Origin of the sequence: Abyssogena phaseoliformis symbiont OG214, from assembly GCF_016592595.1 — a bacterium.
GTDB lineage: Bacteria > Pseudomonadota > Gammaproteobacteria > PS1 > Pseudothioglobaceae > Ruthia.
In genome coordinates this window covers 1-115,343 of the sequence record NZ_AP012977.1, presented here as the reverse complement: position 1 = coordinate 115,343, position 115,343 = coordinate 1, and the positions used below count along the sequence as shown (strand labels likewise).

At 38.4% G+C, this 115,343-nt stretch carries 138 protein-coding genes, 1 tRNA gene and 1 pseudogene (1 of these 140 running past the window's edge); 69 read left to right on the top strand and 71 right to left on the bottom strand.

The features are described from left to right. Positions 1–187, bottom strand: partial view of a hypothetical protein gene (locus CVPH_RS00675; protein ID WP_201340797.1) — the 5' portion only. The gene continues 35 nt to the left of window position 1, outside the view; 187 of the gene's 222 nt are visible here — the first part of the coding sequence; it begins with the start codon at positions 185–187; the stop codon falls past the left edge of the window. Positions 188–1,189: 1,002 nt separating this feature from the next. Between CVPH_RS00675 and CVPH_RS00670 the strand changes: the two genes are divergently transcribed. Beyond that, the gene (locus CVPH_RS00670; protein WP_225879734.1) at positions 1,190–1,495 is read left to right on the top strand and encodes a DsrE family protein; all 306 of its coding nucleotides are present in this window, start codon (positions 1,190–1,192) and stop codon (positions 1,493–1,495) included. 116 nt (positions 1,496–1,611) lie between these two features. On the opposite strand, the gene lon is transcribed toward CVPH_RS00670, so the two are convergent. The 8 genes from lon to CVPH_RS00630 all read right to left on the bottom strand — a co-directional run bounded on the left by lon (position 1,612) and on the right by CVPH_RS00630 (position 9,907). After that, positions 1,612–3,948, bottom strand: coding sequence for an endopeptidase La (lon, locus tag CVPH_RS00665; RefSeq protein ID WP_201341638.1), 2,337 nt, complete (start codon positions 3,946–3,948; stop codon positions 1,612–1,614). Continuing rightward, entirely contained in the window at positions 3,912–5,240 is a 1,329-nt protein-coding gene (gene hflX, locus CVPH_RS00660; protein ID WP_201341637.1) for a ribosome rescue GTPase HflX, read from the bottom strand. The genes lon and hflX overlap by 37 nt, the downstream gene beginning before the upstream one ends. Positions 5,241–5,254: 14 nt before the next feature. After that, the gene (gene clpX / locus CVPH_RS00655; protein WP_201341636.1) at positions 5,255–6,520 is read right to left on the bottom strand and encodes an ATP-dependent Clp protease ATP-binding subunit ClpX; all 1,266 of its coding nucleotides are present in this window, start codon (positions 6,518–6,520) and stop codon (positions 5,255–5,257) included. Positions 6,521–6,524: 4 nt separating this feature from the next. Further along, on the bottom strand, positions 6,525–7,121 hold the full coding sequence (gene clpP, locus CVPH_RS00650; RefSeq protein WP_201341635.1) for an ATP-dependent Clp endopeptidase proteolytic subunit ClpP: 597 nt from the start codon (positions 7,119–7,121) through the stop codon (positions 6,525–6,527). A 4-nt stretch (positions 7,122–7,125) separates the two neighbouring features. Then, a complete protein-coding gene (tig, locus tag CVPH_RS00645; protein WP_201341634.1) occupies positions 7,126–8,415 on the bottom strand; it encodes a trigger factor in 1,290 nt (429 codons plus the stop codon). Positions 8,416–8,534: 119 nt separating this feature from the next. Continuing rightward, entirely contained in the window at positions 8,535–9,176 is a 642-nt protein-coding gene (locus tag CVPH_RS00640) for a c-type cytochrome (protein WP_201341633.1), read from the bottom strand. An 86-nt stretch (positions 9,177–9,262) separates the two neighbouring features. Further along, complete coding sequence (locus CVPH_RS00635) at positions 9,263–9,556, bottom strand: c-type cytochrome (protein WP_201341632.1); 294 nt, start codon at positions 9,554–9,556, stop codon at positions 9,263–9,265. A gap of 60 nt (positions 9,557–9,616) precedes the next feature. Further along, complete coding sequence (locus CVPH_RS00630) at positions 9,617–9,907, bottom strand: c-type cytochrome (RefSeq protein ID WP_201341631.1); 291 nt, start codon at positions 9,905–9,907, stop codon at positions 9,617–9,619. Between the two features lie 75 nt (positions 9,908–9,982). Between CVPH_RS00630 and yihA the strand changes: the two genes are divergently transcribed. The 6 genes from yihA to CVPH_RS00605 all read left to right on the top strand — a co-directional run bounded on the left by yihA (position 9,983) and on the right by CVPH_RS00605 (position 14,917). Next, positions 9,983–10,582: a ribosome biogenesis GTP-binding protein YihA/YsxC gene (gene yihA, locus CVPH_RS00625; RefSeq protein ID WP_201341630.1), complete on the top strand. Its 600-nt coding sequence runs from the start codon at positions 9,983–9,985 to the stop codon at positions 10,580–10,582. Beyond that, on the top strand, positions 10,572–13,046 hold the full coding sequence (locus CVPH_RS00620) for a PD-(D/E)XK nuclease family protein (protein WP_201341629.1): 2,475 nt from the start codon (positions 10,572–10,574) through the stop codon (positions 13,044–13,046). Before yihA ends, CVPH_RS00620 begins: the two co-directional genes overlap by 11 nt. A gap of 501 nt (positions 13,047–13,547) precedes the next feature. Further along, complete coding sequence (locus CVPH_RS10925) at positions 13,548–13,721, top strand: hypothetical protein (RefSeq protein ID WP_342590442.1); 174 nt, start codon at positions 13,548–13,550, stop codon at positions 13,719–13,721. Between the two features lie 12 nt (positions 13,722–13,733). Beyond that, positions 13,734–13,979 carry a thioesterase family protein gene (locus CVPH_RS10920; protein ID WP_342590441.1) on the top strand — a complete coding sequence of 82 codons (246 nt, stop codon included), beginning with the start codon at positions 13,734–13,736 and terminating at the stop codon, positions 13,977–13,979. A 444-nt stretch (positions 13,980–14,423) separates the two neighbouring features. Continuing rightward, on the top strand, positions 14,424–14,642 hold the full coding sequence (locus tag CVPH_RS00610; RefSeq protein WP_225879733.1) for a hypothetical protein: 219 nt from the start codon (positions 14,424–14,426) through the stop codon (positions 14,640–14,642). A 2-nt stretch (positions 14,643–14,644) separates the two neighbouring features. Then, a complete protein-coding gene (locus CVPH_RS00605) occupies positions 14,645–14,917 on the top strand; it encodes a hypothetical protein (protein WP_201341627.1) in 273 nt (90 codons plus the stop codon). 796 nt (positions 14,918–15,713) lie between these two features. Here CVPH_RS00605 and CVPH_RS00600 read toward each other — a convergent pair. Further along, positions 15,714–16,802, bottom strand: a complete 1,089-nt coding sequence (locus CVPH_RS00600; protein WP_201341626.1) for a tRNA nucleotidyltransferase/poly(A) polymerase-related protein — start codon at positions 16,800–16,802, stop codon at positions 15,714–15,716. A 42-nt stretch (positions 16,803–16,844) separates the two neighbouring features. On the opposite strand from CVPH_RS00600, the gene msrB reads away from it, so the two are divergent. The 3 genes from msrB (at position 16,845) to CVPH_RS00590 (ending at position 18,270) form a co-directional block, all read left to right on the top strand. Beyond that, a complete protein-coding gene (gene msrB / locus CVPH_RS00595) occupies positions 16,845–17,210 on the top strand; it encodes a peptide-methionine (R)-S-oxide reductase MsrB (protein ID WP_201341625.1) in 366 nt (121 codons plus the stop codon). Beyond that, positions 17,210–17,383, top strand: coding sequence for a Mur ligase domain-containing protein (locus CVPH_RS09860; protein WP_225879732.1), 174 nt, complete (start codon positions 17,210–17,212; stop codon positions 17,381–17,383). The genes msrB and CVPH_RS09860 overlap by 1 nt, the downstream gene beginning before the upstream one ends. 125 nt (positions 17,384–17,508) lie before the next feature. Continuing rightward, complete coding sequence (locus CVPH_RS00590; RefSeq protein WP_225879731.1) at positions 17,509–18,270, top strand: Mur ligase family protein; 762 nt, start codon at positions 17,509–17,511, stop codon at positions 18,268–18,270. Positions 18,271–18,541: 271 nt separating this feature from the next. Here the strand turns inward: CVPH_RS00590 and CVPH_RS00585 are convergent, their stop codons facing one another. The 23 genes from CVPH_RS00585 to CVPH_RS00485 all read right to left on the bottom strand — a co-directional run bounded on the left by CVPH_RS00585 (position 18,542) and on the right by CVPH_RS00485 (position 28,499). After that, a complete protein-coding gene (locus tag CVPH_RS00585) occupies positions 18,542–18,715 on the bottom strand; it encodes a hypothetical protein (RefSeq protein ID WP_201341301.1) in 174 nt (57 codons plus the stop codon). Positions 18,716–18,843: 128 nt separating this feature from the next. Beyond that, positions 18,844–19,122: a phage late control D family tail protein gene (locus CVPH_RS00580; protein WP_201341300.1), complete on the bottom strand. Its 279-nt coding sequence runs from the start codon at positions 19,120–19,122 to the stop codon at positions 18,844–18,846. A gap of 43 nt (positions 19,123–19,165) precedes the next feature. Next, entirely contained in the window at positions 19,166–19,489 is a 324-nt protein-coding gene (locus CVPH_RS00575) for a phage late control D family tail protein (protein ID WP_201341299.1), read from the bottom strand. Next, positions 19,486–19,641, bottom strand: a complete 156-nt coding sequence (locus CVPH_RS00570; RefSeq protein ID WP_201341298.1) for a hypothetical protein — start codon at positions 19,639–19,641, stop codon at positions 19,486–19,488. Before CVPH_RS00570 ends, CVPH_RS00575 begins: the two co-directional genes overlap by 4 nt. Before the next feature lie 114 nt (positions 19,642–19,755). Next, positions 19,756–20,025: a hypothetical protein gene (locus CVPH_RS00565; protein ID WP_201341297.1), complete on the bottom strand. Its 270-nt coding sequence runs from the start codon at positions 20,023–20,025 to the stop codon at positions 19,756–19,758. 82 nt (positions 20,026–20,107) lie between these two features. Further along, positions 20,108–20,278 (bottom strand): hypothetical protein, encoded by a 171-nt coding sequence (locus tag CVPH_RS00560; protein WP_201341296.1) that lies wholly within the window; start codon positions 20,276–20,278, stop codon positions 20,108–20,110. A gap of 374 nt (positions 20,279–20,652) precedes the next feature. Continuing rightward, the gene (locus tag CVPH_RS00555) at positions 20,653–20,886 is read right to left on the bottom strand and encodes a phage tail sheath protein (RefSeq protein WP_201341295.1); all 234 of its coding nucleotides are present in this window, start codon (positions 20,884–20,886) and stop codon (positions 20,653–20,655) included. Positions 20,887–20,891: 5 nt separating this feature from the next. Beyond that, positions 20,892–21,470, bottom strand: coding sequence for a phage tail sheath protein (locus tag CVPH_RS00550; protein ID WP_201341294.1), 579 nt, complete (start codon positions 21,468–21,470; stop codon positions 20,892–20,894). Positions 21,471–21,746: 276 nt separating this feature from the next. After that, on the bottom strand, positions 21,747–22,037 hold the full coding sequence (locus CVPH_RS00545) for a hypothetical protein (protein ID WP_201341293.1): 291 nt from the start codon (positions 22,035–22,037) through the stop codon (positions 21,747–21,749). 123 nt (positions 22,038–22,160) lie between these two features. After that, positions 22,161–23,030, bottom strand: coding sequence for a hypothetical protein (locus tag CVPH_RS00540; RefSeq protein WP_201341292.1), 870 nt, complete (start codon positions 23,028–23,030; stop codon positions 22,161–22,163). Positions 23,031–23,062: 32 nt separating this feature from the next. After that, a complete protein-coding gene (locus CVPH_RS00535; protein ID WP_201341291.1) occupies positions 23,063–23,293 on the bottom strand; it encodes a hypothetical protein in 231 nt (76 codons plus the stop codon). Next, positions 23,290–23,526, bottom strand: a complete 237-nt coding sequence (locus tag CVPH_RS00530) for a hypothetical protein (protein ID WP_201341290.1) — start codon at positions 23,524–23,526, stop codon at positions 23,290–23,292. Before CVPH_RS00530 ends, CVPH_RS00535 begins: the two co-directional genes overlap by 4 nt. Next, positions 23,516–23,974, bottom strand: a complete 459-nt coding sequence (locus CVPH_RS00525) for a hypothetical protein (RefSeq protein WP_201341289.1) — start codon at positions 23,972–23,974, stop codon at positions 23,516–23,518. Before CVPH_RS00525 ends, CVPH_RS00530 begins: the two co-directional genes overlap by 11 nt. A 224-nt stretch (positions 23,975–24,198) precedes the next feature. Beyond that, the gene (locus CVPH_RS10590; protein ID WP_281064639.1) at positions 24,199–24,330 is read right to left on the bottom strand and encodes a hypothetical protein; all 132 of its coding nucleotides are present in this window, start codon (positions 24,328–24,330) and stop codon (positions 24,199–24,201) included. Beyond that, a complete protein-coding gene (locus CVPH_RS00520) occupies positions 24,330–25,871 on the bottom strand; it encodes a phage tail protein I (protein WP_201341288.1) in 1,542 nt (513 codons plus the stop codon). Before CVPH_RS00520 ends, CVPH_RS10590 begins: the two co-directional genes overlap by 1 nt. Before the next feature lie 45 nt (positions 25,872–25,916). Further along, complete coding sequence (locus CVPH_RS00515) at positions 25,917–26,597, bottom strand: baseplate assembly protein (protein WP_201341287.1); 681 nt, start codon at positions 26,595–26,597, stop codon at positions 25,917–25,919. Continuing rightward, positions 26,581–26,769, bottom strand: coding sequence for a hypothetical protein (locus tag CVPH_RS00510; RefSeq protein ID WP_201341286.1), 189 nt, complete (start codon positions 26,767–26,769; stop codon positions 26,581–26,583). The genes CVPH_RS00515 and CVPH_RS00510 overlap by 17 nt, the downstream gene beginning before the upstream one ends. A 17-nt stretch (positions 26,770–26,786) precedes the next feature. Continuing rightward, a complete protein-coding gene (locus CVPH_RS00505) occupies positions 26,787–27,122 on the bottom strand; it encodes a GPW/gp25 family protein (RefSeq protein WP_201341285.1) in 336 nt (111 codons plus the stop codon). Continuing rightward, positions 27,123–27,404 (bottom strand): PAAR domain-containing protein, encoded by a 282-nt coding sequence (locus CVPH_RS00500; RefSeq protein ID WP_201341284.1) that lies wholly within the window; start codon positions 27,402–27,404, stop codon positions 27,123–27,125. It abuts the gene before it with no gap. 46 nt (positions 27,405–27,450) lie between these two features. After that, positions 27,451–27,717 (bottom strand): phage baseplate assembly protein V, encoded by a 267-nt coding sequence (locus CVPH_RS00495; RefSeq protein WP_201341283.1) that lies wholly within the window; start codon positions 27,715–27,717, stop codon positions 27,451–27,453. Between the two features lie 55 nt (positions 27,718–27,772). After that, the gene (locus CVPH_RS09855) at positions 27,773–27,970 is read right to left on the bottom strand and encodes a hypothetical protein (RefSeq protein WP_225879693.1); all 198 of its coding nucleotides are present in this window, start codon (positions 27,968–27,970) and stop codon (positions 27,773–27,775) included. Further along, a complete protein-coding gene (locus CVPH_RS00490; protein WP_225879829.1) occupies positions 27,942–28,121 on the bottom strand; it encodes a phage virion morphogenesis family protein in 180 nt (59 codons plus the stop codon). The genes CVPH_RS09855 and CVPH_RS00490 overlap by 29 nt, the downstream gene beginning before the upstream one ends. A gap of 132 nt (positions 28,122–28,253) precedes the next feature. Next, the gene (locus CVPH_RS00485) at positions 28,254–28,499 is read right to left on the bottom strand and encodes a DUF1320 family protein (RefSeq protein ID WP_201341282.1); all 246 of its coding nucleotides are present in this window, start codon (positions 28,497–28,499) and stop codon (positions 28,254–28,256) included. 63 nt (positions 28,500–28,562) lie between these two features. Here CVPH_RS00485 and CVPH_RS00480 point away from each other — a divergent pair, with 63 nt between their 5' ends. From CVPH_RS00480 to CVPH_RS00440, 9 genes are all read left to right on the top strand, one after another. Further along, positions 28,563–28,742 carry a putative phage head morphogenesis protein gene (locus CVPH_RS00480; RefSeq protein WP_201341281.1) on the top strand — a complete coding sequence of 60 codons (180 nt, stop codon included), beginning with the start codon at positions 28,563–28,565 and terminating at the stop codon, positions 28,740–28,742. 6 nt (positions 28,743–28,748) lie between these two features. Further along, positions 28,749–29,012 carry a phage head morphogenesis protein gene (locus CVPH_RS00475; protein WP_201342384.1) on the top strand — a complete coding sequence of 88 codons (264 nt, stop codon included), beginning with the start codon at positions 28,749–28,751 and terminating at the stop codon, positions 29,010–29,012. Further along, complete coding sequence (locus tag CVPH_RS00470; protein WP_201341280.1) at positions 29,012–29,359, top strand: hypothetical protein; 348 nt, start codon at positions 29,012–29,014, stop codon at positions 29,357–29,359. Before CVPH_RS00475 ends, CVPH_RS00470 begins: the two co-directional genes overlap by 1 nt. Before the next feature lie 167 nt (positions 29,360–29,526). After that, positions 29,527–30,240 carry an HAD-IC family P-type ATPase gene (locus tag CVPH_RS00465; RefSeq protein WP_201341624.1) on the top strand — a complete coding sequence of 238 codons (714 nt, stop codon included), beginning with the start codon at positions 29,527–29,529 and terminating at the stop codon, positions 30,238–30,240. After that, positions 30,212–30,355 carry a hypothetical protein gene (locus CVPH_RS00460; RefSeq protein ID WP_201341623.1) on the top strand — a complete coding sequence of 48 codons (144 nt, stop codon included), beginning with the start codon at positions 30,212–30,214 and terminating at the stop codon, positions 30,353–30,355. Before CVPH_RS00465 ends, CVPH_RS00460 begins: the two co-directional genes overlap by 29 nt. Before the next feature lie 18 nt (positions 30,356–30,373). Further along, a complete protein-coding gene (locus CVPH_RS00455) occupies positions 30,374–30,514 on the top strand; it encodes a hypothetical protein (RefSeq protein ID WP_201341622.1) in 141 nt (46 codons plus the stop codon). A gap of 124 nt (positions 30,515–30,638) precedes the next feature. Continuing rightward, entirely contained in the window at positions 30,639–31,526 is an 888-nt protein-coding gene (gene argB, locus CVPH_RS00450) for an acetylglutamate kinase (protein WP_201341621.1), read from the top strand. Then, on the top strand, positions 31,519–32,367 hold the full coding sequence (locus tag CVPH_RS00445) for a dihydroorotate dehydrogenase electron transfer subunit (protein WP_201341620.1): 849 nt from the start codon (positions 31,519–31,521) through the stop codon (positions 32,365–32,367). The genes argB and CVPH_RS00445 overlap by 8 nt, the downstream gene beginning before the upstream one ends. Further along, positions 32,364–33,002 (top strand): YggS family pyridoxal phosphate-dependent enzyme, encoded by a 639-nt coding sequence (locus tag CVPH_RS00440; RefSeq protein WP_201341619.1) that lies wholly within the window; start codon positions 32,364–32,366, stop codon positions 33,000–33,002. The genes CVPH_RS00445 and CVPH_RS00440 overlap by 4 nt, the downstream gene beginning before the upstream one ends. Positions 33,003–33,065: 63 nt before the next feature. Here the strand turns inward: CVPH_RS00440 and CVPH_RS00435 are convergent, their stop codons facing one another. Both CVPH_RS00435 and CVPH_RS00430 read right to left on the bottom strand, forming a co-directional pair. After that, entirely contained in the window at positions 33,066–33,332 is a 267-nt protein-coding gene (locus tag CVPH_RS00435; RefSeq protein ID WP_201341618.1) for a type II toxin-antitoxin system RelE/ParE family toxin, read from the bottom strand. After that, a complete protein-coding gene (locus CVPH_RS00430; RefSeq protein ID WP_201341617.1) occupies positions 33,332–33,541 on the bottom strand; it encodes a TA system antitoxin ParD family protein in 210 nt (69 codons plus the stop codon). The genes CVPH_RS00435 and CVPH_RS00430 overlap by 1 nt, the downstream gene beginning before the upstream one ends. A gap of 113 nt (positions 33,542–33,654) precedes the next feature. Here CVPH_RS00430 and CVPH_RS00425 point away from each other — a divergent pair, with 113 nt between their 5' ends. Beyond that, on the top strand, positions 33,655–34,140 hold the full coding sequence (locus CVPH_RS00425; protein WP_201341616.1) for an asparaginase domain-containing protein: 486 nt from the start codon (positions 33,655–33,657) through the stop codon (positions 34,138–34,140). A gap of 24 nt (positions 34,141–34,164) precedes the next feature. On the opposite strand, the gene CVPH_RS00420 is transcribed toward CVPH_RS00425, so the two are convergent. Next, a complete protein-coding gene (locus CVPH_RS00420; protein WP_201341615.1) occupies positions 34,165–34,602 on the bottom strand; it encodes a c-type cytochrome in 438 nt (145 codons plus the stop codon). A gap of 122 nt (positions 34,603–34,724) precedes the next feature. Here CVPH_RS00420 and CVPH_RS00415 point away from each other — a divergent pair, with 122 nt between their 5' ends. From CVPH_RS00415 to CVPH_RS00320, 20 genes are all read left to right on the top strand, one after another. Then, positions 34,725–37,193, top strand: a complete 2,469-nt coding sequence (locus tag CVPH_RS00415; protein WP_201341614.1) for a YhdP family protein — start codon at positions 34,725–34,727, stop codon at positions 37,191–37,193. Next, positions 37,190–38,614 (top strand): metalloprotease TldD, encoded by a 1,425-nt coding sequence (tldD, locus tag CVPH_RS00410; protein ID WP_201341613.1) that lies wholly within the window; start codon positions 37,190–37,192, stop codon positions 38,612–38,614. Before CVPH_RS00415 ends, tldD begins: the two co-directional genes overlap by 4 nt. A gap of 109 nt (positions 38,615–38,723) precedes the next feature. Continuing rightward, positions 38,724–39,080, top strand: coding sequence for an NADH-quinone oxidoreductase subunit A (locus CVPH_RS00405; protein WP_201341612.1), 357 nt, complete (start codon positions 38,724–38,726; stop codon positions 39,078–39,080). A 3-nt stretch (positions 39,081–39,083) separates the two neighbouring features. After that, complete coding sequence (locus CVPH_RS00400) at positions 39,084–39,563, top strand: NuoB/complex I 20 kDa subunit family protein (RefSeq protein WP_201341611.1); 480 nt, start codon at positions 39,084–39,086, stop codon at positions 39,561–39,563. Continuing rightward, complete coding sequence (locus CVPH_RS00395) at positions 39,563–40,177, top strand: NADH-quinone oxidoreductase subunit C (RefSeq protein ID WP_201341610.1); 615 nt, start codon at positions 39,563–39,565, stop codon at positions 40,175–40,177. Before CVPH_RS00400 ends, CVPH_RS00395 begins: the two co-directional genes overlap by 1 nt. A gap of 1 nt (position 40,178) precedes the next feature. Further along, a complete protein-coding gene (locus CVPH_RS00390) occupies positions 40,179–41,432 on the top strand; it encodes an NADH-quinone oxidoreductase subunit D (protein ID WP_201341609.1) in 1,254 nt (417 codons plus the stop codon). Positions 41,433–41,622: 190 nt separating this feature from the next. After that, positions 41,623–42,096 (top strand): NADH-quinone oxidoreductase subunit NuoE, encoded by a 474-nt coding sequence (gene nuoE, locus CVPH_RS00385; protein ID WP_201341608.1) that lies wholly within the window; start codon positions 41,623–41,625, stop codon positions 42,094–42,096. Next, positions 42,093–43,361 carry an NADH-quinone oxidoreductase subunit NuoF gene (gene nuoF, locus CVPH_RS00380; RefSeq protein ID WP_201341607.1) on the top strand — a complete coding sequence of 423 codons (1,269 nt, stop codon included), beginning with the start codon at positions 42,093–42,095 and terminating at the stop codon, positions 43,359–43,361. Before nuoE ends, nuoF begins: the two co-directional genes overlap by 4 nt. 4 nt (positions 43,362–43,365) lie before the next feature. Next, positions 43,366–45,621: an NADH-quinone oxidoreductase subunit NuoG gene (gene nuoG / locus CVPH_RS00375; protein WP_201341606.1), complete on the top strand. Its 2,256-nt coding sequence runs from the start codon at positions 43,366–43,368 to the stop codon at positions 45,619–45,621. Next, the gene (gene nuoH, locus CVPH_RS00370; protein ID WP_201341605.1) at positions 45,621–46,694 is read left to right on the top strand and encodes an NADH-quinone oxidoreductase subunit NuoH; all 1,074 of its coding nucleotides are present in this window, start codon (positions 45,621–45,623) and stop codon (positions 46,692–46,694) included. The genes nuoG and nuoH overlap by 1 nt, the downstream gene beginning before the upstream one ends. A gap of 13 nt (positions 46,695–46,707) precedes the next feature. Then, the gene (gene nuoI / locus CVPH_RS00365; protein ID WP_201341604.1) at positions 46,708–47,199 is read left to right on the top strand and encodes an NADH-quinone oxidoreductase subunit NuoI; all 492 of its coding nucleotides are present in this window, start codon (positions 46,708–46,710) and stop codon (positions 47,197–47,199) included. A gap of 9 nt (positions 47,200–47,208) precedes the next feature. After that, the gene (locus CVPH_RS00360) at positions 47,209–47,820 is read left to right on the top strand and encodes an NADH-quinone oxidoreductase subunit J (RefSeq protein WP_201341603.1); all 612 of its coding nucleotides are present in this window, start codon (positions 47,209–47,211) and stop codon (positions 47,818–47,820) included. Continuing rightward, positions 47,821–48,126: an NADH-quinone oxidoreductase subunit NuoK gene (gene nuoK / locus CVPH_RS00355; protein ID WP_201341602.1), complete on the top strand. Its 306-nt coding sequence runs from the start codon at positions 47,821–47,823 to the stop codon at positions 48,124–48,126. A 2-nt stretch (positions 48,127–48,128) separates the two neighbouring features. Further along, a complete protein-coding gene (locus tag CVPH_RS00350) occupies positions 48,129–48,347 on the top strand; it encodes a DUF4160 domain-containing protein (RefSeq protein WP_201341601.1) in 219 nt (72 codons plus the stop codon). Between the two features lie 276 nt (positions 48,348–48,623). Further along, positions 48,624–50,585: an NADH-quinone oxidoreductase subunit L gene (nuoL, locus tag CVPH_RS00345; RefSeq protein ID WP_201341600.1), complete on the top strand. Its 1,962-nt coding sequence runs from the start codon at positions 48,624–48,626 to the stop codon at positions 50,583–50,585. Positions 50,586–50,587: 2 nt separating this feature from the next. Next, the gene (locus CVPH_RS00340; protein ID WP_201341599.1) at positions 50,588–52,093 is read left to right on the top strand and encodes an NADH-quinone oxidoreductase subunit M; all 1,506 of its coding nucleotides are present in this window, start codon (positions 50,588–50,590) and stop codon (positions 52,091–52,093) included. A gap of 3 nt (positions 52,094–52,096) precedes the next feature. Next, positions 52,097–53,551 (top strand): NADH-quinone oxidoreductase subunit NuoN, encoded by a 1,455-nt coding sequence (gene nuoN / locus CVPH_RS00335; protein WP_201341598.1) that lies wholly within the window; start codon positions 52,097–52,099, stop codon positions 53,549–53,551. Positions 53,552–53,698: 147 nt separating this feature from the next. After that, a complete protein-coding gene (locus CVPH_RS00330; protein WP_201341597.1) occupies positions 53,699–54,226 on the top strand; it encodes a hypothetical protein in 528 nt (175 codons plus the stop codon). Then, positions 54,201–54,359, top strand: a complete 159-nt coding sequence (locus CVPH_RS00325; RefSeq protein ID WP_201341596.1) for a hypothetical protein — start codon at positions 54,201–54,203, stop codon at positions 54,357–54,359. The genes CVPH_RS00330 and CVPH_RS00325 overlap by 26 nt, the downstream gene beginning before the upstream one ends. Before the next feature lie 63 nt (positions 54,360–54,422). Next, positions 54,423–60,929: a cadherin domain-containing protein gene (locus tag CVPH_RS00320; RefSeq protein WP_201341595.1), complete on the top strand. Its 6,507-nt coding sequence runs from the start codon at positions 54,423–54,425 to the stop codon at positions 60,927–60,929. Positions 60,930–61,102: 173 nt separating this feature from the next. Here CVPH_RS00320 and CVPH_RS00315 read toward each other — a convergent pair whose 3' ends face one another. The 8 genes from CVPH_RS00315 to CVPH_RS00280 form a co-directional block, all read right to left on the bottom strand. Then, positions 61,103–61,345, bottom strand: a complete 243-nt coding sequence (locus tag CVPH_RS00315; RefSeq protein ID WP_201341594.1) for a hypothetical protein — start codon at positions 61,343–61,345, stop codon at positions 61,103–61,105. Then, the gene (locus CVPH_RS00310; RefSeq protein ID WP_201341593.1) at positions 61,338–61,523 is read right to left on the bottom strand and encodes a hypothetical protein; all 186 of its coding nucleotides are present in this window, start codon (positions 61,521–61,523) and stop codon (positions 61,338–61,340) included. Before CVPH_RS00310 ends, CVPH_RS00315 begins: the two co-directional genes overlap by 8 nt. A 202-nt stretch (positions 61,524–61,725) precedes the next feature. Continuing rightward, positions 61,726–61,851, bottom strand: coding sequence for a hypothetical protein (locus CVPH_RS10585; RefSeq protein WP_281064648.1), 126 nt, complete (start codon positions 61,849–61,851; stop codon positions 61,726–61,728). A 7-nt stretch (positions 61,852–61,858) separates the two neighbouring features. Continuing rightward, complete coding sequence (locus CVPH_RS00300) at positions 61,859–62,029, bottom strand: hypothetical protein (RefSeq protein ID WP_201341592.1); 171 nt, start codon at positions 62,027–62,029, stop codon at positions 61,859–61,861. 282 nt (positions 62,030–62,311) lie between these two features. Next, positions 62,312–62,749: a hypothetical protein gene (locus CVPH_RS00295; RefSeq protein ID WP_225879730.1), complete on the bottom strand. Its 438-nt coding sequence runs from the start codon at positions 62,747–62,749 to the stop codon at positions 62,312–62,314. After that, a complete protein-coding gene (locus tag CVPH_RS00290) occupies positions 62,739–63,134 on the bottom strand; it encodes a hypothetical protein (protein WP_201341590.1) in 396 nt (131 codons plus the stop codon). The genes CVPH_RS00295 and CVPH_RS00290 overlap by 11 nt, the downstream gene beginning before the upstream one ends. A gap of 201 nt (positions 63,135–63,335) precedes the next feature. After that, entirely contained in the window at positions 63,336–63,602 is a 267-nt protein-coding gene (locus CVPH_RS00285; protein ID WP_225879729.1) for a hypothetical protein, read from the bottom strand. 8 nt (positions 63,603–63,610) lie between these two features. Then, complete coding sequence (locus tag CVPH_RS00280; protein WP_225879728.1) at positions 63,611–63,838, bottom strand: hypothetical protein; 228 nt, start codon at positions 63,836–63,838, stop codon at positions 63,611–63,613. 1,163 nt (positions 63,839–65,001) lie between these two features. Here CVPH_RS00280 and CVPH_RS00275 point away from each other — a divergent pair. The 4 genes from CVPH_RS00275 to CVPH_RS00260 all read left to right on the top strand — a co-directional run bounded on the left by CVPH_RS00275 (position 65,002) and on the right by CVPH_RS00260 (position 66,364). Then, entirely contained in the window at positions 65,002–65,286 is a 285-nt protein-coding gene (locus CVPH_RS00275; protein WP_201341587.1) for an O-antigen ligase family protein, read from the top strand. After that, complete coding sequence (locus CVPH_RS00270) at positions 65,276–65,671, top strand: O-antigen ligase family protein (RefSeq protein ID WP_201341586.1); 396 nt, start codon at positions 65,276–65,278, stop codon at positions 65,669–65,671. The genes CVPH_RS00275 and CVPH_RS00270 overlap by 11 nt, the downstream gene beginning before the upstream one ends. A gap of 163 nt (positions 65,672–65,834) precedes the next feature. Further along, positions 65,835–66,131 carry a hypothetical protein gene (locus tag CVPH_RS00265; protein ID WP_225879727.1) on the top strand — a complete coding sequence of 99 codons (297 nt, stop codon included), beginning with the start codon at positions 65,835–65,837 and terminating at the stop codon, positions 66,129–66,131. Positions 66,132–66,187: 56 nt separating this feature from the next. Further along, positions 66,188–66,364 (top strand): hypothetical protein, encoded by a 177-nt coding sequence (locus CVPH_RS00260; RefSeq protein WP_201341584.1) that lies wholly within the window; start codon positions 66,188–66,190, stop codon positions 66,362–66,364. A gap of 81 nt (positions 66,365–66,445) precedes the next feature. On the opposite strand, the gene CVPH_RS00255 is transcribed toward CVPH_RS00260, so the two are convergent. The 11 genes from CVPH_RS00255 to coxB all read right to left on the bottom strand — a co-directional run bounded on the left by CVPH_RS00255 (position 66,446) and on the right by coxB (position 75,231). Next, positions 66,446–66,521: transfer RNA gene (locus CVPH_RS00255), tRNA-Thr, on the bottom strand. A 109-nt stretch (positions 66,522–66,630) separates the two neighbouring features. After that, positions 66,631–67,533 carry a cytochrome-c oxidase, cbb3-type subunit III gene (ccoP, locus tag CVPH_RS00250; RefSeq protein ID WP_201341583.1) on the bottom strand — a complete coding sequence of 301 codons (903 nt, stop codon included), beginning with the start codon at positions 67,531–67,533 and terminating at the stop codon, positions 66,631–66,633. 23 nt (positions 67,534–67,556) lie between these two features. Continuing rightward, a complete protein-coding gene (locus CVPH_RS00245) occupies positions 67,557–67,697 on the bottom strand; it encodes a cbb3-type cytochrome c oxidase subunit 3 (protein WP_201341582.1) in 141 nt (46 codons plus the stop codon). Then, the gene (gene ccoO / locus CVPH_RS00240; RefSeq protein WP_201341580.1) at positions 67,697–68,428 is read right to left on the bottom strand and encodes a cytochrome-c oxidase, cbb3-type subunit II; all 732 of its coding nucleotides are present in this window, start codon (positions 68,426–68,428) and stop codon (positions 67,697–67,699) included. The genes CVPH_RS00245 and ccoO overlap by 1 nt, the downstream gene beginning before the upstream one ends. 15 nt (positions 68,429–68,443) lie before the next feature. After that, entirely contained in the window at positions 68,444–69,862 is a 1,419-nt protein-coding gene (ccoN, locus tag CVPH_RS00235) for a cytochrome-c oxidase, cbb3-type subunit I (RefSeq protein WP_201341578.1), read from the bottom strand. Positions 69,863–69,987: 125 nt separating this feature from the next. Next, positions 69,988–70,680: an SURF1 family protein gene (locus CVPH_RS00230; protein WP_201341576.1), complete on the bottom strand. Its 693-nt coding sequence runs from the start codon at positions 70,678–70,680 to the stop codon at positions 69,988–69,990. Then, positions 70,677–70,904 carry a twin transmembrane helix small protein gene (locus CVPH_RS00225; protein WP_201341574.1) on the bottom strand — a complete coding sequence of 76 codons (228 nt, stop codon included), beginning with the start codon at positions 70,902–70,904 and terminating at the stop codon, positions 70,677–70,679. Before CVPH_RS00225 ends, CVPH_RS00230 begins: the two co-directional genes overlap by 4 nt. A 64-nt stretch (positions 70,905–70,968) precedes the next feature. After that, positions 70,969–71,853, bottom strand: coding sequence for a cytochrome c oxidase subunit 3 (locus CVPH_RS00220; RefSeq protein WP_201341573.1), 885 nt, complete (start codon positions 71,851–71,853; stop codon positions 70,969–70,971). A gap of 17 nt (positions 71,854–71,870) precedes the next feature. Then, complete coding sequence (locus tag CVPH_RS00215) at positions 71,871–72,404, bottom strand: cytochrome c oxidase assembly protein (RefSeq protein WP_201341571.1); 534 nt, start codon at positions 72,402–72,404, stop codon at positions 71,871–71,873. A 90-nt stretch (positions 72,405–72,494) separates the two neighbouring features. Then, positions 72,495–74,099, bottom strand: a complete 1,605-nt coding sequence (ctaD, locus tag CVPH_RS00210) for a cytochrome c oxidase subunit I (protein ID WP_201341569.1) — start codon at positions 74,097–74,099, stop codon at positions 72,495–72,497. 22 nt (positions 74,100–74,121) lie between these two features. Continuing rightward, complete coding sequence (coxB, locus tag CVPH_RS00205; protein ID WP_201341567.1) at positions 74,122–75,231, bottom strand: cytochrome c oxidase subunit II; 1,110 nt, start codon at positions 75,229–75,231, stop codon at positions 74,122–74,124. Between the two features lie 211 nt (positions 75,232–75,442). On the opposite strand from coxB, the gene CVPH_RS00200 reads away from it, so the two are divergent. The 3 genes from CVPH_RS00200 to CVPH_RS00190 all read left to right on the top strand — a co-directional run bounded on the left by CVPH_RS00200 (position 75,443) and on the right by CVPH_RS00190 (position 78,089). Next, positions 75,443–76,267, top strand: a complete 825-nt coding sequence (locus tag CVPH_RS00200; RefSeq protein ID WP_201341565.1) for a DUF2189 domain-containing protein — start codon at positions 75,443–75,445, stop codon at positions 76,265–76,267. A gap of 93 nt (positions 76,268–76,360) precedes the next feature. Beyond that, positions 76,361–77,332: a COX15/CtaA family protein gene (locus CVPH_RS00195; RefSeq protein ID WP_201341563.1), complete on the top strand. Its 972-nt coding sequence runs from the start codon at positions 76,361–76,363 to the stop codon at positions 77,330–77,332. Positions 77,333–77,348: 16 nt separating this feature from the next. Beyond that, positions 77,349–78,089: an SCO family protein gene (locus tag CVPH_RS00190; RefSeq protein ID WP_225879726.1), complete on the top strand. Its 741-nt coding sequence runs from the start codon at positions 77,349–77,351 to the stop codon at positions 78,087–78,089. Here CVPH_RS00190 and CVPH_RS00185 read toward each other — a convergent pair. The 4 genes from CVPH_RS00185 to hisF form a co-directional block, all read right to left on the bottom strand. Further along, on the bottom strand, positions 78,086–78,277 hold the full coding sequence (locus tag CVPH_RS00185) for a DUF2970 domain-containing protein (protein WP_201341560.1): 192 nt from the start codon (positions 78,275–78,277) through the stop codon (positions 78,086–78,088). The genes CVPH_RS00190 and CVPH_RS00185 overlap by 4 nt on opposite strands. A 12-nt stretch (positions 78,278–78,289) precedes the next feature. Further along, positions 78,290–79,177, bottom strand: a complete 888-nt coding sequence (cyoE, locus tag CVPH_RS00180; RefSeq protein WP_201341559.1) for a heme o synthase — start codon at positions 79,175–79,177, stop codon at positions 78,290–78,292. A gap of 6 nt (positions 79,178–79,183) precedes the next feature. After that, positions 79,184–79,714, bottom strand: coding sequence for a redox-active disulfide-containing membrane protein (locus CVPH_RS00175; protein ID WP_201341558.1), 531 nt, complete (start codon positions 79,712–79,714; stop codon positions 79,184–79,186). Positions 79,715–79,782: 68 nt separating this feature from the next. After that, the gene (hisF, locus tag CVPH_RS00170) at positions 79,783–80,556 is read right to left on the bottom strand and encodes an imidazole glycerol phosphate synthase subunit HisF (protein ID WP_201341557.1); all 774 of its coding nucleotides are present in this window, start codon (positions 80,554–80,556) and stop codon (positions 79,783–79,785) included. 87 nt (positions 80,557–80,643) lie between these two features. Here hisF and uppS point away from each other — a divergent pair, with 87 nt between their 5' ends. From uppS to CVPH_RS09850, 4 genes are all read left to right on the top strand, one after another. Beyond that, entirely contained in the window at positions 80,644–81,345 is a 702-nt protein-coding gene (gene uppS, locus CVPH_RS00165) for a polyprenyl diphosphate synthase (RefSeq protein ID WP_201341556.1), read from the top strand. 9 nt (positions 81,346–81,354) lie between these two features. Next, the gene (locus tag CVPH_RS00160) at positions 81,355–82,155 is read left to right on the top strand and encodes a phosphatidate cytidylyltransferase (RefSeq protein WP_201341555.1); all 801 of its coding nucleotides are present in this window, start codon (positions 81,355–81,357) and stop codon (positions 82,153–82,155) included. Beyond that, positions 82,152–83,303: a 1-deoxy-D-xylulose-5-phosphate reductoisomerase gene (gene ispC / locus CVPH_RS00155; protein WP_201341554.1), complete on the top strand. Its 1,152-nt coding sequence runs from the start codon at positions 82,152–82,154 to the stop codon at positions 83,301–83,303. The genes CVPH_RS00160 and ispC overlap by 4 nt, the downstream gene beginning before the upstream one ends. A 620-nt stretch (positions 83,304–83,923) precedes the next feature. Next, the gene (locus CVPH_RS09850) at positions 83,924–84,349 is read left to right on the top strand and encodes a M23 family metallopeptidase (RefSeq protein ID WP_225879837.1); all 426 of its coding nucleotides are present in this window, start codon (positions 83,924–83,926) and stop codon (positions 84,347–84,349) included. Here the strand turns inward: CVPH_RS09850 and CVPH_RS00145 are convergent. Continuing rightward, positions 84,339–84,959, bottom strand: a complete 621-nt coding sequence (locus CVPH_RS00145; RefSeq protein WP_201341552.1) for a hypothetical protein — start codon at positions 84,957–84,959, stop codon at positions 84,339–84,341. The genes CVPH_RS09850 and CVPH_RS00145 overlap by 11 nt on opposite strands. A gap of 108 nt (positions 84,960–85,067) precedes the next feature. Between CVPH_RS00145 and CVPH_RS00140 the strand changes: the two genes are divergently transcribed. Genes CVPH_RS00140 through ribF form a run of 8 tightly spaced genes read left to right on the top strand, consistent with a single transcriptional unit; the run spans position 85,068 to position 92,164 of the window. Next, positions 85,068–85,946 (top strand): phosphoribosylaminoimidazolesuccinocarboxamide synthase, encoded by an 879-nt coding sequence (locus CVPH_RS00140; RefSeq protein ID WP_201342382.1) that lies wholly within the window; start codon positions 85,068–85,070, stop codon positions 85,944–85,946. A gap of 32 nt (positions 85,947–85,978) precedes the next feature. Beyond that, a complete protein-coding gene (locus CVPH_RS00135) occupies positions 85,979–86,752 on the top strand; it encodes a DUF2797 domain-containing protein (protein WP_225879725.1) in 774 nt (257 codons plus the stop codon). A 10-nt stretch (positions 86,753–86,762) separates the two neighbouring features. Further along, positions 86,763–87,089: an FKBP-type peptidyl-prolyl cis-trans isomerase gene (locus tag CVPH_RS00130; protein WP_201341549.1), complete on the top strand. Its 327-nt coding sequence runs from the start codon at positions 86,763–86,765 to the stop codon at positions 87,087–87,089. Between the two features lie 30 nt (positions 87,090–87,119). Continuing rightward, positions 87,120–88,307, top strand: coding sequence for an alanine transaminase (gene alaC / locus CVPH_RS00125; RefSeq protein WP_201341548.1), 1,188 nt, complete (start codon positions 87,120–87,122; stop codon positions 88,305–88,307). A gap of 26 nt (positions 88,308–88,333) precedes the next feature. Then, a complete protein-coding gene (locus CVPH_RS00120) occupies positions 88,334–89,170 on the top strand; it encodes a DEAD/DEAH box helicase family protein (protein WP_201341546.1) in 837 nt (278 codons plus the stop codon). Next, positions 89,170–90,225 (top strand): homoserine O-succinyltransferase MetA, encoded by a 1,056-nt coding sequence (gene metA, locus CVPH_RS00115; RefSeq protein WP_201341545.1) that lies wholly within the window; start codon positions 89,170–89,172, stop codon positions 90,223–90,225. Before CVPH_RS00120 ends, metA begins: the two co-directional genes overlap by 1 nt. Then, complete coding sequence (mutY, locus tag CVPH_RS00110) at positions 90,225–91,250, top strand: A/G-specific adenine glycosylase (RefSeq protein ID WP_201341543.1); 1,026 nt, start codon at positions 90,225–90,227, stop codon at positions 91,248–91,250. The genes metA and mutY overlap by 1 nt, the downstream gene beginning before the upstream one ends. Before the next feature lie 11 nt (positions 91,251–91,261). Further along, entirely contained in the window at positions 91,262–92,164 is a 903-nt protein-coding gene (gene ribF / locus CVPH_RS00105; RefSeq protein WP_201341542.1) for a bifunctional riboflavin kinase/FAD synthetase, read from the top strand. A 10-nt stretch (positions 92,165–92,174) separates the two neighbouring features. On the opposite strand, the gene CVPH_RS00100 is transcribed toward ribF, so the two are convergent. The 4 genes from CVPH_RS00100 to secA form a co-directional block, all read right to left on the bottom strand. After that, the gene (locus tag CVPH_RS00100) at positions 92,175–92,390 is read right to left on the bottom strand and encodes a helix-turn-helix domain-containing protein (RefSeq protein ID WP_225879724.1); all 216 of its coding nucleotides are present in this window, start codon (positions 92,388–92,390) and stop codon (positions 92,175–92,177) included. A 268-nt stretch (positions 92,391–92,658) separates the two neighbouring features. Further along, complete coding sequence (gene pyrC / locus CVPH_RS00095) at positions 92,659–93,687, bottom strand: dihydroorotase (RefSeq protein WP_201341541.1); 1,029 nt, start codon at positions 93,685–93,687, stop codon at positions 92,659–92,661. Continuing rightward, positions 93,677–94,735: an anhydro-N-acetylmuramic acid kinase gene (locus CVPH_RS00090; RefSeq protein ID WP_201341540.1), complete on the bottom strand. Its 1,059-nt coding sequence runs from the start codon at positions 94,733–94,735 to the stop codon at positions 93,677–93,679. Before CVPH_RS00090 ends, pyrC begins: the two co-directional genes overlap by 11 nt. Continuing rightward, complete coding sequence (gene secA, locus CVPH_RS00085; protein WP_201341539.1) at positions 94,728–97,406, bottom strand: preprotein translocase subunit SecA; 2,679 nt, start codon at positions 97,404–97,406, stop codon at positions 94,728–94,730. The genes CVPH_RS00090 and secA overlap by 8 nt, the downstream gene beginning before the upstream one ends. A gap of 53 nt (positions 97,407–97,459) precedes the next feature. Here secA and CVPH_RS00080 point away from each other — a divergent pair, with 53 nt between their 5' ends. From CVPH_RS00080 to CVPH_RS00055, 6 genes are all read left to right on the top strand, one after another. Then, positions 97,460–97,768: a hypothetical protein gene (locus tag CVPH_RS00080; RefSeq protein ID WP_201341537.1), complete on the top strand. Its 309-nt coding sequence runs from the start codon at positions 97,460–97,462 to the stop codon at positions 97,766–97,768. Positions 97,769–97,872: 104 nt separating this feature from the next. Further along, positions 97,873–98,469, top strand: coding sequence for a ubiquinol-cytochrome c reductase iron-sulfur subunit (petA, locus tag CVPH_RS00075; protein WP_201341536.1), 597 nt, complete (start codon positions 97,873–97,875; stop codon positions 98,467–98,469). Between the two features lie 13 nt (positions 98,470–98,482). Next, entirely contained in the window at positions 98,483–99,706 is a 1,224-nt protein-coding gene (locus CVPH_RS00070; RefSeq protein ID WP_201341535.1) for a cytochrome b, read from the top strand. After that, positions 99,707–100,576, top strand: coding sequence for a cytochrome c1 (locus tag CVPH_RS00065; protein WP_425353120.1), 870 nt, complete (start codon positions 99,707–99,709; stop codon positions 100,574–100,576). Positions 100,577–100,655: 79 nt separating this feature from the next. After that, complete coding sequence (locus tag CVPH_RS00060) at positions 100,656–101,285, top strand: glutathione S-transferase N-terminal domain-containing protein (protein ID WP_201341534.1); 630 nt, start codon at positions 100,656–100,658, stop codon at positions 101,283–101,285. A gap of 4 nt (positions 101,286–101,289) precedes the next feature. Then, on the top strand, positions 101,290–101,649 hold the full coding sequence (locus tag CVPH_RS00055) for a ClpXP protease specificity-enhancing factor (protein ID WP_225879723.1): 360 nt from the start codon (positions 101,290–101,292) through the stop codon (positions 101,647–101,649). On the opposite strand, the gene bioD is transcribed toward CVPH_RS00055, so the two are convergent. After that, positions 101,646–102,287 carry a dethiobiotin synthase gene (gene bioD / locus CVPH_RS00050; RefSeq protein WP_201341533.1) on the bottom strand — a complete coding sequence of 214 codons (642 nt, stop codon included), beginning with the start codon at positions 102,285–102,287 and terminating at the stop codon, positions 101,646–101,648. The genes CVPH_RS00055 and bioD overlap by 4 nt on opposite strands. A gap of 39 nt (positions 102,288–102,326) precedes the next feature. On the opposite strand from bioD, the gene CVPH_RS00045 reads away from it, so the two are divergent. The 4 genes from CVPH_RS00045 to CVPH_RS10910 all read left to right on the top strand — a co-directional run bounded on the left by CVPH_RS00045 (position 102,327) and on the right by CVPH_RS10910 (position 106,715). Beyond that, positions 102,327–103,304, top strand: a complete 978-nt coding sequence (locus CVPH_RS00045; protein WP_201341532.1) for a dihydroorotate dehydrogenase — start codon at positions 102,327–102,329, stop codon at positions 103,302–103,304. Continuing rightward, a complete protein-coding gene (gene leuS / locus CVPH_RS00040; RefSeq protein ID WP_201341531.1) occupies positions 103,301–105,733 on the top strand; it encodes a leucine--tRNA ligase in 2,433 nt (810 codons plus the stop codon). Before CVPH_RS00045 ends, leuS begins: the two co-directional genes overlap by 4 nt. A gap of 541 nt (positions 105,734–106,274) precedes the next feature. Next, positions 106,275–106,409: a hypothetical protein gene (locus CVPH_RS10915; RefSeq protein ID WP_342590440.1), complete on the top strand. Its 135-nt coding sequence runs from the start codon at positions 106,275–106,277 to the stop codon at positions 106,407–106,409. An 81-nt stretch (positions 106,410–106,490) separates the two neighbouring features. Then, the gene (locus tag CVPH_RS10910) at positions 106,491–106,715 is read left to right on the top strand and encodes a hypothetical protein (protein WP_342590439.1); all 225 of its coding nucleotides are present in this window, start codon (positions 106,491–106,493) and stop codon (positions 106,713–106,715) included. 112 nt (positions 106,716–106,827) lie between these two features. On the opposite strand, the pseudogene chrA reads toward CVPH_RS10910, so the two are convergent. From chrA to dnaA, 6 genes and pseudogenes are all read right to left on the bottom strand, one after another. Next, a pseudogene (chrA, locus tag CVPH_RS00030) lies at positions 106,828–108,096 on the bottom strand (chromate efflux transporter). Between the two features lie 55 nt (positions 108,097–108,151). Then, positions 108,152–109,039 (bottom strand): phosphoribulokinase, encoded by an 888-nt coding sequence (locus CVPH_RS00025; RefSeq protein ID WP_201341530.1) that lies wholly within the window; start codon positions 109,037–109,039, stop codon positions 108,152–108,154. Positions 109,040–109,068: 29 nt separating this feature from the next. Beyond that, positions 109,069–111,477 carry a DNA topoisomerase (ATP-hydrolyzing) subunit B gene (gyrB, locus tag CVPH_RS00020; RefSeq protein WP_201341529.1) on the bottom strand — a complete coding sequence of 803 codons (2,409 nt, stop codon included), beginning with the start codon at positions 111,475–111,477 and terminating at the stop codon, positions 109,069–109,071. 108 nt (positions 111,478–111,585) lie between these two features. Beyond that, positions 111,586–112,728: a DNA replication/repair protein RecF gene (gene recF, locus CVPH_RS00015; protein ID WP_225879722.1), complete on the bottom strand. Its 1,143-nt coding sequence runs from the start codon at positions 112,726–112,728 to the stop codon at positions 111,586–111,588. Continuing rightward, a complete protein-coding gene (gene dnaN, locus CVPH_RS00010; protein ID WP_201341528.1) occupies positions 112,685–113,788 on the bottom strand; it encodes a DNA polymerase III subunit beta in 1,104 nt (367 codons plus the stop codon). Before dnaN ends, recF begins: the two co-directional genes overlap by 44 nt. Positions 113,789–114,001: 213 nt before the next feature. Next, complete coding sequence (gene dnaA, locus CVPH_RS00005; RefSeq protein WP_201341527.1) at positions 114,002–115,303, bottom strand: chromosomal replication initiator protein DnaA; 1,302 nt, start codon at positions 115,301–115,303, stop codon at positions 114,002–114,004. Positions 115,304–115,343 lie beyond the last annotated feature (40 nt).

Genomic DNA, 115,343 nt, shown 5'->3' with positions numbered 1-115,343 from the left:
ACTGTAGGTAATACCACCTTGCGACCATGCCTTCAACAACATTGCCACTACTATCTACCTTTTCAGTACGAATTTTGTTGCTATGTTCTACCCAAGTAAATTCGCCTAAGTTCATCTTACTACTGGCTTTAAAAGGTGTGTCAGCAATGGTAAAATTGGAGAGTTGCTGTTTGTCATCAAATGACAACTTAAAACTTAATTTGCCATAGCTTTTACTGCTTGTGGTGGTGGTGTCTTCTTGTCCAAATTCAAAACTGATTAAAGGCGTGAGTTCAACCTCTATACCGAGAATGTTGCCTTTGATGTTGTTACCGATTTTAGCATCCCAAAAATAGTGCGTTCCTTGGTTGTCACCAGAGAGGTGATTTGATCTTGGAAGAAAGTGAGTTCTTTGCTGTTGCGTTTAACTCAGATGGTGGTTGAATCGTTTTGATGCTGTAATCTAACTCTTTTGAGTTAACTCCATGAATACTGATTTCAGTACGGCCAGAGCCAAACTGATTAAAAAACTGGTTGGCTTTGTCATTAATTAAACCTTCGGTTTTACTAATGGCTTTATTTTTTTAATTGATTGCTTAATCCTGTGGTAATTTTGTCGCCTAATTGGTTAACATTGTCTGAGTCTGTAGAACCTATGGCGTTACACGGACAGCGCCTGTCACTTCTTTGAGCAAGGTGGTGGCTTGGTTGTCTTTTTTAACAATGGCTGGATTGTTAAGATTGTGGGTGTATTCGGTGTTTAAGTCTAAGTAAGCAGATTTATCAAAGGTATTAACGGCTTACGCTTCAACAGCAAGTAAGAAGGTGAATATAGTCAGTGTAAGTGCACTGGGTTTGAAGGTTTTAGAACTTAGAGAGAACTCGGGGGAGGGGTACTTAAAAGCGGTTTAGAAACTAAAGAACTGGGGGTGGAGTATTTTTGAATGTGCTTGTTGCTAGATTTTGTGACATTGGGTACTTCTTTGTTTGAAAGTATTTTTTTAAAACTAGTGGTGGGCTATACTAATTTATGTCGGGTTCAGCAAGGAGTGTCCTTAATAAAAATATAACATCCTTTCTGACACAACTAAAGCGTATTTTACTTATAATGTAAATTCAAGTAAGAATAATACTTACTCTTTACCAAAAGATATTTTTTAACCATAGTGAGGGAAAAATAAAAAAAATATTACTCAGCATTGTAACACTTATGCTATTAACGCTAAACGCTCAAGCAGCAAATCAGAAATATGTGATTCACATTAGCACAGATGATGCTAGAACACAAAAAATTGTTTTAAATAACGCCGCCAATTTACAAAAACACTACGGTATTGACAATGTTGAGATTGTGGCTTATGGCCCTGGTTTAAGCCTATTAACCCAAAGCAATAAAAACACTGATCGTGTTGAATCCATGGCAATGAATAACATTACCTTTAGTGCTTGTCACAACACTATGAAAGCCATTAAGCGCAAAAAAGGCAAATTTCCAACCCTAACCAGATGGGGTTAACATTGTGCCCTCTGGCGTGGTTCGTATTGGGGAATTGCAACAACAAGGCTATTCCTACATTCGCACTTAATCTATAAAAAAAGCACTCAATGAGTGCTTTTTTTATAGATTAAGTATTATTTTTCTAAAGCAATATCCAACACTTCATCAATCCACTTCACTTGAATAACCTTAAGGTTACCTTTGATTTTCTCAGGTACTTCGGACAATTCACGCTCATTATTATCAGGGATAATCACCGTTTTAATGCCACCACGTAGTGCGGCTAACATTTTCTCCTTCAGTCCCCCAATTGGGGTGACTTCACCTCGAAGGGTAATCTCGCCTGTCATAGCAACATCGGCTTTAACTTTTCTACCTGTGAGCACTGATACCAGTGCCGTAGTCATCGCTGCACCTGCACTAGGTCCATCTTTTGGTGTTGCGCCATCAGGCACATGGATATGGATATCCAGTTTCTCGTCAAAATTCTCATCAATACCAAATTTCTTGGCCCTGCTTCTAACCACAGATTTTGCTGCTTGGATTGATTCTTGCATGACATCGCCTAATTGGCCTGTGTAGTTGAGTTTGCCTTTGCCTTTATAAGCCGTCGCCTCAATGGTTAATAAGTCCCCACCCACCGAAGTCCAAGCAAGCCCTGTTACTTCGCCTACTTGATTATTTTGTTCAGCCAGTCCAAAACGAAACCTCCTCACGCCTAAATATTTTTCCAAGCTTTTAACGTCAATATTGGCTTTGGTTTTGCGTTTTTTTAACACCACTTCTTTAACCACCTTTCGACAAATGGTGCTAATCGTCCTACTCAAACCACGCACACCTGCTTCACGCGTGTAATAACGAATAATATCTAAAATAGCACCATCTTGAAACTTAATTTCACTATCCTTAATGCCATTGCCATCCATTGCTTTTTTAATTAAATGGCGCTTGGCAATCTCAACTTTTTCATCTTCGGTATAGCCAGACAGTTCAATAATTTCCATTCTGTCTAAAAGCGGCTGTGGCAAATCAAGTGAGTTGGCAGTTGCCACAAACATCACTTGTGATAAGTCATAATCGACTTCTAAATAATGGTCATTAAAGGTGTGATTTTGCTCTGGGTCTAATACCTCTAACATCGCCGAAGAAGGGTCGCCACGATAGTCACTTGCCATTTTTTCAATTTCATCTAACAAAAAAAGCGGATTCTTAACCTTTACTTTTTGCATTTTTTGTATGATTGAACCTGGCATAGCGCCAATATAAGTACGCCTATGGCCACGAATTTCTGCCTCATCTCGAACACCGCCAAGCGCCATGCGAACATATTTACGATTAACTGCTCTAGCAATAGATTCACCTAGAGAGGTTTTACCCACGCCTGGAGGGCCTACCAAGCACAAAATATTAGCCTTATTATGAGTCACACGTGTTTGTACTGCTAAATGTTCTAAGATGCGTTCTTTAACTTTATCCAAGCCATAGTGATCATCATCAAGAATTTTTTGCGCCTTATTAAGATCCTTGTTAATAACGGTTTTCTTTTTCCATGGCGTATCGCACAAGTTTTCAATATAAGTACGAATAATAGAGGCATCAGATGAGTGTGACGACATGCGTGAAAGTTTCTTTAACTCACTTTGTGCTTTTTCCTTGGCCTCTTTTGACATCTTAGCCTTATTAATACTGGCTTGTAATTCCTCAATTTCATTTTCATCTTCAGCTTGGCCCAGCTCTTTTTGAATGGACTTCATTTGTTCATTCAAATAATAATCACGCTGATTAGACTCCATTTGCTTACGCACGCGTGATTGAATTTTCTTCTCAGTGCCCAGTACATCAATCTCACCTTGAATGACTGATAAGATTTTATTAAGCCTATCTTGAGCATTGTCATCCCCTAACAAGGCTTGTTTCTCAGACACCTTAAGGTTTAGATTGGCAATAATTACATCACTAAAACGCTCAACATCGCTCACTTCTTGCAACACTTTGAGTACCTCTTCTGGCACTCTTTTATTTAACTTAATATAGTTCTCAAAGCCGTCTAGCGCCAAGCGCATCATGGCTTTTATTTCAGTATCGTTATTTGACTTTAAGCTAAATTCACTTAAACTCACCTCAGAAAAACCATCAACTTGTACAATTTGTTCAACTTTAGCGCGCCTGACTCCTTCCACCAAAACCTTGATGGTACCATCGGGTAATTTTAACATTTGCAAAATAGTCGCTAACGTGCCCACTTGATGCAAATCATCACCCAAAGGCTCTTCTACCCTATCATCTTTTTGAGTCACCAAAAAAATGTATTTATTGGTACCCATTGCTTGCGTTATTGCATTAACAGAAGTCTTTCTGCCAACAAATAATGGCATAACGGTATGTGGAAAAACCACCACATCTCTTAAAGGCAATAGTGGAATATTACCTTTACTTAAATCAATTTGTTCGTTGGTGAGCTCTGTTCCCATAGCAATGTAACGCCTTTGAAGTTTAGTAATTTAGATAGATAGTGCTTAGTAACAAAGATTTCAAGTACCCAAGCCCCAAAATCATCCACTTTTTCATGATGGATATGCCCAATATCATGAATGTTACTACGAATATAGGCACTATTAACATCCAAGCGAATTTTTGCGTGAGTCATCATACCACTAAGCTGCTCGGCTAAAGCTTGATGAAGAAAATCGATGCCTTGTCCTGTTTGCGCTGAAAGCCAAACTCGATAAATATGTCCATGTTCATCACGATCCATACGTGGCACAAAATTATCCAAACAATCAATTTTGTTCATCATCAATATACTTGGGATGTTGCTTGCACCAATCTCAAAAATAATATCTTCAACTTGAGCAATTTTCTCAATATTATATTCATCAGCCGCGTCAACAATGTGCAATAAAACATTAGCGCGCTTAGTTTCCTCTAATGTGGACTTAAACGCATCAACAAGGCCATGAGGCAAATCTTGAATAAAACCTACGGTATCAGCAATCACCGCCTCTCCAGACGCAGGCAATATCACACGTCTAATGGTTGAATCAAGGGTTGCAAAAAGTTGATTATTGGCAAAGACTTGTGCATTGGTTAGAGCATTAAACAAAGTTGATTTGCCTGCATTGGTATAGCCCGCTAAAGCAATCATAGGCAATTCATTTTTAGTACGTGATTTTCTGCCTAAATCACGCTGTTTGTGTACTTTGTCCAATCGCTTGGTAATATTTTTAATGCGCACAGCGATTAGTCGTTTATCGGTTTCTAACTGAGTTTCACCAGGACCACGTAGCCCAATGCCGCCTTTTTGACGCTCAAGATGTGTCCAGCCACGAACTAAGCGTGTTGATAAGTGCCTAAGTTGCGCCAACTCTACTTGCAACTTACCTTCAAAAGAACTGGCACGTAAAGCAAAGATATCTAAGATTAATCCCGTTCTATCCATCACTTGACACTTTAGAGATTTTTCTAAATTGCGCTCTTGCGAGGGTGATAATTCAGGAGAAAAAATCACCAAATCCAATGACAAATCCTCTACCATTATTGTAATTTCTTTAACCTTGCCTGTGCCAATAAAAAACCGAGCTAAGGCTGAGTTGCGACTTACTTTAATGGTTTTAACGATATCCAAACCTGATGACTCAGCCAGTTCTTTAAATTCAGCTTGGGCATTGTGCAATTGTCTATTACTTGGTAATTCAACATACACTAAAAGTGTTCTTTCGCCTTTGCCAACGGCGACGTCTTTTTGTTGTTCAAATAATGCCAATTAAAGCCTTCGTGTTAGCCAACTTTTTTAGACTTGTTGGGGCGTTTTTGAGATTGATAAACAATCAGTGGTGCTTTTTTCTTCTCCACCACTGCTTTGTCAATAATCACTTCTGTGACATCTTTAAGAGATGGCAATTCAAACATTGTATCTAATAACAAATCTTCTAAAATAGAACGCAAGCCTCTAGCGCCTGTTTTACGTTTAACGGCCAATTTTGCAATGGCAAGTAAGGATGGCTTTCTAAAAATAAGTTTAACACCTTCCATGGAAAATATTTCTTGAAACTGCTTAGTCACTGAATTTTTAGGCTGCGTTAAAATTTGCACCAAGGCAGTTTCGTCTAATTCACTTAGTGCTGTTTGTACTGGCAAACGACCAACAAGCTCTGGGATTAAGCCAAATTTAATTAAATCTTCTGGTTGAATCAGTGCAAATAAATCGCTCAATGTTTTTTCTTCTTTTTGGTCTTTTACGTTCGCAGCAAAACCAATGCCTGTTACTTTTTCAACACGTCTGTTAATAATTTTATCCAAACCATCAAAAGCACCACCACAAATAAATAAAATCTTTGAAGTGTCCACATCAATGGTTTCTTGATTAGGATGCTTGCGCCCACCTTGAGGTGGCACACTTGCCACAGTGCCTTCAATCAACTTAAGCATGGCTTGCTGTACACCCTCGCCTGAGACGTCACGAGTAATAGAAGGTGAGTCAGAACGACGAGAAATTTTATCAATTTCATCAATAAAAATAATACCGCGTTGAGCACGTTTTGGGTCAAAATCACATTTTGATAATAAATTTTTAATCACATTTTCAACGTCATCACCCACATAACCCGCTTCAGTTAATGTCGTTGCATCAGCCACTGTGAAAGGAACATCTAAGATACGTGCTAATGTTTGTGCTAATAATGTTTTGCCTGAGCCTGTAGGACCAATCATTAAAATATTGGATTTATCTAGTTCTACTTTATTAGATACATAGTCACTTTGAAGGCGTTTGTAATGATTGTAAACTGCAACAGACAGTACTTTCTTGGTATGGTCTTGCCCAATCACATAATCATTTAAAAAGTTGTTTAATTGTTTGGGTGTGTAATCCCAATCCTTAAACTCATTAACCCCCTCTTGTGACGCCTGCTCTTCAATTAAACCATGGCACGATTCAATGCATTCATTACAAATATAAACACCAGGGCCTTTAATTAAACGTTCAACCTCAGATTTACCCTTGCCACAAAATGAACAAACCAATTCTTGATTATCATCTTTCATAAATTTAACGTTTTGCCAATACTTTGTCAATTAAGCCGTATTTAGCGGCCTCATCTGCTGACATAAAATTATCTCTATCGGTGTCCTTTTGGATGGTTTTAATCGTTTGACCCGTATGAAGCTTTAAAATTTGATTGAGTTTTTCCCTCACTTTTAAAATTTCTTGTGCGTGGATATCAATATCACTCGCCTGACCAGAAAACCCGCCCAAAGGCTGATGAATCATACACCGAACATTAGGCAGTGCAAAACGTTTGCCTTTAGCCCCTGCTGTTAATAACAAAGCACCCATACTTGCTGCCTGACCAATACACAAGGTAGACACATCAGGCTTGATAAATTGCATGGTGTCATAAATCGCCAAACCAGCAGAAACCGACCCACCAGGAGAGTTAATATATAAGTGAATGTCTTTATTAGGATTTTCAGATTCTGAAAAAAGTAATTGCGCCACAACCACATTTGCCATGTAATCTTCAACGGGGCCCACCAAAAAAATAATACGTTCTTTTAAAAGACGCGAATAAATATCATAAGCTCTTTCACCTCGGGCAGATTGTTCCACCACCATTGGGATTTGGTTTAAATTTTTAATGTCCATTTAGCTACTGTGTAATTTCTTGAAATTTTTTCTGCTTGAAAGCCACTTTGGCTTTATCCAAGATTAAATCTTGAACCATTTTTTCGACCACTAATAACTCAATACTTGATTTTCTTGCAGGATCTTGGTTGTAAAAATCAATCATTTTCTGAGCATCTTCACCATACGCCTGAGACATTTCTTGTAGTTTTGCATCAATTTGTTCCATGCTGGCACTTAATTTGTTATCACTAGAAATTTGATTAACCAATAAACCTAATTTAACACGACGTTGTGCTTCATCATTAAAGGCAGAAGCAGGCATCTCGTCTTGTGCTGGCAAGCCTTGCTGTTGCATACGCTCTTTCATCTCTTTAAGTAAGTTTTGCGCCTCATTATCGATGCTAGACTGTGGTACATCAAATTGATTGGCTTCAGAAAGTACGTCAAAAATAGCATTTTTATTTAAATGGCCAATACGGCCATCAATTTCAATCTTCATTTGCGCTTTCATACTAACTTTTAAAGCATCTATATCCTTTTCGCCGAATTTTTCGGCAAATGCTGCGTCTAATTTTAGCTTTTTGGGTGAGGCCACTTCATTAATATTGATCTCAAAAGTAACGGCTTTACCTGCTAATTTGTCCATATGATAATCTTTAGGAAATGTCAAATCCAATGCCAGTGCGCTGTTAGGAGTTGCGTCCATTAAACCTTCTTCAAAGCCTTTAATCATTGAGCCTTTGCCAAGTACTATTTTGAAGTCTTTAGCTTCGCCACCTTCAAAGGTTTCTCCATCAATCAAGCCTTTAAAGTCAATCGATAATCTATCGCCCGTTTTAGAATTGCGTTTAACGGCTTTATATTCAGTCAATTGCTCTTTTAATCCATCCAGTGTTTTTTGCTCGTCAGCTTTAGTAATCTCTACTTTAGTTTGCCCAATAGTAAGCTTTGAAAAATCAGCCACTTCAATCTCAGGAAATACTTCAAACTCCACCGTATAAGAAAGATTCCTCTCATCTTCTGAGTCAACTTTGCTAATAACTGGTTGTGCAACAGGAGTTGCTTTGACTTGTGTCAATGCATCAGTTAAGGTTTCATTCACAATCTCATTAATAGCATCTGAACTGGCATTACCGCCAAAGCGCTTACGCACAACAGAAACGGGAACTTTGCCTTTTCTAAAGCCGTCAATATTCACTTGCGATGCCATTTTTTGTAAAATTTTATCCGTTTTTTGGTTAAAAGTTTTAATAGGCAGGTCTACTGTTAATGATCTGGCTAGACCTTTTAATGTTTCTAGTGAAGTCTTCATTGTGTTCAAATCCGTTTTTATACTTGAAAAAACCAATTATACCTAAAACACGGGTAATAAAAAAGGCAGTATAGCTGCCTCTTATATTAAGGCTGTTCAGCCTTGACCCATCTTTTAATTTAATGCAACCCGGCAATATATTGAGAAACCGCCTCAATCTCTTTATTGCTTAAATGTTTGGTGATGTTTCTCATCATGCCTTCATAGTCATTATTACGCTCAGCCGCACTAGCGCCCACTTGTGTATTATGCGCATCTTGGCGAAAATCGATGAGTTGTTTGGTTATATAAGTCGCATGCTGAGAGGCTAAAGCTGGAAACTTAGCAGAAGGAATACCAGCCCCTGTAGGGCCGTGACAGGCAATACAAGCCGTTACGCCTTTGTCCTTATTGCCACCTCTATAAAGCTGCTCGCCCAAAGCAATATTGGCACTTTTACTGGCAACACCTTGAGTGATGGTTTGCTTGGAAAAATAAGCGGCTAAATTCGCCATATTGCTCTCAGTTAATGATGCAACAGTGCCTTTCATAATAGCATCTTGACGAGCGTTTGATTTAAAATCTTGCAACTGTTTTAGTAAATAACCTTCGCCCTGCCCGGCTAATTTAGGGAATGTAACCACTACTGAATTACCCTGAATACCATGACAAGCAACACAAGTTGCCGCAGTAACCTTGCCTTTGGCAACATTGCCAGATGCAAAAACATTAATTGAAGTAAAAGCGATTGCAATAATAAAAATTGAGGCTAATTTATTCATAATATATACGTTTTTTTGAAAAAAAATAAGCCAACATTATACATTAACCCTGGTCTATTAAAATAGTGGAATGAAGGGTAGTTTTTTTATTGCTTGGATAAATAATCAGCAATTGCTTGTTCATAACCAACAACCATGGGCGCCATTGCATTCATAGTTGGGTCTTTGCGCACGCTAGATTGGAAATCTTTTAACTGCTTAACAAACCACGTCACGTCTTTACCAGCTAAAGCGGGATAGGCAGGTGTGGCGGGTTTGCCATCAATACCATGACAAGACGAGCAACCCAATGAATCATACACAGATTTACCAGAGGCTTGTACGCCTAAAGTAGTACTTAGCGCCATCATGGCTAATGTGTAGTGTAGTATTTTTCTCATTATTATGTTGTTAAAAAAAATCCCTAATTTATTAGGGATTTTTCAGCTCAAAAACAAGGATTATTTTTGAGCTGCCAAGAAATCAGCAATTGATTGTTCTTTGCCAGCAATTATTGCCGCCATTGCATTCATGGTTGGATCTTTACGTGCACCTGTTTGAAAATCTTTTAATTGCTTAACCGTATAAGCCGCATTTTGTCCAGCAAGGTTAGGATAAGTTGGAATGGCTGATACACCTATGGCACCATGACAACTAGCACAACCACCGCCAGCATAATCTGCTGCGCCATCTGCTTGAGCAAAACCCATTGTAAATGTAGCGACAGTTGCCACTAATAAAATTCTCTTCATTACTCTCTCTCCTTATCATTAAAATTAATGGTCAATAAATGACCACGAGTTTTCGATTATACACCGTTTTTAACAATGCGCAAACACTACCACCAAGCCAAATTTCTGCTTTCTTGCCCCTCTTTAAAAGGCTGTCCACCAGACGAGGGATATGAGGTTATTTTTGCTGGTCGGTCAAATGCGGGCAAGTCAAGTGCCATTAATACACTCACACTACAAAACAAACTTGCCAAAGTATCGCGCACGCCTGGTAGAACTCAACATTTGGTTTTCTTTGAACTTGACAAAGACCGTCGTCTGGTTGATTTTCCTGGCTATGGCTATGCCAAAGTGCCAGAACGTGTCAAAGCTAAATGGCACGAAGATATGAATGAATACTTTAACAAGCGCGATTGCCTTCGCGGCACAGTACTGGTTATGGATGTTCGCCATCCACTCAAACCTTTTGACCAAATGATGCTTGACTGGTGCCATAGTATTAATTTACCCACACAAATCATACTCACCAAATCTGACAAACTCAAAAAAGGTGCCTCCAACAATACCTACCTTAAAGTCCGTAATCAAATTAAAAAATATCCTTATGTTGACGTGCAGTTATTCTCCAGCCTAAAAAAACAGGGCTTAGAAATATTGTGGACTCGATTAGACACCTTTTTTGGCTATGTTGATTAATGCCGAGTTAACCAAGTTTAACGCTAAAGACACCATCGTTTTAGCTAATAATCGGCAAGTACTGGCTTTTAAAAAAACCTTCTCCATTCAACACAGCAATATCCAACTGCCAAAGGCCTTATCTTGGGAGCAATATTTGCGCCACATTTGGTACCAGATTAGCCCTAATTCAAACTTACGCTTTATTGACCAAATTGAATCAAGACACCTTATCAAGCAATCCATGCAAAAACTAAGGCAAAGCACAGACCAACGCCTATTGGATGAAGTGGTTAAAAATAATGATTATTGTGCCAATCATTTAATTGATTTGAACGAGTTAACTTGCTCAAAAATACGCTCATCTGAATTGTTCAGTACTTGGATTAATGCCTATAAAAACACCAAATCAACCTTAGGTTTGATTGATTTACACGATCTGCCAAGTTTAATTATTAAAGCCAATATATCAATCACCAAACCTCATATATATGGCTTTAAAACTCTAACCCCGCAACAACAACTTTTGTTCGATACAATTGGATATCAACAAATTAACGCTAACAACACTCACCATATATCAGCCCTCACTTTTGATACCGCCACAAGCGAAATCCTCAAAGCCGCTCAATGGGCAAAAGCACACTTTGATAATAATCCTGATAAATCAGTCGTCATCGTTAGCCCACAACTTAATGATATACAACATCAGTTGAGTTCTATTTTTGATCAAGTGTTTGATGATTTGCTTACTGAAATTGGGCAAAAATCCTACAATATATCCTTAGGGCTGCGCTTAAATCAATACCCTCTTATTCAAGATTTATTATCAATTTTGACACTATCCACGCAACTACAACGCAACAAAATACAAAGCGCATTATTCAACCAAATTGCCACTTGCGTTTATGTCTCTGGCTACCAACAAGAAAGATCAGCCAGAAGTTTGTTAATGAACCGGGTTTTGTTTTTATCTGTTGATGAATTTAGCTTGGATAAAATTGACAAGGCTTTGTCAAAATGCCCGATATTAGAAGCCATTATCAATAATATTAAGCGTGAAAAACCAACCAATAACACACTTGAATCCCATCTTTTAAACTTTAATAGCACACTTGAAACTTGGGGTTTTGCTACTGATAGGAACCTAAGCAGTACCGAATATCAACTATTTAAAAAATACTTACAAACCAGTTTAGGGCTTAATCGGCTCTCACTTTATTTTGACAAAGTTAGCACTCAATCTGCCATCAAACAGTTAAACAGTTTAACCACGCAAGTTATTTTCCAAGCACAAGCAAGCAAAACCAACATCCAAATTCTGGGCGCTTTAGAAGCACAAGGCTTATATTTTAACGAGGCTTGGGTATTGGGTATGACTAACCAATTCCTACCCGCGCGACTCAACTCAACTCGTTTTATTGCACATGACATCAGCATAACACACCAAATCCCACGTACAGATTACGAACTGATTGCAACTGACGCTAAAAACACATTGGAAAGTTTAAGCTCACTTGCCGACAAAGTCGTTTTTTCCTATGCACTAACACACCTTGAAAGCGAGCAATTACCCTCACCACTGGTAGAGTTTGACCCAGCCATTAACACAAGCCATATTCAAAAAATATCGCCCATTGCACTAGAGTCTATTGTTGACACTCACACAACCCATTTAGAAAAACCCCAAATCAAATCAGGTGTTCGCATTTTAAAAGACCAAATGGCTTGCGCTTTTAAAGGCTTTGCACACCGGCTCAATACCCCAAGTTTTGATGTGCCACACATCGGTATAAACCGATTAGAACAAGGTAGTATTATCCACAACGCCTTGCAATATATTTATCAAGAAATTACCTCAAAAGAACAACTTCTAGCCCTTAATACTAAAGAACTTGATGGCCTTATTCTTAACAAAATAAACGCCGCCCTTAAACGCTATCCAAACTCAGGTTTTAAAAAAATAGAGAAACTCAGGCTCTCTCGCCTTATTCACGCCTTCATTGAAGCCGACAAACAAAGAGAAGATTTTTGCATACTGGCAACCGAACAAAACATCACCGCCAATATTGCCAATTTAGAATTTAAAACTCGACTAGATAGACTCGACCAAATGAGTAATGGCGACAAAATAATCTTTGATTACAAAACAGGCACCACCTCAATCACCAGCTGGTGTGGCAGTACCATCAGTGAGCCACAACTCCCCATTTACGCCCTCACCAACAACGTTCAAGGTGCTGCTTTTATTGAACTAGCCTCAAACAAAATCAACTTCAAAGGACTCTCAAAAGACCCAGACTCTTTACCCAAACAATCCAAATATAAAGGCAAATACCAAGACTGGGACGAGCAACTTAAAATCTGGCAACACACTCTAAACACCGCCAGTCTTGATTTTCAAAACGGTATTGCTGCTGTCTTACCTAACAAAAATGCCTGTGATTATTGTGAGTTTGATTTGATTTGTCGTGTTGAAAAATAATCACTCAATCTCTTAAATCATGCGCTCACCAAATAACAAGATCCATCTGTTACAATACGTGAAGTCTAAATTGAGTTGTGCAAATATGTTTTATATTCTTAATATCACATATTAAGTAAAAAGTTATCTAAGCCCTTTATTTTTAAAAACAGCTGGAAACATCATTTTTTACATAGCTTTATTTTGATATCGCAATATAAGGAAACATATCTTCTAATAATGGTTAGATGAGAGGAAGAAAATGGATGTAACAGCAGCATTAAGTACGATCACAGCACTGTGAGTTAACCAATCTTATTGTCTCAGGTAAAGTAGACTCTGAGGTAAAAGCAAAGGCTGCTGAATTAAATAATTCCATCTTATCACTCCAAGGAACGCTGTTTACGCTCCAGTCTAAAAATCAAGAGTTGCTGCAGGCAAAAAATAATCTTGAAACTAAATTGATAGAAATATCTAATTGGAACAAGGAGGCAGGTCCGTTATGTGCAATAGGAGAAATAATTGAAAGACACATTGAAACCAGGCATTAGATACGAACATAAGTTTGTTGTACCAAATTCAAAGACAGTTCCAGCCCTCTACCCAGAGTCAGAAGAATTTGTTGTGATGCCTGAGGTGTTTGCGACTGGATTCTTGGTTGAATTTGTTAGAGTGGGTATGTATAAAAGCAATTAATCCTCGCCTTGATTGGCCAAAGGGCAGACTGTTGGCATTCATATTAATGTCAGCCACGATGCTGCAACCCCGACAGGTCTTGAAGTTACAGCTACAGTTGAATTAATCAAAGTTGATGGAAGAAAATTATTATTTTCTGTAGAAGCGCATGATGAAATAGATTTAATCTCCAAAGGGCAGCATGAGCGGTTCGTAATAAATAAAGCAAAATTTGATGCTTCAATTGCAAACAAGGCAACGCATAACAAGGCCAATTAACTTTACCCAAACAAAAACCTTTGTTAAGGCGTATATAAATATAAAAAGATCAGTGTGAATTAAATAAAGCCCAGTAAAAAATGGCACAAAATGAAGGACGCAAATATTAATTAAAAACACTCAGCAAAGCCTTATGCCTCAGTACTCAAATAAAGAATAAAAAATCCAAAGTTTATCCTCTTGCCTTGTGCTTATCGTTGTGTCTGTATAATCCATACCAACACCTATCAACGAGCATTTTCAAGCAAACCAAATGAAAGACTCTTTAAGCCATTTACCCAGCAACAAGCAACCCAAGTAAGGTAAATTGTCCAAGTGATTCGTGAGGAGTTTGATGGGGTTGTGAAGCACACTTCAGGCAAGAGAAAAATAGGTAAGTTAGTTAAGGTTATTCTTTACGGCTCACACGGCAACGGGTAAATAAGCCACATACTGGTTATATTAGTGATTATGATATTTTTAGTGATTGTTAATCAATTTGACTTAGGCACAAAGTATGATTTGTGGGATACGATTGAGGATAAGGTTAGAATTTTTTTTGCCACCGCTTTTAAGCTAGAGTGCAATTTAATTGTGCATACTTCAGATGAGGTAAATAGCGCACTTAAAGAAGAGCAATACTTCTTTACTGATATTATAAAACCAAGGAGTTGTGTTTTATAAAAATGATAAACAGTATTACAAAAAAGCAGTCTTTATACTTTACCAAGCAACTGAACACTATTATTCTTGTCTTTCCTTTAGTACTGACCCAATACAAACCTTATACCCATAACTTACAACAACTTGGCTCAATGGCCGTTCATCAAGATGAGTCATTAATTGATATTTTTCCACAAGACAGTATAGGCTTAAACGCCGCTGCTTTCAACTACTCAAACAAGCCTATGTTAAAGCACGCTATTCTAGGCATTATAAAATCACAGAAGAAGAATTAAACTATTTAGGTGAAAGAGTAACTTGCTTACTTGCAAACCCTAACCGAATAGCCTTTGTAAAGAAAAGATTAAATCGTTTGGCTAAATGTAGGGAATGCGGAGATACAAGTATTAATTACTTAATAAAATTGAATAAAGGAGGTATTGCCTTTTATGCAACACAACTGAGCAATTAATCTAATTTTGTAAATATCAACGATTAAACCAGATCGCTTATATCAAGATTAAGTGCGCCTGCAATTGCTCCACACTTGGCTCTTTTAAATTATTTTCAATGCGTAGTAGCGTTGGTGTTAATATGAGTTTTGTCGCTAAGTTGAGTCAAATTAATCTTACGATATCCTCACCACACTTTAATGAGTTTGTCCGTATTGGCTAGTTGCATAGCCACGTCATTTAGTATAAGTTCCTCTTCACCCATTTTTAATGGCTTGTTTGATTTGTACCACATCAGCTAAATCTTGTATTGCTCAAGTTGGCGTGTCATTAATTTATATTCATCCATAGGGATGATGGCGTATTCAGTGCTGTTATTATCTAGTGTCAATGTTTGCATAATGTCCCCTTATTTATAAGCATCGCCTCTGGGTTTAATGGTGTGAATAATGATGTGCATACTGTACTATACTAAATAACACTCGATATCTGCCAACCCTTAATCTATAACCATTATTTTGATTTTGTATTTTTTTAACATCGCCCTTTGGTAAATCAATAATTGCTTGTTCTATTTTTTGCCTATAGCGTTGATCAATTTTTCTTAAATTTCTGATTACTAATTTAGTTTTTTTTGATGCTACTTCTTTGCTGTTTTAAGGAACAAGTCAATGATTAATTTTCTCTCTATTTGAATGGCTTTACCAATATCTGACTTATCTAGTTTAGATATATCAATATCTTTAAGTGAATCTCTTAGATGTTTGATGGGTGCAATATCAATCGCTAATAGTTGAAATGTAGTGAGTAAATCTTCAAATCTATCTTTGCGCCTAAGGGCATCAGTTTTGGTAAAAAAATCAAATATTTCATTGCTTGATTGATTGGTGAAATCCTGTGAAAATTGGTAAAACTGACTGGTAAGTTCGGATAGTTGCTGATATTGTTTAGGGCATTTAATGGTGTTGCATAAGACTTTAATATTATGTCTGTTCTCATCTTTAAGCCAAATGGAGAATTTAATATGCGCCTTATTAGTATTAAGATTATCTAAAAACTCAAATGAATTACTATGATTTTGGTGTGCTTGATTATCAAGACTGGGGAAAACTTTTTGATAGCCGCCACAAACGGTTAATACTTTAAAAAATGCTGATGGCGTTTCGTACGATAAAGCTTTGTTGAGTTCTTTAAACACACGTTCAGGGGTGAGGGTATCAACCTCACCTGAGATAACCATTTGGCTCATTAATTGGTGGGTTTGGTGTGCTACTTTAAAGCCAAACTTTTTAAAGCGTGCTGCAAATCGAGCCACGCGCAATACCCGCACTGGGTCTTCGCTAAAGGCATCAGATACATGGCGTAAAATGCCATTGTTTAAATCTTCTTGGCCGTTAAATGGGTCAAATAGCTCGCCTGCTTTTTGTGCCATTGCATTAATGGTTAAGTCACGGCGAGATAAGTCCTGTTCAAGTGTTACTATTTTTGAGGTATCAAATTCAAAGCCCTTGTAACCTTTGCCAATTTTTCGCTCTAATCGAGCAAGTGCATATTCTTCTTGCGTGCCAGGATGTAGAAAAACAGGAAAATCTTTACCAACTTGCCGATAACCTAAATCCAACATTTCAGCACTGGATGAACCAACCACAACCCAATCTTTTTCAGTGTTGTCATCTGCAATACCCAACAAGCAGTCACGTACTGCACCACCAGCTAAATAAACTTTCATACTCAATGGGAAAATTTTTATTAATTCTCATATAATACACGAATGGATTTAAATAAACTAACCCCAGAACAGTTTAGAATCACGCAACAAGCAGGTACTGAAACACCGTTTATTGGCAAATATTGCAACCATCATGACCAAGGGGATTATCTTTGTGTGTGTTGCAATCAGGTTTTATTTTCATCTAATGCTAAGTTTGATTCAGGCACGGGCTGGCCTAGTTTTTCTGATGTTTCAAACGCTGATAATATTAAATTAATCACTGATAATTCACACGGCATGAGCCGAGTTGAAACAAGATGTGCTAATTGTAATGCTCACCTTGGGCATGTTTTCCCTGATGGTCTTACCTCAAGTGGCAGCCGCTATTGCATTAACTCTGCTTCACTTGATTTTAAACCCTCATAATGTACATTCATATTCTTGGTATTGCTGGTACGTTTATGGGCTCACTTACTTTGATTGCCAAACAAATGGGACATCAAGTTACTGGAATGGATCAAGGTGTATATCCGCCAATGAGCACCCAGCTTGACGAGCAAAATATTAATTATACGCAAAACTACAAAATTAAAGATTAACCCAGGGCTGCTTTATTTATTATTGGCAATGCCCTGTCTCGTGGCAATGCGTGCGTGGAGGAAATCCTCACCCAGAAATATTCGTATACCTCAGGCGCCGCAGTGGCTAAGTAAAAACGTATTGCATGATAAATGGATGCTGGGGCGTGTCAGACACTCATGGAAAAACTACCACGGCTAGTATGTTGGCTTGGATACTTGAATTTGCTGGTTACAACCCTAGTTTTTTAATTGGCGGTGTTGCACAAAATTTTGGCGTGTCATCTCGTTTAACTGATGCTAACTTTTTTGTGATTGAGGCTGATGAGTACGATACAGCTTTTTTTGACAAACACTCTAAGTTTGTTCATTATCACCCAAAAATATTAGTGATTAATAATTTAGAATTTGACCACGCAGATATTTTTGACTCACTCAAAGACATTCAAAAACAATTCCACTATTTGATTCGCACCATACCTAGTAATGGCTTGGTTATTTATCCACAAAATAATGCAAATATTAAGGCGGTGCTAAAACAAGGTATCTGGTCTGAGGAACAAGCCTTGGCAACTCAAATGCTAACAAGTACAAAAACAGGCGCAAAATTTAACGTTGAAGGCAGTCCCCAGGAATCATGGCATTTATTGGGCGAGCATAATATGGAAAATGGATTGTACGCTATTTATAGTGCACACCACGTTGGCATGCCAGTTGATGTAGCTTACGAGGCATTAAGTAATTTTAAAGGGGTGAAGCGTTGCTTGGAGGTCAAGCACCAAACCGAATCCATTACTTTGTATGATGACTTTGCCCATCATCCTAGTGCCATTAAAACAACGATTGAGGGTTTACGTGTAAAAGTGACTGATGAGCCTATTATTGCTTATTTTGGAGCTAAGGTCTAATACCATGCAGTCTGGTGTGCATCAGCAAACTTTAGTGGATGGGCTTAAAAATGCCAATCAAATCTTAATACTGCGGCCAAGCATTGTGATTAGTGTAAGCCGCGTTTGATTTTACAAAAGTTTTAAGTTTGTTTTGCAAAATTATTTTTAACTATCTTCCTTGTCTATCAAAAATTATCAACAAAACTACTTGTCTATCAAAAAAATAAAAAAATAAAAAAAATGATACATAAAATAAAGTAATTTTAATTTGTACTTAATCAATGATTAATCATTTCTTATTAAGCAATTTAATCGATGTTTTATAACCTTGTTCGTCAAGCACATGTGCGCAGCTTTCGCACTTAAAATCATTAAATCTAAAGCCAATCAATTGAATCTCAAACTCACTGGCTATTTTTGGATTGCCAACGGTTGTCAAACTACCGCTAATGCGTCCATGCATTAAGTCGTTATATTTAGTTGTCGCCTTGTCATTTGCCTCCTCTCGCGATGCAAAGATTGTTTTAAGCGAGTAGATGTTCTCACCTGAGCTAATTGTACTTATTTAGTCTCTCCAGTCTCGTTATCCCGTCACTTAGTAATAACTGCATCATATTTGGGTCTGTCAGTTTGACTAAAGTTCCAACGAGAGCAATCACCTTTACTTATGAAAATAGGCTTCAGTGCTTCACCGCTTACTTTTTTAAAATCATCTTTTGAATAGCCTAGCAAAGTAGAGCTGATAGACTTAAATTTTGCATCGTAATTGCCACTCAATCTAGTGAGCAAGTTTAAGTCAGTTTCGTTGTTTTGATTTAATTGATTAATGGGCATGTCTGTTAAGAATTCGCTAACTTTAGAATCTAGCACATTACGCTTGACGATAGTGTTGATTAAATCACTTAGTGTTGTGTTATTGTATGTTCGCGTGCGTGCGTGATTGATTTGAGTGACTTGTTAATCCTAGAGCCTTTTGCAATAATACTGATATGCCCGATGTAATCACCTCATCAACTTCAAAGCTACCTTTGTTGTACAGATCATCACCATAACCTAACCAGCACTCAATCTCAACGTCTGTGCGTGGGAGCACCACCTCGTTACCTCTATCGTCAATGACAATACTTAGTGTGTCATTTTTAATACCATCGTTAGACAGCGTCAATGATACAAATCTTGACCTAATAGCATCAGTAATGTCTTGATTGTCAGCTAGTAGTTTGAAATTCGGCTTCATAACGGTACACCTGCGTCTTTGTTTTGAGCTCGAAATTCATTAATAACCGCTGTCAATTGATAAGGTTTTAGTTGCTTGACTTCATCAACACACCACAGTCTTTGTGCTAAGTTATCGGCATGTGCCCAGCCTTTTTTTACATATAGCAACAAGTGGGAGCCACATAACCCATTCTTTGCACGCCCTCAGCTTGCAAGCGTGTTGAAATACCCGTTAATACACCCGTCATCATTATATGATTCATACTTTCTGTCGTCTACCACAATTTAGTCGCTATTGTAATCGCCAGTGGTCTTAACTTGTTTTTTAAAATTCTCAGCGACTGCCTTTGGTTTAATTTTTGGTATAACTGTTTTGGTTTTTTCAATGGTTTTAATCATATCCATGTTGCCATTTGCATCACGCTCAATTTCAAAATCGAGCGCTTCAGTAGACCTGCCCATTTGTCTTAAAATAGCGTTGAATGAAGTACCCGCCAAAGAGCCTTGAATGCCAGATGTATTGAGCTGACCTAATACAGTTGCTGTTCTGATCAAGTGCAACTTTATACTTAACAGTGCGCCCTTAGCACCCTAGCAAATGACTCACCCAACTGTCCAAAATCGCGTATTTGAAACTTCAGCTGCGTCTTATAATTAATAAGTCTCCAATTCGTGTTAATTTTTGTTTAGTATTACCCTCAATTGTGCTTGCCATATTATTAAACACAACACCCACCACTTTACCCACGCCTTCAGCTGAGCCGTTAGTCACTTTAGCTACTTTTTCAACAATCTCAGTGCCTATCATAGACGCTTGTGCACCTAACCCCCAGCCGAGTTAAGCGCATACTGAATATTCACCATTCTGGTTTCATTAGTCACAAGTGTGTCTGTGAATATTCACGAGCAAAATCTTTAGCTTTTGCAAAATTTGCCTCATCAACAACAGTTGACAATCTAATTGTTGCCTACTCATGACAACTTGATTCCTTTTTAGTTAAAAATACCTTTACTAAGGCCGTAATTGACCTTACACGTAACAACAGTATCCACCGCAGGTGTCGGGATGGCATAGTCATTATTAAAATAAACTTGACCTTGTGCAATTTTGTTGTCTATGAAACCTTGAATTGTCGCTGTTACATCTTCAAGGAATGGCTTAGTAATATTGCGGTCTAGTGCTCATTGAATACCAGCCTCTACCGCATCATCAATTGCATCACCATCACGCACCGCACTGATGAAGCGATTATTACTGTCAGTCACATCGCAAGTATCAGTACCAAGATAACGATACCCGCCGCTGTTCACAATTGTTCTGATTTGATTTTTATTGAGTAAATTATGCTCAGAATTAACACCACTAGTAGCATACTGAATCGGACGACTAGTACCACTAATACCTTTAATATTCATGTTGCTTAGGCTGTGAAATGTACTACGCTCAGCATCATTTTTAGTAAACAGACCCCCGCAATGCGAGCTAAGGCATAATCATTAGTTACTGTATCCCAAACTTTAACGCCAGGGTCAACAATTACTAAGCGTTTAGAACCGTAATGCGAGCGCGCTTGAATAGCATCAGTATTGTTAATATTCGTGCCATCAGCAATGACCATCGCACGCAGTCCATCTGCAACGCTTAGCACCTCAGCCATCACAGGATTAGCTTTTATTTTTTGGATAGTAGTAAAGCCTGGCGTAATTAACACTTTTGACTTCTCACCCACCACCGACTCAACACCTCGCAGCAACTGTACTTTTTCTGTCATTCGTGATGTCAGTTCATCGGCTGTACCACTGTGCTCAATACGAATAATTACCACATTCGCACCAATTTGGTCACGCACGTCATCTAATGCTTTTTGCAAAGTGCCTGCAGTGCCTAAAGCAGCATACGCCGCATTAGATGCAACACTAATTAACACAGGCGTGTCTAATGGGTATTTATCTGTTGCATCTGCTGCTGTTCCAATAATGCAGATTAAACTAATTGGCACATCTTTAATGGCTCTTGTATCATTTTAGTCTTGTTTAGACCTTATTCCATGATTGTATGGCATATTGCTCCTTTTATTATTAATTTTTTACAACTTAAAACTAGTAAACGCTTTATCAAATGATAAATCATCTATGTCTAATTCACCATCTGTAACTTGATTTTCCTTGCTAATGAAATTCTTTATTTGCTCGTCTTCCCATTTTGATAACTTAACTGCTACATTGTTTAAAATAAAGTTACTATTAAGCGCATAAAGCCTTATAGAGTTAATATCCTAAAATTTGTGCTTTTTAACTTCTTTTTCTGTTTCAGTTTTTAGTTGATTCGAGAAATCATTAAGTTTGTCGGTAATATTTTTATCTATTTCTGCTTGCGGTTGTGTCTTGGTTGCTTTAGTGACAATTAGTTTGTTATCATCAATTTTGTATTTGCTCGGATAAGCATCACCGACGGTATCGCCAACACTTACACCACCTGCCAATTTTGCCCAGAAAAAATCATCGGCAACTTCAAACTCGTCTGATATTTGAATTACTTTATTGTTGTTAATTAGAGCTTTTTTCATGATTAGTCTGCTAGTTTTGATATGTATGTATAGCCACCACCACCTGATGAATACGTTCCATTTGGAAAATCGTTGTGACCACCTTTTGTTCCACTAGGATCCACTATTAAAGTGACAGGGATTTCAACTAATAGTTGGGCAATATGTTTCCCCATTACTAGTAATTCCTGATGAACTACACCTATATCCATAACCAAACATAATTAATAGTGCAACATCCGTTGTTGATGTTGCTGACCTACCACCAGCACCTCCAGCTGATGCGCCAGAAATAGGATAATTAGAGCTCCGCCTTGAAGTGTAGCCACCTCCTCCTCCTGTTGCTGTTGCTGTTATATAAGAGCCTATTGATGAAGTGCCACCTGATGAACCTGAATATGATGGCGACCTTCCACCACTGCCTCCTCCACAGGGCATGAAATATTTTCCTGCCGATAAGGTTACTGTGTAAGTACCAGCTGTGTTCCAATAACAAGTTGGATTATTATTAGCATTAGCCTCCATACCGTCCAATTTGTTTTTTAACGAACCTGTAAAGTTACGCTCAGTTAGACCACCATCAGCCACTGAATATGTTGTATCAGTAAACTTAGCATTGACTGGTACATTTGTTAGCACTTGATTATCATCAACTTTGTTATTTAGTGCTGTTTGCAATCCAGAGATGCTTGGGATACCTAAAGCATTAAGCGTTGTTCTATTTGCTTTGATAAAATCAACCAGCTCTTGTATAGAATCAAGTGACACATCGCTAGAAGTGAGCAATGTGTTGATATTATCAATTAAACCTTTGAGTGCCTTGCCTTGCTTACTGCTCAACACTCTGTCTGTCGCCGTGCTTGTTAAGTTGTTATCAACCCCAGTTGTGTGTTGAACAGCAATATTTCTAATTGCACTTGACAATTGGTTGTTAGTGTTTGGTGTAGTACCTGCTTGCTCAATCACATCAGTTATTTCATTCGTTAATCTATTGATGTGTTCAGCAGTAAGCATATTGTCGTTTTTTTAAAATGTTTTAATCATAATTATCTGTAAATAAATATAACGCTATAGCGCTCTTTGTCCACTTTTTTCACGCCATGAATCGTGTTTAATTTTTCAAATTTATTACATTGTCCAGCCACATCTTGAATAAATACTTCTCGCTCGTTTTCATCAATAAAATCAAGACCTTGTCCGTTGTGTTCTGTTAAGCACAGCACCTCGCAACCAAGACCTGCGCCTGCATCAATGTACATTGGAATAAAACCATTCACACGATAATGATTAACAACCTTAGTGGAGATTGGTTCGGTGCAATGCTGATTAACGCATTGCACAACTCTTTACTCATGCAGTTATCAAACAGTGCGTGATAATCACCCATCTCACTATTTAAGGCAAAGTTCATTTCATGCTCAACCCAGCGTGCTTTATCTTGCGCTTTAACCAATGCAAGCAATGCGCTTGCTTCGTCTTTGCTAATCAATTGGTAAGCTTTAATGCTCATCTACAAACTCCTTAGCAATGGTTTTGTTCAGTATTACTACCAAATAAGTCTCGTCTTTTCTTACAGGCTTAATCTCATGCGGGTGTTCGGGATCAAACACTACGCAATCACCAATATTGAGTGTGTATTTTTTATCATTAATAATAAAGAGTTGATTAGTACGCAGTGCAATAGTAAGAAAGCTAGTAATTGATGACGTCAAATCATGCAGATGATTGTTATTGTCGGCTTGTTGCCAAGTGGTTTGTTTGTCCAGCAATCTACTTTTTAGTAGATGTAATATGTGTATTTGTAAGTAGTTATCAAACAGCACTCTAGGCAGTAATTCAGCGCAGGCTTTATTAAGGTTAGCATTAATATCTATCTTTGCGCAAATACTGATAATTAGACAAATTATCAACGCCCCATGCGCACCAGTTTTGCATTTATGGCCGTAAGATACTTTCATCTGCGTGAAGCCAACTGTAGTTAAGATAGTCTTTGCCCGCTTGTTAGTTAGCAATTCTTTAATAACCTTAATCGCGGCGCTTTTACCTGTCTTGGACCAATAATTTCATGAACGCCGCCTTCCGTCTGTTTGACAGTGATTTCATCTTGCTCTTATTTTGACATGTATTGATGATTAGGACTGTCTTTATAGGCTTGTTTGTATCTATCGTTAATTGATCATGTTTATGCAATAAACGTTTTGAATTGCTTATAATAATCGCTAACAGGCAATGTGTCATGCTCGTATGCATCAAGCATTCCACAAAATACTTTTGAGATTTTATTAAAGACAATGAATCTACGATTCTTTTCCATTAGCAAGTCTCCGTTCTAGTTTCGGTTCTATACTTAATTGCTGAACCATTGCCTGTTCCAATATGATAAGCAGACTGCCAAGAGAATGTAATTGTGTCGCCTGTGCACCAATTTGTAACCATCACTTTAGCAGCTCCTAAATTTGATGCACCACTGACTATCCAGTTGCGATTAACAGAGCCGGTAAAGTTAACAAAATTGGAATAATAAATTTTTGGTAATTTACTACCCTTGCTATTCTTATGCTCAACAAATGCTTTGGCTTTATAAGCCTTACTTGCACTGAGTTGCGTCCTGGTATTAGTAATAACATAATCCTTATCTGCAACTTCGGGGTGTAAAATAATGGTATTCGTTGTGTGTTTGTCAAAATTATCAGAATGGTCTGCAAGTACAAGTACAAGTACAACGCCGACATTATCTGTGCTATTTGCAGCAATGTTTGATACAACGCCAAAATCAACGCCTGCTACCGTGTTAGCGGTGATGCTTAATACTAATTGATTTAGATTATTGAGCGCTTGATCAACTTGAAGCTTGTAAGTATCAAGTTCTGGGTGTGTAACTGCACCCAGTTGTTTAGCGGTGACTTTGTGTGGATTATTTTTATCGTTCTTGTGGTCATCCACGCCATGACCGTTGGTATCATTAATATACGTGTGAAGTTCAGCATGAGCAAAGTCATTAATTGTAAAACTCACATTACTAGCATCAACACCGCTAAGCTCTAAAACAATGGTAATTTTAAAAATAGTGTTAGCGACTTTTTCGCCTGCTACTTGTGTTACAGATGACCAAAGGCATAACAGCGTGTCATCATCTAAGCAGATGGCAATTTCACGAATACTAAATTCTTGGCTACCTGATAATTGGTTAATTAATGTAATTTTATTGTCTTTAGCGATTGCAGAACTAGGTGCTAGTTTAATTTGTTCAGATTGCAAAGAAATAGTGTTTACGCTCGGCGTGTATCCTGTATTGCCAAAGCCAACTTTGGCAATTCCTTCAAGCATTAAATGCGTCTCAAAATAACCTGCTGCAATAAGTGCTAATTCCGCATCTACAGATTGTGAGATTGAAACCGCTGCATGTACATGCAGCGGTTTAGCGTTGTCAATTACTGCTAAGACTTCTTTAGTTGCCGATGCAGAAGTGTTAACTGATAAAACAACTTCTACAGTGTTTGGAGCGCCTGAGCCTGTCGCAAGCACAGCAGGCAAGGCCTGCGGTAGAGCAGAGTCTACAAACCATTCGATAATTTGATAGTCTTGGGTGATTTGCTCAATTGCAGTTCTTACAGCGTATAGTGTGCCTTTGTGGCGGTGAATTTCAACGCTTGCTTTAATAGTTGCACGCTTCTTTGCTTCACCCCAATTACTACTCCAATAATCAACACTAAGTTCTTGCGCCAATAAATCCAGCAAAAACACATCAATTAAACCAGGGTTTTTATTATGTTTTATATTAATGGACAACGCACTTAATCGAGCATCAATATTGAGCTCAAGTGCAGTTGCATTTGGTGGTAATAAACTATCCATATGCGACATTATCGCTACAGATATGGTTAGTTAAAAGGGGTGGTTTTAAGAAATACTTATTGCTGTATTATTTGCAAATTGAGTATTATTTACAGATACATTAGAAGCAGGCAATATTAATTCAATACCTTCAACACCTGGTTGTTGCAATGCTGTATAAATACCCGACAAATGGGTATTTTTGCCGATTTTAAACCTTAAAGCAACGTACTCATCAACAGCTTTGATAGCAGCACCAAGTGATAGTGCAGACTCAGGCGTGTTATTAAGCGCTAATGTTGCTTGTATTTGATAATCAACTGCAGTAGCACTTTCAACAATGAGCTGTGTTGCCATAGGTCTAATTTTTTCATCATTTAATGCGCCTCTTACTTTATCTAACAAAGTCTCGCTTGCCTGACTTGTGGCACTCATCACTTTAATGTCAACTACGCCGTTGCTTGTGCTTGTGCCTGATACAACGATGTCATGCACACCGACAACACCCAACCCATGATATTCATAACCAAGTTTTGGGCCTGCGGTTGAGAATGGCTCAAGCACTAATAAACCTCGCCTACGATAATTATCATCAGCCTCCATCACTGCTTCTACTGGCGGTGTGTCACTAACTGGTGTAATAGTTAAACGCTTAACGCCAAATAGTAGCAGTAAATTATCCAAATCAGAACCTGTTGCTGTTGAAACCATAGTGGCTTTAATGCTGTCATTAATTCTTTGACGCAAATAAAGCTCGCGATACGCAAAAATTTTCAAGCATTTTGGCGATTGTCTCAGACTCAATATTAAGCACATCGGCAAGATTAGCATCACGACTAATCAGCCAGTCTTTTTGAGCTTGCAAAATAACTTCAAATGATAATGTCTCTACTGATTGTGCTTTTGTTAGCTTTGTCATTCTTACTCCTTCTTATATTAAGCAACAAATACTGAATTAAGCTTAATCTCTTCGCCAGTTTCCAAATATTTACCTATAATTTCTAATTGAATTTTCTCACCTGTTTGCAACATATTAACGCTTGTAAGTCTAAATACATCAGATAATACTGACAACGCAGAATTCACCTCAGTCACAATCTCAACACCAAAATCCTCATCAATATTACGGTCTAAAAAATCAATCAAATTAGAACTATATTCTGCGCGCATGGTGCGGGTAGTTTTTGATGTCGTCAAAATATCAGCAATCTGCTGCTCAAGCCAATCAACACCCGCTATTGTTTGCCCTGTTTGTCGATTAAGCCTCTGCATTTAACCTCCTACTGTAACAGTGTTTGAACCTTGCGCGAGCGTTCCGCCACAGCTCACACCACCACCACGAGCCAATGGCTTTCCGTTAACCGTAACACTGGATGAACCTACTGCCTGAGAACCACCGTGTGTCTCAGGTATTGCTGAACAAGTATGAGATGCATACCCATCATCGACCCTGAGCACCTTGATGCTATTGACAGTAACATTATTTGAACCAGCAACACTTGGGCAACTGTGTCCAGTACAATTATCATCCAGTCTGCCTACTGCAGCAGTCATCAGTCGTTCACTCCCACATGCGGTGCGTTGATTGTAATATCAGTATCTAAACTAATAACCATATTGCCCGTTGCGTGTATGTTGAGTGCGCCAACACAATCGCTTGATCACCAACCTGTGGGGGTGTCCAAGTATGTGTATTGCCCGCAAGTGTCTCAGTCCATGGCAACCAGTCGCTGACAAAATCAGTGTCAAATTCAACCCTGGCTTTTACATTTGCAAAATCAATTTCAGTAATAATGCTAACTTGTGCTAAATTACGTACTTGATTTGCTAAGGCTTGTATGTCTTTTCTTTGTTTTAAATCATCCATTACAACACCTTGTAATCATCAATATACATATGTCCAGTATTTGGCTCACGACTAACTAGCACTTGCTCAGGTGCAATGCTATCATCAACAGGTGTGAGTACTTTAAATCATGCTGCCAACGAATCACCCAAGCACTCAAGTTGCCTTTTTCCAATTGTCTGGTTAAAATTTGCTCAAAAGACAGCTGACGAATTGGCAAAGCTTTTAGACTTAACGACGAGCCATTAAGCACTGCTAATGTGTTGCTTAGCAATTACTTTTCCGCTTTGCCAGTTTTCGCCCTTAGGTGAGATTGAGTCTCTAAATCTTTGTGTGGTCTCAGATACTAAATAATCACCGACTTCACTCAGCACTGGTCTGAGATTATCAGGCAAATGTGCAAGCGTATTTAGTTTTGTCTGTATTGACTTTAAATCGCCTTGGTTAAGCCCAATATGTATGCCAGCCGATTAGTTAACCCTCAATGTCAACTTTTTGTACCTGCGGCAAAACCAATGCCTACTATTGCGTTGATTTACACCATTAGCTTGCCAGTATCACTTTGCCGCTACTGACACTTTTGAGCCAAACACGGGCAACTGATAACGAGCGTTTAAATAACTGTTAATCTCACTATAAGCATCTTTTAAATGCACATTAATCAACGCTACTACATCAACAGCCGCCGCTTGGTCTGAATTATCAAACTCAAAAACATCAGCAAACTTAGCCACTGCCAACAGACATGCACTGTTCAGATTATTATCATCAGACCTATCTAACGCATCAACGTATTTAGTCATCCTTGTCTTGGGCTGAAGCAATGCATTTAACCACCCTTAATCAACTTATTAAGGGTCGTAAAGATGTTTGAAGTAATTTATGGTGGGTTGGTATATAAAGAAGCAATTGAGTTTCTGCGCAAAAAAGCTAGCGTATCAACGAAACACTGGGACGAGTTGCTTGGTGCGTCACATATTAAAGCATTCACTGTTTCGGGCGCTCTCAAGCAAGACTTGCTGAATGATTTACGCACTGCAGTGTAAGCGGCAATTGATAACGGCACAACAATTACCGAGTTTCGAAAAGATTTTGACAAATTGGTTAAAAAGCACGGCTGGAACTACAAAGGTAAACGCGGTTGGCGCACTTGTGTTATTTACGACACTAATTTACGCACCGCCCACGCCGCAGGTAAGTGGCACAAAATTCAAGAAACAAAAAAAGACAGGCCATATCTGCAGTATGTAACTGTTGACGATGAACGCGCACGCGAGCAACATCAAGAATGGGATGGTACACAGCCTCAAGGCTGATGATAAATTTTAGGATACACACTATCCACCGAACGGCTGGGGGTCGTTGCACCGTACGCACACTCAACAAATCACAAGCCAAAAAATCAGGCATCAGTAAACATCCAAAAATTGAAAAAACCGAACGCATCAACACGCAAACTGGTGAAGTCTACGGCAAAGTGCCAGTGGGCATTGACACTGGCTGGGATTACAATGTTGGCAAAGATTTTTTTGTTTTAAATAATTTTTCAGCAAGAGACGTTAAAAATCAACCATCGGAACATCTTAAAAACATGACTGATAAAGAATATAAGAAATATTTAAAAGATGTAGAGTTTGAAGATTCTATGCTTACTGAATGGTAGTATTTGAATAAATTCTATTAAGACGGGTGAATGACTGTTGCTGAAACAACAATCAAACGCCAAAACCGTATAATCACTCTTATGCAATTATGACCAAGACCCGCCCCTGCGATCACAGAGGTGTGTCATTATATAGGAGTAAAGATAATGCATAAACCAATCATCCTATGGATAGGAGGAAAGCGTCGACTGATATTCATCGTTCTGTTCGGTTTTTTTATTTGCAAAAGCACTTATTTGGTGACAGAATAGAAGGTCATAAGTTTGCACGGACAATTAAAGGTAAGATGATTATCATGTTGAATGATTGCAAAGAAATGAGGGACATATTTTCTGAATTCAATATTAGTACTACTGAACTGAAATATACACCTAGTAGAAAAAAAGAAGGTAAGAAATTTGACTTAATGACAGGGCAAGGGGTTAAAGCAGAAGTAGACAATCAAATAGTTTTATTTGGTAATAATCGCTTAATGCATAAATATAATATTAATATTGATGAACTGCGAGCGGAATCAGCCCTGCGTTCTCAAGAGGCTAAAACGCCTATTTATTTAGCCATTAATGGCAAGGCTGCGGTATTTGCAGACCCAACCAAAGCAAATTCTTCAGTAGCTGTCAAACAAATGCAAAAGGCTGGATTAAAAGTGATACTACTAACGGGTGATAATAAAGCCACAGCACAAGCTGTCGCCAATTCAGTTAATATCACCGATGTTATTGCTGAGGTAATGTCCAATGAAAAAGCCGAAAAAATAAAACAATTAAAAATCAATGGTGGTGTTGTGGGTATGGTTGGAGATGGCATTAATGATGCACCAGTATTGGCTATAGCTGATGTTGGTTTTGCAATTGGCACAGGCCACAGATGTTGCTATTGAAAGTGCTGATGCGGTCTTAATGCGCAGATCTTTGTCTGCTATGGTAGATGTGATTTATATTTCTAAAATGACCACAAGGAATATTAAACAAAATTTATTTAGCGCCTTTATTTAAAATACTTCAGGTATTCCAGTGGCTGCTGGTATTTTGTATCCATTATTTGGTATATTACTTAATCCAATGATTGCAGGCACGGCAATGGCAATGTTATTACTTACTGTAGTGAGTAATGTTAACAGGTTAAGGCGTATCAAAATTGGTGCTGATTCATGATAATATTTGTGAATATAGCAGGATTGATGTTAATTTTTGGCATTATTTGGTGGTTTTGGTTGTCAAAGAAATAATCAAATTAATTGTATAAACATTAAGTAAAATAGTGTTTTAAAAAAAATTTATGTTAAACATGTCTGATAACACACACAATATTGCAAGCGTCTTAACAGAAAGCTTGCCTTATATTCAAAAGTTCCAAGACAAAACCATCGTCATTAAATATGGCGGTAATGCTATGGTTGATAAGGCCTTAAAATCCAGTTTTGCACGTGATATTGTGCTGATGAAATCAGTGGGCATGAATCCAATTGTAGTGCATGGTGGTGGCCCACAAATTGGTAAGATATTAGAGAAAATTGGCAAACAAAGTCAATTCATTGATGGTATGCGCGTTACCGATGCAGAAACCATGGACGTGGTTGAAATGGTGCTAGGTGGCTTGGTTAATAAAGAAATTGTCAATCTCATTCATCAACATGGCGGTCATTCAATTGGCTTGACCGGTAAAGATGGTAGCCTAATTTCTGCTAAAAAATTAAAGCATGATATTAAACCAACCTCTGAAATTATTGATCTTGGCCATGTGGGCGAGGTGGATAAAATTGACACTTCAGTGATTAATTTATTATTAAAAGGGGATTTTATTCCAGTTATCGCACCTATTGGTGTGGGCAAAGATGGTTTTTCTTATAATATAAACGCAGATTTGGTTGCAGGTGCAATTGCACAAGCATTGAATGCTGAAAAGTTAATATTATTAACCAATACGTCTGGTTTATTAGATGCCAATGATGAATTATTAACTGGGCTTGATGCCAATATTATTGATGGATTGATTGAGGACGGTACGATTCATAGTGGCATGTTGCCAAAAATTAATTGCGCTCTATCAGCCGTTAAAAATGGCGTTAAATCTACGCATATTATTGATGGACGGGTTGCGCACGCGGTATTGTTAGAAGTTTTTACCGATAGTGGTGTAGGCACGTTAATTACTTGCAATGAATAAAGCCAGTATTAGGGTGTGTGATTGTCAAATTCTGGCACATTATCAGTTTGAAGGCGAACAATATATTTTAACCCTGGCATCAGACATCATTGCCAAACAAACCAAGCCAGGACAGTTTGTACACCTTACTGTCTCTAGTGCTTTAGCCATGAGGCGACCTATTTCAATTATGTCAGTTGATATTGAAAATGGCACTTTTGATTTGCTTTATAAGGTCGTGGGTGAAGGTACTCGCCAATTATCACAACGTAAAGTGGGCGATGTGTTGTCAGTCATTGGTCCTATCGGTAATGGCTTTAAACTCACTGATAAAAAAAGACCTCTATTGATTGGTGGCGGTGTGGGTATGCCACCGATGATTGCCATTGCACAGCAAATAAAAGACCTTGACTATGAATCTTTTGCAATCCTAGGCTCCGAAGCACCCTTTCCCTTTGCTGACAAGTTAGCTAATAATAACAAGGATTATCAAGGTGCAACACACACCATGCCTGGGTTAGAAGATTGGGGTATTGAATGTCGCTTAGCCAGTTTGCAAAGTTTTGATGGTGTATTTAAGGGTTTTGTAACCGATTTAGCCAAAGTATATTTAGATGGTCTAACGGCTGATGAAAGAATGCAAGTTACAGTATATGCTTGTGGTCCACACCCAATGTTAGTAGCAGTGGCTAGTTTGGCTAAAGAATACGACTTACCTTGTCAAGTTTCATTAGAGGAAAATATGGCTTGTGCTGTGGGCGGTTGCACAGGCTGTGTGGTTGAAGTACAAACTGATCAGAGCATTGCCATGAAACGTGTTTGTGTTGACGGTCCAGTATTTGATGCCTATCAAGTATTTTGATTAAAGATAACTTAGTAAAAGTTCAAGCAAGGATTAACAGCGTCAATCACACTCAATCCGTTACTTTGATTGCAGTGAGCAAAACTAGATCGGTAGATGAGTTACAACAAGCCATTGATGCAGATCAGCAACATTTTGCTGAAAACTATTTACAAGACGCGTTGATAAAAATTAATCACTTAAAGGGTCAAAACTTAATTTGGCATTTTATTGGCCCTATTCAGTCAAATAAAACCTTAAAAATTGCCCAAAATTTTGACTGGGTACACAGTATAGACCGATTAAAAATTGCCCGAAGACTCAACGATCAACGCCCAAAAAACTTACCTAAATTAAAGGTACTTTTGCAGATTAATATTGATAATGAACCCACTAAATCAGGTGTATTGATTGAGCAAATTAATGAACTAATGACTCATTTTGAAAGTCTAAAAAATCTCACTTTAAGAGGTTTTATGTGTATACCAAACTCTTTTAATTCAGCACAAAGTTTTACAAGAATGGCAGGCATTATTAAGCAACATCCCAACTTAGATGTTTTATCAATGGGCATGAGTCATGATTTAGAATCAGCCATTGCCAATGGTGCTACTTTTGTGCGTGTTGGCACAGATATTTTTGGCAAGAGAGTTTAAATATAATCGTTTTCATTTTCAAAGCAATGTTTTATGGACAATTTTCAAAAAAGAATCAGAAATTTAATGCCTTAGCTTTTTATAAAAATTTTCATGCACACCAATAAGTAACAATAAACGATAATCTTTGCTCCATTGGTAGGCTAGTAAATATTGTTGATTGATACAATCAAATTTATAAACAAATACGCCTAACAAATCACCTTGTTTTTCTTGACCTAAAAGCGGGTTTTTAATAATGGCGTGAATTGCCTCATTAATCTTTTCGCGCTGGTTTTCATGTAATTTTTTGTAAATCTTTTTAAAAGAAGATTTTTGTTCAATATTCATCAGTCAATAAATTCAAAAGATTGATTGGCTTCACGTTTTGCAATTAGTAATTTTTCAACCATGTCAATTGGCAGGTCGGGATTGTCTATTGCAGTATGTCCAACTCTTGCCCAATATTCAATTTGGTTAGGCACTGTTCTTAATTCTGCTTTGGCCTGAATTTTGGCTTGATTGTACAAATTTTCATTGACTCTGATTGATATACTCATTGTTTTCCTCTGTCGCTTGGTTAATAATATAAATTTATTTTACTACAATTGTAGTAAAATACTACACAATATATTTTATCAAATTTTGCATTTAAACACGGTATGATTACCTAATGAATATTAAGCTACTAATCACTGGCGGCACAATTGACAAGGTTTATAACGAGTTGACTGGTCGGTTAGTGTTTAAACAAACTCATCTTATTGATATGCTTAATCAGTCTAGGTCGATGGTTGATACTTTATCTGAAGTGCTATTCTTAAAGGACAGTTTGGATATGAGTGGTGCTGATCGAGCATTGATTTTGCGAAAGTGTCAGGCAAGTGATACAAGCCATGTTTTAATTACTCATGGTACTGACACCATGGCTAAAACTGCAAAACTATTGGGTAAAGAAATTAACAATAAAACCATTGTTTTATTTGGTGCTATGATGCCTTATTCTATCAAAAGCTCTGATGCCTTGTTTAATTTAGGCGTGGCTTTAAGTGCAGTACAAACCAAAAAGTGCGGTGTTTATATTGCCATGAATGGGCAAGTGTTTGATTTTGACAAAGTAGAGAAAAACAAAGGGCAGAGTATTTTTATATCCGCCTAGCCCTTTGGGTGAGATTGGCAGATTTTATTTTGTCATATGTTCAATGGCTGCTTTTAGTTCGTCATCTGAACAAGTCATACAGGTGCCTTTTGGCGGCATTGCACCTACGCCTGAGATTGTCACTTTGACTAAATCTGCCATACCGCGTTTAATCCTTGGTGCCCAGTCAACCTTAACACCAAACTTAGGCGCACCAGCAACACCAATACTATGGCAACTAGCACATACAGAAGTATAAACCTCTTCGCCACTGCGAGATTTTGTAGTAACTGCTACAGGTGCTTTAATGACGTTAACATCAATATCACCTTCTAAATATACTTGGCCTAGTGGTCTAATTCTGTCTTCAAGTGTTGAAGTGTCAACAGAGTTAATTTTAATTAAACGACTAAAAAACGCATCAACGCCAATAATAATAATAATAATAATAATAATAGCCGCCACTGAATTTTTAAAGTACATAGTATTTTTCCTTTTTTTAATATAGCTTTGTGTCAATATCGATAGATAGCCCGTTCGTAAAAATAAGTTATAATTTCCGAAGGAAAACATTATACTGCCAAGTCAGTAATAAGTATCAAAAAATGATTAAAAAAACACGCTTAAGTGGTATTAAAGTATTAAAAATAAGCACTTGGGTTAGTGTTATATTTGCGCTCATTGTTGTATTAGTAGTGGGATTTTTTGTCACTTTTCCAATGTTACTCAAAGCACCGATTGAGACTCAATTATTAAGCTTAACTGGGCTTGATGTTCAGCTGTATAAAATCACCTTTAATTTTAAAAATAAAGGCATTACTTTAAAAGTGCATGATATTTCCATTGCGTCTAGTGAGGCTCAGAAAATGGCTATGATTAAAAACTTATCTTGGCATATCGATCTGTTAAGTTTATTTGATGATATTCATCATCCTAGCCAAATTTATATTGACACCTTGATGCTTTATTCTAATCCTGATGACTTTAGTATAGACGACATTAAAAATATGGCCTCACTTGATATGTTAGAAGAACTGTCTTTTTTTGAATCTTTGCATATTAATAAAACTTTTATTAAAGATACAGTTGAAATTGCACCATTGACGCTTAAAAGAGATGGGATGCAATTCTTGTTAACAATACCTAATCAGAGTATTGGTACTAAACACCTTAACATTACGATTGCCTTATCTGGCACTAAGACTAATCAAAATGGCTTTTTAACATTGCCAATTACTTTAAATGGCAATGATTTTGAACTATTGTCAAGCCTTAAACTGTATAACCAGCAAGGTGCTGATTTTATCCAATTTAGTGGCCTTATCCAGCGCATGAATGTGATTAATATTAGTGATTATTTACCTATAGCATTGATAGGTGAGGCCACTCATCAATGGATTAAGCATGCATTTCAAGCAGGTGAATTGGATAATATCAATATCAATATCAAGAAAAATCTTTCAACACAACTGCCAGCAAAGATAAAATTTGATGCACACTTAAGCAATACCGAATTACTGTTTAATACTGATTGGCAAAGTCTTAAAAAATTAGATGCAGATATTGCTATTGATGGTAGAAAAATCACAGTTATGGTTAATCATACTACGTTAAACGACATGCCTTTGCAAGGTATGAAAGTTCAAATGCTGGACATGAGTAAAGACAAGTCAGAGATTAGCATCGTTGGTAAAATTAACACTCGAAGTGAGATATTAACTCAGTTTTTAAAAGATGCACCATTGAATGATAATGTGAATGATGTGCTCGGGCAATTTAGTTTATCGGGTAAGATTTCAGGCAATGTAGATTTAATCATACCACTGGATGAAACAGAGCCAGTATTGGATATTGATTTGAGTATTCAAAACAATCGTTTGACAACATTAAGTGATGCAGTTGTGGTTAAGAACTATGATGCACAATTGGCATTACATAATAATCAAATTACTTCAAAAGGCGTGGGCAATATTCGAGGTGAATCATTTAATATTCGCATCAATTCTAATCATCAAAATAGCACTTCAAATGCGTTATTTGAAGTAGGGCTTACCAACAGTAGTGATAATTTTGAGTTTTATTTGGCTAAATATTTGGATCAATCATGGCAAGCAAATGTTAAGTCCGATACGTTAAAAACTGATATAAAAATTATACTAAATGAGGGTACTTTACCTGAAGTGAAACTGATAAACCTCCAAGTAACAGCATTAGACAAAATAAAAGGCAACTGGGATATTCAGACAAAGGATTTCCCCAGTATGCATTTAAGTGTACAGGGCATGCAAGTGGGTGAAAGCAAGCTGCCTGATTTTAGTGCCATACTTGAGTCGCGAGATAAGGTACTTAAAATCATTAATTTAGAATTTTTAGGTATAGGTGTGGGTAGTCAAAACCTTAGTTTTGATGGTGCTTGGGTTGATGGTAGAACCATACTCACTGCCAAAGCAAAAGGTAGTAAATTGAGTGAATTTCTTGACAAATTAAACATCAAAGAGAAAGTTCGTGGTGGTCAATTTGAGTTTGACGTGCGTCTATTTTGCAATTGCGCGCCATGGAACATGAGTTTTAAAGACACCAGTGGTTTGATTAAAATGAAAGTTAAAGAAGGTGTATTTACCGACAAAGACCCTAATATTGGTCGAGTTTTATCACTGCTTAATATTAAATCTATTGCCAAGCGTTTAGAATTAAATGTTACTGATTTGGTTAGCAAGGGGTTTGCTTATGATACGATTGATGCACAAATTTCTATTCATAATTCTATGGCAACCATTAGCCATTTTAAACTTGACTCAAGCTCAAGCACGATTAACTTAACAGGCTCAAGTGATATCGTTAAACAAGACTATCATTTAGAAGCAAAAGTATTACCCGCCATTAGTGATGCTGTGCCGATTGCCACTTATTTGGCTGGTGGTGGCTTGGCAGGTTTGGGGGTTTGGCTGGCGGATAAAATGTTATTTAAAGGTAAGTTGATTAATAAGATTGTTAATAAAGTTGTTGAATTTAAATATAAAATAACAGGTCCATGGCATGAGCCTATTATTGAAAATGTATCAACCGTATTATGATTGAACAACTACTAGATAATCATCATCTAAACCAAGAAAAAATAACCACTTTATTGTCTTCTTTGGCAATTAAGGGTACTGATTATGCAGACTTGTATTTCCAGCATTCGGTAATCGAATCCTGGTTTTTAGAAGAAAGTATTGTTAAATCTGGTACTTATCACATTAATCATGGCGTGGGTGCTAGAGCTGTGAGTTCTGACCAAACTGGCTTCGCTTATTCAGATGATTTAAACCTCAAGGCGATTGAAAAAGCCATTGATTTTGCCAAGGGAATATCGACTCAAACTGGCATGGGAAAAATTCAGGTCTTTCAATCCGTTCCACAAGTTGCTAGATATAACGGCTCGAACCCACTCAGTAGTTTTTCTTCGCAAGAAAAGGTTGATTTTCTAAATAGAATTGATATGCTTGCTAGAAAAGAGCCTAAAGTTAAGCAAGTCAGTGCTTCAATTTCTGGTGGGTTTAGCGAAGTGTTAATCGCTTCAACTGATGGCGTATTTGAAAAAGATTATCGCCCGATGGTACGTGTTAGTGTGAGTGTTATTGTTGAACACAATGGTAGAACTGAGTCCGCTTCAAGTGGTGGTGGTGGTCGGTATGATTATCGATATTTTATTGCCCATGCTTTGGATGAAATTTATGTTAATGAAGCCATTAGACAGGCGTTAGTAGCGCTGGAGTCAAAAAACGCACCTGCTGGAAATATGCCGGTCATATTGGGTTCTGGCTGGCCAGGGGTATTATTACACGAGGCCATTGGTCATGGCTTGGAAGGTGATTTTAATCGTAAAAAATCATCCGTATTCACCAACAGAATTGGCGAGCAAGTAGCCAGTGATAAATGCACCATTGTTGATAATGGCACCTTAGAAAATAGGCGTGGCAGTTTGACAATTGATGATGAAGGCACGCCAACACAAAATACGTTGTTGATTGAAAACGGCATTTTAAAAGGCTATCTATTTGACAAAATGAATGCCAAGTTAATGGATACAGTGTCAACAGGTAATGGCAGGCGCGAATCTTATGCTCATATTCCCATGCCCAGAATGACCAACACTTATATGCTAAACGGACAGGATTCTTTAGAGGATATGATCGCTTCTGTTGATAATGGTATTTATGCGCTTAATTTTGGTGGTGGCCAAGTTGACATTACTTCAGGCAAGTTTGTTTTTAGTGCTAACGAGGCCTATCTTATTAAAAATGGAAAAATTATGCACCCTGTTAAAGGTTTGACACTAATAGGTTCTGGTGATGAGGTGTTAAAGAAAATATCCATGGTAGCCAATGATTTGAAACTTGATAATGGCGTTGGCGTGTGTGGTAAAGATGGTCAAAGTGTGCCCGTAGGTGTTGGTCAACCCAGTTTAAAAATAGACCAACTAACCGTGGGTGGTACTGAGGTTAATGCGTAATTGAGCCTCTATGAGCTTCTAGATGTATTTGTTGGTTATAGGTGAAATGATTGATTAAATTAGATATAATATTCAGAATTCTATTTTTTGAGGGGTTGGAAGAAATTAGGTGTTAGAAAACTATTTACCTATCATTGTTTTTATTTTCTTAGGGCTTGCGTTTGGTGTTGGACCAATGTTAATTGGTTATTTACTAGGGCCAAGCAAACCATATGAAGAAAAAAATACTCAATTTGAGTGTGGCTTTCCTGCCTTTGATGATTCGCGTATGTATTTCAATGTACGTTACTATCTAGTGGCTATTTTATTTATCTTGTTTGACTTAGAAGTTGCCTTTGTTTTTCCGTGGGCGGTAGTCCAGTCCCAACTTGGTTGGTTTGGCTTTATCGCGATTAGTATTTTCTTATTTTTACTGATCGTGGGCTTTATTTTTGAGTGGAAAAACGGCGCACTTGAATGGGAATAGCTAATGGCAATTGAAGGCTTAATGAAACAAGGTTTTGTAACCACATCACTTGACAGCGTTATTAACTGGGCAAGAACAGGTTCACTTTGGCCGATGACTTTTGGCTTAGCATGTTGTGCAGTAGAGATGATGGAAGCAGGCTCTTCTCGCTATGATTTAGACCGTTTTGGTATTGTTTTTAGACCCACGCCACGCCAATCAGATTTAATGATTGTAGCGGGCACACTCACCAACAAAATGGCGCCAGCTTTGCGCAAAGTTTATGACCAAATGCCTGAACCAAGATGGGTAATTTCTATGGGTTCGTGTGCAAATGGCGGTGGTTATTATCATTACTCTTATGCAGTCGTTAGGGGTTGTGATCGTATTGTTCCCGTTGATATTTATGTGCCCGGTTGTCCGCCAACGGCAGAAGCATTGCTATATGGTATTATGCAACTGCAAGATAAAATTCGTCGTACTAACACCATTGCAAGAACCTAATGCAAGATTTAAAAGCATCATTAATTGAGGTTTTTAGCGAGCACCATTTGGTGGAAGCTTTCGGCGAGTTGACTTTAACAGTTGATTCTCAGGATATTATTAAAACCTGTCTGAAATTAAGAGATTTTTTCTCTTTTGACACATTAATAGATTTATGCGGCGTTGATTATTTAACTTATGGACAATCAGATTGGAATGGCAATGCCAGCGCTTCTGGTTTTTCCAGGGGGCGCAATCATCAAGGTTCAAAAGACAGACATGAGCAACGTTTTGCTGTGGTGTATCACTTGTTATCCGTGAGTAAAAACAAACGCATTAGAGTGAAATCATTTGTTGATGAGTCCGAACCTATTATTAAGTCAGTCACCGATATTTGGGCATCTGCTGATTGGTATGAGCGTGAGGCTTTTGATTTAATGGGCATTTTGTTTGAAAATCACACAGATTTACGCCGGATTTTGACTGATTATGGTTTCAAAGGTCATCCACTTAGAAAAGATTTCCCCATGATTGGCGAAGTTGAAATGCGTTATGATGAAAACTTAGGTCGAGTGGTTTATGAAAAAGTGAGTATTGAGCCAAATATTAATGTACCAAGGGTAATCAGAAAATAAAATGGCTGAAATTCGCAACTATACCCTTAATTTTGGCCCTCAACATCCTGCAGCACACGGTGTTTTGCGCCTTATTTTAGAAATTGATGGCGAGGTGATTGAGCGTGCTGACCCGCATATTGGCTTGTTGCATCGTGGTACAGAAAAATTAGTAGAATCAAAGCCATACAATCAATCAATTGGTTATATGGACAGGCTTGATTATGTTTCAATGATGTGCAACGAACATGCTTATGTTATGGCAATTGAAACCATGTTAGGCATCAAAGTGCCTGAGCGTGCTCAGTACATTCGGGTGATGTTTGACGAAATTACTCGAATTCTTAATCATTTAATGTGGTTAGGCACACACGGACTTGATGTGGGTGCGATGAGTATTTTCTTATACGCATTTCGTGAGCGTGAAAAATTAATTGATTGTTATGAGGCAGTATCAGGCTCACGCATGCATGCAACTTATTACCGCCCAGGCGGTGTTTATCGAGATTTGCCAGATAAGATGCCACAATATTTAGCATCAGGTTTTCGTACGGATAAAGAATTAAAAGCCATGAATGAAAATCGTCAAGGCTCATTGTTAGATTTTATTGCTAATTTTGTTGGGCAATTCCCTAAAAGCATCAAACAGTATGATGACTTATTAACAGACAATCGTATTTGGAAACAACGCTTGGTAAATATTGGCATTGTTTCTGCCAATCGTGCCAAACAACTAGGGTTTACAGGCCCTATGCTTAGGGGTTCTGGCGTGGCGTGGGATTTGAGAAAAAACCAACCTTATGCGGTTTATGACCAATTAGAGTTTGATATTCCAGTGGGCGTAACAGGTGATAGTTATGATCGTTATTTAGTACGCATGGAAGAAATGCGCCAATCAAACCATATTATTAAACAATGTGTTAAGTGGCTACAAGAAAACCCGGGTGCAGTCATGAGTGGTGATCACAAGGTATCGCCCCCAAAACGTATTGATATGAAAGATGACATGGAGTCTTTAATTCATCACTTTAAATTGTTTACTGAAGGTTACTGTTTGCCAGAAGGTGAAGTGTATCGTGCTGTTGAACATCCCAAGGGCGAGTTTGGTGTGTATTTGATTTCTGATGGCGCCAATAAGCCTTACAGAGTCAAAATTAGAGCACCTGGTTTTGCGCACTTAGCTGCTATGAATGAAATGGTAAGAGGGCATATGTTGTCAGATGTTGTGACTATTATTGGCACACAAGATGTTGTATTTGGTGAAATAGACCGATGAGAGGCTTCGTCTTTTTCCTTTCCGTGGCGTTATACTCAGAAAACACTTGGTCACATGTACCAGCTATACTTCTTCGTGTTTTCTTTCGTATGCCTTGCAAAAAAGCAAAATACTTACCTCTTATGATAAATGTATTAAATTTGAAAAATATTCAGTCATCTTTTTTAAATGAATTCAAATTAAACTAATTATGATTTCAAATAAAGCAAAAAAACAAATTGATGTCTGGATTTCAAAATATCCAAAAGACAGACAAAGCTCCGCCGTTATGCAAGCCTTAAAAATTGTTCAAGCAGAAAATGAAAATAGATTGAGTGCTGATACCATTCAAGCAGTGGCTGATTATTTAGATATGCCAGGCATTGCCGCTCAAGAAGTGGCGACTTTTTATGAAAATTACAATCATAAAAAAGTCGGTAAACATGTGATTCGTTTTTGCCATAATATCTCATGTATGTTGAATGGTGCTGATGATTTAATTAAACATCTGGAAAATAAATTAGGCGTTAAAACGGGTGAAATAACTGCGGATGGTTTGATTAGTGTTAAGAAAGTTGAATGCCTAGGTGCTTGCGTGGGTGCGCCAATGTTTCAGATCAATGATGAATATTTTGAAAACCTTACCACTGATAAGATTGATCAAATTGTGGACAATCTCAAATGAACGAAGTTTGCTTTAAAAATTTGACCAAAAACGAATGCTACTCGCTCAAGACTTATGAAGCCAGCGGCGGCTATTCAGTTTGGCGCAAAATCCTAAAAGGCGAACTAACACCTGAATACATTATTGATGAGCTTAAAGTCTCAGGCTTGCGTGGTCGTGGTGGTGCTGGGTTTCCCACTGGACTTAAGTGGAGCTTTATGCCACGCCATTCTGATGGGCAAAAATACGTGATTTGTAATTCAGACGAGGGTGAGCCGGGCACTTGTAAAGACAGAGATATTTTAAGGTTTAATCCACATGCCGTGATTGAAGGCATGGCAATTGGTGGCTTTGTCATGAATGCCAGTGTTGGATATAATTATATCCGCGGTGAATTTATGGAGCCGTTTTATTGCTTTGAAGATGCATTAAAAGAGGCTTATGAGGCAGAATTACTGGGTCAAAATATTAACAACAGTTCAGTTAATTTTGATTTATACACGCACCTAGGCGCAGGCGCTTATATTTGTGGCGAAGAAACTGCTTTGTTAGAATCTATTGAAGGTAAGAAGGGTCAGCCTAGGTTTAAGCCACCATTCCCTGCTAATGTAGGATTGTTTGGCAAACCCACTACGATTAACAATACCGAGAGTTTTGCAAGTGTGCCTGAAATTCTAAGCCGTGGCGGACAGTGGTTTGCAGATATTGGGGTTGAAAACTCTGGTGGTTGTAAGTTATTTTCAGTCTCAGGCCATGTTAAAAGCCCGGCAAATTTTGAAGTGCCTATGGGCACACCTTTTAAAGATTTACTCAAGATGGCAGGTGGCGTGCGTGATGGTGCTAAGTTAAAAGCCGTGATTCCAGGCGGTTCATCAACGCCAGTACTCACCGCAGAAGTTGCCATGAACATGACCATGGATTATGATGGCATTGAGCGTGCTGGCTCAATGCTTGGTGCAGGCTCAGTCATTATTATGGATGAGTCAACCTGTATGGTAGAAACATTAACAAGATTGGCGCATTTTTATTACGATGAGTCTTGTGGACAATGCACCCCTTGTCGTGAAGGTACAGGCTGGCTATATCGCGTATTAAAACGCATTATTGATGGCAATGGTAAACAGGGCGATATTGACTTATTATTAGGGGTACAAGATAAAATTATGGGCAATACTATTTGCGCACTGGGCGACGCTGCAGCAATGCCAGTGGAAAGTTTTTTGCGTAATTTTAAAGCAGAATTCGAACATTATATTAAGCATGGCAAATCAATGGTGAAGAGATAATTCGATGACTGATATTGAAATTGATGGCAAAATAGTTAGCGCCAAAACAGGTGAAATGCTAATCTCAGTCACTGATAGAGAAGGCATTAGTGTGCCAAGATTTTGCTATCATAAAAAACTCTCAGTAGCCGCCTCTTGTCGGATGTGTTTGGTGGATGTGGAAGGCGCGCCCAAACCTCAGCCTGCGTGTTCTACGCCTGTAAATGAGGGCATGAAAGTCCATACACAAAATAACAAAGCCAAAGCCAGTCAAAAGGCAGTGATGGAATTTTTACTCATTAACCACCCGCTTGATTGCCCAATTTGTGATCAAGGTGGTGAATGTGAGTTGCAAGATGTGGCTGTTGAATATGGTTCAGATGTTTCTCGTTTTTCAGAAGGCAAGCGTATCGTACCAGATAGTGATATTGGTGCACTCATTCAAACAGATATGACACGTTGTATTCATTGCACGCGTTGCGTGCGTTTTGGTTTAGAAATTGCTGGCACAATGGAGTTGGGTGGTACTGGACGAGGCGAGCATTTAAAGATTGAGCCGTTTTTGAGAGAAGGCGTTCAATCTGAATTGTCAGGCAATATGATTGATATTTGTCCAGTCGGTGCACTCACTTCTAAGCCGTTTAGATATGAACTAAGGTCGTGGCAGATGAATTCAATGCCTAACATTGCAAGACATGATTTAGTGGGTTCAAATCTTTTTGTACAAACTTACAAAGGCAAGGTTAAACGGGTTGTGTCTGCCGATAATGATTGGGTTAATGAAACTTGGATTTCTGATCGTGATCGCTTTTCGTATGAAGGCTTAGCACATAAAAATAGATTATTAGAACCTCAAATTAAAGTCCAAGGACAATGGGAGCAAGTAAGCTGGAAAGTGGCATTGGATTATGCTGTAAAAGGGCTTAATAGTCATGTTTTAAAGCATCAAAAAGCCAATCAATTAGGTGGTTTAGCATCAAGTACAGCGACCATGGAAGAGCTTTTTTTATTGAAAAAAATCCTAACAGAAGTTGGTTGTGACAATATCGACCATCGTTTAAATGTTAAAAACTTAAACAACACTATTGCACTTGATTCAAACATTAAATTGGATGCATTAGAAAAGATAGATTACGCCCTTATTGTCGGTGCTAATATTCGATTAGAACAACCCATGATTAATCATCGTTTGCGCAAAGCCACAAAAAAAGGTGCCGACATTGATGCATTAAATGTAATGGCGTTTGATTTTAACTACCCGCTTAATACTGAAAATATTACCGCGCCAAACAAAATAGCATTGACATTAGCAGGTGTGCTTAAGTCAATCATGACCAGCAATGTCCAAGAGTTACCTGGCTATTTGGCAGCTATTGAGGTTGATGAAGTGGCTAACAATATAGCCTCTAAGTTATTAAATTCTAGCAGTTCGGTTATTATTTTAGGCGAACATATTGTCAATAATGAAGACGCCTCAACCATTGCTAGTTTAATCACCCAAATTGCTCACAATACCAATAGTAAAACTCTTAATTTAAGTATAACAGCAAACACTATAGCGGCTAATTTGGTTGGGTTTGTGCCGCAAAACTCTGGCATGGATGTTAATACAATGCTTGCGTCTGATATGCGCGGCTTTATTTTATTAGACATTTATCCGCAGTACGATTTTCATGATTTAGACGCAGCTGTTAAAGCCTTCACAAAAGAGAATACTTTTGTAATTTCTTTAAATAGTTTTAAAGACGACGTCGTTGCTGGCTATTCAAATGTTATTTTTCCGATTGCCAGTATTTATGAAACCTCAGGAACGCAGCTTAATATTAACAACGATATACAATCCTACACAGCAGCAGTTAAAGCGCCAGATGAAGTTAAACCTGCTTGGAAAGTCTTAAAAGTCATGGCTGATTTATTAGAATTGCCAGGCTTTCATTATACAAACCCTACTCAGATTGTGGCTGAAATATCTCATCAACCACATACAAAACATATCCATGATGAGCATATCAATCTTACCAGTAAGCATAATGGCATTAGCACAATTTGGCAGAGTTCACCTTACAGCATTGATGTTGTATTAAGACATAGTAGTGCATTGCAAAAAACCAAAATCGGACAAATGAACAGCGCTTGCATGAACCCAGCAAGTGCTGAAACATTAGGTTTATCAGCCAATGATAAATATTTAGGGGTGCCCATGATGATTACTAGTGCAGTGGCAGATGATTGTGTATTTATTAATGCCAATCATGCAACTAACACTCAGGAGCAAGCGTAATGGAACTTTGGCAAGCATTTGTACAAATGCTACATACGCTTATTCCTTGGCTTGATGGCACAGTAGCTAGTATTTTGATTATTTTGATTAAGGCAATTGCTTTGGTGATGCCGCTGATGTTAGTGGTGGCTTATTTCACTTACGCTGAACGCAAAGTGATTGGCTATATGCAATTACGTATCGGGCCTAATCGTGTTGGTCCAAAAGGCTGGTTGCAGCCCATTGCTGATGCTTTAAAGCTAATGACCAAGGAAATAATTTTTCCGACTAAGGCAAATATTTATCTATTTTTATTAGCGCCTGTGTTGGCAATCGCACCTGCCATTGCAGTATGGGCAGTGATTCCATTTGATGAAGGTATTTATGTTACTAATCTAGATATTAGCTTGTTGTATGTTTTGGCGATTGGCTCTATTGGGGTTTACGGCATTATTTTGGCAGGCTGGGCGTCTAATTCCAAATACCCACTATTAGGTGCACTTAGAAGTGCATCTTTGTTGGTCTCATATGAAATTGTCATTGGTTTTGCATTGGTAACAGTTGTGATGATTGCTGGCAGTGTCAACTTAAACACCATTGTTCAAGCACAACAAGGCGGCATTGTTCATTGGTACTTTATCCCCTTATTTCCAATGATGATTATCTTTTTTATCTCAGCCCTTGTAGAAACCAATCGCGCACCTTTTGATGTTGTGGAAGGTGAGTCAGAAATTGTTGGTGGCACGCATGTTGAATACTCAGGCATGACGTTTGCAGTCTTTTTCTTAGCAGAATATGCCAATATGATTTTAATGGCGGTACTTGCTGTAGTGATGTTCTTTGGTGGCTGGCATTCTCCTTTTGAAGCCATTCCTTATCTTGAAAGCGCATTTGCTTGGGTGCCAGGTATTATGTGGCTTTTGGTAAAAACGACCTTTTTTATGTTTTTATACCTATGGGTGCGCGCCACTTTTCCACGCTTTAGATACGACCAAATTATGCACTTGTCTTGGAAAGTGTTTTTACCAATCACCATTATTTGGATATTTGTTGTGGCGTTAATGACCCAATTAAAATTAGGACCATGGTTTTAAATAAGCACATCTTATGATTAAAAAAATAAGTAAATTGGTTAAAGATTTCACCCTAAGCGAGTTACGCACTGGGCTGAAAATTACGGCAAAAGAACTTTTTAATAAAAAAATTACCGTCCAATTCCCAGAAGAAAGAACGCCGATATCGCCACGTTTTAGGGGCTTACATGCACTACGTCGTTACCCAAATGGCGAAGAGCGTTGCATTGCTTGTAAATTGTGCGAAGCTGTTTGTCCGGCGAATGCCATTACCATTGAATCTGAAATGCGTGATGATGGCACACGTCGCACTACTGTGTATGATATTGATTTATTTAAGTGCATTTTTTGCGGATTTTGCGAAGAAGCTTGTCCTGTTGATGCGATTGTTGAGACACAAATTTTTGATTATGCATTTGAGTCAAGACAAGGTAGTATTATGACTAAGGAGCGTCTTTTGGAAGTAGGTGATCAAAATGAACAAGCCATTAGCCAAGCTAGGCTTGAAGACGCTAAGTATAAATAAAGGTAGAGTATGAACTCCGAACAAATAATATTTTATATTCTTTCATTTTGGTTTATCGCCAGTTCCTTGGCGATGATTTTTTCACGTAATGCAGCAAAGGCAGTTTTATTTTTGGTGCTGGCATTTTTTAGTGCCGCCAGTATTTGGATTTTACTGGAGGCTGAATTTTTAGCCATTACTTTGATTTTGGTTTATGTTGGTGCGGTCATGGTGTTGTTTTTATTCGTAATTAAAATGCTTAATATCGATAAATCAACACTCAGGGCAAAATTTACAGGCTATTTACCGTTGGGGCTTATTGTTGCCGCTATTATTGTTGCTGAGATGAGTTTGGTGCTAGGCGCTAATCAATTTGGGCTAGACGTGTTCAGTAGTCCAGTGCGTCACAATGCGGATTATAGCAATATTACGGTATTGGCAATGCAGCTTTATACCACCTATGTTTATCCATTTGAGCTTGCCGCAGTGTTGTTATTGATTGCAATCATTGCCGCTATTACCTTGGTACACAGAAATAAAACCAGTCGTAAAAAACAATCTATTTCTGAGCAAGTGAATGTTCAGGCCAAAGATAGGGTAAGGCTTGTTTCAATCACCTCGCCTAGTAAGGAGAATAAATAAATGGTCAGTTTGAGTGATTATTTAATACTAAGCAGTATTATTTTTTGCATTGGCTTGGTGGGTATTTTTGTTAATCGTACTAATATCATCACACTGTTAATGTGTGTAGAGTTAATTTTGGTTGCTGTTAATACCAATTTTGTTGCCTTTTCACATTTCTTAGGCAATGAGGCGGGGCAAATCTTTGTGTTTTTTATTTTGACGGTAGCAGCAGCTGAGGTTGCCATTGGTTTATCGATTTTGACCTTATTATTCAGAAACCGTGGCTCTATTAGTGTTGATGTTACTAACAGTTTAAAAGGGTAGACATGCCAGTAATATCAATGTTTTATGGAATTATCATTCGCCTATATTTTTACGATAAAGGCAAACATAGTGTTGCTCATATTCATGCAGAATACGGTGAATTTGAGGCCAGTTTTGAGATTGAAACTGGGGAAATTTTAAGTGGCCCAATTCCTAATAAAAAGATAAAATTGGTTCAAGCTTGGATGGAAATTCATCAAGAAGAATTAATAGCAGATTAGAATTTAGCATCCAAAGGTGATGACGTCTTTAAAATTAAACCACTTAGATAAAAAATGGAACAAATATTAAACATAAAACCGTTAGATAACTATTGTATTAAAATCCAAATGCAAACCATCAATGGTGTTTTTGATGTAAAGCCCTATTTAAATGGGCATGCATTTAAATAGCTTAAAAATAAAGACTATTTTAGTACTGTGTATGGCATAGAATGGAAAAATGGACAAGATTTTAGCTCTAATACGATTATTTACGATATTAACAATCAATAAAGCATGGAAAATATTTATTTAACAATTGCACTCTCACCCTTAGTAGGCGCAATCCTTGCAGGATTTTTTGGCACCGTGTTTGGCAAAACAGCCACACATGTACTGACTATTTTAGGCGTATTGATTTCAACTGTATTGTCTTTGTATGTGTTTAATTATCACGTTTTAGAGCAGGGCGAAGTTTTTAATCAAAATCTCTACACTTGGATGCAAATTAATAATCTAAACGTCAGTGTTGGCTTTTTAATTGATAATTTAACATCCGTGATGTTGGTGGTGGTGTCCTTTGTTTCACTTATGGTGCATATTTATACCATTGGCTATATGCATGACGATGCAGGTTATACGAAGTTTTTTAGTTATATTTCGCTGTTCACGTTCTCAATGTTTATGTTGGTAATGAGCAATAACTTTATGCAGCTTTTCTTTGGCTGGGAAGCGGTTGGATTGGTTTCATATTTATTAATTGGTTTTTGGCATCATAAAGAAAGCGCAGTACAAGCAAACCTTAAAGCCTTCTTGGTTAATCGTGTGGGTGATTTTGGCTTTTTACTAGGTATTGGCTTGGTATTGGCATTTAGTGGCTCATTAGATTATATGGAAGTGTTTTCAAGTCTTGATAAAACAATGAACCAACAGCTTTGGGGCTTAGACCTTATTACTATTATTTGCCTGTTATTATTTATTGGTGCAATGGGTAAATCTGCACAAGTGCCACTACATGTTTGGCTACCAGGATCAATGGAAGGTCCTACGCCAATTTCAGCCCTAATTCACGCAGCAACCATGGTAACGGCAGGTATCTTTATGGTATCGCGCATGTCGCCCATGTTTGAACTAAGTGATGTCGCTCTAACGGTCGTTATGATTGTAGGTGCGATTACTGCTTTGTTTATGGGGTTGCTCGGCATTGTGCAAAATGATATTAAAAAAGTGGTGGCTTATTCAACTTTGTCACAATTAGGCTATATGACAGTTGCATTAGGTGTGAGTGCGTACTCAGTGGCAATTTTTCACCTAATGACACATGCATTTTTTAAAGCATTATTATTTTTAGGCGCAGGTTCAGTCATTGTTGCCATGCATCATCAGCAAGACATTCGCAAGATGGGCGGATTGCGCAAAAAAATGCCAATTACTTATTGGACTGCGCTGATTGGCACGTTGGCTCTAATCGGCTTTCCAGGTTTTGCAGGCTTTTACTCAAAAGACATGATTATTGAAGCCGTGCACTTTTCATCATTACCATATGCAGGTTGGGTTTATGTTGCAGTAGTGGCAGGGGTGTTCATTACTGCCTTTTATTCACTAAGAATGTTCTTTTTGGTGTTTCATGGCGAGTTTAGGGTGGATAAACATACCGCTAAACACCTACATGAATCCGCACCTTCAATGACATTTCCACTCATTGCTTTGGCCATTCCGTCCTTAGTGATTGGATATTTAACGATTGAACCTATGTTGTTTAATGGCTGGCTAGATAATGCAATTACTATTGCCTCAAGTCACGCCTCTATGGCTGAGTTAAATCGCGAATTCCGTGACGCAGCTTCAATGATCCCCCACGCAATACAAACCTTGCCATTTTGGATGATGGTAGGTGGTATTGCCACCGCCTGGGTTTTTTCAATTTATAGAACACAATGGGCTGATTGGATACAAAATAAATGCCGCCGTACCAACTACGTGCTTAAATCCTTGTACGGTTTTGATCGTTTTAACGATATTGTTTTTGTCAGCGGTGTTAAGAAACTAGGCAGCCTTTTATACAAGGTGTCTGACGCTGGCTTGATTGACAAGATACTGGTTAATGGTAGCGCAAAACTCATTGGCTTGGTTGGCAAAATTGTACGCCCCATTCAAACAGGTTATGTTTATCACTACGCTTTTTTTATGATTTTTAGTTTATTAATTATTTTAACTTGGGTGCTATTTGCAGGCGATAACCCATTACTTGAGCTTTAATTATGGAAAATTCGCTACTTAGTTTACTAATTTGGTTGCCGATTTTTTCTGGCGTATTAGTGATTTTTATTAGCAATAATCGTGCCAATACAGCCCGTTGGGTGAGTGTCATCATTTCAATACTTGTTTTTATGATGTCACTAAGCCTTTACACAGGTTTTGATTCATCAACACATTTGATGCAGTTTGTTGAAAAAGCCTCTTGGATATCACAATTTAACATTCATTATCATATTGGTGTAGATGGTATTTCTATGCCGCTGATTATTCTGACAACCTTCTCAACAATTTTGGTGATTGTGGCAGGTTGGGAGGTAATCACCAAAAGGTGCGCCCATTATATGGCAGCTTTTTTGATGATGGAGGGTTTGATTATTGGCGTGTTTTCCTCATTAGATGCCATTCTATTTTATACATTTTGGGAAGCGTCATTAATCCCTATGTTGCTGATTATTGGTATTTGGGGCGGGAACAATCGCGTGTATGCCTCTATTAAGTTTTTCTTGTACACCTTTTTAGGTTCGGTATTTATGCTGGTGTCGCTCATCTATATGTATAACAAAGGCGGCTCATTTTCAATCCTTGATATGCACAATTTGGAATTAAGTTTAGCGGAGCAGAGCTATATTTTCTGGGCATTTTTTATGGCATTTGCGGTTAAAGTGCCCATGTTTCCCATGCACACTTGGCTACCAGATGCACACGTACAAGCGCCAACAGGTGGCTCTGTTATTCTAGCAGCAATCATGCTAAAAATGGGTGGCTATGGTTTTTTCCGTTTTTCACTACCCATCACACCTGATGCCTCATTAGAATTTTCAGAAATCATCGCTGTGTTATCCCTCATTGCCATTGTTTATATTGGTTTTGTTGCACTGGTGCAACGCGATATGAAAAAGCTCATCGCCTATTCCTCAATTTCACACATGGGTTTTGTAACATTGGGTGTATTCACCTTATTTTTAGCTTACGATCCAGATGCAATAGAAGGTGCGTTATTGGGTCTTGAAGGTGCCATGGTACAAATGATTTCACATGGTTTTATCTCAGCCGCTATGTTCTTAGTGGTAGGCGTGTTATATGATCGCTTGCATTCAAGAGAAATATCAACTTATGGTGGTGTTATTAATTCTATGCCCAAATTCACAGGCTTTGCTGTGTTGTTTGCAATGGCCAATGCAGGCCTGCCGGGCACCTCAGGTTTTGTGGGAGAGTTTATGGTCATCCTAGGCGCCATTCAAGCAAATATCTGGTACGGCGTATTAGCCGCAAGCACACTTATTGTAGGTGCAGCGTATACATTATGGATGGTAAAACGAGTGTTTTGGGGCGCTGTTACCAATCCTGCTGTAACAACCCTAAAAGATATTAATGCTCGTGAATTTTCAATCCTTGCTATTTTGGCAGTGGCAGTATTGGCTATGGGCTTGTATCCACAACCAGTGATTGAGTTAATGCACACCTCAATTGAACATTTATTACATCAAGCCTTAACGTCTAAACTTTAACTTATGAATAATATCATCGAATTTTACGCATCATCTTTATGGATTGCTCTACCAGAGATTTTTTTACTCAGTGCGATTGTGGTCATTTTATTGCTAAATTTGTTCTTAGACAAGCGTTTTAAGCAAGTTACCTATTATTTAACCCAACTCAGTTTATTAATCACTGGACTACTGGCATTTAATTTAATTAACCGCCCTCAAACAATCATTTTTAGCAGCTCGTTCATGTTGGACAACATGGCATCCGTGTTTAAAGTATTTATGATGGGTGCTACCATAGTTGCCATGGTTTACTCGCGTCATTATTTAAGAGCGCATTCCCTTTTTAGGGGGGAGTATTTTGTTTTAGTTTTGTTGTCAGTACTAGGCATGATGGTGATGATATCGGGCTACAGTCTACTAACCTTATATCTAGGCCTAGAAATCTTATCTTTGTCACTGTATGCACTTATTGCTATTGCACACGAAAGGGCAGATGCCATTGAGGCAGCACTTAAATACTTCGTCCTAGGCGCAATTGCATCAGGTTTGTTGTTATATGGCATGAGTATGATTTATGGCATTAGTGGCAGTCTTAATATTAGCGACATTGCTAGTTTTACATCCAATGCTAGCCTTGCCCCAAGAGAAACACTGATTATTAATTTTGGCTTAGTGTTCTTGGTTATTGGTATTGCTTTTAAATTAGGCGCTGTGCCTTTTCATATGTGGGTGCCTGATGTTTATCAAGGCGCGCCAACTTCAGTCACACTGTTTATCGCAACCGTGCCTAAAATTGCAGCAGTTGCGATGTTGGTGCGCATCTTGGTTGATGGCTTGGGCAGTATGCATGCCTATTGGTCAGATTTATTCATGGTATTGTCTATTTTATCCATTGCACTAGGCTCTGTTGTTGCACTCATGCAAACCAACATCAAACGCATGTTGGCTTATTCAACCATTTCGCACGTTGGTTTTATCATGCTTGGTTTTGTCACTGGAACGCTAACGGGTTATGGTGCGGCCACGTTTTATATGTTGGTTTATGTGCTGATGAGTTTAGCGGCGTTTGGCATGATTATCCTGCTTAACAAGCAAGGCTTTGAAGTTGATCAAATTTCTGACTTTAAGGGGCTTAGTAAACATTCCCCATGGTTTGCACTGATGATGCTAATTATCATGCTGTCTATGGCAGGTGTGCCACCATTGGTTGGTTTTTATTCCAAATTTTTCATCCTTCAACAAGTAATATCAGCAGGATTTATAACGGTTGCAGTCTTTGCTGTTATCTTTGCTGTTATTAGTGCTTATTATTATTTACAAATTATTAAATCCATGTATTTTGATGAAACTGACAAAGATATAACCATTCACGCATCAATAGATATGCAGTTAGTTTTGTCAATCAATGCCACCTTGATACTGGCAATTGGTTTGTTCCCAGATTTTTGGATGAAATTAGCACTGTCACTATTCTAAGCCAGTTCTTATCTTAAGATTTTAAGCACTGAAAACCTCAATACTTGACCAAGAATTCCTGTTTAAATTTATACTCAATAAAGCATAAATACAAAAAAGTTAAAAATAAACTTGCACAAATAACTTTTGTCTATATAACAGTGAACTTTGAAAAAAAAAATTAGAAAATTTTCCCAAAACGATTGCCCCGATAGTGAGTTAGACACCACCTATAAAGAGTTTGATGTTGCAATAAAACAAGTGTTTGTCAAGCAAGCCAATGAAATCATTAAAAACAAGAGCAGCAAAGTAACGGATGCTGCCGTTAGTATTGTTAGTGGGCTATCAAGAACTTACGTGACTCAACTAATTAACAACAAAACCAAAACCAGTCGTGAGTGGATTAGTATTCCCGCAAGAACCCTTGCCACTTGGGTGGCACAAGATTTAGAGCCAGTCATTTTAGATGAATTGGTACGCTTAAAGCAAGTCAGCGTAACTGATAATAAGGTGACATTCATCCCTGTTGGTATTAATGAAAATCAAACAATTGATAAAGAAACTTTATTGCTTGATTTTACTGATAATCTTCAAGCACGTGCATTGGCAGGTATTGGCAATTTAACAAATAACTCCGATACACCGTTTTTAGAACAAGCCGTCAAAGTTGATGGCATTCACAAATATCAACATTAAATATTTGTCTAAATTTAGTGTTGATATTTGGAAAGAAGTTTATAAAAAAATCATTGATGAGGTGCAGCCCATTTCTGATAAAGAGGGTGGAAAATATAAAATAACCTTTGGTATTTACTGTTATTACGAGTAATATACCTTTAAAATTAAGTATGATGGGAGAGGTAAGTAAAAAAAACAACAATAGGAAAAGATAATGAAACCTAACAGCACAAAAACAACGGCACAATTAAAAGCATTGCAAACTCAAGCACAAGCTCTTTCCCAAACGCTAAGTAAAGAAGTTGTTGTTGTCACCAAAGGTGAACAGCACATTAGGGTCATGCCAGGTCGTGCCTATGAGCTAAGCATCGAAGATGGTAAAGACTTTGACCTAATTGCCAAAAAAGTAAGCGATGATTTGGAAGTGCTGTTACCTAATGGTACCACTATTGTGTTTGATAGATATTTTGAAGTGTGCACAAGTGATTTGTCTTGTTTGGTATCTTTACCAAGCGAAGGCGGCATTTATCATGTTATTGAAGGTAGTTCTGTCACGCTTGCTGATGGCTCACAAATCATTCATTTTTATGGCGATGAGTCTGCATTATCAGCCATCGCTACTCATCAATCTGCGTTGTTTGCTGAAAGTTTTAACGACGTTTACCTTCTTACTGGTATGTTTTCATCTTTAAGTATAGGTAGTGGTGAAGCCTTAGGTAGCTTGGCAGGTGCAGGTGGTGGTGTTTCTTCTTTGGAAGGCGTCCTTCAGATGGTCGCTAGTGCAGGTAAGTTTATTGAAGATAATGGCGGATTTATTGAATTGTACAAATACATCAATGGAGAGTTAGTCCTTTTCAAGAGTGCGCGTCTTGATAGCTCAGGTGAGTACGATTTTTCTATTGGTGATTATAAGGGTATTATTGTTGCCAAATTAATTGATAAAAATGGTGACGAGGCCGACTTTAGAGACGAGGCAACAGGCGTAGATACTGACATATCTGCTACATTATTAGCAGTTATTGACACCTCTAAAGGTGGCAATATTGGTGTTAACATTACACCATTAACAACCATAGCTGCACTTAGAATGGGTTTAACCACGTCTGGTGGATTGCCTACAGGCGTTACGTTGGATGCATCCACTGTCAATAACACTAATAAAGGCGTGGCCAAGGCCTTTGGTTTGGGTAATGATGTTGATGGCAATCCTGCTGATGTGGTCACCACTAAAGTACAAACAGTAACAACACAAGATGGCGAAACCTCTACTTCTAATGCTTATGGTAATGCTTTAGCAGCATTATCTGGTGTAAACTCAAGCAAAAACGAAGGCAATATGGCTGCAACCATTGAGCAGTTTGAAGAAAAGTTAACAGGCACAGGCGCTGATTTAAAACTAACTGAAACCGGTCAACAGAATTTGCTTGATGGTGCTTCTAAAGCCGAAACAAGCAATAGCAAGATTGATGTTGATTCAGGATTAGCCGCCGCCATTAAAAGTACTGATGCTATTGACACTTCTACTGAGATTACAATTACGTTAGGTTTTGAAGATACGGGCACTAGTGCAACAGATGGTATTGTTCAGGCTGTCGATGCTGATGGTAACCCGACTGCTGCCACTGCTGGCAGTGGCCGTATAAGAATTAATGTTGTTGGTGTTGAGTCAAATTGGGTTTACTCAATTGATGCTGGCGCAAATTGGTCTACAGGCACTGATACTGGCTTTGATTTAGCCGAAAACGCAACTGCTTACAACAAGGCAGACATTATGGTTCGAAATGGTACGGGCAATCTTCCTGGCTCCATAGATGGTACTGAAAAGACATTAGACAGTAATGGTACAATTTTTGTTGATGGAGAAGTGCCAAATGGGGCCACCTCAACAGCACTAAGCTTGTCTAATACCTCAGTGATAGATGTAACAGAAATAGCAACTGGCAATACTTGGCAGTATTCTACTAAAAATGGAGCTGATGGTACTTGGAAAGTAGGTGTGGGTTCTAGCTTTTCTTTGGCTGCTAATGTCGTCTATGCAGCAAATCAAATACACGTTAAAAAAATAGATGCTGCAGGCAATGAGTCCACAGTACTTAAAAATGCTACAGAAATTACAGGGTCAAGTTTAGCATTGAGTCTTAACAGCGATACAGGTAATGATACATCTGATGGTAAAACCAAGGATGCCACTATTAATGTAATTACTGGCTCTGACGTTACTTGGGAGTTCACAATTAATGGCAGTATAGATTGGGCAACAGGCGGTACAGGCAATGGTAGTTTTGAATTGACAGGGTCAAATCCTCATACAGTAGGCGACATTCAAGTTAAAATTGCAGATCAAGATGACTCAAATGCCGTCACTCTTTCTCACTACGGTGTGACATCAATAGATGTATCAACTGCTACTGCTACTGCTACATTAACACTTGCATCTGCTGGTGACACAGGTGCTGCTGATAATAGTATTACTAGCAATAAAGTAATTAATGTAACTGGTGGCGGTACTTGGGAGTACTCTACTGATGGTGGTGAAAATTGGATAAAAGGCTCAGGTGCATCATTTGAACTATCAAGCCAATCTTATGTACAAGGTCAAGTGCAGGTTAAACAAGTAAATGAGTATGGTAATTATTCCCAACCCACTCTATTGGGTGCAATAACCATTGACTATGTAGCCCCATCTTTTACCTCTAGCACAACAGCAACTACAATTGATGAGAACTCTGGCACAACTCAAACAATCTATACTGTTGCAGCAACAGATAGTGGCAATGGCACCAATGGCAATATAACTTATACTTTAGGTACTACTGGTGGCGATGAAAGCGCCTTTAGCATTAACAATTCTGGTGTAGTAACACTCACAGCCAACCCTGATGCAGAGGTAAAAGCAAATTATAGCTTTGAAGTTGTGGCAACAGATGATGCTGGCAATGAAACAAAGCAAACTATATCTTTAACGATTAATGATTTAGATGAAATAGCGCCAGACGCAGTAGACCTAGATCCTGGTGGCGCAATAGGCGCTACTAGTGCAGTAACTGCTAACAAGGCGGACATAGCGGGTGGTATTGCTTTTGATGCTGATATAGCTGCGCCAACTGCAACAGACATAGCACAAATTAAGATGGTGCTTGGTGGTAAGCAAACGGGAGATAAGTTAGTATTAGATACAGCTCAGTTAATTAATGCTAATTTCAGTGGTACTCATACAGTTGATGGTGTTGGTATTGATTACAGTTATGTTACTTCTAGCAATACGCTAACCATTTCTAAAACTGGCAGCGGCGCTTTCTCTCCAGCTAATGTTAAAGCAATTGTTGAAGCTATTAAATTACAAAACATAGAGTCTGCTCCAGCTGATGGCGCTCGTACAGCAACTTTCACTTATATAGATGCTAGTAGCAATCCGGGAACCTCTGCAACTGCGACTATGACTGTCGTTACGACTGCACCAACTATAACCTCTGTTACCGACAATCATTCAGTTGTTAATGTTTCAGGTGTTGATGCCGAAGTAAACGGTGCTTATATACTTGTTGCAGGTCCTTCTAATTTGACATTATCTGCAGATTTTGATCCTGCTGCGAGCAATGGTGCAATAGACACTGATAAGCCTGTTTATTCATACCTTAATAGTACTACAAGTGAAACTTGGTACCTTTGGGCAAGAACAGGCAGTGGTTACCATATCAGTCAGTTAAATAGTACTACGAAGTGGTTCTGGGAAAGTGTTGCTAATCCAGCAGATTTTGCAACCGATCCAACTGCAGTAGCCAGTTGGATGCAAGTTTCTGGAGATGCTGGAGCGTTTACTTCAGGACCAACCCTTGTAACAACGGCTAGTTTGGCAAGTTCTGGAGCAGTAATATACACCGTGACTTTCAGTCATGGTGTAACCTCCAGTTTCACCTTAAACGACGTCGTTTTAGTAGATGCCTCAGGGGAAGTAATAGACACTAAAAACTGGACCATAGGTACCCTTACTGAGTTTTCAGGAAGTTCTGGCATACAATGGACTGTTTCAGTCACCCCGCCTTCAGGTGCAAATGCCATTGATGTTACTGTGGCTCGTCTAAAAATAGAAAAAACAGGGCTGACAGATATCTATGGCAATGATCCTTTTGATATAAACCACACTCAAGATCTTGCTGATGCCCAAAGCTTTGACACCACGCCACCTTCTGCACCAACGTTGACTTTAACTGATAATAACGCCATCGTTGGCAATGACAATGTCATTAACATTGCTGAATCTGCCAGTGGCTTTAGTATCACAGGCACTTCTACAGGCTTAGCCATAGGCAGTGAAGTGAGTATTATACTTAACACTCAAACTTACACAACAACAGTAACAGACGCTAGTGGTAATTGGAATGTTAACATTCCCTCAACAGGCACAAGTGTGCTAACCGAAGGCACAACTTATGCAGTCACTGTTAATGCCAATGATGGCCATGGCAACCCTGCCACGCAACTATCACAAGACATCACTGTGGATAAGAGCGCACCTGTTAGCACTGTGGTGATTGATGAAGTCATCACTGGCTTGCCAACCATCACAGGACAAACCAGTGCCAACATAACGGTTGAGATTAAACTAGATACAGACAATGACAACAGCTATGATGATGCCACTTACACAGTGACTAGTGATGCTAGTGGTAACTGGACACTCAATTTAGCAACCATAACTCCCGATTCAGACAGTAGTCCAATCAGTTATTCAGACATTACTGCGAGTCAGTTAGGTGTTCAAGTCAACATCACCGATGCTGCAGGCAACATGACAACCAGAACAGAAACAGCAACCAAGCAAGCGTCTTCTTATTCTATCTCTGACTCAAGAGTGATTGAAGGCACAACAGGGACAAAGACCATGACCTTTATGGTGATTAGAGAGGGGGATTTGTCAGCAGCAGGGACGGTTGATTATGAAGTAGATACAACATTAAGTTTGGCTAAGTCAGGCGGTACTGCTAATGGTATTGATGATGACTATAGTGGTAATGCTATTGGCACAGCCACCTTTGAAGCAGGTGAAAGCTTTAAAGAAATTACCTTCACAGTAAAGGGTGATTACTATAAAGAAGTGAATCAGAATATCATTGTTAACCTAACCAATCCAACAGAGGGTACAATTTCTAAGGCAACAGGTATTGGTGAGATTGCTGAAGTAGACGTTACTCAACTGGCAGTGGCCTACAGTCTAAAAGATGTTAACTCAGATTTAGCGACAAATGCTATTCGAGTCCGACGTTCTAGTGATGATACCGAACTAGATATTGACTTTGATAAGTATGGCAATTTGGATACGCAAGCTTTATTGGCTTTTGTTGGTACAGGTACAGGCGATACAGGTTATGTCAGTGTTTGGTATGACCAAACTGGCAATGGGCAGGATATGACTCAAACAGTTGGTACACAACAAGGTGTTATTGTTAGTGATGGCATTGTTCAGACCATCTCTAACGGTCAAGCGACTATCAGTTTTAATAGAGGGTTGAATGGTGGTTATGATGACTTTATGGAAGTAACAGGAACCGGTGGCGGCACTGTGACTAATCTTGAAATCTATGTGACCTATGAATTTAATATTACAAGAAACGGTACATTGTTTAATTTAGGGACGGCTTCTGGTAAGGGACGTATCATAGCCCATACTCCGTGGGGTGATGGAAACACTTATTGGGATGCAGGTGAAGCGACCAATAATGGTCGTTTAGATGCTAACAACATACTACAAGGTAATCAGGTTTTACAATTAGTCTTTACCGCCAACTATAATCACACAGGCACTGGCACACCATCAGAAAATAATGTGGATGCCAAACAAGGTATTTTTGTGGATGGTGACAATAAAGCTGCCGATGGAACACTGAAAGGAAGTAGCTTGGCGTTAGGTAATGCTTGGACGCTCATGAGCTTTGGTTATGGTTATAAAGTTTATCAAAGTGGCGAAGTCAGTGATTTCCTAGTACACGCTTCCAACACCGAAGCGGTGGCGCCCACAGCTTTGCTTGGTAGTGCTAATAATGATGTATTTACCTATGCAGGTGAAAGTACGCTGGTTACACTAGATGGCAAGCTGCGCTACGATGTGGTCAAACTCTCTAACGCTTCAGGCATCAACCTAGATACCACTTTAGTAAGTCTAATTAATATTGAGCTTATTAACATGCAAAACGGCGAAGCCAATATGCTCACCATCAATAACACACAACTAGACACCAATGTTTCTATCCTAAGTGTCTTGATGGACACTGGTGATAGCATCATCTACGAAGACACAACCCTTGCCTACGATGCTAGTGCTCAAGAACTTGTTGTATTCGGAAGTGCAGGCGCCAACGACACCATTAATATGTCTTCATTTAATGAACTAGTCTATGGCAGAGGCGGCAACGACACCTTTGTCTATAAATCCTGGAGTGATGCCGCAGCAAACAGCAGTGCTGATAGCATCGCTGACTTTACCATCGGTACTGGTGCTAACAAAGACACTCTTAACCTTAAAGACTTACTCACCGACTATAACGCTGCTGATCTAGCTGACTTTATCAACTTAACTGCAAGTGGTGACAACACCGTCATTAATGTTGATAAGAATGGTGCTGTCGGCGGTGCGTTTTCTGAAGATATAAGCATTACCTTAACAGGGGTGACTAATGCTAATTTACTTACTATGGCTAGTGATGGTAACTTGGTGCTTGAGTAAGACTAGGCTAAAAGTTGGTATTAGAGTGTTAAACAATAGGTGGTAAAGTTAAAGCGTTTACAAAGCATTAAATTAAAGACAGTGCTTACATTCTGAGGACAGCCTAAGAACAACCAGGCGTTAGGCCTGGTTGTTAAATAAGGGTTATATTCTTGTTGGTCCAATAGCACAAACTAACCAATAATAATACTATCATCAACAAAGCTAGCCAATATCGTCTCAGCACCTGTAATACCTGCTCCTATTAAAGTGATAGTGATATCCGGCGAAGCAAAGTTGCTACCCCCATCAGCATCAATCTTAATGGTAATGTCGCCACCATCAGTTGTGCTGTTGTAGTCAAAGATATCAGCACCACCGTTACCTGTTAGTGTATCTGCACCTGCATTACCGGCAATGATGTCTACGTTAGCCACTACCTGCCAGTGTATTACTGCCTTCAGTACCAATGATTAAGTTGGTTAGGATTGCTGCATCATTACCCTGAGTGTCTTCTAGCACTGCACCACTAGATGGTTTTGTGTAGTCTAGTTTAACGCTATTTCCATCAGCGATTACTGCACCATTGATGTTGAGTACAACCTTTCTTACCACTGATTGCAACGCCTGTCACGTTCCTACTACCACCAACATCAACACTAAAAGCACTGGCATCGGGAATCAAAGTGGTATTTAGATACTCATCAAATGTAAATGTGACTGTATTGCCACTAACCTCTGCACTTTGATACTCAGGAGCGCTGTTGTCTTTAGCCCCTATGGTGATGTAACCATCTTTGATTAAATCTGTTGGGGTTTAAATGATGCCATCAGTTGCTAGTGTATCGACATTTAGGTTGTTAAAGCTGATGTTGTTGCCCGTTGCACTGTCAGCAACAACGATTTGATAGAACTGGCCCGTTTGGCTACTACGCCATAACAAGACATAATCACTTTGTTACCTCTAAGCCTAACTTAGCTAAATCAAAACCAAGATTAACCTTACCACCTGTAGTAGCAATATCTATTGCATTAAAATACCATACAGTATCGGAACGCATGTTAGCAACACCACTTTGGCAGGTCAGTGGTTGATGAACCAGTTCCTTTATTACCCGCAAAAATAGAATCGCCTGCATCCTTTAGATAATCAAGATTTGAAGCTAATGATGTACCCATTTTGAACTTAAATAATTATTAACCTGGAGTCTTTCTGTTGTATTCAAAGCCCTATTGAAAATAGAGTATTCCATTCATATCTCCATCAAAATATCGTTAGGCTCCACCACCACTACCATCATAAAGTCTACCAAGTGTAAATTCTGTGATCCCGTCTGCAAGTCCTGTTGTGCCTGATGCTGTATCTGTTACCCCTCCATTATTATAAGCATTTATTGTATACCTTATTCTAAACTAACAGTTAGTGTGTTATGTGCTGCCTCACTTAAACTTGACGTTGAATCAATACCGCCAGAAATACCTGGAGGAGAACGATAAAGCACTCTCAAACTTCCATTTCCCTTATACTCCGTAAGAATATAATTTCCAGCAGAGTTTTTTGCTATTAATATATCTTGAGAGCTACTTTGTTTGTCTGAATCAACAGCATAAAATGCCGTATAAGAAGAACCTAAACTCCATGCATTTCCATCCGTTGTTGTCAAATAGTCATTTGAACCATCAAAATTAACACCTCCTGCAGACACAGTTAGTCTTTCAGTACTACTACTTGATATGTGAATATTATTACCTGATTTATCTCTCCACTGGCTAACAGTATTACCAATACTTTGATCATTCATATCTCCATCGTCATCAATATCTTTTCCATCAAGCCACATTAACCGTAATCGTATCACCACTAGTAACATCAGTGCCCGTGCCTAAGGTGATAATGAATTGGGTGGCCAAACCAGCCGCAGCATTCGCAGTAACAATCGTAGCACCCGTACCAAAAGTTGACCTCGTACCACTTAGATTAATAGTTGTGCCTAAATCACCATCACCAATCTCTGAAACCTTAATCCCCTCACTAAAGTTAATCAGCAAAGTATCGCCCGTACCATAGCTACCCGTATTACCACTACCAACACCACCTGGCACAGTACTACCACTCGCATTTGGTGGCGTAATATCAGCCAAAGTAAACACAACCTTACTACTAGCAAACGCACTCGCCTCATCAATCACCTTAGTACCATCAACCGAGATTTTCCCCCTGAACAACCGTTGTACCCACCTTCAAAGTAATCGTAAACTCAGTTGTATAACCCGTTGGACCCTCAGTGCCCGCAGTCAATGTAACCCCAGCACCAAAACTCTTACCAGCAACACTAAAATCACCAAGCACAAGAGAAATAACTAACAGCCTTATTAAACTTAACTATAATCGTATCCTCAGCACTGTAACTACCACTTGTATCAGCATCACTTTGCGTAATAGGTATAGTCCCATCCGCTGCTGAAACCACAAACAGAAGGCACACTAAAAGTTAAACCAGCCTTTGGCTTATTACCTGGGCCATCCTCTACCCTATCCTTAACAACACTAAGCGTATCTATTGCAACAATACTAGGACTCGTACCTAAAATAATCCTAAACTGAGTACTAAAACCATTAGCATCCCCCACTGCAACAACACTGAAACCTGTGCCCAATGTATGAGAACTGTTAAGACTAAAGACATTAGTCACATCAGTAGTTAGACTGCTAATCTTACAGCCTCATTAAAAGAAACTGTTAAAGTATCTCTCGCATTAAAGCTACTGCTATTATCTACATCACTAGAGTTTAACAATTGCTCTATATTTACTGCTTTAACTGGAATATTAATAGCAATAAATAGAAAAAATACAATATTAATCATGACGAGTTTAACTGACACAGCAATAATTGGAGGTGCTGCTATTTCCATCTTTGTCAATGACATGAAAAGCAGCCGGCTTATAAGTAAGGAAGACTAGAGTCGGTATTAGAGTTAAATCCACTACAATAAGCAGCGTTTTTTGGATTTTGCGTCTAGCCTTGGTAGGAAAAACAAGCTGTTTTTTTGGGCCAACTTTTCTGCATAATACGAATGTATGACTGATGGCAACAATACACCTGAACCATTCACAGCTGTGGCGTCTAATAAATTTTCACTGCTTACTTGCACACTTTTTATCGCTAAAAAACAAGCACAATACAGCGGTAATGGCAACATCCTAAAATGCTCTACTAAGAGGCCTTGGGGGTGCTGATGGATCAACAGAATAGGGGCTTTATTGGTTTTTTTGGGCAGGCGGCGGTGTTACTACTGTATTACCATTGCTGTTATCCCCACAAGCCTGCCCCAAATCAGATAGTGTTACCTCTGCATCAAATGCAATACTACCATAGCTATTAAAAGAAATCCAAACTCGTGGGAGGTTGTAGTACCTACTTAAGATCGTATTGCATAGCCATTACTAGCGCCAGCACACCATGCCGTCTTGACAGATGCCCCTCAAACATCAATACCTTTACAAACATGGATGTCCCCTTGAATATTAGCCGTATTTGCAGAACCAAATCCAAAAGAAGTAAATAATATTAAACCCTTTAAAAATATCTTTTTCATACTCAGGCCTCCTATCTAAATAACACCAAAACACACACGTACGTTAATTATAAAGCAAAAAATATAAACAACTTGTTTATAATCTTTTATTTTTAAAGTTATTCATGCCTCACAAACTGCCTTACCCTCTTATCATCCTTATGATCGCACCTATCGGATTAATAGTGCCAGGATAGTCTTTGATTGTCACGCCAGAAGATTTAAAAATACTTTATGCTGTTATAGCGCTGTTTGGCTTATTAATATTATGAGCCTTAAAACAAGACAATGAATTAGGATTTAGGGTTGTCAAAACCCAATTTTATTTTCCAATTATCGGCTTTATTGCTTGGTGTGGATTGGGGGTTTTGTACTTGATAGATACTTATTCTGCACAATATTTTATCACTCAGTATTTACTGATGGGGTTAGCACTGTTCTTAGTGGTGAATAATTTTAACAATGAATTTTAAATTAAACACTTCTTACTCACCATTGTTCTTGTTACGGTACTGATGAGTATTATTGGGCTAATCCAATATTATTTTCCTAATCATATTGAAATTCAGTCCTCTATTAGACAAGCGATACCGACCGCTTCAACCTTTGGCAATAAAAATATGGCGGCGTATTTTCTAATGATGACCTTGCCGCTTGCCTTGGTGTTTATGTTGTATGAAAACAAAGTTAAAAAAATTGTTTTTTATACCATCTCAAGCGTTATTATTGCCTGCATTTTTAATACATACCAACACTCGTGCTGGTTAGTTTTCTGTGATGATTGGGTTGGTGTTGATTAATTATATCAATCAAGGCTGGCAGTGGCATGTTGCTGGCATGCCTGAATATTTAAACAATGCACTTAGTTGTTCTAATACCAGAATACCCACTTGGTTGAATACTTTAGGGATGATTAAAGATCATTTTTTGATATGGGGTGCTGGTGTTGGTAATTGGGAGCAGGTCTACCCACTTTATTATGACGAGGTGGCAAAAGCCCTTATCTTTAATGGAAAAACTCGCCTGCAACGTTTGCACAATAGCTATTTAGAAATGTTTACAAATGTTGGGTTAATTGGATACGGATTTTTACTATGGCTAGTTGCACTCACTGTTAAGTCTGCTTACAGTTTGCTTAATAAGGCAGGCTTGCTAACATGCTATTTATGTTTGGCTTTGTGTTAGCGCTTGTTGGCGCTTGTTGGCTTTTCCATTAATGCCTTATTTTCATTCCCATTACGTGTATTAACGCCAAGGGCCGAGTTATATTGGTTTTATTGCTAAGTTATCTATCAAACAAGGGACAATTAAATACCATCACTTTAGCATTTATTTTGGCAAATTATTAATGCTGGGTTTGCTTCTTTCTTGGCAAGTGTATAACAGGACGTTATCAACGCATTATTACAATATAGCACAACGGTTAAGAATGGTTAAACAGAATAGTGCTGCTTTTAAATACACATTAAAATCACTCAACCATGACTTTAACAACGTTTATACTCTACAAATGCTAGGGGTTGTGAGTTTACAAATAGGCAAAATAGAAATGGCAATCCAAATGTTTAACTGCGCCTTAAAATTAAAGCCTAATTTTGATAAAAATTTATTATTATTAGCAACCCCCGGCTTATACACAGAATAAATAAATTGATCAGGCTCTTAAAACGCTAGAAACGATGCTTAAAGTTAACCGCCGTAGTGTTTAAGGCACATGCACAATTAACACTGATTTATATTAGACAAAACAACAAAGAAAAAGCCACTTATCATTATGAACAAATGCTCAAATGGTTGCGTTATTTTGATGGACGTTACGGCTTTGGGCCTTATGAGGCAATCATAAAAAGGGTTAATCTTGCGTTTAGCCAGCGATAAGTAGTCATTTTTGCTTTTTATAAGGTTACCATCAACCTACACGATATAGAAATTAGGATTATTATTAATTTAGACTTGATATGGTGCCGAAGGCCGGACTCGAACTGGCGACCTACTGATTACAAATCAGTTGCACTACCAACTGTGCTACTTCGGCGTTAAAAGAGGAATTATACCTACAAATCTAATAAATTTTTAAAAAATAAATAGGCCTTTAAATAATTTTTAAAATTAAAAAACGCCTCATAGTAGAGGCGTTAAGTGTTTTATTTAACGGCAACACCGCCACCTAATTGGCGCACATAAACAGTAAGTTTTTTAATTTGAACGGCATCAATAACACTTGAATGACCAAATGCTGGCATAACAGCGTCTTGCGTTAATAGATCATTTGTTTGACCCACGCCATGTAAGATTGTGCGCACGACTGATGCGTGCTGGTCGTCTGCTTTAAAGCGATAAATACCATCACTTAAATTAGCACTGCCTAACAACTGATTGCCTTTCATATCAGGACCATGACAAGCAATACAGCCCTTACTCATATATAAGGCCTTAGAAGCTGGGTCAGGGTTGCCCTTTCTGCCCTTGCCTGTTTCAATTAAAAAAGTGGCCAATGTGTTTGCATCAGCATCTGAAATGCCCAACATGCGTGCTGGCATATTACCTTTGCGGCCATTAGAAATGGTTGTGCTAATTTGTGCTAGCTTACCGCCATACAGCCAATCATCATCAGCTAGAACAGGAAAGCCTACATTACCCTGACCAGCAGCGCCGTGGCAAGCTGCACAATTATCACCAAATAGAACCTTGGCTGTTTTGATGGCATAAGTTCTTAACTCATCATCAAGTACAATTTCTTCTAATGATTTTTCAGCAATGGCTTTTTCAGTATCGGCAAATCTTTTTTCACGATAAGCCTCTAATTGAGCAACACTTTCGTTCATTTCGCTAATTTGCGTCCAATTGGCAAAGCCTTTGTTGTGCTCACCAAACCAAGGAATGGTTGGATAGTAGAGCGTGTAAACCACAATAGCAAGTGTGCCAATATATAAGGACAGCATATACCATCTTGGTGGGCGATTATTTAGCTCTCTAATGTCGTTTTCTTCATCCCAAAAATGCCCTGTATTGTTCTCACCTGGGAATGGGTTTTTATGTTCGCTCATTGTTTTTTCTCCTCTTAACCCAATCAATCTTTGTCGTTCACAACGTTGCGCAAGTCTTCAAATTTTTGCTTGTTTTTTGGTCTAAAAGCATAAAAATAAGCAATCGCTAATAACACAAATATAACAATCGCCACAACAGCACCAATTTTGTCAACTAAAGTCATTACTCTCTGTAAGTAACGCCGTCTTCAAATTTAATCATATTGCCTAATGATTGCAAATAAGCCACCATTGCATCCATTTCATTCTTACCTTCAACAGAAGCTGGTGCTTGTGCAATATCTGCCTGTGTATAAGGTACGCCGACTTTAGACAAGCCGCTCATGTGTGTGGCAATTGTTTCGCCATCAACTAAGGCGCTTTCTAAGAAACGATATTTTGGCATAACTGATTCTGGTACAACCGCTTGTGGGTGGCGTAAATGCAAAATATGCCACTCGTCAGAATATTTACCGCCAACGCGCGCTAAATCAGGACCTGTTCTTTTAGATCCCCATTGAAATGGATGATCATATTTTGACTCTACCGCTAACGAAAAATGGCCATAGCGCTCTTTTTCATCTCTAAATGGACGTATCATTTGCGAATGGCATAAATAACAACCTTCGCGCTGATAAATATCACGACCTGCTAATTCTAAAGCGGTTAAGGGTCTTACGCCATCACCAGGCCTCCAGTCAGACAACTCTTGACCTTCAGAACGAAGCCATAATAAACTTTTTGTGCTACCGTCAGCTGCAATCACTTCGTCCTTGACTGCTTCAGGATTGGTAAACAAAGGAACAATCTCTACAATACCTGCTAATGACACTGATAGCGCCATAAACAAATACATACCAAAAACATTCTTTTCTAGCTTAACTTGTAAACTTTCTTTTACGTTTTTATTTGCCATAGTTTCGTTCCCTCTTTATACGTTAGCCGTTTGACCAGCGCCTGATCTACGAATAGTCGTCACAATATTAATTAACATGATAATTGCACCTACTAATACCAATGCACCGCCTACAGCCCTCATGACATAATAAGGATGCATGGCTGATACTGACTCAGCAAACGTATAAGCCAGTGTACCGTATTCATCATACGCTCTCCACATCAAGCCTTGCATGATGCCTGATACCCACATCGCCACAATATAAACCACCGTGCCAATCGTATGCACCCAGAAGTGAATGCCCAAGAGCTTTTGCGACATTTTCACGTTATAGATTTTCTCAATCATATGGTACATTGCGCCTGCTGCCACCATAATATTCCAACCCAATGCGCCAGAATGCACATGACCAATCGTCCAGTCTGTGTAATGCGATAAGGCATTAACTGTCTTCGCTGCCATAACTGGGCCTTCAAATGTACTCATAGCATAAAATGCTAAAGACATAATCAAGAAACGCAAGATGTAGTCTTCACGCAAACGGTCCCAAGCACCTGATAACGTCAAGATACCATTAAGTGCGCCACCCCATGATGGAATAATCATGGCTAGTGAAATTGTTGCGCCCAATGAGCCTGCCCAATCTGGCAATGCCGTATATTGAAGATGGTGTGCACCTAACCAAACATAGCCAAACATTAGTGCCCAAAAATGAATCACTGACAAGCGATAAGAATATACGGGGCGCTGTGCTTGTTTTGGTACAAAATAATACATAATACCCAAGAACCCTGCTGTTAAGAAAAAGCCAACAGCATTATGACCCCACCACCACTGAATCATCGCATCTTGCACACCAGAGAAAATTGAATAAGATTTGAAAGCACTCACTGGAATAGATAAATTATTAACCACATGAAGATAAGTAACCATGACCATCATGCCCATAAAGAACCAGTTAGCCACATAAACATGTGGCACTTTATTACGATTACGAATGTGAATGGTCATAATAAAGTTATATAAGTAAGTAGCCCATGACAGGGTAATTAAGATATCAATCGGCCATTCTAATTCTGCATACTCCTTAGATTGAGTCAAGCCTAAAGGCAACGTAATGACCGCCAAAACAATCACAGTATTCCATGACCAAAACGTAAACCAAGCCATTTTATTGGACCAAAGACGAGTTTGGTTAGTGCGCTGTACAATATAAAAAGCGGTTGCCATCAACGCTGAGCCGCCAAAAGCAAAAATAACAGCATTGGTGTGCAAAGGTCTCAATCGACCAAATTGGAAATAAGGTAAATCTGTACCTAAATCATTAAGAAACGGGAAGGCTAGTTCAGAGGCAATGTAGACACCAAGCAGTGTGCCTACTACTAAATAAACAGATGCCATAATGGTAAACCATTTAACAATACCCAAATCATACTTTTCTGTTAAATTCATCAATAGCCCTCTTTATTTTTAGTTAATATCCTGATTCTTTAATAAAAGAAATAGGTTTGAATTCTACACTAGCGCTTATGATACAGTTAACCGCATCATGGTTGCTTGGTATAAATCAATTTTTCTTATTTTTTTTTCATCAACAGTCTTAAGGCAATAATACCTAACACCAAGGCCATTAAAAACCATTGCAGTGCATAGCCTAAGTGCTTATCAACACTACCGTAAAAAGGTTGCCATTGCCTAAAAAAGCCATCACTGGCTTTAACATCAAGACGTGCCAACATCACAACAATTTGATAATTAGACAGCATGGATAATTCGTCCAAATTCAAAGATTGAATTAATATCGGAAAATTTGGCTTGATTGGTTGTTGCTTGAGTTTAATACGCTCAACAGGCTTAATCAGCCCCACTTTAATAACTCTTGGCAAATTATCTAGCTTGATATTAGCCAATTGCTCGCGCTTCCCATGCCAAGGTACAAAACCTCGATTTACTAAAATAGCAGTTTTATCACTTAAAATGAATGGCGTGAGTACATAATAACCAGCATTACCTTTAACAATTTGATTGTCATAAATAAACTGTTTATTGGTGTCATAACGACCTTTTAGTAAAACTTGATAATGCTCTTTATCTAATAACTCATCTACGCTCGTTATCAATTGGGCTGGGCTTTGCTGCGCTAATACAATCTCATGCTCAATAGCTCGTTTTTCATCAGCACGCTCAAGTTGCCAAAATCCTAACAACACTAGTCCGTAAATACTTGAAAGTATTAAAATTGCAGGTATAAAAATGCTGCGTTTAATCACTTAGGTGTGGGCACATCCATCATAACCGCATTTGGTTCTATCCAGCCCATAAACGCAGCGAACATAACTAAGATAAACAAGAACAAGGATAAAGCCACGCGTATCACTAATGATTTGAACATTTTATCTGAACCAGCTGACCCGCCTCTAAGCATACCTAATAAGCCTGAACCTAACGCTATTAAAATGGTGACAATAATAATAATGATAATAATTTGTGTCATTAATGCCTCCTACGCGATAAACAAAGGACCCCAAACGGGGTCTTTTTTTCGATTCTATAACTAATTATAACCAGTATACAAAGATAAACAAACCCAGCCAAACCACATCTACAAAATGCCAATACCAAGCAACACCTTCAAAGCCAAAGTGATTGTCTGCACTAAAATGTCCTTTTTGCACACGATAAAGAATAACTGTTAACATAATCACGCCCACTGTTACATGGAAGCCGTGAAAGCCAGTTAACATATAAAACGTTGATCCGTAAATACCAGAGGTTAGTTTTAGACCATCATGATATGCGTGTCCATACTCAGTAATTTGAAAACCTAAAAATAAAACACCCAAAACAATGGTGGCAACCAACCAACCAATAATTTTATTACGATGCCGCGTGCGCAATGCGTGGTGTGCAAATGTTAAAGTAACACCTGATAATAATAATAATGCAGTGTTAAGTGCTGGCAAGCCCCAAGCATCAACCAATTGTGTTGGCACAGAAACCGCTGTGCCTGACTGTAGCGTTGCACCTGGCGTATTAAAGGCAATTTGCTGCCATGTTGCACTAAAACCGTCCCATAACTCTGGGGTGAACATATTATTATCTGCACCACCTAGCCACGGAACTGATAATTGCCTTGCATAAAATAACGCACCAAAAAAGGCAGCAAAAAACATCACCTCAGAAAAAATAAACCAGCTCATGCCCCAACGAAATGAACGATCAACTTGGCTATTGTACATACCGCTAGTGCTTTCCTTAACAACTTGGCCAAACCAGCCAAACATCATAAACACCAAAATAGCAAACCCTAAAGCCATGATTGGCCCGCCCCAACTGGCACCATGCATTTGATTAGCAAAACCTACAAATAGAGTGGCAACACCAATTGAGCCGATAATAGGCCAGTAGGTGCCACTTGGTACATAATATTCTTGTTCGTTCATAGTTCTCCCCCCTTTTTTTAGCCCTTAAGTTTAAAAAAGTTATAAGACAGACTCACATCTTTAATACGTTCGTCCAATTCTGGTTCAATCACAAATCTTAAAGTCATCTCAACTTGCTCATGTGGCTTAAACACTTGTTTATTAAAACAAAAACACTCTAATTTTTTAAAATATGCAGCGGCATCTGTCGGTGCAACACTAGGAACTGCTTGTCCGATAACAATTTCATCAGTATTGTTCTTGGCAATATAGCTGGTGGTATAAAACTTACCAGGTATGACCGCCATTGAACTCACTTTAGGTCCAAATTGGACTGGGAAGCCGCCCATTGTCATGGCAAAAAAACTGACCTCAACCTTACGTGTCTCATCTACAACATACGTCTGTTCACTATCCACCCTGCCTGTTGTGCCATTAAACCCAGTAATTTCACAAAACACATCATAAATAGGCACCATTGCATAAGCAAAGAAAAACATCAATATTGGTGCTAGAAATAGTTTTGTCCAAAACTTCTTTGTTATTTTTTGCCTGCTCTCTATTTTAGCCATACAATACAATGGTTGCTACAAACACACCTATTGCAATAGCGCTAGTAATTACCACGGTAATTACCACGCCTTGATTGTTTTTATTTGCCATTAAGAGTGTTGAGATTCTTTCTCAATTAATGCTCTTGTTGGTGGCGTATTAAAACTATGATACTGCGCCTTAGGCTCTAAAGTCCATTCTAAACCCTTAGCACCCTCCCAAGGACGAGCATCTGCTGGCTTGCCGTTGCGAATACAATCAATCACAATATAGGTGAATAAAATAAATGATGCGCCAAACGCAAAACCACCAATAGAGGAAATCATATTAAAATCAGCAAACTGCAACGAATAATCAGGAATACGCCTAGGCATACCTGCCAGCCCTAAAAAATGCTGAGGAAAGAATAATACATTCACTGAAATAACTGCCCACCAAAAATGCACCTTTGCTAAAGTTTCGTTGTACATTTTGCCTGTCCATTTAGGCAGCCAGTAAAACGTTGCTGCAATGATAGACCATAACGCACCTGTCACCAATACGTAATGGAAGTGTGCAACCACAAAATAAGTATCGTGATACTGAATATCAGCCGGTGCAATACCCAGCATTAAACCAGAAAAACCGCCAATCGTGAATAAGAATACAAATGAAATCGCCCATAACATTGGTGCTTCAAAAGTCATAGAGCCTCTCCACATGGTTGACACCCAGTTAAACACCTTAACGCCCGTTGGCACGGCAATGAGCATGGTGGCGTACATAAAATACAACTCGCCTGCAACTGGCATACCAGTTAAAAACATATGGTGCGCCCACACAATGTAGGATAAAAATGCAATCGACGCAGTGGCATAAACCATCGACGAATAGCCAAATAAAGGCTTGCGCGCAAAAGTTGGAATGATGTGTGAAATCACGCCAAACGCTGGCAAGATCATAATATAAACTTCAGGATGTCCAAAAAACCAAAAGATATGTTGAAACAATACTGGGTCACCGCCACCTGTTGCATCAAAAAATGCTGTGCCAAAATTACGATCTGTCAACATCATGGTGACTGCACCCGCAAGTACTGGCATCGCACCAATCAGTAAAAATGAGGTAATTAACCATGTCCATACAAACAATGGCATATCCATAAGTTTCATCTCTGGTGCGCGCATATTAAGCACAGTTGCAATAATATTAATCGCACCCATGATGGATGAAAATCCTAATAAATGCACTGAAAAAATAAAGAAGTCAGTACTGTCTGGTGCAAACGTTGTTGATAATGGTGCATAAAATGTCCAGCCAAATGCAGGCGCGCCGCCTTCCATAAAAAACGTGCTTAATAAAATACCGCCAGCAAATGGCAAAATCCAAAAAGACCAGTTATTCATCCGTGGCAATGCCATATCAGGCGCACCTATCATCATTGGAATAAGCCAGTTACCTAAACCGACAAACGCAGGCATGATCGCACCAAACACCATAATCAAACCATGCATGGTTGTCATCTGATTAAAAAATTGTGGCTCAACCAATTGCATACCTGGTTGGAATAACTCCATGCGAATAACCATTGCCATTACGCCACCAATGAGCACCATGGTAAATGCAAACCATAAATATAGTGAACCAATATCCTTGTGGTTGGTTGTTTTAATCCACCTCATTAGGCCCTTTTCAGGGCCGTGATGGTCGTCAGTGTGAGCAATTGCTGTTGTCATGATATTCTCCTATGTCCTTTAATTATCGTGCCGCTTTAATTTGTGCTGGCTGAATTAAATCGCCCATTTGGTTGCCAAAAGCAGTCCTTTCAAAAGTGATTACCGCCGCAATATCAGCATCTCCTAGTATATTTTTATAACCAGCCATTGCTGTTCCAGCCTTTCCGTGCAAAACAATACTAATATGTTTTTTAATATCGCCAGTTGCAACAGGACTGCCTTTCAGTGCTGGAAAAACACCAGGAATACCCTTACCAGTAATGCCATGACAACTAGAACAGTTTGTATTATAAACTTTTTGACCTAGACTTATTAACTCATCTTCACGCCAAGTTTTGCTTGATTTGGCAAGTATTGCTGCTTTAGCGGCCTGTTGCTTTAATACCCACTTAGCGTAATCTGCTTTGGAAACCACATCAACCACAATTGGCATAAAGCCGTGGTCTTTGCCACAAAGTTCAGCACACTGACCACGATAAGTGCCGATTTCATCAATCTGCGCCCATGCATCATTAATGAAACCTGGGTTGGCATCTTGTTTCACACCAAAATCAGGCACCCACCAATTATGAATAACGTCGTTTGAGGTAATTAAAAAACGAATAGAGGTGTCTACTGGTAACACTAAGTTGTTGTCTACTTCTAACAAATAATTCTTATGTCTATTTCCAGAATAAATCACATCTTTAGAATCTTGTTTAAGATTAGAGATAAAACTAATGCCTTCTTTAAGGTAATCGTATTGCCATTTCCACTGATGTCCTGTAACCTTAATAGTCATTTGCGCTTTAGAAGTATCTTCTAAATCAATCAGCACACTTGAAGCAGGAATTGCCATTAATACTAAAACGATAATAGGCACGCCTGTCCAAAGTAGTTCGGCCTTTGTGCTTTCATGAAAATTTGCAGCCACGGCGCCTTGAGATTTACGATGCACGACCAGCGAATAAATCATAACACCGAATACAATAACAGCAATGGCAACACAAATCCAAAACACCATCATGTGCAAGCCATAGATATCACGACTGACCGAGGTAACCCCTTGCGTCATGTTAAAACCATACTCAGCAAATGCATTTGCTGACACCATTGCAATCAAACCGCCCAAGCGAGACGTCAATTTGCTCATAACTCCTCTCTCTCCTAAAAAAATAAACAGGTATCGTAGGTTTTCAATGCATTGTTGTACTGAAAACTGCCACCATGATACACAATTATTTTTCTCGTTCACAAATAATAATAAATTTCCTTGATTTGAGTCAATTATTCAACTATTTTCTTGACAGGTATAAAAAGGTCTGTTTTAATGTAGATGATATTACATCTTGAGGAGATTAAAAATGCTACAAACACAGCGGATGGCTAAAGGCCTAAATAAAAAAGCTCGTATTAAACAAGTTAGTTATGGCGCACCTTTTACGTGGCTAAAACAAGGTGCAGAAGATTTTATGAAGTGCCCAACATTGGCATTATTTTATGGTGCATTGTTTACTTCATTCACCTATTTTTACTGGGATTTTTTATCAAACTCACCGACACTTGGTGACCTTTCAGCGCCCTTATTAGCCATTGTGGTTATTATATTTGGCCCTATTTCCGCCATGGCCATGTATGACGCCTCAAAGCGTTTGTCTGCTGGAGAAAACCTTTCTCTTGGGTCTATACTAATGGTTATTAAATCTGCCTTCAAAGCCAATGGCTCTTGTCCTTCACTGTTTTTATCTGTCATTTTGATTGTGTTGGCAATTATGTGGATGATATTTACACCGCTTATTTATGCGGTGCTTAACACCGACACTTTTGTTAACCAAAACCAAACAATTATGGAGGCTATTTTGGCTGATATTACCAGCTTTAATAACCCGTTATTCCTAATTGTTTATGGCGTTTTCACTGCTGCTATTGCTTGGGTATCTTTCATGATTAGTTGGTTTTCTTTTCCGATGGTGTTGGATCAAGATGTTGACCCATTTACAGCTGCTAATACCAGTATTAGGACTGCGTTAGCCAATAAAATTGTAATGCTAATATGGGTGCCAATTGTTGGTGTTATTGTTTTAGCCAGTTTATTAACGCCATATTTTATAGGCATGGTGGTTGCTGTCCCAATATTGGCTCACGCTACTTGGCATGCTTATAAATCTATGATTGGTGAGATGGAGTAACAACCAATTAAAAACGCTTGGTTTTCTTTTTTAGTAACACTTTTTCAACCCCCCTTGTGCAAAACACACAAGGGGGGGGTTTGACGGTAATAAATGTTTAGAACAATACTACAAATTTCAATTATCTTAGCATTTATTGTTGTTATTCTAGGCGCCTACACACGTCTAAGCGATGCTGGATTAGGTTGCCCAGACTGGCCAGGGTGTTATGGTCAATTAAGCGTTCCTGATGTTAAAGATGGCACTACCATTCAAGGGTTTTCACGTCCACTAGAGGCTGCAAAAGGCTGGAAAGAAATGCTACATCGTTATGCTGCTTCCTCACTTGGGCTGACAATACTTGTTTTATTTTTCTTAGCACTAAAAGGCAACCCACAACGCTATCAGTCACTAAAACTACCTGGATTTAGCACCTTTTTTGTTATGCTGCAAGGCGCATTTGGCATGTGGACAGTTACTCTACTGGTACATCCTGGCATTGTCACTTTGCATTTAATAGGTGGCTTTGTGACGACTGCATTGCTAATTTGGATGCTACTTAACCAAAGCAAGCCACCAGCAATCTATCAGCACACTTTTAAAAAACATAAACTTATATTATTAATTGTTCTGGGCACACTGAGCTTACAAATTGTTCTGGGCGGTTGGACTAGCACCAACTATGCAGCACTGTCTTGTGGCAAATACTTTCCAAAATGCTTGAACGATTGGTGGCCCAATATGGATTTTTCTAGCGCACTATATTGGGGGCCATTGGGTGCTAATTATGAATACGGCATATTAGAAAACCCGGCACGTTCTGCCATTCAAATGATTCACCGTATTGGCGCCTTAATAACAACCCTGCTCATACTGCTACTTATTTATTTATTTAGAAATTACACCCGCTTCAGGTCAAATTTAATATTGATTGCTATTTTATTAACAACACAAGTCACACTTGGTATTCTTAATGTCGTCCTTTCATTGCCAATAATAATAGCGGTTTTGCATACTATAGTAGCGTTATTATTGTTACTTAGCGTTATTAAACTTGTGCATAGAGCCTTTAAAGTGCCAACATAAACAACTGTCAAAAAGCATGGCTATGAAAAAGCACAACAACAAACGATTTATCGCTTATAGCGACAACAAGGATTGCGCGAAAATTAAAAAAACACGTAATGTTCTCCTTGGGCTAAGTATTGTTATGTTTATCTTGGCTTACTTTTTACTTGCCTCGCCTAATACCAACAAACTGACGAAATTGCAAGAACAGGTTTCTCCTAGTGTTTCCTTGTATTCAAGCCCAAAATCTCTGAAGGATAAATTTCCATTAATTGATGACAATAACAACAAAATAACACTCTCTGAGGTAAGTAAAAATAAGTGGACAATGCTATATTTTGGTTATGCCTCTTGCCCAGATGTGTGCCCAATAGACTTGTCCATACTTAACCAAACGCTTACATTAATGAAACTGGCAGACAAGTTGCAAGTTGTTTTTATCTCTGTTGATCCAAAGCGTGATATAGGCCGTTTATCTGACTTTACGCAACATTCTAACAAAAAATTTATAGGGCTTAGCGCTAAAAAAGAGGTCTTGAACAAAATAACAAAAGCACTGGGTGTTTATCACGAAGTGGTACAAACAAAACAAAGGTCTACCAAAGACCATAGCAACCACAAATCTATAAACATGAATAATCATTACTTAATTAATCGCACTACTAGTTATTTATTGTTGGATCCCAGTCTTAAATTAACTGGATTATTAACCAACCCGCACCACGCTAAAAAAATAGCAGTTGCGCTTGATATAATTATTGAAACGCTTGACTAAGGCAATACCAACTTAACAGCCACTATTATTAAACCGATAAAAGCAAAGGTCGTAATCAGTCCAACAATAATGTAGGCCCACGGGCCTTGTTTTTCAGTGCGTGCAAAGTCCTTAGCCAAGTCTTCTTTTTTGCCCACGCCAATCATGGCAGACGTTACCGCTTTAAATACTTGCCCCAATCCTTTCATTTAAAAAACCTCCTAGGGCAATATTAGCCAATAATGATCAAATAATAGTGCAGCAAATAACAACATTAAATAATTAATTGAGTACATAAAAGTACGCCAAGCAATCCTTTTATCATCTGGATTATTATAGATTTTAATCGCATACATCAAAAATTTAATGCCTAGCACTGTTGTTACTGCTAAATAAATAAGCCCTGACATGCCCGCTAAGTAAGGTAATAAACTAACCAGCAGCAACAATACTGTGTATAACAAAATCTGTGTTCTGGTGTAGGCCAGCCCATGTGTTACTGGCAACATTGGGACATCAACCTTTTTATACTCCTCAACCCGATGAATGGCCAGTGCCCAAAAGTGTGGTGGCGTCCAGATAAAAACAATTAAAAACAACAAACAAGCATACTCAATGCCTTGAGTGCCAGACACTGCCGTCCAACCTAGCACCGGAGGTGCTGCACCTGCTGCGCCACCGATAACAATATTTTGCGGTGTTGCACGTTTAAGATACAAGGTATAGATAATGGCGTAGCCAATCAGTGAAACGAACGTAAGCACCGTGGTAACGGTATTAACAAATAACTGCAAAGTACCAAGACCAACAAGTCCTAAAAACACGCCCCACACCAACGCTTGGTTTCGGCTTACTTTCCCTTGCGGTAAAGGGCGTTTATTAGTGCGAGACATTTGGGCATCAATCTGTTCATCAACCACATGATTAAATACTGCAGCTGAGGCGGCCGCCATACTAATACCAATTGAGGCGCTCAGTACCAAAAACCCATTAGGTAAATACGGCGCAGGCACGGCCAAAAACATGCCCACTACTGCTGTTAGCAATATCAGCGCTACCACTTTAAGTTTACACAAAGCTAGCAAGTCACTGATTGAAGGCATTATCATCTCCTATTAGCCAATGCGTGAATACTTAAATAGACGTTTTAAATCTTTAATAACACGCTTAATCTCTAAATTTTTTGAATCGTAACGCAACATCACATTGCCAAGTGGGTCAATCAAAAATAAACTGCTTTCTGGGAACTGATTAAGTTGTCGATTAAGCGCCTCGCTGGCATGTCCAACTAATGCGTCTGCTTGTTGTGCTTTGGCTTTACTTGTCATTAACAATAAACTTTGAATACGACGCATGTCTTCATTCATCAAAATACGAACAGTCTTTATATCTTGTAATGCTTTTATACAAACACTGTCACATTGCTTGGTTGCATAGGCCAATGTCCATAAACCTTGCAAACCGCTTTGAGTGTCAACAAAACTAACGTCTTGTTTTGTAGTGGTAATAACAGGATTAACAAACTGTCCATAATTAACCGTATGCTGGGTAAAAGAAGTAGGGCTTAAGTAAAAGAAAGCCGTTCCAAAAGCAATCGGCAGTACAAAGGACGCCAACAATATCCATAATTCTTTCTTAGAGTTCATAAAAATTTGATGCTTATAAAGTGCCTAATAATACACTTAAAAACACCAAGAAATTGAAAAACAAAGTATTATAGTCTAACTTCTATGCCGTTTTCTTGCATGGCTTGTTTGGCTTGTTGTATCGTGTATTCACCAAAATGAAAAATACTGGCTGCTAACACCGCATCAGCACCACCTTGTAACACACCTTCAGATAAATGTTCTAAATTGCCCACACCACCGGAGGCAATAACAGGCACATCCACCGCATCAGAAACTGCCTTAGTGAGTAGCAAATCAAAGCCTGTCTTAACGCCATCACAATCCATTGAGGTAAGCAGCACCTCGCCAGCACCATTATCGCCTTGAGTCATTTTAACTGCCCACTCAATAGCATCAATACCTGTAGGCTTTCGCCCACCGTGAGTAAAAATTTCCCATTTTAGTGGATTGTCAGCAACTTTTTTGGCATCAATTGCAATCACAATACATTGTGAACCAAATTCTTCACTTAACTGGTTGATTAAATCAGGGTTAAAAATAGCGGCAGAATTAACGGCAACTTTATCCGCACCTGCATTTAACATCGCGCGTACATCCGCTGCCTTGCGAATACCGCCGCCCACAGTCAGTGGAATAAACACTTGATCGGCAATCGCCTCAACCATATGTGTCATGGCATCTCTACCTTCAATTGATGCAGTAATGTCTAAAAAAGTAATCTCATCAGCGCCCTCAAGATCATAACGCTTAGCCGCCTCAACTGGGTCGCCTGCATCCTTGATATCAACAAACTTAGTGCCTTTAACCACACGACCATCACGCACATCAAGACAAGGAATAATTCTTTTTGCTAAACTCATAATGATGAATTTTACCGCACACGCCAGTTCTATATTAACCGTGTTTGCTGATTGCTCGTAATGCTATGGGTATAATCCAACTTTGTTATGGACACGCTTAAACACATCGCAATTATCATGGACGGCAATGGTCGTTGGGCATCGAAACGCTCCTTGCCCCACATTTTAGGGCACCAGCAAGGGATTAAAGCGGTGCGTAGTGTTGTTAAAGCTTGTGCAATACGCGGTATTAAAACACTAACCTTGTTTGCTTTTAGTAGCGAGAATAAAAACCGCTCAACTGAAGAAGTCTCTTTGTTGTTTAAACTATTTCTTAGCGTGCTTAAACAAGAAGTTAAAAAACTCAATAAGCGCAATATCAGACTAAAAATAATTGGTGATATGCCCTTATTTCCTGCCAAAATCCAACAAACAGCACTTGATGCACAAGCATTACTCGCTGGCAATACTGGTTTAACACTAGTAATTGCAGCTAATTATGGTGGTCAATGGGACATTGCTCAGGCAGCAGCTAAAATAGCCAAAGCAGCCATCGCTGGCGACATAGAAGCCAACAATATTAATGTGGAAAGTTTTCCACAATATCTGTCATTAGCCAATGAACCAAATGTTGATTTGTTAATCCGCACCAGTGGCGAACTTAGGATTAGTAATTTTTTACTGTGGGATATTGCTTATAGTGAGTTTTATTTCACAGAAACGTTATGGCCAGATTTTGACGAGTCTGAACTAATTAAAGCCATCAACAACTTTAATAATCGTAATCGGCGTTTTGGCGCAAGGCTTTAAGGAAAAATCATGCTCATACAAAGAATCATCACCGCACTTATTTTAGCGCCACTATTTGTTTGGGCAATATTCGCCATGCCTAATCATTACTTCGCACAATTACTTTTGGTTTTTGTTGCGCTTGGCGCATGGGAATTCTCACGTTTAATTAAATTTAAACGCTGGATTGTTAGACTATTATTAGTGGCTGGTATTGTTGCCTGCGCGCTCATCATCCAAAACAATGCCCAAATTATTGCGTTTGTGCTTTACTTGTCCGTTTTATGGTGGATGGTTAATTTATACTGGGTACTAAGCTATCCCAATAAAACCAATCTGTGGTTTAATCCGCTTATTGTTCGTATCATAAGTGGCGTATTATTATTAGTGCCCACGTGGGTTGCATTAATTACTTTACAACAACAATACAGCGCTGAGTATTTCTTACTACTCATGCTGATTATTTGGGGTGCTGATTCTGGTGCTTATTTTACTGGTAAGGCAATTGGCAAACAAAAATTAGCGCCAAAAGTAAGTCCAGGAAAGTCAATTGAAGGTGTGATTGGTGGCATTGGCGTTGCTTTGGTGGTAATGGTTATGTTCTTACAATATCAAAATATAGCGATCAATCAATATTTGAGTTATTTACTATTAACCATTGTTGTTGCTAGCGTATCAGTATTGGGCGATTTGTTTGAAAGCTTGTTCAAGCGTGTCTCAAATATTAAAGACAGTGGGCGAATTTTGCCTGGTCACGGTGGCGTTTTAGACCGAATTGACTCGCTAACAGCGGCAGCACCATTCTTTCTGCTAGGGCTTAACTTGATATGAAAAATATAACTTTGTTAGGTGCAACCGGCTCTATCGGCAAAAGTACTTTGCTGGTGGTGGATCTACATCCTGATAAGTTTAATATTTTTGCGCTAAGTGCTAATACTAATTGGCAACAAATGCTTGGGTTGTGCAACAAGTACCAGCCTAACTATGCAGTCATGGTAGACGAGCAATCTGCTGAAAAATTATCAAATGCCATTATGACTGATACCCAAGTACTTAGTGGCGCTCAAGCACTAGATGAGATTGCCGCTCATCAAAATACTGACTTTGTCATGGCTGCTATTGTTGGCGCTGCGGGTATGTCCTCAGCACTTTGCGCCGCTAAAGCGGGCAAGCGAATTATGCTGGCAAATAAAGAATCCTTGGTATTGGCGGGTGATATTTTTATGAAGACAGTGGAGACGTTTAATGCTGAACTAATCCCTGTTGACTCAGAACACAGTGCAATTTTCCAGTGCCTACAAAGTGGTAAATCAGGCTTAAGCAAAATCCAGTTAACTGCCAGTGGTGGGCCGTTTTTACACACGCCAATTAGCCAATTTAAATCCATCACCCCAGATCAGGCCTGTGCACATCCAAATTGGTCAATGGGGCGAAAAATCTCTGTTGATTCTGCCACCATGATGAACAAAGGGCTGGAGGTGATTGAGGCGCATTACTTATTCTCACTCACGCCAGAACAAATTGACGTGGTGGTACATCCGCAAAGCATTGTGCATTCATCTGTTTATTATGAAGACGGCTCAACGCTGTCTCAATTAGGCAATCCAGATATGCGCACAGTCATCTCATATGCCATGAGTTATCCACAACGTATTAACTCTGGTGTTGCTGCGCTTGACTTGACCGACACCCCTGCCTTAGAGTTTTATCAACCAGATTTTGAAAAATTTACTGGCCTTAAACTGGCCTTTGAAGCGCTAAGAAAGGGTGGCAATGCTATGATTACCATGAATGCAGCCAATGAAATTGCAGTTGAACATTTTCTTAACCATCAAATCAACTTCTTAGACATACCAAAAATTATTGACCAGACGCTAAGCACTATGAAACATACAGTGCTTAATTCTTTAGAAGAGGTGATTAATAACGACCTTGTTGCTCGTGAAATGACCCGTGAAATCATCAAGCAATATGGGTAAGCTTTATACAAGCATATTGCTGATATTGATGTCTTTATAGTATGGCATCTGCTTATGCTACCAACAACGTATATCACTTTACTGTTAAGCACGGTGACTCGCTAAGCCAATATTTTTCCAAGTTTGGGCTGTCTAATCGATTGCTTGCTAATCTTCTTTTTACCAATAAAAACAAAAAAACTCAACCAACTTACTATTGATCATAAGCTAACCATTAGGTTGCGTAATAGATCGACAGTTCAAATCCCCAACCTATCAATTAAACCGTAAAACCAACCTAAATATTGTGCTTAACGGTAATTACTTTTCAACCATTCTCAACAGGCAATCTAAACAGTCGCCTAGTGGTTTGTCCACAACAGTGGTTAATATTAACCACTCCTTTGGTGCTAATGCGCAAAAATCAGGGAGGTTGGTTTTAGCACTATTAACCTCATTATTAATAACAGTAGTACAAAACCAGTGGCCATCATTTACCAAAGTATTATCAAAAACAAACCCATTGAGGTGTTTGCTTACAAAAATAAACATGGGCATCTTGATTACTTTGATCGCTTTGGTCACTCTCTGAGTTCGTCTTTTTTAAAAGCACCTTTGAAATACAGGTGCATTAGCTCTAAATTTCAACTCAGGCGCTACCACCCAATCTTAAAAACTTAGCGCCCCATCAAGCTGTTGATTATGCGGCCAACTACGGTACACCTGTTTATTCTACTACCAATGGCGTAATCACTACTAAAGGCAGAAAAGGCGTACTTGGCAAGGCTGTCATAATTCAACATGGCTTTGATTACACCACTGTTTATGCGCACTTATCAAGATATGCCAACAGCCTGTACAAGGGCAAAAAGGTTAAAAAAGGTCAAATAATTGGTTATGTAGGCTCAACAGGTCGTTCAACAGGTCCACACCTACATTATGAACTACATCACAAAGGCCAAAGAAGAAACCCACTCACTTATAAACTGCCCGCACAAAAGAGCATCAGCCGTGCTGATTTACAGGATTTTAAAATCAAGGTTAACAAGATTTTATCTAATTTGTAGTTTGGGCATCAATCCAAACACGCCAACTGGGTGGGTTAAGATCAGATAAATAATCTAACTTTATGTATTGCTTTTGATATGCCTGTGCCCCTGCAATATGGTTTAATATTGCAAATAAAATTAGCTCATTAATATATTGTACTTTTTTAGTGCCTGGCACCAGCGACTCATTACGAATAATAGCTGCCATTAGTGCAGATTTTGCATTGCCATGCACTTTAAAAGACTCTTCAAATAAATTTAAGGCCAAAAATTCATTCTTAATAAAGCCACTACTGCCATCAAGCAAATTTAAAGCATACTCATACAAAGCGGGGTCATAACTCTTTCTCACCAATTTAATCAAAATTTCATTGGCTTTGCGCTCTAAAGGGGCGTATCCCATCAATTTACTGCCGTATCGAACTTGTTTTGAAACCTCATACATAGCATCAAAATCATCCAAATCAAAAGCACCTTTTAATAATAAAGACTGCCCCCTTAACGCCACATCGCGCGAACCAATTTCATGGCCAATTTTAATAAGTCGCAATGCACCTTCTGACAACGTTGAGGCAATTGCCGAATGCTGTACAAGTACGCAAATAATGAGGATTTTTCTTAGCATCATAACTTAATAATTATTTTACCATGGCTTAAGTTGTCATAATTTGCAAGCCTAGTCACACAATTGATTAAAATAACACCTAAATTAAACAATTTATACACACGTAAACTCATGGGAACATTATTTAGCACAAGCCTAAGCTTACCACTGATTCAAAAAGGCAAAGTTAGAGACATTTATGACATTGACGATAAACGCATGTTAATTGTCACCACAGACCGGCTCAGCGCCTTTGATGTTGTTTTTGATAAGCCTATTGCCAACAAGGGTGCAATCTTAACCGAAGTGGCAAATTTTTGGTTTGAAAAAACCAAGCACACCATTCCCAATCACTTAACCCTTGAGCCACTTGATAATGTTCTAAATACTAAAGAGGTAGCTTTAATCAAAGGTCGTGGCGTTATTGTCAAAAAACTCAAACCCCTTGCTATTGAGGCCATTGTTCGTGGCTATATTATCGGCTCTGGCTGGAAAGACTACCAACAAACAGGCAAGGTTTGTGGTATCAAACTACCCACCAACCTACAACTGGCCGAAAAGCTGCCTAAAGCACTCTACACCCCCTCCACAAAAGCAAATTTAGGCGAACATGATGCCAATATTGATTTTGATGAAACAGTTGAAATTTTAGGTCAAAATCTGGCTGAACAAGTTAAGCAAGCAAGCCTTAAAATTTATCAATTTGCTGCTGATTATGCTTTAGAACGTGGCATTATTATCGCTGACACCAAATTTGAATTTGGACTGGATGAGCACAACCAATTAACCTTAATGGACGAAATGCTAACGCCTGATTCATCACGCTTTTGGTCAAAGGTTGATTATCAAGTTGGCACTAGCCCCAAAAGTTTTGACAAGCAAATTGTGCGCGATTATTTAGAAACGCTAGATTGGAACAAAACCCCGCCCGCCCCAATACTGCCCCAATCCATTATTCAACAAACCGCTGACAAATACAAAGAAGTTCAGCAACGATTAATGCAAGATTAAAAACCATGCAAATTAATGGACTTATTGCAAAAATGCACGCCCACTTAAATAATAGCGTAGCACAGTATCAACTGCCAATAGGTGATAAATTGCTAACTATGAATGATTTGGTGGGCGAACAAATCAGTCTTGAATTTAATGGTGAAATTATTTGCTCAAATTGTAAAAAACGCACCAATAAAAGCTACTCTCAAGGGTTTTGCTATCCTTGCTGTCAGCGTTTAGCCTGGTGTGATTTGTGTATTATGAAGCCTGAAACTTGCCATCATCACCTTGGCACGTGTCGTGAACCACAATGGGGGCTGGACAATTGCTTTAATCCACATATTGTTTATTTGGCCAATTCATCTGGCGTAAAGGTTGGCATAACCCGTAAAAGCAACATTCCTAGCCGTTGGATTGATCAAGGTGCAATTGCTACACTGCCAATACTTGAGGTCAGCAATCGGCTCAAATCAGGGCAAATTGAAATAGCACTTAAAGATTATGTTAATGATAAAACCAACTGGCGAAAAATGCTCAAAAACAAGGTGGAATACGCCAACTTAGGCACAACGCGCGATGCTTTGCTTAAAAAAATATCCCACTTAATTGATACTTTAGGTGCAATCGTGCTGGACAATGAAGTTCTAGAAATTAACTACCCTGTGGTAGAATACCCTAGCAAAATTATCTCATTAAATTTTGATAAAACCCCTAAAATTGAAGGCGTTTTACAAGGCATTAAAGGACAATACTTACTGCTTGATACAGGTGTGCTAAACATTAGAAAATTTAGCTCGTATCATATTACATTAACTTATTAGGAAAATAAACATGGCAGATTTAGAAATACAGGATTTAGAAATTGGCACAGGCGCCACTTGCAAAGTGGGAAATTTTGTCTCAATGCACTATACTGGCTGGCTTACCAATGGTAAAAAGTTTGATTCTAGCATCGATAGAAACGAGCCTTTTGATTTTAAACTTGGCGTTGGGCAGGTCATCGCTGGCTGGGACCAAGGTATTGATGGCATGTGCGTTGGTGGTAAGCGCAAACTCACCATCCCTTCAAAACTGGCTTATGGCGAGATGGGTGCAGGCGGTCTTATTCCACCAAGCGCCACACTGGTTTTTGAAGTTGAGTTATTAGCCATTCAATAATTCGCCCTAACCAATACAAACCAAACAACAATGAACGATGACTTCCCACGAATAAAAAGACTGCCCGCTTATGTTTTTGCAGTTACTAACGAGCTAAAGGCCAAGGCACGTGCTCGTGGTGAAGATATTATTGACTTTGGCATGGGCAATCCTGACCAGCCAACACCTGATCGTATTGTTGAAAAACTGGTAGAGGCAGCTCGGCGTAAAGACACGCATCGCTATTCTACTTCTCGTGGCATTCCACGGTTACGCAAAGCGATTGCCAATTGGTATAAAAGGCGCTTTGATGTTGATATTGACCCAGAAACTGAGGCCATTGTTACCATTGGCTCTAAAGAGGGGCTGTCTAATTTAGCACAAGCTGTTGTGGGTAGTGGCGATACGGTATTGGTGCCTAATCCTGCCTATCCTATTCATCCGTACGGGTTTGTGATTGCAGGTGCAGATATTCAACATGTGCCTTGTGGTCCAGATGATGATTTCTTGGCAGAATTAGAACGCTCTATTAAAAACACTTGGCCGAAGCCAAAAATGCTGGTTTTAAATTATCCATCTAATCCAACCACACAGTGTGCTGAATTAGATTTTTTTGAAAAAGTCATCAAAATTGCCAAAGAGCATGAAATTTGGGTGGTGCAGGATTTAGCTTATGCAGACATTGTATTTGATGGCTACGTAGCGCCCAGTATTTTACAAGTAGAAGGCGCTAAAGAGATTGCTGTTGAGTTTTTCTCGTTGTCAAAAAGCTACAACATGCCAGGTTGGCGCGTGGGCTTTATGGTGGGTAATCCAACCTTGGTAAGCGCACTTGCCAAAATCAAATCTTACCTAGATTATGGTATGTTCACCCCCATTCAAGTCGCCGCTATTGAGGCGCTAGAAGGCGACCAAAGCTGTGTAAAAGAAATATCTGGCATGTACCAAGACAGACGCGATGTGCTCTGTGGTGGTTTGAAATCAATTGGCTGGGTGGTGACATCGCCTAAAGCTACAATGTTTGTTTGGGCAAAAATTCCTGAATTTTATCAGCACATGGGCTCACTAGAGTTTACCAAAAAACTGCTCAAAATCGCAAAAGTTGGTGTGTCGCCCGGTATTGGCTTTGGTAGTTATGGCGATCAATACGTGCGTTTCGGGCTGATTGAAAACGAACACCGAACCCGCCAAGCAATCCGAGGCATTCGTGAGATGTTTAAACAAGATGGCTTGTTATAAAACGAATTTGATGCAAACTCAAAATCATGAAATTATCAGCCAGCGAATTCAAAAACTCTAACCGCAAATGCTTAACGCTATTAGGCATGTCAGGTGTGGGGAAAACACACCTAGCAAAACTCCTTAGCCGTCAAGATAAATACTTTCATTATTCTGGCGACTATCGCATCGGTGCTGAATATTTGAATGATAAAATTTTAGACAACATCAAGAATCACGTCAGACAAGACAAATGGCTTAGAAACTTGTTGGATAACGAGTCTATCAGCATTCAAAATCACATTACCTTTGATAATTTATCATCAGTCTCTGCTTTTTTAGGCAAGGCTGGCAATCCTGAACTAGGTGGCACGCCCATTGATACTTTTATTACCCGTCAAACGATGCACTTAAACGCAGAAACCAAAGCCATGCTTGACGTGCCACAATTTATACAAAAATCCAAGACACAAGGGTTTAATCATTTTATTAATGACGCGGGTGGTAGTCTGTGTGAATTAGACAATGAGCAGGTATATCAGACCCTAGCTGACAACACGGTGATTCTCTACATTAGAGCCAGTAAAACTAACGAAACCGCTTTGATTGAACGCGCACAAACACATCCAAAGCCTTTGTATTATCAGGCTGATTTTCTGAAACAGCAATTAGACATCTACCTACAAAAAAATCAGCTAATTTATGTCGCACAAATCAACCCAAACGAGTTTGTACGCTGGGTGTTTCCACGCCTGCTTGAACACCGCAAGCCAAAATATGAAGCCATTGCCAACAAGTATGGCTACACTATTGACAGCGAAGATTTGTATCAGTGCAAAAATGCCAACGAGGTCTTTGGGCTTATTTATGGAGCAATGAACTAATGCCACTAATTGCACATTCAAACTTGCCTTCTTTTGTACGCCTTAAAGATGAGGGCGAAACCATTCTGTCAAAAGACAGGGCAAACAACCAAGCCATTCGTGAATTGCACATTGGCTTATTAAACATGATGCCAGATGCCGCACTTGAAGCAACCGAGCGCCAGTTTTTTCGCCTCGTTGGACATTCTAATCAAATTGCACAATTTTATCTACATCCATTTACATTATCGTCAATCAAGCGAAACAAAAAAACAAGCAAGCATGTCAAACAGCATTATCAAACTTTCGCAGATATTAAAGCTCAAGGGCTTGATGCACTGATTATTACAGGTGCACACATTGAACAAGCAGGTTTACAAAAAGCACCTTTCTATGAAGAATTAAAAGAAGTGGTTGATTGGTCGTACGACCACGTTACTTCAACACTATGCTCGTGTTTGGCAACACACGCTGTTTTAGAATTTAGATATGGACAAAAACGCCAAGCCATTGGTGAAAAGTGCTGGGGCGTATTTCCACACCAAGTACTAGAGAGGCAACACCCTTTAATGAATGGCGTGAATACACGCTTTGATGTACCGCATTCCCGCTTTAATGAAATTTCAAAGGCGCAATTTAATGCTGCCGGGGTTAAAATTTTGGTTGAAAGTAAAATCGGTATACACTTAGGCGTTAGTGAAGATTTATTAAGGGTTGTGTTTTTCCAAGGCCATCCAGAATACGACACTATCAGCCTATTAAAAGAATACAAGCGTGATATTATTGCCTATTTGGAAAAAACACGAGATGACTATCCGCCTTTCCCTAAATATTATTTAACCGAACAAAGCAAGGCTATTCTCAATGAGTATAAAACTAAGCTTTTATCCAAAGAGCTTAGCGTTACAGACTTCCCTGAACAACTAATTAGCAAAACCTTAGATAACACTTGGGGTAATGCCACTAATGTCATTATCAACAACTGGATTGGCTGTGTTTACCAAACGACTCATGAAGACATTAATAAACCGTTTATGGACGGTATTAATCCACATGACCCGCTTAATTTAAAATAGTGCGCCCAATTTCAAAGCCACTACTGAAGTGGTTTGAGCAATTTGGTCGTCACTGCCTGCCTTGGCAGGCAATACAAGGCAAACCAAACAACCCTTATCATGTTTGGTTAAGTGAAATCATGTTGCAACAAACCCAAGTAACAATGGTTATTGATTATTTTAATAATTTTATTCAGCATTTCCCCACATTGGCTGCCTTAGCCAACGCTTCTGAAGATGCAGTATTAGCTCAATGGGCAGGCTTGGGGTATTACGCCAGAGCAAGAAACCTACACACAACTGCCAATATCATCATGAACCAATACCAGGGCAATTTTCCAACTGAGTTTAAACAAGTGATTGGCTTACCTGGTGTGGGCGAATCCACAGCAGGTGCTATTTTATCCATTAGCTTTAATCAAAAACACGCCATACTCGATGGTAATGTTAAGCGTGTACTCTCAAGATACCACCAGGTTAAAGGTCATTATGGGCAAAGCAAAACACTTAAAGAATTATGGTACTTGGCCAGATATCACATGCCTAATGAGCGTAATGCTGACTATACACAAGCCATCATGGATTTAGGTGCAACCCTGTGCACTCAACGTAAACCAAATTGTAAACAGTGCCCAATCCAATCTGATTGCTTGGCACAGCAAACCAACACCCAAGATAAATATCCCAACCCAAAGCCAAGGAAAAACAAACCCGTCCGCTCAATTGCCATGCTAATTTTTAAAGATGACAAACACAATATCTACTTACAAAAACGCCCAAACAAGGGCATTTGGGGTGGGTTGTGGAGTTTTGTAGAGTGCACAGACAGTGACAAAGATATTCAACAAACCATAACTGATTTTCACCCATCAGCTTTGATAGAAAAAAGCCTAACCATTTTTAAACATAGTTTCACCCACTATCATTTACTGATTCACCCAATACTCATTCACTGCCCAGATGTCAAGGGTGAGTTTAAATCCTTATCTCAGTTAAATATTGGCGTGCCAAAACCAGTTGATAACATCATCTGCCAATTAGACTAAAATAAACGCTTATGAAACTCATTCGTGGCTTACAAAATTTAAAACCTCATTTGGGCAGTATTGTCACCATTGGAAACTTTGATGGTGTGCATATAGGACATCAAAAAATTATCAAAACTTTGATTAATAAAGCACAAACCATGAATTTACCGTCAGTGCTTGTTTCCTTTGCACCAACACCACAACACTTTTTTGGGCACGCGCAAGCCACACTGAGTAGTTTTAAGCAAAAACACGCCTTGCTTACAAACCTTGGACTAGACGAGCACTTATTAATTAACTTTAGTATGCCATTCTCACAACTCTCTGCTGACGCCTTTATTCAGCAGATATTGCTAGATAAACTCAATGTTAAGTACTGCCTAGTTGGCGATGATTTTCGTTTTGGCACCAACCGAACAGGTGATTTTTCTTTACTACAAACCTTTGATTTTGAGGTAGAAAAAACACCCACTGTGTTTCACAACTTTGACAGGGTCAGCAGCTCAAAAATCAGACAATCACTTAAAGAAGGTAATTTTGGCTTAGCAAGCCAGCTATTAGGGCGAGAATTTTCAATCTCAGGAAAAATCATTCACGGCCAAAAACAGGGCAGAACCATCGGTTTTCCCACAATCAACATTCCCATTAAAAGAAAAATCAGCCCACTATTAGGCGTGCTTGCCGTTAATGTAGCATTAAATGGCAAGATTTACAGCGGTGTATGCAATCTTGGCAAGCGCCCCACAGTTGGGGGCGAAACAATCTTATTAGAGGTCTTTTTATTTGACTTTAACAATCAGGTTTATGGCGAAAATGCCGAGGTTATATTCAAATACAAAATTCGCGACGAACAAAAGTTTGGTTCTTTTTCAGCACTAAAACAACAAATAAAGTCAGACGTCAAAGATGCCAAAAACTTTTTTGGACTCTGAACAACCTTCTTTAAAAATTTTCCTTATCAAGTTGGACAAGTAAATCAATGACTTGGTGCGGGTCAACTTTTAAAGCTTTGCAATACTCAATTACTTCTACAATGTCTAGGCGTCTATCGCCTGTTTCAATTTTGCAAATAAGCGGCAGTGCCACTTGTAGTTTTTTCGCTAAAGCTCTTTGAGATAAGCCCAATTTATTTCTTTGTTCAAGCCAAAACTTACGCAAAGTAGCGTGTGTATTTGAGTGGACTGATTACCTAAATTTAACATATTTCATTGCACCTATTTTAGGAGCAATATAGTTTGCTACTGTTTTGGTAATATCGTATAACATTACTGTTTTAGGAGCAAGCAATAAAAATGAAAACACATAAGCACAACCCACTAATGGCAGTTGGACTGTCTGGTGCTAGCGCTGGCATTATTCACAACCCCAAAAGCCAAAAAAGAAAATAAAAGGACGTTAAAAGGAGACTATTGCCCTTGTCCTTACTTTAAATAAGTTTCCAACTGAGTGTTTTGGTTGCCATAAATGGCACAATATCGCTATGTGCAAAAGGATAGCTTGCTGGCACAGTCCAATCTTGCTTTTTGAGTGTAATGGTCTGTGTATTATGAGGCAGGTTGTAAAAATCTGAACCAAATTTTGAGGCAAACCCTTCTAACTTATCTAGTGCATTTTGGTGTTCAAAAACCGTCGCATAAAGTTCAATGGCGCAATGTGCGGTAAAGATGCCAGCACAACCGCAGGCAGACTCTTTATCTGTTTTAGCATGTGGTGCAGAATCAGTGCCTAAGAAAAACTTAGTATTGCCACTGGTTACAGCGTCTAATAGTGCCAATTGATGCGGATTTTTACGCTTTAAGACTGGTAAACAAAAGTAATGTGGCTTGATACCGCCTACCAACATATCATTCCTATTGGCCAAAAGATGGTGCGGTGTAATGGTTGCTGCTATTTTATGATGGCTCGCCAAAACAAAATCAACGGCGTCTTTAGTGGTAATGTGTTCAAACACGACTTTCAACTCAGGAAAATCACTCACTACTTGAGTCAGCACCTCATCAATAAACACCGCTTCGCGGTCGAAAATATCCACCTTGCTACGCGTTACTTCACCATGCACCAAAAGTGGCATGCCTAATTTTTGCATACTCTCCAGCGTTGGATGTAGTTTGTCAATATCAGTCACGCCGCTATCTGAGTTGATCGTTGCCCCTGCAGGATACAACTTAGCTGCTACAACGCTATTATCAACCGCCTCTTGAATGTCTTTAGGCGTGGTGTTGTCGGTCAAATATAAGACCATCAATGGGTTAAATTTGCTGCCTTTTGGCAAAGCAGATAAAATTTCTTCTTTATAAGTACGCGCTTGAGTAGCATTAGTCACAGGTGGATTTAAATTAGGCATAATAATTGCTCTGCCCATTTGCGTCGCCGTCATGCCAATAATTGATTTTAGTGCTACGCCTGAGCGCACGTGTAAATGCCAGTCATCCGGCTGAATCATTTTAAATTGCATAAATTGCTCCTAATACCCTTTCGCTCTTAGCGCCTGTTACTGACGGCAAATTTGACGACAAACCTGCTAAAGTTCGTTGGGCAAAAAAACCAAATGCAGCAGCTTCTACATAATCCACAAATACGCCCAAATCATTAGTTAATGTAACTTTGCTATCAGGATTTTGACAAGCCAAACGCTCAAACAAAAATAAATTGTGTACACCGCCACCACACAAATATACATCTGAACCTAAGGGAATGTTTGCAGAAACGCTCATTACTGTGAGTTCTATCAGCGTTCTTTGCACATCTTCAGATGGTTCAGTGCCGTTTAGATGTTGCGACAACCAGTCTAAATTAAAATATTCTGGACCTGTGCTTTTGGGGTGCTCTTGATGGAAATAATCATCTGCAAGCATTGAGTTTAATAAAGATTGATTCACTCGTCCAGAACGCGACCAAACGCCATCCCGATCGTATTCTAATCCTTTGTTATTTTTTATCCAGTTGTCTAGTAATGTATTGGCAGGACCTGTGTCAAACCCAATTACCTCGCCATTAAAGCTGTGGGTGATATTAGCGATGCCGCCCAAATTAATAATAACGCCGTCTTTGACATTAAGCATATGCTGATGATAAAGCGGTGTGAGTGGCGCACCTTGCCCGCCAGCAGCCACATCTTGCATACGAAAATCAGCCACTGTGGTAATGCTCGTTTGCTCAGCAATCAATGCGCCGTGGCCAATTTGCATTGAGTACTTGCCGCCTTGGTGGAAAATGCTTTGCCCGTGTGAGCCGATTGCTTTGATATTCTTTGCTTCAAGCCCTGATTGTTTCAATAATAAATGTACTGTGTCAGCAAAGTAACTCGCCACTTGAATGTCAATATTAGCCAGATTTTCTAGAGAGGTTTTTGAGCTTTGGGTAAGCTCTAATAAGCTTTGCTTTAGCTTATCAGAGTAGGGTAGATAGGCTTGGGTTAGTATTTCCCTACCCGTCTTATTGATAATAACGCCATCAACGCCATCAAGACTGGTACCTGACATTAAGCCGATATAGTTAGCCATGACACTTTTTATATTTTTTACCTGAGCCACAAGGACAGGGGTCGTTTCGCCCTACTTTTTTCTCTTCTCTTTGGTATGTATTTTGTTGAGCGGCTTCTACTTCGGCATCATCAATACCCAGCGTTCCAACTTCTTCATGCTGAGCCTGCGTACCTTCATTGTTTTGCTGTTCAACATCTGAGGCATCGGTATTTTCATTAATAGTGACACTTGATAGAGATTTAACAATTTCAATATTAATGGTGTCTAACAGCGAGGTAAACATGACAAACGATTCGCGCTTATATTCTTGTGTTGGATTCTTTTGTGCGTAGCCACGTAGATTAACACTTTGGCGTAAATAATCCATGGCTGCTAAATGCTCTTTCCAATAGTGACCAAGGGTTTGCAACATAACTGCTTTTTCAAATTCACGCATGGGCTCAGTGCCAACCATGTCTTCTTTGTGGTCATAAATTGTGCCGAGCCCTTGGATAATTCTTGATTGCAACTCATCAATATCAATACCTTCATCAAGCCATTGTTGTAATGGAAAATCGGCCGAATAGTCTGATTTTAGTGCATTATGTAAGCCTTCAACATCCCAATCCTCTTCCATCAATTCGGCTGAAATATAGTCTGCAAAAAGCTGCTCAATGACTTTTTCTCTAATACTGATAAAACGGTCTTGGACATCGCTTACACTCATCAAATCATCACGCAACTGATAGATAACTTTTCTTTGATCGTTAGCAACATCATCATATTCTAAAAGGTGTTTACGTGCATCGTAGTTCATACCTTCTACTTTTCTTTGGGCATTTTCAATGGCTCGATTGACTATTTTATGCTCAATCGCCTCACCTTTTTTCATGCCCAATCTTTGCATCGTGAGGGCCATTTTTTTGCTGGCAAAAATACGCATTAAATTATCTTCTAGCGACAAATAAAAACGCGTTGAGCCTACATCGCCCTGACGCGCAGCACGACCACGTAGTTGATTATCCACTCGGCGTGACTCGTTACGTTCTGTGCCCACAATATGCAAACCACCTGCTTTAATAACGTCGTCGTGCTGAATTTGCCAATCAACTTTTTGCTTATCCGTTGCCTCTTCAGGTAATTTACCGCCGAGTACAATATCCGTACCTCGACCCGCCATATTAGTCGCAATGGTCACTGCACCAATACTTCCAGCATTAGCAATAATAATTGCCTCTCGTTCGTGCTGTTTGGCATTTAAAACTTCGTGTTTAATGTTGTTTTTTTCTAATAAAGCGGAAATTAATTCTGAATTTTCAATACTACTAGTGCCCACCAAAACTGGCTGTCCAGTTTGCTGACAATTAGCAACATCAAGGGCAATGGCTTCAAACTTTTCTTGCGTTGTTAAATAAATTTGATCTGATTTGTCTACACGCGCAGACGGCTTGTTAGGTGGAACAACTACGGTTTCTAACCCATAAATATCTTGAAATTCTACCGCTTCAGTATCAGCAGTGCCTGTCATACCTGAAAGTGTTGTATAAAGCCTAAAATAGTTTTGGAAAGTAATTGAGGCGAGCGTTTGGTTTTCCTTTTTAATGCTTACCCCTTCTTTGGCTTCAATAGCCTGATGTAGTCCTTCTGACCAACGACGACCTGGCATAGTCCTGCCAGTAAATTCATCAACAATCACAACCTCGTCATCTTGCACAATATAGTCCACATCTTTTTGGAATAAAATATGTGCACGTAATGCTGAATTAATATGCTGCATTAGCAAAATATTACTCGCATCATAAAGACTGGCGCCCTCTGGCAAAGCATCAGCATCAATTAATAGACGTTCGGCTTTGCCGTGGCCATCATCAGTCAAAAACACTTGCTTGTGCTTTTCATCAACAGTGTAATCACCTACCACTTCAATGACTATTTCCTTACCTTCACCGCTTTCTGTTTGCTTGGTAAAATTAGGAATCATGTGATTAATGGCCTGATAAATTTGCGCATAATCATCCACTGGACCAGAAATAATCAAAGGCGTTCTAGCTTCATCAATTAAAATCGAATCCACCTCGTCCACAATGGCAAAATTAAGCACACGTTGCACTTTTTGCTCAGAAGTAAATGCCATATTGTCACGAAGATAATCAAAACCCAGCTCATTATTAGTTGCATAAGCAATGTCACACAGATAGGCGGCTTGTTTGTCTTCATGTGCCATATTTGAGGTAATAATGCCTACGTTCATGCCTAAAAAATCAAACACCTTGCCCATCCACTGCGCATCACGAGTTGCTAAGTAATCATTCACAGTGACTATGTGTACGCCTTTGCCGCTAAGCGCATTAAGATAGGCTGGCAAAGTTGCCACTAAAGTTTTACCTTCGCCTGTGCCCATCTCTGCGATGTTGCCATCATTAAGCACCATGCCACCAATAAGTTGCACATCATGGTGTCTAAGACCTAATACTCGTGTTGATGCTTCGCGAATTACGGCAAATGCCTCAACAAGAATTGAATCTAGGGGCTCTTGGTTGTTAATTCTGTCTTTAAATTCTTGAGTTTTAGACTTAAGTTGCTCATCACTAAGTGCCTGCATGTTTGGTTCTAATTCAGTAATTTGACCAATAGTTTTGTATACTGCTTTAATGAGTCGATCATTTCTAGATCCAACAATCTTTGATAAAACTTTATTTATAATACTCATATTAGAATATATTTAAATTAATTTAAAAAACCTATTTTCTCACAGATATATTAATGTGTCAGTATAAAACCCTAACAAATCTTGCAAGTTTTGCGCCCAGTGGTGGTCAACTTGGACAGCTATTTACCCAAGCAAAAGCTTATAACCAAATCAACATTGAGCTGGCTAAGCTTTTACCAAGCACATTAAAGCCACTTGAGTTGTGTTTAATTAAGGACAATACAGCAATATTAATAACTCACAATCAAGCCATTGCCTTTAGGGCTCAAAAGCAATTAGTGGTATTACTAGAACTTTTGACACAAATACCAATGCTTGAATCCATAACACACGTAGAAATAAAAATTAATATCAACAAATAGAGCCCATAACAATTATCTATTACATAAAGCTGATATACATTATAATAATTGGGGTTTAAAATTAGATTTTATTTCGAATATTTAAAATAAAGGATTGTAACCCTATGTCAGAACAAGAGATAGACTTAAAGAAAAGACGCTTTTTAACAGGTGCTACAAGCATGGTTGGTGCAGTAGGTGTTGGTTTTGTGTTGGTGCCATTTTTATCATCATGGATGCCTTCAGCAAGAGCAAAAGCCGCTGGTGCACCCGTTGATGTTGATATTAGCAAGTTAGACAATGGACAGTTGGTTAGGGTTCTGTGGCGGAAAAAACCCGTTTGGATTTTTAAGCGTGACAAAACAACCATTGAAAATTTAAATACGCTGGACAGCGTCTTAACCGACCCTGATAGTAATGAGCTCTCTCAACAGCCAGAATACGCTAAAAATCTTTATCGCTCAATCAATCCTGATATTGCCGTTATTGTTGGTGTTTGCACCCACTTAGGCTGCTCGCCAACTTATCGACCCGAACTGGGCGCTGCCGATCTTGGTGGAGCCTCATGGAAAGGTGGTTTTTACTGTCCTTGCCATGGTTCTAAGTTTGACTTAGCAGGCAGAGTTTATGCGGGCGTTCCAGCACCAACAAACTTGGTCATTCCGCCTTATCATTTTGTCGCTGATTCTCTCATTCGAATTGGCGTTGACCCAAAAGCATAACCAGGAGAATAGGATGGATAACAACAAAAATTGGATTGATCAAAGATTCCCACTAACCAAGGTTTGGAACGAGCATTTAGCAGAATATTACACCCCTAGAAATTTTAATTTCTGGTATTTTTTTGGCTCATTAGCCATGTTGGTATTAGTCATGCAGATCGTAACTGGCATTTTCTTAACCATGCACTTTAAGCCTGATGCAGCACATGCCTTTGCCTCAGTTGAATACATTATGCGTGATGTTGACTGGGGTTGGCTTATTCGCTACCTACACTCAACAGGTGCCTCTGCTTTTTTCATTGTTATTTATTTGCACATGTATCGTGGTTTACTTTATGGCTCATACAAAGCCCCACGTGAGCTGATTTGGATTTTAGGCATGGTACTATATATTGCATTAATGGCAGAAGCCTTTATGGGCTACGTATTACCATGGGGACAAATGTCATATTGGGGCGCACAAGTTATTATCTCACTATTTGGCTCAGTGCCTGTATTTGGTCCAGACATCCTAACCTTCATTTTAGGTGACTATGCAGTTGGCGACCCTGCTCTAAATCGTTTCTTCTCATTACACGTGATTGCTTTACCGTTGATTTTAGTTATTTTGGTGTTTTTGCACATTGTGGCATTACACACAATAGGCTCAAACAATCCAGACGGGATAGAAATCAAGCAAAATAAAGATAAAAATGGTATTCCTAAAGACGGCATTCCGTTTCATCCATATTATAGTGTTAAGGATATTGTAGGCGTGGTGGTATTTTTAATGATTTTCTCAGCTGTTGTATTTTTCGCCCCAGCAATGAACGGCTATTTCTTAGAAAATACCAACTTTGTTGAAGCAAATCCACTTAAAACACCTAGTCATATTGCACCACTTTGGTACTTAACACCTTTTTATTCAGTATTAAGGGCTATTCCACCTATGTTTGGTTCACAATTCCCAGGCGTTGTTGGTATGTTTGCAGCACTATTAATTTTAATTGCACTGCCATGGTTGGACAGATCTAGCGTGAAATCAATCCGCTATCGTTCATGGCCTTATAAAGTTGCCCTAGGGGTTTTTGTGATTAGTTTTGTTGTGCTTGGCTACTTAGGTATGCAGCCAGTAACACCAATTAATGCACTCTTAGCAAGAGTGTTTACAGTTACTTATTTTGGGTTCTTTATCTTAATGCCTTGGTTTACTTCCATTGGAAAAACCAAACCAGTGCCAACAAGAGTAACGGAGTAAATGATGAAAAAACAATTACACGCAGCACTAATAACAGTCGCAATTTTAACTTTCTCTTTTAATGTCTTTGCATCAACTGAGGTTCATCTAGACCATGCTAATACTGACATTAATGATAAAAAATCGTTGCAAAGAGGTGCAAAATTATTTATGAATTACTGCTCTGGCTGCCATTCAATCCAATTTATGCGCTACAATCGCATTGGAAAGGACTTATTTTTAGATGGTATCATTGCTACTTATGAGAAAGCAAAAGCAGCTGTGATAAATAATCAATCGCTAGAACATAACGACCTTGCAGCTCTTTCAAGGGCATTTGATAATGAAATCACTAGCCTTGACCAGGCTAAAAGTTTTTTTACAAAAATTTCTAAAGAAGAAATTGAAGAAAATTTAATAAAAGCGACTGATAAAGAGGTGGAAAAAAATCTAATATTCACCGATGAAAAAGTAGGCTCACTAATCACTTTAGCCATGTCTGTTTCTGATGCTAACCAATGGTTTGGCAACAATCCAGACTTATCTTTAGTATCGCGTTCAAAAGGCGTAGATTGGATATACACCTACTTACGTGGGTTTTATAAAGACGATTCGCGTGTGTTTGGTGTAAACAATCATGTGCTAGAAAACGCCTCCATGCCAGATGTTCTATGGCAGTTAAAACAAGACAAATCTAGCAAAGAATTTGATCAAGATATCAGAGATATTACCAACTTCCTAGACTATGTTGGTGAGCCAGCTAAGCTAGTACGATTTGACCTTGGTATTAAAGTATTGGGCTTTTTGTTTGTCTTATTCATTTTTGCCTATTTACTGAAAAAAGAATATTGGAAAGATGTTAAATACGGTAAATGGCGCGCTAAAGATTAATTTCTAATACAAGTAAAGTTCACTCTACATAACAGTGTTTTTAAAGACGCTGTTTTTATTGTTTTTAAAGGTAATCATTATGTTAACAAAACCTAATCCTGCTTCAACAACGCTTTATTCTTCACCACAAGACATGGAGTCCCATGCAGTGCGCTTCATCATGGCTGAGAAAAATATTGAAAGAGAAGTGTTAAATTTAACACTTGAGGAAATTCCTGAAGAAATTCTAGAGCTTAACCCGTGCCAATCATTACCTACTTTGTTTGATAGAGGGATTGTTTTATACGACCTTTCGGTGGTGATGGAATACCTTGATGAGCGCTTCCCGTTCCCGCCATTACTGCCTGTAGACCCGATTAAAAAATCGGAGAAAAGATTGCTTATCTTTAGATTTACCAGAGCGCCTGGCTGTTGGTTTGAATTAGTAAATATTATTGAATCAGGTAGCAAGAAAGACGCCAATGAGGCGCGCAAAATCCTAAAAAGCAATCTGATTGAATTAGTGCCTTTGTTTGCCTATAAACCTTTCTTCAAAAGCAACGATATGACCATTGTTGATGCCTGCCTAGGTGCTTTATTATGGCGTTTAAAAAAGCTTGGTATTGAACTGGGCGCACCGGGAAAATCCGTTACAGATTATGCAAATAGACTTTTTACTAGGGACAGCTTTAAAGCAAGCCTAACCGACTGCGAAAAAGAATATAACTAAAAAAATGGCTATGCCTTCTGTAGCGCCTTACTTAATCAGAGCCTATCACGCATGGATGGAAGACGCTGAGCTGACCCCCCATATATTGGTTGACTGCGCCTATTCAGGCGTAGTTGTACCAAAGCAATTCATTCAACAGGACAAAATTGTTCTAAATATTGCCAGCAACGCAACTCATGACTTAGTGATTAATAACGATAATCTTAGTTTTAAAGCAAGGTTTTCTAATAAATCAATTGATATCTTTGTGCCTATCAATGCGGTTGCTAGCATTTATGCGGGTGAAAATGGTGAAGGCATGTTCTTTGAAACTGAAACTAAAAAAACCGAAGAAAAAAAACCAAACTTAACGCTGCTTGATTAAATTACTAATAGAATTTTCTCAACTTGGCTTTCAAATGCTGCTAAATCATCTTGATTAAACACACTGATATCAATGTCCGTATACTGAGCGATTTCTTGTGCATTTTTTAACAAATTAGGTTGAATCTGATTCAACACCAACATGCTTATATTAAGCCCATAACGTTGAGCCGCATTAATACTGAGCAACGCCTGATTGACCGCACCTAGTACATCTTTAATCACCAGCACTACAGGCATATCAAGCACTTGAATTAAATCACTGTTTAATGCTTGTATTGCTATTGGAGAAAGCAACCCGCCCGCCCCTTCAACAACAACAAACTCATCTGCCATGCAAGCATCAACCAAATCATCTAGGGTAAGTTTTAACCCCAAGGCTTGGCTTGCCATCTGCGCACTACTACACGCCTCAAACTTATATCGACATACTTTGTTAATTGGCTCATTAATATTGCAAGCCTTGGATAATAATAAGGCATCTTTTGGTATCAACCGCCCATTCTGATTTTCACAATCACTTTCAACTGGTTTTCTAACACTCACCTTGCGAGTACTTGCTAATAACCTAATCAAATGCTGAGCAATAAATGTTTTACCAACATTGGTGCCACTGCCACTAATGAATAATCCTTTCATAAATAATAATTTTAACAGCAAAAATGTATAATACCACCCATGCATAATAACTTAAAAACCCAGTTCTGCGGGCTTTCGTTAAACTCGCCCATTGTTCTTTTATCGGGCTGTGTTGGCTTTGGTGAGGAATATACACGTATTGATGGATTTTCTAACGCTGATGTGGGCGCAGTTTGTCTTAAAGGCACAACCCTAGAGCCACGTTTAGGCAATATCCCTCATCGAGTATGTGAAACACCTAGTGGCATGATTAATGCCATTGGGTTGCAAAATCCTGGCACTGATGTAGTCATTAACAATATCCTACCAAAATTGGATAAAGCCGAAACTCGTTTTATCATTAACATTTCTGGCTCATCCGTTGAAGAATATGGTGAAATTACCAAACGCTTTAACAATACAGATATTGATGCAATTGAAATTAACATCTCTTGTCCAAATGTTAAAGAAGGTGGTGTGGCTTTTGGCAATGACCCAGATATGTCGTATCGAGTCGTAGAAATTTGCCGAAAAAATACCACTAAACCTATCATTACTAAATTATCGCCCAACCAAACTGACATTGCTTTTAGCGCCCAACGCTGTATTGATGCAGGTACTGACGGTTTGGCAGTGATTAACACGCTTATGGGCATGTCCATTGATACTAAAACTAAAAAACCAATCATTGGTAACAATCAAGGTGGTCTATCTGGTCCTGCTATTAAACCAATCGCTCTGTTAAAGGTACATCAAGTTTATCAAATCAGCAAACATCACAATGTGCCCATTATTGGTCAAGGTGGTATTACCACTGCAAATGATGCAATAGAATTCATCATCGCAGGTGCTGCCACTGTTGGCATAGGTACGGCAATGTTTTATGACCCATTAGTGTGTCATAAAATCAATGGTGGTATTAGTGAATATTTAAATAAAAACAACTTGGGTAGTATTAGCGATTTAGTAGGCGCATTAAAGCTCAATTCCTCCATATTAGCCAATAATACTGACGCCAATAAAAAAAACACTCTATGAACTCAGAATATAACGCTCAACAAATTGAAGCTCAAGCACAAAAATATTGGCAAGAAAACAAATCTTTTGAAGTTAGCGAAGACACTTCAAAAGAAAAATATTACTGTTTGAGTATGTTCCCCTATCCGTCTGGGCGTTTGCACATGGGGCATGTGCGTAATTATAGTATTGGTGATGTGATTTCTCGCTATCAAAAAATGCAGGGCAAAAATGTCATGCAGCCGATTGGCTGGGATGGATTTGGCCTGCCAGCTGAAAATGCCGCATTAAAGAACAAAGTCCCGCCAGCCAAGTGGACTTATGAAAATATCGATTATATGAGAGAGCAGTTAAGCCAACTAGGTTTTGGCTATGATTGGTCGCGCGAAATTTCTACTTGTCACCCAAAATATTATCGCTGGGAACAATGGTTATTCATTAAGCTATTTGAAAAAGGCTTGGTGTATAAGAAAAATGCCATTGTCAATTGGGACCCTGTTGATCAAACCGTATTGGCAAATGAGCAGGTGATTAATGGTCATGGATGGCGTTCTGATGCGCTGATTGAGAAAAAAGAAATCTCACAATGGTTTATGCGTATCACCGATTATGCCGACGAATTACTCAGTGGTTTAGACAAACTCGATGGTTGGCCCGACGCGGTCAAAACCATGCAAAAAAACTGGATTGGCAAATCCGTTGGCTTAGAAATCACCTTCCCGAGAGAGGGCACTGATACACTTGAAGTCTACACCACCCGCCCAGACACTCTGATGGGAGTAACTTATTTAACTATCGCCAGTGAACACCCGCTTGCGTTTGAAGCAGGTAAAAATAACCCACAAATACAGGCCTTTATTGACGAGTGCAAAACCCTGAAAACCACTGAAGCAGCAATGGAAACCATGGACAAAAAAGGCATTGATTCAGGACTAAAATGCACGCATCCAATCACAAATGATGACGTGCCCATTTGGATTGCTAATTTTGTCTTAATGGGTTACGGCACAGGCGCAGTTATGAGTGTACCTGCACATGATGAACGGGATTATGAATTTGCCAAAAAATACGGCATTGCCATCAAACAAGTCATTGATGAAAACGCCATGATTGACAAAGGCGTGTTGTTTAACTCAGGTGAATTTAACGGCATGGACTCCAACCAAGCCTTTAACAGCATTGCCAAGACCTTAACAGACAAAAACCTAGGTAGCAAAAAAACCAACTACCGCCTACGTGATTGGGGCGTATCACGCCAACGCTATTGGGGCTGCCCAATCCCCATCATCAACTGCCCAAGTTGCGGAGTAGTAGCAGTGCCTGAGACCGACTTACCTGTTGTCTTGCCTGAGGAGGTGAGTTTTGATGGTGTTGGCTCGCCGATTAAAAAAATGCCCGAATTTTATCAAACCACTTGCCCAAAATGTGGCGAGGCAGCACAACGAGAAACCGATACTTTCGATACTTTCTTTGAATCATCTTGGTATTTTGCCCGCTATACTTGCAAAGATAATAGCGACAAAATTCTAGATGAGCGCGCCAACTATTGGCTAGCTAATGGCGGTGTAGATCAATATATTGGCGGTATTGAACATGCAATTTTGCACTTACTTTATGCTCGCTTTTTTAATAAATTATTACGTGATGAGGGTTTTATTAAAAACGACGAACCGTTTAAAAACTTACTCACCCAAGGCATGGTGCTTAAAGATGGCGTCAAGATGAGTAAATCCAAAGGCAATACCGTTGACCCTGCACAAATGATTGAAAAATATGGTGCTGATACAGTGCGCCTATTCATCTTGTTTGCCGCACCACCAACCCAAGACCTAGAATGGAGTGATTCAGGTCTAGAAGGCGCACATCGCTTTATTAACAAGGTTTATCGTTTGATTAGGGGCTTTATACAAGACCATGAAAATCATACTATTGGTACTTTGAAAAATCTTGACAAAACTCAAAAAGACATACGCCTTAAGACTCATCAAACACTTAACAAAATTACTGATGATATGAGCCGTAGGTATTTATTTAATACCGTTATTGCCGCACTCATGGAACTGTGCAACACCTTATCAAAATTTAAGGATACCAGCGAAACTTCTATGGCGCTCCGCCAAGAATCTATCCACATCCTACTTAAAACCCTAAGCCCAATTGCGCCACATCTGTGCCACTACTTATGGCAAAAATTAGGTAACACAAAAGCAATTATCAATGAACCATGGCCAAATGTTGATAAATCAGCACTGGTTCAAGACGAAGTGCAAATCATCGTGCAAGTCAACGGTAAACTACGCGCAAAACTGATGCTTGGCACTGATGCCGATAAAGCACAAGTTGAAGCGCAAGCATTGGCAGATGAAAATATTACTAAATTCACCAAAAATAAAACTGTCATTAAAGTGATTGTGGTGCCGAATAAGTTGGTTAATATTGTTATTCGTTAATAATAAATAAAAACTATTTTATTGATGTAAAATTCGATTTTTTTGGTATGTCGAAATAAACGATGACAATCAATTTAACTGATTCTGTTACATATCATTATGAAAAATTCCCATCAACATTAAGCTATGAAAAACTCATTGTACCGTTAACACGGGCTACTGATACATTGTCTTGTTACGACTAAATACTTAAAAATTTACACAATAGCGCCATACTGTCTGTACCCCTGAGAAATCAAGAAGCGGTACTCACTTCAGGAATGGAAGATACGACTAGTTGCTTTATGAAATATTGTAATACGATGCTGAAAGTTCAGATTCGGGCCCGATTCGTGTCAGAAATGAAGTTGTTGAAACTCTTTTATACCAAAGGGCACTCAACAAAACTCAGCTCTCTATAGAGGACGGACAAACATTTTCAATTTTTTTACTGCGCTCTGCACACCAAGTATTACTGTCTTTTGGTCAAATAATTGATAAAAATCCCGGGAAATTAAAAACAGAACAAAATTACCTGAGCGACAAAACTAAAACTCATGTATTGTTTACTCCAATAGCGCCTGAACATTTACAACAAGGTATAGATGACTTATTTTCTTATATTGATAATAGTTCAGAAATTCAATTAGTTAAAGTCGCTATTACCCACATTGAATTTGAAGCGTTATACCCCTAAGATGGTAACGGCCGTATTGGTAGAATGTTAATTACACTCATGCTGTAGTCGTTGGGTTTAATTTCTCAGCCACATTTTTATATGAGCCACTACTTAGAAGGAAAGAAGGATTTATATATTGATATTATGAGAGGTGTTTCTAAAAATAATGGCTTGTCAAAAAAATGCGGTATTTCTCCACAAAATGCCGCGCGTTTTAGTAAAGTATTATTAAATGCAGGCCTGATAAAAGTTGTTATGGAGTCCTCTAGTAGACGAGGTGCAATGTACTCTTTTGAGCCGTTATTAGAATTGATTCGAGTATAACGGAGTGGAGATAACCCGTCTAGTAAATTTGTTTTAAAGTTTACTCTATTTCAAATATTCTAGGTCGGGTTGGTTGTCTGTGTTAAATATAACTATAAAAATTAACTGTTTTTTAAAACATTGATACGCTCAAACCAATCATAGCACTGGTGGCGATAACACTCATAATACTGATTTTAAAGCAGAATAGTGCAACGAATGCGGTGAAAGTAATGGCGAGAGTAGTCCAATCGATTTGCTGGTTTTGATACAGCATAGCAAGGGCAAAAAATACAGCTAAATTCACAATCACACCAACCACAGCGGCGGTTTTACTGGCGCTTAATTTTTAATCACCGCGTGTGGCTTCAATCCCTGACCCACCTAAGAAAATAAATAAAAATAAGGGTAAAAAAGTGAAAAAAGTTGCCACTGAAGCACCAGCAAAGCCTGCCATTAACATTGAATCTGCGCTAAAGACCTCCTTTTTCTGTTGCGCTTATAAAGCCACGCTACTATAATCAACGAACCTGGCGTGGTTTTGCCAAGTACTAAATCGTCCATCATCTGAGTGGCGGTTAGCCAGTGGTGCTGATCAACCCCACCTTGATAAATATAAGGCAAGACTGCATAAGCCCCGCAAAAAGTAACGAACGCTGCCTTGGTAAAAAACTCGCCCATATCATGCAGAACTTTATTGTCCAAAAAAACTCATCACTAAAAAACCAAGAACAACACCAACTACACCAACTACAGCAACTACAGCAAAACTTAACAGACAAGACTATTTAAACTTAGCATGTTCAGGAATAGGCGTGTCATCATCAATCAACGCTGTGCCGTAACTGCTTTTACCATCGTCGTGATGAATGCTAATTTTAAAGGTATTTGGTGAAAATTGTGCGCCTAGATAGCCGAGTAGTGCAGTAATCACAACGATATAAGGAAAAGGCATTTGTAATATACAAAGATTGTAATAAATGCCAACACAGCGAGTACTCTTAGGATGTTGTTTGATAGGGTTTTAGATCCAATACGATAAGCAGCAAATAAAATAATAGCAGTAACTGCTGGCTTAATACCATATAAAATACCGGCAACTTCGTTAAGTGTGCCTGTAGGTTAAATAAATCCAAGTTAATGTGCTTAAAATAAACAAAGAAGGCAAGACAAACAGTACACCGGCGACAAGTCCACCACGCACCCCCAAAACATTTAGCCAGCCAATATAAGTGGCTAATTGCTGGGCTTCAGGGCCTGGCAATACCATGGTGTAGTTAAGGGCGTGTAGAAAACGATGTTCAGAAATCCAGCGGCGTTTTTCTACCAGTTCTTGGTGCATCATAGAGATTTTCTCAACAGGACCACCAAAACTAATAAAATCCAATTTTAACCAATAAATAAAAAACTGGGCTTTAAAGGGATGTTTGTTGCTTGCATCTACTTAAAAATAAAACTTACTTATTTTCAATCATTTTTTTAATAATTGGATAAAGAATAATTTCCATTGCTAAGCTCATTTTTCCACCTGGAACAACGATAGTATTGCGTCTGGACATAAACGAGCCATTAATCATATTGCATAAGTACACAAAATTAACAGGTGTTTTGTCTAAATCATTAAAGCGAATCACTACAAAACTTTCATCTGGTGTTGGAATATCTCGAGCAATAAAAGGGTTGGAAGTATCTACCGTTGCCACACGTTGGAAATTAATATCTGTTTGTGAGAATTGTGGTGTTATATAGTTAATATAATCTGGCATTCTACGCAAAATGGTATCGACTGTTTCTTCTGCTGAATAGCCTCTTTCCACATTATCACGATGAATTTTTTGAATCCATTCAAGATTAACACTGGGTACAACGCCAATTTTTAAATCACCATATTGTGCCATATTTACATCGTCTGTAACTACAGTGCCATGCAAACCTTCATAAAATAATAAATCTGTGCCGCCACCCACTTCTTCCCAAGGGGTAAACTTGCCTGGGTTTAAATCGGTGTTTAGACGTTGGTTGTGTTCAGCGGCCTCTTCCTCAGAGTGCAAATAATAACGACGATCACATTTGCCTGTTTCGCCATAATCTTTGAAAGTTTGTTCGATTTTGTTAAATAAATTAGCATCAGGGCCAAAATGAGAAAAGAAATTATTACCTAAATCCTCTTGTTTTTTAACATTTACTTTCATTGAAGTACGATCATATTTGTGATAACTATCCCCCTCAACAATCAAAGGATTAATACTTTCTTTTCTAAAAATATGCTCAAAAGCACGTTTAACAAAGGTTGTTCCAGCGCCCGATGAGCCTGTCACTACAATAACTGGATGTTTATTTGACATACTTGTCTCCTTATTTGTATTGGTTTTTATTAAAAATCTAAGTTGTCAACTGACAGGGCATTGTCCTCAATAAAGTTTCTTCTAGGTTCGACCTCATCACCCATTAGGGTGGAGAAAACTTCATCAGCAACAATGGCATCTTCAATCTTAACTTTGAGCAAAGTTCTTTGTTCAGGATCCATAGTAGTTTCCCAAAGTTGTTCAGGGTTCATTTCCCCCAAGCCCTTGTACCTTTGGAAACTTTGACCTTTTTTAGCATCTTCAATTAAAAAATCAACCACATGACTAAAGCAATCAACTTTAACTTGTTTGGCTTTCTTTTCAACATAAGATTCTTGAGTAATCCCACTTTCAATTTTCTGATAAAAATCTTTAATAGCTTGATAATCAAGAGAATTAAAGAATGCTGCATTTAGTGTAATATAGTCAGTATCAACTCCATATACACATAATATATATTCAACTTCATTAGAATTAGCGTTAAAAGTAACCGTGTGTGTTTGTGCCGGTGTTACGGCCTGATTTAATTTTTTAGTTAAATTTACACACCAAGTGTTCATATTTCTTTGGTTGGTTAAATCATCAACAGGTGTTGAACTTGCAATTGCTTTGAGTAAAGTTAAATTATAACGTTTAGATAATTTATCAATAATGATATTTATTTTATAATATTCTTTCACCAAAGATTCTAATGCTACACCTGAGATAGCAGGCGTTTCTTTTGAAAAAAATAAATACGCATCATTAACCGCTTCTTGTAATAAATAATCGGTTAATTCTTGATCATCTTTTAAATAACGCTCTTGTTTGCCTTTTTTGATTTTATATAAAGGTGGTTGTGCAATATATAAATATCCATTTTCAATTAATTCTGGCAAATAACGATAGAAAAAGGTTAATAACAGAGTACGAATGTGTGCACCATCTACATCTGCATCTGTCATAATCACAATTTTATGATAACGCAATTTAGTAAAATCGTACTCTTCTTTGCCAATACCACAACCCAGTGCGGTAATTAAAGTACCCACTTCTACTGAAGATAGCATTTTTTCGAAGCGTGCTTTCTCAACATTTAAGATTTTTCCCTTAAGAGGTAAAATGGCTTGCGTACGACGATCACGACCTTGTTTAGCAGAACCACCTGCAGAATCACCCTCAACTATGAAAATTTCACTCTCAGCAGGATCTTTTGTCTGGCAATCACTCAATTTTCCCGGCAAACCAGCGATATCAAGCACCCCCTTACGACGGGTCATCTCTCTTGCTTTCCGAGCTGCATTACGTGCACGTGAAGCGTCTAAAATTTTCCCAATAATAATTTTTGCTTCTGTTGGGTTTTCTAATAAATAATCACTCAGTTTTTCGTTCAGTGCTGATTCAACAGGGGCTCTCACTTCACTTGATACTAATTTATCTTTAGTTTGTGATGAAAATTTTGGATCAGGCACTTTAATGCTAATAATCGCTGTTAGACCTTCACGAGTATCCTCACCCGTAATTGAAGCTTTTTCCTTTTTAGCAATGCCAGAATTGTCAATATAATTATTAAGTGTTCTGGTTAATGCCCCTCTAAAACCAGCTAAATGAGCGCCGCCATCTCTTTGTGGAATGTTGTTTGTGAAACAATAAATACTTTCCTGATAAGCATCAGACCATTGCAATGCAACATCAATTTCAATACCATCACGCTGCGCATTGATTGTAATAATATCATTATGAATTGGATTTTTTGCTTTATTAAGATGCCCTACGAATGCTTTAATACCCCCTTCATATTTAAAAATATCTTTCTTGCCTGTTGATAATTCTTCAATTTCAATATGAACACCTGAGTTTAAGAACGATAATTCACGAACACGATTTGCTAAAATATCATATTTAAATTCAGTAATTGCAAAAATATCAACACTGGGTTTGAAGTGAATAGTTGTACCTGTTTTGTCTGACTCTCCAATCACTTTCATTGGTTCATCGGGCACACCAATATCATAATGTTGAAAGTAAATTTCACCACTACGGTACACAGTTAACTCAACCCATTCACTCAGTGCATTAACAACAGAAACGCCTACACCATGCAATCCACCTGATATTTTATAAGAATTATTGTCAAATTTACCCCCTGCATGGAGCACGGTCATAATTACTTCTGCTGCAGATATTCCCTCTTCAGGATGAATATCAACAGGAATACCACGACCATCATCACTGACAGAAATTGATTGATCTTCGTGAATAGTAATGTTAATTTTTGAACAATGTTCAGCCAAAGCTTCATCGATGGCATTATCAACAACTTCAAACACCATGTGATGCAATCCAGTGCCATCATTGGTATCACCAATATACATACCAGGACGTTTCCGAACCGCGTCTAAGCCTTTTAAAACTTTAATACTAGAGGCTTGATATTCTTGTGATTTTTTTTCAGACATAAGCACTGGAAATAAATAAAGTAATTATACCATGCAAACAGATAAATCCTATTTATTTATGGCTTTTGGTGTTGTTTATGCTGTTATATTTAAAGGGATATAATAAAATTATGAAGGCGTGATAACACCTTTGTTAATATGGAAAATATTTGTACTATCATCTTTAATCAAAGGTAAATTATGATTAATATTCGTTATAAAAGTTTGTACATCCAAGGTGTTTAAATAGTGCAGTATTATTTTAATTTTTTTCTTGTCTAATTCAGATGAAATATCATCAATAAGTACAATTGGGTTAATACCTGATTTAACCAATATTAGTACCTGGGTTAGCCAGAATATAATTGATAGGATTTTTTGTTCACCCCGAGATAATAAAAACTCTTCTTTTGCATTAAGTGAAAATTTAATACTGGCTTTATGAGGCCCATAATTTAAATACTTTGTTTTTAATAAAAAAACTTTGTTTTGAGTTAAATATTGATAAATACTTTGATGATTTAACGCATCAGCTTCTTTTGGCCAGCCTGATTTAAATTGATAGTCAAAAGTTTTAACTGAGTTAAACAATTCAGACAATAAAGGTAATATTTCATTTGAGTGGATTTTTTTAAGTTGGTTAATATAGTCAACTCTAGCTTGGTTAATTTTAGTGGATATTTTTGCAATTTCTAAAAACCAAAAATCAAGCTCTTGTACTTTTTTGCTTAAAAGCAATGAATTAATATTTTTCAGGGCTTTATTATAATTTTTAAAATAACTTGAAACAGTTGGTTTCACGTGAAACACTCCCCAATCAAGGTAGGATCTTTTGTTTTTTGGTGTACCGTTAACAATAAAGCCTTTGTCGGGTGTCATAATTTGCATGGGTAGTATTTGCGCTAATTCACTGGTGTTTTTCAATCGTTGTTGATTGATGTTAATGATGGTTTTCTTCCTGGATTTTTCTAATTTAATTCTATGTGTGTCGGTAATGGCGTTGAGCTGAAAATTATCATTATCTACATTGATTAGCTCTTTAATAACTTTGGTTTTAAAAGATCGATTATGGCCTAAATAATAAATAGCTTCAATTAAATTGGTTTTTCCCTGAGCATTATCAGCAATATATAAATTAATATTTTTACCAGGTTTAATTAATTGATTATTAAGATTACGAAACTGATTAATAAACAGTTTATTAATAAAAGCCATGGGATTAATAATACTAAATACGCATAGGCATAACAACATATTGATAAATGTTGTCATTCATACTACTTAGTAAACAAGATTGGTTTTCTCCGTTAGGCACTACCATATTAATTTCATTGGTGTATAATTTTTCTAAAATTGAAATCAAGTAGTGAATGTTAAATGTGATTTCAATTTCTTTATCAAAATTTTTAGTGCTGATTTGTGTTTTGGCTTGCCCTCTTTCGGAATGTGAAAAAATGTGTAGTTGTGAATCCTTAAATACCAATTTAACACCCTTAGTTCGTTCCTCAACAAAAATTGAGGCTTGCTGTAATGAATTTAAAAAAGCTAAGCGATCAATAATAATGGTATTGTGAAAATCTGTGGGCAATACTTGTAAATAATTAGGGAAATTACCATCAATTAGTCGACTAATAATGGTCGTATTATCGCTAATAAGATAAAAATAATTATCTGATAAATGGATGTTAATTTCTTCATGTCCATTTTTATTAAGTAGCTTGGTTAATTCAAGTACCGCTTTTCTTGGTAAAATAACTGTTTTTCTATTGGATAAGTTGTTGACTTGTTTTACTTCCCCAATAGAAAGTCGATGACCGTCAGTTGCAACAACGGTGATACTATTTTTATCAACCTTAAAGTATAAACCGTTTAAGTAAGCTCTAATATCTTGATTACCCATTGAAAAACTAGTGTTTTTAATTAAATCTGTTAAAACATGCCGTTTAATTTTAATGACATCGCTGTCTTCTATTTTTGGTAATGACGGGAAATCTTGATGATTAAAGGTATTAAGCTCAAACGAATTTTTATTAGTTTTGATGTAAATTTTAGAACTTTCAATAATAAATTCAATTATGGTATCTTCTGATAATTTTTTGATGATATTAATTAAATCTTTTGCATAAATTGTAAAAGAAATTTCTTCTTGAGTTTTTATAACTTGAGAAGTTCTTATTTCAATTTCCATGTCTGTTGTGGTTAAAGTTAGTAAATTATCTTTAAGTTGGATAAGAACATGGGAAAGGATGGGTAATGTTTGTTTTCTCTCAATCACACTAATAACTGTTTGTAAGGGTTCAAGTAGTTCTTTAACGGTAAGTTGTGTGTTCATCAAAAAATCCTTTTATTAAGAAGTTGTTGTTGTTGTTAGTATGGTTATTTTATGTTAATAATGGTTATTTTTCTTTTAAAAATAAAGTTTTAGTCTGTTGATAACATTTAAGTATTTTATGTAAAAAAATGTGGATATGTGCATAAATTTTGTAAAGTGTCTAGGTTATTAATGTTGTTAACAGCTGGTTGGATAAGTTAGGTGTGGACATGTTTATAAGTTGGCTAATTTTAATTTTATTAATTCGTAATCATTCTTTATTTCAATGCTCTCTAGGTGTTTTTCTTTGATTTTTTTAATCGCATGTAAAACAGTGGAATGATCTCGATTTCCAAAATGTTTTCCAATTTTACTCAGTGATAAAGAGCTTAGTTCATGGCAAATGAATATTGCCATTTGTCTGGCAAGTACCATGTGTTGTTTACGGGATTTTGAGCTTAAATCCGAGATGGTTAAAGCGTAATGTTTAGCCACTTCTTTTTGTATATCGTTAATGTCTATGTTTTTAATTTGGGGTTTGATTAAATCACCTAAAGCTGTTTCAATCACTTCTTTGGAAATAAAATTATTATTTATTTTTGAAAAGTCAACAAAGGCTTTGAGCTTAAGAAGTGCGCCTTCAAGGTCTCTAACATTAGAAGCAATATGGCCAGCAATAAACAAAGCAGTATCTTCTGTTAAGTTGATGTTAATTCTTTTGTTTTGTGATTTTTTAAGTAAAATAGCAGCGCGCATTTCTAATTCTGGCGGGGTTAGTTGTAGGTTTAAACCTTGGGAAAATCTGGTTTTTAAGCGATCTTCTAGCGATTTGATATTTTTAGGTGGTTGGTCACAGGTAAAAATAATTTGCTTTTTACCACTGAATAGAAAATTAAAAATATGAAAAAACTCTTCTTGAGATTTTTCTTTGCCTGCAATTAAATGGATATCATCAACCAATAATAAGTCAGCAGACTGATAAAAAGTTTTAATATTTTCAATGGTATTGTGTCTCAGACTGGAGGTAATGTTCCTAACAAAGTCCATTAAAGGCGCATAGATTATTTTAATATTTGGATTTTTCTCTTTTGCCAAGTGTCCAGCGGCTTGCATTAAGTGTGTTTTTCCAAGCCCTGAACCACCATAAATAATAAAAGGATTGTAGGGCGAGGTTTTTATATTTTCAGCAATTTGTTTGGTTGCACCATAGGCCATTTGGTTGGCATTGCCCAGTACTAAATTATCAAATGTGTAGTCTTTAAATAAAGGGGAGGTGTGTTGTTGGGTGTTTTGTGAATTTTGATTGGTTGCAATACTGATAAAAATTTTTAGATTTTTGTTGTGTTGCGCAACCGCATTTTTGATTTGCACTTTCAGGTTCTTATTGATGTAGTTAAGCACTTGTGAATTGGGTGCTAATAAAAATAAAGTATTATTATTTTCAAGTGCTTTTAAGGGTTGTATCCATACACTATATTGAGAAAGGGGGATGTTGTCTCTAAGTGTGTTTAAACATTGTGACCAAGTTTGCGACATATAAAGCTTAATTAAAATTAAGTAATGATATACTAAAGTG

Bases quoted from the DNA above. Each gene is read 5' to 3' on its own strand.
- CVPH_RS00670 (WP_225879734.1), top strand. From the start codon at position 1,190: ATGCTATTAACGCTAAACGCTCAAGCAGCAAATCAGAAATATGTGATT.
- lon (WP_201341638.1), bottom strand. From the start codon at position 3,948: ATGGGAACAGAGCTCACCAACGAACAAATTGATTTAAGTAAAGGTAAT.
- clpX (WP_201341636.1), bottom strand. From the start codon at position 6,520: ATGAAAGATGATAATCAAGAATTGGTTTGTTCATTTTGTGGCAAGGGT.
- clpP (WP_201341635.1), bottom strand. From the start codon at position 7,121: ATGGACATTAAAAATTTAAACCAAATCCCAATGGTGGTGGAACAATCT.
- tig (WP_201341634.1), bottom strand. From the start codon at position 8,415: ATGAAGACTTCACTAGAAACATTAAAAGGTCTAGCCAGATCATTAACA.
- CVPH_RS00640 (WP_201341633.1), bottom strand. From the start codon at position 9,176: ATGAATAAATTAGCCTCAATTTTTATTATTGCAATCGCTTTTACTTCA.
- CVPH_RS00635 (WP_201341632.1), bottom strand. From the start codon at position 9,556: ATGAGAAAAATACTACACTACACATTAGCCATGATGGCGCTAAGTACT.
- CVPH_RS00630 (WP_201341631.1), bottom strand. From the start codon at position 9,907: ATGAAGAGAATTTTATTAGTGGCAACTGTCGCTACATTTACAATGGGT.
- yihA (WP_201341630.1), top strand. From the start codon at position 9,983: ATGCGCAAACACTACCACCAAGCCAAATTTCTGCTTTCTTGCCCCTCT.
- CVPH_RS00620 (WP_201341629.1), top strand. From the start codon at position 10,572: ATGTTGATTAATGCCGAGTTAACCAAGTTTAACGCTAAAGACACCATC.
- CVPH_RS00605 (WP_201341627.1), top strand. From the start codon at position 14,645: ATGATAAACAGTATTACAAAAAAGCAGTCTTTATACTTTACCAAGCAA.
- CVPH_RS00600 (WP_201341626.1), bottom strand. From the start codon at position 16,802: ATGAAAGTTTATTTAGCTGGTGGTGCAGTACGTGACTGCTTGTTGGGT.
- msrB (WP_201341625.1), top strand. From the start codon at position 16,845: ATGGATTTAAATAAACTAACCCCAGAACAGTTTAGAATCACGCAACAA.
- CVPH_RS09860 (WP_225879732.1), top strand. From the start codon at position 17,210: ATGTACATTCATATTCTTGGTATTGCTGGTACGTTTATGGGCTCACTT.
- CVPH_RS00590 (WP_225879731.1), top strand. From the start codon at position 17,509: ATGATAAATGGATGCTGGGGCGTGTCAGACACTCATGGAAAAACTACC.
- CVPH_RS00585 (WP_201341301.1), bottom strand. From the start codon at position 18,715: ATGCATGGACGCATTAGCGGTAGTTTGACAACCGTTGGCAATCCAAAA.
- CVPH_RS00575 (WP_201341299.1), bottom strand. From the start codon at position 19,489: ATGAAGCCGAATTTCAAACTACTAGCTGACAATCAAGACATTACTGAT.
- CVPH_RS00560 (WP_201341296.1), bottom strand. From the start codon at position 20,278: ATGATAGGCACTGAGATTGTTGAAAAAGTAGCTAAAGTGACTAACGGC.
- CVPH_RS00555 (WP_201341295.1), bottom strand. From the start codon at position 20,886: ATGAATATTAAAGGTATTAGTGGTACTAGTCGTCCGATTCAGTATGCT.
- CVPH_RS00545 (WP_201341293.1), bottom strand. From the start codon at position 22,037: ATGAAAAAAGCTCTAATTAACAACAATAAAGTAATTCAAATATCAGAC.
- CVPH_RS00540 (WP_201341292.1), bottom strand. From the start codon at position 23,030: ATGCTTACTGCTGAACACATCAATAGATTAACGAATGAAATAACTGAT.
- CVPH_RS00530 (WP_201341290.1), bottom strand. From the start codon at position 23,526: ATGAGCATTAAAGCTTACCAATTGATTAGCAAAGACGAAGCAAGCGCA.
- CVPH_RS00525 (WP_201341289.1), bottom strand. From the start codon at position 23,974: ATGAAAGTATCTTACGGCCATAAATGCAAAACTGGTGCGCATGGGGCG.
- CVPH_RS10590 (WP_281064639.1), bottom strand. From the start codon at position 24,330: ATGGAAAAGAATCGTAGATTCATTGTCTTTAATAAAATCTCAAAAGTA.
- CVPH_RS00520 (WP_201341288.1), bottom strand. From the start codon at position 25,871: ATGGATAGTTTATTACCACCAAATGCAACTGCACTTGAGCTCAATATT.
- CVPH_RS00510 (WP_201341286.1), bottom strand. From the start codon at position 26,769: ATGACAAAGCTAACAAAAGCACAATCAGTAGAGACATTATCATTTGAA.
- CVPH_RS00505 (WP_201341285.1), bottom strand. From the start codon at position 27,122: ATGCAGAGGCTTAATCGACAAACAGGGCAAACAATAGCGGGTGTTGAT.
- CVPH_RS00500 (WP_201341284.1), bottom strand. From the start codon at position 27,404: ATGACTGCTGCAGTAGGCAGACTGGATGATAATTGTACTGGACACAGT.
- CVPH_RS00495 (WP_201341283.1), bottom strand. From the start codon at position 27,717: ATGGATGATTTAAAACAAAGAAAAGACATACAAGCCTTAGCAAATCAA.
- CVPH_RS00485 (WP_201341282.1), bottom strand. From the start codon at position 28,499: ATGACTAAATACGTTGATGCGTTAGATAGGTCTGATGATAATAATCTG.
- CVPH_RS00480 (WP_201341281.1), top strand. From the start codon at position 28,563: ATGTTTGAAGTAATTTATGGTGGGTTGGTATATAAAGAAGCAATTGAG.
- CVPH_RS00470 (WP_201341280.1), top strand. From the start codon at position 29,012: ATGATAAATTTTAGGATACACACTATCCACCGAACGGCTGGGGGTCGT.
- CVPH_RS00465 (WP_201341624.1), top strand. From the start codon at position 29,527: ATGGATAGGAGGAAAGCGTCGACTGATATTCATCGTTCTGTTCGGTTT.
- argB (WP_201341621.1), top strand. From the start codon at position 30,639: ATGTTAAACATGTCTGATAACACACACAATATTGCAAGCGTCTTAACA.
- CVPH_RS00445 (WP_201341620.1), top strand. From the start codon at position 31,519: ATGAATAAAGCCAGTATTAGGGTGTGTGATTGTCAAATTCTGGCACAT.
- CVPH_RS00435 (WP_201341618.1), bottom strand. From the start codon at position 33,332: ATGAATATTGAACAAAAATCTTCTTTTAAAAAGATTTACAAAAAATTA.
- CVPH_RS00430 (WP_201341617.1), bottom strand. From the start codon at position 33,541: ATGAGTATATCAATCAGAGTCAATGAAAATTTGTACAATCAAGCCAAA.
- CVPH_RS00425 (WP_201341616.1), top strand. From the start codon at position 33,655: ATGAATATTAAGCTACTAATCACTGGCGGCACAATTGACAAGGTTTAT.
- CVPH_RS00420 (WP_201341615.1), bottom strand. From the start codon at position 34,602: ATGTACTTTAAAAATTCAGTGGCGGCTATTATTATTATTATTATTATT.
- CVPH_RS00415 (WP_201341614.1), top strand. From the start codon at position 34,725: ATGATTAAAAAAACACGCTTAAGTGGTATTAAAGTATTAAAAATAAGC.
- tldD (WP_201341613.1), top strand. From the start codon at position 37,190: ATGATTGAACAACTACTAGATAATCATCATCTAAACCAAGAAAAAATA.
- CVPH_RS00400 (WP_201341611.1), top strand. From the start codon at position 39,084: ATGGCAATTGAAGGCTTAATGAAACAAGGTTTTGTAACCACATCACTT.
- CVPH_RS00395 (WP_201341610.1), top strand. From the start codon at position 39,563: ATGCAAGATTTAAAAGCATCATTAATTGAGGTTTTTAGCGAGCACCAT.
- CVPH_RS00390 (WP_201341609.1), top strand. From the start codon at position 40,179: ATGGCTGAAATTCGCAACTATACCCTTAATTTTGGCCCTCAACATCCT.
- nuoE (WP_201341608.1), top strand. From the start codon at position 41,623: ATGATTTCAAATAAAGCAAAAAAACAAATTGATGTCTGGATTTCAAAA.
- nuoF (WP_201341607.1), top strand. From the start codon at position 42,093: ATGAACGAAGTTTGCTTTAAAAATTTGACCAAAAACGAATGCTACTCG.
- nuoG (WP_201341606.1), top strand. From the start codon at position 43,366: ATGACTGATATTGAAATTGATGGCAAAATAGTTAGCGCCAAAACAGGT.
- nuoH (WP_201341605.1), top strand. From the start codon at position 45,621: ATGGAACTTTGGCAAGCATTTGTACAAATGCTACATACGCTTATTCCT.
- nuoI (WP_201341604.1), top strand. From the start codon at position 46,708: ATGATTAAAAAAATAAGTAAATTGGTTAAAGATTTCACCCTAAGCGAG.
- CVPH_RS00360 (WP_201341603.1), top strand. From the start codon at position 47,209: ATGAACTCCGAACAAATAATATTTTATATTCTTTCATTTTGGTTTATC.
- nuoK (WP_201341602.1), top strand. From the start codon at position 47,821: ATGGTCAGTTTGAGTGATTATTTAATACTAAGCAGTATTATTTTTTGC.
- CVPH_RS00350 (WP_201341601.1), top strand. From the start codon at position 48,129: ATGCCAGTAATATCAATGTTTTATGGAATTATCATTCGCCTATATTTT.
- nuoL (WP_201341600.1), top strand. From the start codon at position 48,624: ATGGAAAATATTTATTTAACAATTGCACTCTCACCCTTAGTAGGCGCA.
- CVPH_RS00340 (WP_201341599.1), top strand. From the start codon at position 50,588: ATGGAAAATTCGCTACTTAGTTTACTAATTTGGTTGCCGATTTTTTCT.
- nuoN (WP_201341598.1), top strand. From the start codon at position 52,097: ATGAATAATATCATCGAATTTTACGCATCATCTTTATGGATTGCTCTA.
- CVPH_RS00325 (WP_201341596.1), top strand. From the start codon at position 54,201: ATGGCATTCACAAATATCAACATTAAATATTTGTCTAAATTTAGTGTT.
- CVPH_RS00320 (WP_201341595.1), top strand. From the start codon at position 54,423: ATGAAACCTAACAGCACAAAAACAACGGCACAATTAAAAGCATTGCAA.
- CVPH_RS00295 (WP_225879730.1), bottom strand. From the start codon at position 62,749: ATGTGGCTTGATGGAAAAGATATTGATGACGATGGAGATATGAATGAT.
- CVPH_RS00280 (WP_225879728.1), bottom strand. From the start codon at position 63,838: ATGTCATTGACAAAGATGGAAATAGCAGCACCTCCAATTATTGCTGTG.
- CVPH_RS00275 (WP_201341587.1), top strand. From the start codon at position 65,002: ATGAGTATTATTGGGCTAATCCAATATTATTTTCCTAATCATATTGAA.
- CVPH_RS00265 (WP_225879727.1), top strand. From the start codon at position 65,835: ATGCTGGGTTTGCTTCTTTCTTGGCAAGTGTATAACAGGACGTTATCA.
- ccoP (WP_201341583.1), bottom strand. From the start codon at position 67,533: ATGAGCGAACATAAAAACCCATTCCCAGGTGAGAACAATACAGGGCAT.
- CVPH_RS00245 (WP_201341582.1), bottom strand. From the start codon at position 67,697: ATGACTTTAGTTGACAAAATTGGTGCTGTTGTGGCGATTGTTATATTT.
- ccoO (WP_201341580.1), bottom strand. From the start codon at position 68,428: ATGGCAAATAAAAACGTAAAAGAAAGTTTACAAGTTAAGCTAGAAAAG.
- ccoN (WP_201341578.1), bottom strand. From the start codon at position 69,862: ATGAATTTAACAGAAAAGTATGATTTGGGTATTGTTAAATGGTTTACC.
- CVPH_RS00225 (WP_201341574.1), bottom strand. From the start codon at position 70,904: ATGACACAAATTATTATCATTATTATTATTGTCACCATTTTAATAGCG.
- CVPH_RS00220 (WP_201341573.1), bottom strand. From the start codon at position 71,853: ATGAACGAACAAGAATATTATGTACCAAGTGGCACCTACTGGCCTATT.
- CVPH_RS00215 (WP_201341571.1), bottom strand. From the start codon at position 72,404: ATGGCTAAAATAGAGAGCAGGCAAAAAATAACAAAGAAGTTTTGGACA.
- ctaD (WP_201341569.1), bottom strand. From the start codon at position 74,099: ATGACAACAGCAATTGCTCACACTGACGACCATCACGGCCCTGAAAAG.
- coxB (WP_201341567.1), bottom strand. From the start codon at position 75,231: ATGAGCAAATTGACGTCTCGCTTGGGCGGTTTGATTGCAATGGTGTCA.
- CVPH_RS00200 (WP_201341565.1), top strand. From the start codon at position 75,443: ATGCTACAAACACAGCGGATGGCTAAAGGCCTAAATAAAAAAGCTCGT.
- CVPH_RS00195 (WP_201341563.1), top strand. From the start codon at position 76,361: ATGTTTAGAACAATACTACAAATTTCAATTATCTTAGCATTTATTGTT.
- CVPH_RS00190 (WP_225879726.1), top strand. From the start codon at position 77,349: ATGGCTATGAAAAAGCACAACAACAAACGATTTATCGCTTATAGCGAC.
- CVPH_RS00185 (WP_201341560.1), bottom strand. From the start codon at position 78,277: ATGAAAGGATTGGGGCAAGTATTTAAAGCGGTAACGTCTGCCATGATT.
- cyoE (WP_201341559.1), bottom strand. From the start codon at position 79,177: ATGATAATGCCTTCAATCAGTGACTTGCTAGCTTTGTGTAAACTTAAA.
- CVPH_RS00175 (WP_201341558.1), bottom strand. From the start codon at position 79,714: ATGAACTCTAAGAAAGAATTATGGATATTGTTGGCGTCCTTTGTACTG.
- hisF (WP_201341557.1), bottom strand. From the start codon at position 80,556: ATGAGTTTAGCAAAAAGAATTATTCCTTGTCTTGATGTGCGTGATGGT.
- uppS (WP_201341556.1), top strand. From the start codon at position 80,644: ATGGACACGCTTAAACACATCGCAATTATCATGGACGGCAATGGTCGT.
- CVPH_RS00160 (WP_201341555.1), top strand. From the start codon at position 81,355: ATGCTCATACAAAGAATCATCACCGCACTTATTTTAGCGCCACTATTT.
- ispC (WP_201341554.1), top strand. From the start codon at position 82,152: ATGAAAAATATAACTTTGTTAGGTGCAACCGGCTCTATCGGCAAAAGT.
- CVPH_RS00145 (WP_201341552.1), bottom strand. From the start codon at position 84,959: ATGATGCTAAGAAAAATCCTCATTATTTGCGTACTTGTACAGCATTCG.
- CVPH_RS00140 (WP_201342382.1), top strand. From the start codon at position 85,068: ATGGGAACATTATTTAGCACAAGCCTAAGCTTACCACTGATTCAAAAA.
- CVPH_RS00135 (WP_225879725.1), top strand. From the start codon at position 85,979: ATGCACGCCCACTTAAATAATAGCGTAGCACAGTATCAACTGCCAATA.
- CVPH_RS00130 (WP_201341549.1), top strand. From the start codon at position 86,763: ATGGCAGATTTAGAAATACAGGATTTAGAAATTGGCACAGGCGCCACT.
- alaC (WP_201341548.1), top strand. From the start codon at position 87,120: ATGAACGATGACTTCCCACGAATAAAAAGACTGCCCGCTTATGTTTTT.
- CVPH_RS00120 (WP_201341546.1), top strand. From the start codon at position 88,334: ATGAAATTATCAGCCAGCGAATTCAAAAACTCTAACCGCAAATGCTTA.
- metA (WP_201341545.1), top strand. From the start codon at position 89,170: ATGCCACTAATTGCACATTCAAACTTGCCTTCTTTTGTACGCCTTAAA.
- ribF (WP_201341542.1), top strand. From the start codon at position 91,262: ATGAAACTCATTCGTGGCTTACAAAATTTAAAACCTCATTTGGGCAGT.
- pyrC (WP_201341541.1), bottom strand. From the start codon at position 93,687: ATGCAATTTAAAATGATTCAGCCGGATGACTGGCATTTACACGTGCGC.
- CVPH_RS00090 (WP_201341540.1), bottom strand. From the start codon at position 94,735: ATGGCTAACTATATCGGCTTAATGTCAGGTACCAGTCTTGATGGCGTT.
- secA (WP_201341539.1), bottom strand. From the start codon at position 97,406: ATGAGTATTATAAATAAAGTTTTATCAAAGATTGTTGGATCTAGAAAT.
- CVPH_RS00080 (WP_201341537.1), top strand. From the start codon at position 97,460: ATGTGTCAGTATAAAACCCTAACAAATCTTGCAAGTTTTGCGCCCAGT.
- petA (WP_201341536.1), top strand. From the start codon at position 97,873: ATGTCAGAACAAGAGATAGACTTAAAGAAAAGACGCTTTTTAACAGGT.
- CVPH_RS00070 (WP_201341535.1), top strand. From the start codon at position 98,483: ATGGATAACAACAAAAATTGGATTGATCAAAGATTCCCACTAACCAAG.
- CVPH_RS00065 (WP_425353120.1), top strand. From the start codon at position 99,707: ATGATGAAAAAACAATTACACGCAGCACTAATAACAGTCGCAATTTTA.
- CVPH_RS00060 (WP_201341534.1), top strand. From the start codon at position 100,656: ATGTTAACAAAACCTAATCCTGCTTCAACAACGCTTTATTCTTCACCA.
- CVPH_RS00055 (WP_225879723.1), top strand. From the start codon at position 101,290: ATGGCTATGCCTTCTGTAGCGCCTTACTTAATCAGAGCCTATCACGCA.
- bioD (WP_201341533.1), bottom strand. From the start codon at position 102,287: ATGAAAGGATTATTCATTAGTGGCAGTGGCACCAATGTTGGTAAAACA.
- CVPH_RS00045 (WP_201341532.1), top strand. From the start codon at position 102,327: ATGCATAATAACTTAAAAACCCAGTTCTGCGGGCTTTCGTTAAACTCG.
- leuS (WP_201341531.1), top strand. From the start codon at position 103,301: ATGAACTCAGAATATAACGCTCAACAAATTGAAGCTCAAGCACAAAAA.
- CVPH_RS10910 (WP_342590439.1), top strand. From the start codon at position 106,491: ATGAGCCACTACTTAGAAGGAAAGAAGGATTTATATATTGATATTATG.
- CVPH_RS00025 (WP_201341530.1), bottom strand. From the start codon at position 109,039: ATGTCAAATAAACATCCAGTTATTGTAGTGACAGGCTCATCGGGCGCT.
- gyrB (WP_201341529.1), bottom strand. From the start codon at position 111,477: ATGTCTGAAAAAAAATCACAAGAATATCAAGCCTCTAGTATTAAAGTT.
- recF (WP_225879722.1), bottom strand. From the start codon at position 112,728: ATGACAACATTTATCAATATGTTGTTATGCCTATGCGTATTTAGTATT.
- dnaN (WP_201341528.1), bottom strand. From the start codon at position 113,788: ATGAACACACAACTTACCGTTAAAGAACTACTTGAACCCTTACAAACA.
- dnaA (WP_201341527.1), bottom strand. From the start codon at position 115,303: ATGTCGCAAACTTGGTCACAATGTTTAAACACACTTAGAGACAACATC.